The sequence below is a fragment of the Neorhizobium turbinariae genome, assembly GCF_023223505.1.
Taxonomy (GTDB): Bacteria; Pseudomonadota; Alphaproteobacteria; order Rhizobiales; family Rhizobiaceae; genus Neorhizobium; species Neorhizobium turbinariae.
Window position 1 is genome coordinate 1 of record NZ_JALPRY010000014.1, and the last position, 111,535, is coordinate 111,535.

General features: G+C 62.7%; 114 protein-coding genes, 1 tRNA gene and 1 pseudogene (1 of these 116 cut by a window edge). 53 read left to right on the forward strand and 63 right to left on the reverse strand.

What is annotated here, in order from left to right; translation table 11 throughout:
- Positions 1-255: 255 nt before the first annotated feature.
- Positions 256-783, reverse strand: coding sequence for a type II toxin-antitoxin system VapC family toxin (locus M0654_RS12460; protein WP_248683379.1), 528 nt, complete (start codon positions 781-783; stop codon positions 256-258).
- A 129-nt stretch (positions 784-912) separates the two neighbouring features.
- On the opposite strand from M0654_RS12460, the gene M0654_RS12465 reads away from it, so the two are divergent.
- The gene (locus M0654_RS12465) at positions 913-1,107 is read left to right on the forward strand and encodes a hypothetical protein (RefSeq protein WP_248683380.1); all 195 of its coding nucleotides are present in this window, start codon (positions 913-915) and stop codon (positions 1,105-1,107) included.
- Between the two features lie 467 nt (positions 1,108-1,574).
- On the opposite strand, the gene M0654_RS12470 is transcribed toward M0654_RS12465, so the two are convergent.
- The 7 genes from M0654_RS12470 to M0654_RS12500 all read right to left on the reverse strand — a co-directional run bounded on the left by M0654_RS12470 (position 1,575) and on the right by M0654_RS12500 (position 10,574).
- Entirely contained in the window at positions 1,575-2,351 is a 777-nt protein-coding gene (locus tag M0654_RS12470) for a metallophosphoesterase (RefSeq protein ID WP_248683381.1), read from the reverse strand.
- A 626-nt stretch (positions 2,352-2,977) separates the two neighbouring features.
- Positions 2,978-3,355 (reverse strand): PH domain-containing protein, encoded by a 378-nt coding sequence (locus M0654_RS12475; RefSeq protein WP_248683382.1) that lies wholly within the window; start codon positions 3,353-3,355, stop codon positions 2,978-2,980.
- 621 nt (positions 3,356-3,976) lie between these two features.
- Positions 3,977-5,923 carry a TniQ family protein gene (locus M0654_RS12480; RefSeq protein WP_248683383.1) on the reverse strand — a complete coding sequence of 649 codons (1,947 nt, stop codon included), beginning with the start codon at positions 5,921-5,923 and terminating at the stop codon, positions 3,977-3,979.
- 4 nt (positions 5,924-5,927) lie between these two features.
- Positions 5,928-7,001 (reverse strand): ATP-binding protein, encoded by a 1,074-nt coding sequence (locus M0654_RS12485; protein WP_248683384.1) that lies wholly within the window; start codon positions 6,999-7,001, stop codon positions 5,928-5,930.
- Between the two features lie 15 nt (positions 7,002-7,016).
- A complete protein-coding gene (locus M0654_RS12490) occupies positions 7,017-9,257 on the reverse strand; it encodes an integrase (RefSeq protein ID WP_248683385.1) in 2,241 nt (746 codons plus the stop codon).
- Positions 9,254-10,039, reverse strand: coding sequence for a Tn7 transposase TnsA N-terminal domain-containing protein (locus M0654_RS12495; protein WP_248683386.1), 786 nt, complete (start codon positions 10,037-10,039; stop codon positions 9,254-9,256). Before M0654_RS12495 ends, M0654_RS12490 begins: the two co-directional genes overlap by 4 nt.
- Before the next feature lie 121 nt (positions 10,040-10,160).
- Positions 10,161-10,574 carry a hypothetical protein gene (locus tag M0654_RS12500; RefSeq protein ID WP_248683387.1) on the reverse strand — a complete coding sequence of 138 codons (414 nt, stop codon included), beginning with the start codon at positions 10,572-10,574 and terminating at the stop codon, positions 10,161-10,163.
- A 631-nt stretch (positions 10,575-11,205) separates the two neighbouring features.
- On the opposite strand from M0654_RS12500, the gene M0654_RS12505 reads away from it, so the two are divergent.
- Positions 11,206-11,892 carry a hypothetical protein gene (locus M0654_RS12505; RefSeq protein ID WP_248683388.1) on the forward strand — a complete coding sequence of 229 codons (687 nt, stop codon included), beginning with the start codon at positions 11,206-11,208 and terminating at the stop codon, positions 11,890-11,892.
- Here the strand turns inward: M0654_RS12505 and M0654_RS12510 are convergent.
- The gene (locus M0654_RS12510) at positions 11,889-14,036 is read right to left on the reverse strand and encodes a DNA cytosine methyltransferase (RefSeq protein WP_248683389.1); all 2,148 of its coding nucleotides are present in this window, start codon (positions 14,034-14,036) and stop codon (positions 11,889-11,891) included. The genes M0654_RS12505 and M0654_RS12510 overlap by 4 nt on opposite strands.
- 135 nt (positions 14,037-14,171) lie before the next feature.
- Positions 14,172-14,762 (reverse strand): type II toxin-antitoxin system VapC family toxin, encoded by a 591-nt coding sequence (locus M0654_RS12515; RefSeq protein WP_248683390.1) that lies wholly within the window; start codon positions 14,760-14,762, stop codon positions 14,172-14,174.
- A gap of 106 nt (positions 14,763-14,868) precedes the next feature.
- Here M0654_RS12515 and M0654_RS12520 point away from each other — a divergent pair, with 106 nt between their 5' ends.
- Together M0654_RS12520 and M0654_RS12525 are read left to right on the forward strand one after the other, a co-directional pair.
- Positions 14,869-15,063 (forward strand): hypothetical protein, encoded by a 195-nt coding sequence (locus M0654_RS12520; RefSeq protein WP_248683391.1) that lies wholly within the window; start codon positions 14,869-14,871, stop codon positions 15,061-15,063.
- 191 nt (positions 15,064-15,254) lie between these two features.
- Positions 15,255-15,824: a hypothetical protein gene (locus M0654_RS12525; RefSeq protein WP_248683392.1), complete on the forward strand. Its 570-nt coding sequence runs from the start codon at positions 15,255-15,257 to the stop codon at positions 15,822-15,824.
- Positions 15,825-15,897: 73 nt separating this feature from the next.
- Here the strand turns inward: M0654_RS12525 and M0654_RS12530 are convergent, their stop codons facing one another.
- The 3 genes from M0654_RS12530 to M0654_RS12540 form a co-directional block, all read right to left on the reverse strand.
- Positions 15,898-16,176: a hypothetical protein gene (locus M0654_RS12530; protein ID WP_248683393.1), complete on the reverse strand. Its 279-nt coding sequence runs from the start codon at positions 16,174-16,176 to the stop codon at positions 15,898-15,900.
- A gap of 58 nt (positions 16,177-16,234) precedes the next feature.
- Complete coding sequence (locus M0654_RS12535) at positions 16,235-17,035, reverse strand: TIGR02391 family protein (RefSeq protein ID WP_248683394.1); 801 nt, start codon at positions 17,033-17,035, stop codon at positions 16,235-16,237.
- 219 nt (positions 17,036-17,254) lie between these two features.
- Positions 17,255-18,034, reverse strand: coding sequence for a glutaredoxin family protein (locus tag M0654_RS12540; RefSeq protein WP_248683395.1), 780 nt, complete (start codon positions 18,032-18,034; stop codon positions 17,255-17,257).
- A 54-nt stretch (positions 18,035-18,088) separates the two neighbouring features.
- On the opposite strand from M0654_RS12540, the gene M0654_RS12545 reads away from it, so the two are divergent.
- Entirely contained in the window at positions 18,089-18,493 is a 405-nt protein-coding gene (locus M0654_RS12545) for a MerR family DNA-binding protein (protein ID WP_248683396.1), read from the forward strand.
- Positions 18,494-18,569: 76 nt separating this feature from the next.
- Here M0654_RS12545 and M0654_RS12550 read toward each other — a convergent pair whose 3' ends face one another.
- The 7 genes from M0654_RS12550 to M0654_RS12580 all read right to left on the reverse strand — a co-directional run bounded on the left by M0654_RS12550 (position 18,570) and on the right by M0654_RS12580 (position 23,508).
- A complete protein-coding gene (locus M0654_RS12550; RefSeq protein ID WP_248683397.1) occupies positions 18,570-19,019 on the reverse strand; it encodes a DUF411 domain-containing protein in 450 nt (149 codons plus the stop codon).
- 55 nt (positions 19,020-19,074) lie between these two features.
- Positions 19,075-19,359 carry a copper-binding protein gene (locus M0654_RS12555; RefSeq protein ID WP_248683398.1) on the reverse strand — a complete coding sequence of 95 codons (285 nt, stop codon included), beginning with the start codon at positions 19,357-19,359 and terminating at the stop codon, positions 19,075-19,077.
- 24 nt (positions 19,360-19,383) lie between these two features.
- On the reverse strand, positions 19,384-19,863 hold the full coding sequence (locus M0654_RS12560) for a cupredoxin domain-containing protein (protein ID WP_248683399.1): 480 nt from the start codon (positions 19,861-19,863) through the stop codon (positions 19,384-19,386).
- A gap of 33 nt (positions 19,864-19,896) precedes the next feature.
- Entirely contained in the window at positions 19,897-21,255 is a 1,359-nt protein-coding gene (locus tag M0654_RS12565; protein WP_248683400.1) for a multicopper oxidase family protein, read from the reverse strand.
- Between the two features lie 13 nt (positions 21,256-21,268).
- Positions 21,269-22,735, reverse strand: a complete 1,467-nt coding sequence (locus tag M0654_RS12570) for a TolC family protein (protein ID WP_248683401.1) — start codon at positions 22,733-22,735, stop codon at positions 21,269-21,271.
- Positions 22,735-22,956: a hypothetical protein gene (locus M0654_RS12575; protein ID WP_248683402.1), complete on the reverse strand. Its 222-nt coding sequence runs from the start codon at positions 22,954-22,956 to the stop codon at positions 22,735-22,737. The genes M0654_RS12570 and M0654_RS12575 overlap by 1 nt, the downstream gene beginning before the upstream one ends.
- Positions 22,957-23,040: 84 nt before the next feature.
- On the reverse strand, positions 23,041-23,508 hold the full coding sequence (locus M0654_RS12580; protein ID WP_248683403.1) for a hypothetical protein: 468 nt from the start codon (positions 23,506-23,508) through the stop codon (positions 23,041-23,043).
- Positions 23,509-24,104: 596 nt separating this feature from the next.
- Between M0654_RS12580 and M0654_RS12585 the strand changes: the two genes are divergently transcribed.
- From M0654_RS12585 to M0654_RS12610, 6 genes are all read left to right on the forward strand, one after another.
- Positions 24,105-24,524, forward strand: a complete 420-nt coding sequence (locus M0654_RS12585) for a DUF305 domain-containing protein (protein WP_248683404.1) — start codon at positions 24,105-24,107, stop codon at positions 24,522-24,524.
- Entirely contained in the window at positions 24,524-24,856 is a 333-nt protein-coding gene (locus M0654_RS12590) for a four-helix bundle copper-binding protein (RefSeq protein WP_248683405.1), read from the forward strand. The genes M0654_RS12585 and M0654_RS12590 overlap by 1 nt, the downstream gene beginning before the upstream one ends.
- Before the next feature lie 274 nt (positions 24,857-25,130).
- A complete protein-coding gene (locus tag M0654_RS12595; protein ID WP_248683406.1) occupies positions 25,131-27,602 on the forward strand; it encodes a heavy metal translocating P-type ATPase in 2,472 nt (823 codons plus the stop codon).
- Entirely contained in the window at positions 27,599-27,739 is a 141-nt protein-coding gene (locus M0654_RS12600) for a hypothetical protein (protein WP_248683407.1), read from the forward strand. Before M0654_RS12595 ends, M0654_RS12600 begins: the two co-directional genes overlap by 4 nt.
- 26 nt (positions 27,740-27,765) lie before the next feature.
- Positions 27,766-28,254, forward strand: a complete 489-nt coding sequence (locus M0654_RS12605; RefSeq protein WP_248683408.1) for a copper chaperone PCu(A)C — start codon at positions 27,766-27,768, stop codon at positions 28,252-28,254.
- Between the two features lie 222 nt (positions 28,255-28,476).
- Positions 28,477-28,842, forward strand: a complete 366-nt coding sequence (locus M0654_RS12610) for a hypothetical protein (RefSeq protein WP_248683409.1) — start codon at positions 28,477-28,479, stop codon at positions 28,840-28,842.
- Between the two features lie 3 nt (positions 28,843-28,845).
- On the opposite strand, the gene M0654_RS12615 is transcribed toward M0654_RS12610, so the two are convergent.
- Entirely contained in the window at positions 28,846-30,093 is a 1,248-nt protein-coding gene (locus M0654_RS12615) for a DUF882 domain-containing protein (RefSeq protein ID WP_248683410.1), read from the reverse strand.
- 247 nt (positions 30,094-30,340) lie between these two features.
- Between M0654_RS12615 and M0654_RS12620 the strand changes: the two are divergent.
- Both M0654_RS12620 and nadE read left to right on the forward strand, forming a co-directional pair.
- A pseudogene (locus M0654_RS12620) lies at positions 30,341-31,676 on the forward strand (Nramp family divalent metal transporter).
- Positions 31,677-31,769: 93 nt separating this feature from the next.
- Complete coding sequence (nadE, locus tag M0654_RS12625; RefSeq protein WP_248683411.1) at positions 31,770-32,591, forward strand: ammonia-dependent NAD(+) synthetase; 822 nt, start codon at positions 31,770-31,772, stop codon at positions 32,589-32,591.
- A 12-nt stretch (positions 32,592-32,603) separates the two neighbouring features.
- On the opposite strand, the gene M0654_RS12630 is transcribed toward nadE, so the two are convergent.
- Together M0654_RS12630 and M0654_RS12635 are read right to left on the reverse strand one after the other, a co-directional pair.
- Positions 32,604-33,020: a MerR family transcriptional regulator gene (locus M0654_RS12630; RefSeq protein ID WP_248683412.1), complete on the reverse strand. Its 417-nt coding sequence runs from the start codon at positions 33,018-33,020 to the stop codon at positions 32,604-32,606.
- 103 nt (positions 33,021-33,123) lie between these two features.
- The gene (locus M0654_RS12635; RefSeq protein WP_248683413.1) at positions 33,124-33,282 is read right to left on the reverse strand and encodes a hypothetical protein; all 159 of its coding nucleotides are present in this window, start codon (positions 33,280-33,282) and stop codon (positions 33,124-33,126) included.
- A 319-nt stretch (positions 33,283-33,601) separates the two neighbouring features.
- Here M0654_RS12635 and M0654_RS12640 point away from each other — a divergent pair, with 319 nt between their 5' ends.
- The 4 genes from M0654_RS12640 (at position 33,602) to M0654_RS12655 (ending at position 36,643) form a co-directional block, all read left to right on the forward strand.
- Positions 33,602-34,696, forward strand: coding sequence for a L,D-transpeptidase family protein (locus tag M0654_RS12640; protein WP_248683548.1), 1,095 nt, complete (start codon positions 33,602-33,604; stop codon positions 34,694-34,696).
- A gap of 1 nt (position 34,697) precedes the next feature.
- Positions 34,698-34,865 (forward strand): hypothetical protein, encoded by a 168-nt coding sequence (locus M0654_RS12645; RefSeq protein ID WP_248683414.1) that lies wholly within the window; start codon positions 34,698-34,700, stop codon positions 34,863-34,865.
- A 7-nt stretch (positions 34,866-34,872) separates the two neighbouring features.
- On the forward strand, positions 34,873-35,964 hold the full coding sequence (locus tag M0654_RS12650) for a flavin-containing monooxygenase (protein WP_248683415.1): 1,092 nt from the start codon (positions 34,873-34,875) through the stop codon (positions 35,962-35,964).
- An 85-nt stretch (positions 35,965-36,049) separates the two neighbouring features.
- Positions 36,050-36,643: a transglutaminase-like cysteine peptidase gene (locus M0654_RS12655; RefSeq protein ID WP_248683416.1), complete on the forward strand. Its 594-nt coding sequence runs from the start codon at positions 36,050-36,052 to the stop codon at positions 36,641-36,643.
- Positions 36,644-36,655: 12 nt separating this feature from the next.
- On the opposite strand, the gene M0654_RS12660 is transcribed toward M0654_RS12655, so the two are convergent.
- Positions 36,656-37,312 carry a DsbA family protein gene (locus tag M0654_RS12660; protein ID WP_248683417.1) on the reverse strand — a complete coding sequence of 219 codons (657 nt, stop codon included), beginning with the start codon at positions 37,310-37,312 and terminating at the stop codon, positions 36,656-36,658.
- The gene (locus M0654_RS12665) at positions 37,309-37,746 is read right to left on the reverse strand and encodes a disulfide bond formation protein B (RefSeq protein WP_248683418.1); all 438 of its coding nucleotides are present in this window, start codon (positions 37,744-37,746) and stop codon (positions 37,309-37,311) included. The genes M0654_RS12660 and M0654_RS12665 overlap by 4 nt, the downstream gene beginning before the upstream one ends.
- A 142-nt stretch (positions 37,747-37,888) precedes the next feature.
- Between M0654_RS12665 and M0654_RS12670 the strand changes: the two genes are divergently transcribed.
- The gene (locus M0654_RS12670; protein WP_248683419.1) at positions 37,889-38,629 is read left to right on the forward strand and encodes an AbiU2 domain-containing protein; all 741 of its coding nucleotides are present in this window, start codon (positions 37,889-37,891) and stop codon (positions 38,627-38,629) included.
- A 114-nt stretch (positions 38,630-38,743) separates the two neighbouring features.
- Positions 38,744-39,355, forward strand: a complete 612-nt coding sequence (locus M0654_RS12675; RefSeq protein ID WP_248683420.1) for an SCO family protein — start codon at positions 38,744-38,746, stop codon at positions 39,353-39,355.
- A 16-nt stretch (positions 39,356-39,371) separates the two neighbouring features.
- Here the strand turns inward: M0654_RS12675 and M0654_RS12680 are convergent, their stop codons facing one another.
- The 3 genes from M0654_RS12680 to M0654_RS12690 form a co-directional block, all read right to left on the reverse strand.
- Positions 39,372-39,899: a hypothetical protein gene (locus M0654_RS12680; protein ID WP_248683421.1), complete on the reverse strand. Its 528-nt coding sequence runs from the start codon at positions 39,897-39,899 to the stop codon at positions 39,372-39,374.
- A 96-nt stretch (positions 39,900-39,995) separates the two neighbouring features.
- On the reverse strand, positions 39,996-40,949 hold the full coding sequence (locus tag M0654_RS12685; RefSeq protein WP_248683422.1) for a S1/P1 nuclease: 954 nt from the start codon (positions 40,947-40,949) through the stop codon (positions 39,996-39,998).
- A gap of 56 nt (positions 40,950-41,005) precedes the next feature.
- Positions 41,006-41,569: a DUF6428 family protein gene (locus tag M0654_RS12690; RefSeq protein WP_248683423.1), complete on the reverse strand. Its 564-nt coding sequence runs from the start codon at positions 41,567-41,569 to the stop codon at positions 41,006-41,008.
- Between the two features lie 17 nt (positions 41,570-41,586).
- Here M0654_RS12690 and M0654_RS12695 point away from each other — a divergent pair, with 17 nt between their 5' ends.
- From M0654_RS12695 to M0654_RS12735, 9 genes are all read left to right on the forward strand, one after another.
- A complete protein-coding gene (locus tag M0654_RS12695; RefSeq protein ID WP_248683424.1) occupies positions 41,587-41,937 on the forward strand; it encodes an ArsR/SmtB family transcription factor in 351 nt (116 codons plus the stop codon).
- A complete protein-coding gene (gene arsN2 / locus M0654_RS12700) occupies positions 41,934-42,371 on the forward strand; it encodes an arsenic resistance N-acetyltransferase ArsN2 (protein ID WP_248683425.1) in 438 nt (145 codons plus the stop codon). The genes M0654_RS12695 and arsN2 overlap by 4 nt, the downstream gene beginning before the upstream one ends.
- A gap of 90 nt (positions 42,372-42,461) precedes the next feature.
- Positions 42,462-43,520 carry an ACR3 family arsenite efflux transporter gene (arsB, locus tag M0654_RS12705; protein WP_248683426.1) on the forward strand — a complete coding sequence of 353 codons (1,059 nt, stop codon included), beginning with the start codon at positions 42,462-42,464 and terminating at the stop codon, positions 43,518-43,520.
- The gene (gene arsC, locus M0654_RS12710) at positions 43,517-43,945 is read left to right on the forward strand and encodes an arsenate reductase (glutaredoxin) (protein WP_248683427.1); all 429 of its coding nucleotides are present in this window, start codon (positions 43,517-43,519) and stop codon (positions 43,943-43,945) included. The genes arsB and arsC overlap by 4 nt, the downstream gene beginning before the upstream one ends.
- A complete protein-coding gene (arsH, locus tag M0654_RS12715; protein WP_390920196.1) occupies positions 43,911-44,648 on the forward strand; it encodes an arsenical resistance protein ArsH in 738 nt (245 codons plus the stop codon). The genes arsC and arsH overlap by 35 nt, the downstream gene beginning before the upstream one ends.
- Positions 44,645-45,844 carry an arsenite efflux MFS transporter ArsK gene (gene arsK / locus M0654_RS12720; protein WP_248683428.1) on the forward strand — a complete coding sequence of 400 codons (1,200 nt, stop codon included), beginning with the start codon at positions 44,645-44,647 and terminating at the stop codon, positions 45,842-45,844. Before arsH ends, arsK begins: the two co-directional genes overlap by 4 nt.
- A gap of 270 nt (positions 45,845-46,114) precedes the next feature.
- Positions 46,115-46,762, forward strand: coding sequence for a hypothetical protein (locus tag M0654_RS12725; protein ID WP_248683429.1), 648 nt, complete (start codon positions 46,115-46,117; stop codon positions 46,760-46,762).
- 12 nt (positions 46,763-46,774) lie between these two features.
- Positions 46,775-48,658, forward strand: coding sequence for an AAA family ATPase (locus tag M0654_RS12730; RefSeq protein ID WP_248683430.1), 1,884 nt, complete (start codon positions 46,775-46,777; stop codon positions 48,656-48,658).
- Between the two features lie 46 nt (positions 48,659-48,704).
- The gene (locus M0654_RS12735; RefSeq protein WP_248683431.1) at positions 48,705-50,612 is read left to right on the forward strand and encodes an AAA family ATPase; all 1,908 of its coding nucleotides are present in this window, start codon (positions 48,705-48,707) and stop codon (positions 50,610-50,612) included.
- A 239-nt stretch (positions 50,613-50,851) separates the two neighbouring features.
- Here the strand turns inward: M0654_RS12735 and M0654_RS12740 are convergent, their stop codons facing one another.
- Positions 50,852-51,379, reverse strand: coding sequence for a hypothetical protein (locus M0654_RS12740; protein WP_248683432.1), 528 nt, complete (start codon positions 51,377-51,379; stop codon positions 50,852-50,854).
- 993 nt (positions 51,380-52,372) lie between these two features.
- Between M0654_RS12740 and M0654_RS12745 the strand changes: the two genes are divergently transcribed.
- From M0654_RS12745 to M0654_RS12755, 3 genes are read left to right on the forward strand one after another with little or no spacing between them, the layout of a single operon-like run.
- A complete protein-coding gene (locus M0654_RS12745) occupies positions 52,373-53,125 on the forward strand; it encodes an ImuA family protein (protein WP_248683433.1) in 753 nt (250 codons plus the stop codon).
- Positions 53,046-54,557 carry a Y-family DNA polymerase gene (locus tag M0654_RS12750; protein WP_248683434.1) on the forward strand — a complete coding sequence of 504 codons (1,512 nt, stop codon included), beginning with the start codon at positions 53,046-53,048 and terminating at the stop codon, positions 54,555-54,557. The genes M0654_RS12745 and M0654_RS12750 overlap by 80 nt, the downstream gene beginning before the upstream one ends.
- Entirely contained in the window at positions 54,557-57,820 is a 3,264-nt protein-coding gene (locus M0654_RS12755; protein ID WP_248683552.1) for an error-prone DNA polymerase, read from the forward strand. The genes M0654_RS12750 and M0654_RS12755 overlap by 1 nt, the downstream gene beginning before the upstream one ends.
- A gap of 166 nt (positions 57,821-57,986) precedes the next feature.
- On the opposite strand, the gene M0654_RS12760 is transcribed toward M0654_RS12755, so the two are convergent.
- Both M0654_RS12760 and M0654_RS12765 read right to left on the reverse strand, forming a co-directional pair.
- Positions 57,987-59,414 carry a UvrD-helicase domain-containing protein gene (locus M0654_RS12760; protein WP_248683435.1) on the reverse strand — a complete coding sequence of 476 codons (1,428 nt, stop codon included), beginning with the start codon at positions 59,412-59,414 and terminating at the stop codon, positions 57,987-57,989.
- Positions 59,407-61,137, reverse strand: a complete 1,731-nt coding sequence (locus tag M0654_RS12765; protein WP_248683436.1) for an ATP-dependent nuclease — start codon at positions 61,135-61,137, stop codon at positions 59,407-59,409. Before M0654_RS12765 ends, M0654_RS12760 begins: the two co-directional genes overlap by 8 nt.
- A gap of 378 nt (positions 61,138-61,515) precedes the next feature.
- Between M0654_RS12765 and ku (M0654_RS12770) the strand changes: the two genes are divergently transcribed.
- Both ku (M0654_RS12770) and ku (M0654_RS12775) read left to right on the forward strand, forming a co-directional pair.
- Positions 61,516-62,421: a non-homologous end joining protein Ku gene (gene ku / locus M0654_RS12770; RefSeq protein WP_248683437.1), complete on the forward strand. Its 906-nt coding sequence runs from the start codon at positions 61,516-61,518 to the stop codon at positions 62,419-62,421.
- A gap of 11 nt (positions 62,422-62,432) precedes the next feature.
- The gene (ku, locus tag M0654_RS12775; protein WP_248683438.1) at positions 62,433-63,248 is read left to right on the forward strand and encodes a non-homologous end joining protein Ku; all 816 of its coding nucleotides are present in this window, start codon (positions 62,433-62,435) and stop codon (positions 63,246-63,248) included.
- A 325-nt stretch (positions 63,249-63,573) separates the two neighbouring features.
- Here the strand turns inward: ku (M0654_RS12775) and M0654_RS12780 are convergent, their stop codons facing one another.
- From M0654_RS12780 to M0654_RS12810, 7 genes are all read right to left on the reverse strand, one after another.
- Positions 63,574-64,554, reverse strand: coding sequence for a CBASS cGAMP-activated phospholipase (locus M0654_RS12780; protein WP_248683439.1), 981 nt, complete (start codon positions 64,552-64,554; stop codon positions 63,574-63,576).
- A 49-nt stretch (positions 64,555-64,603) separates the two neighbouring features.
- The gene (locus M0654_RS12785) at positions 64,604-65,089 is read right to left on the reverse strand and encodes a hypothetical protein (protein ID WP_248683440.1); all 486 of its coding nucleotides are present in this window, start codon (positions 65,087-65,089) and stop codon (positions 64,604-64,606) included.
- Entirely contained in the window at positions 65,073-66,326 is a 1,254-nt protein-coding gene (locus tag M0654_RS12790; RefSeq protein WP_248683441.1) for a nucleotidyltransferase domain-containing protein, read from the reverse strand. The genes M0654_RS12785 and M0654_RS12790 overlap by 17 nt, the downstream gene beginning before the upstream one ends.
- Positions 66,327-66,850: 524 nt before the next feature.
- Positions 66,851-70,681 carry a vitamin B12-dependent ribonucleotide reductase gene (locus M0654_RS12795; protein WP_248683442.1) on the reverse strand — a complete coding sequence of 1,277 codons (3,831 nt, stop codon included), beginning with the start codon at positions 70,679-70,681 and terminating at the stop codon, positions 66,851-66,853.
- 681 nt (positions 70,682-71,362) lie between these two features.
- Positions 71,363-71,860, reverse strand: coding sequence for a xanthine phosphoribosyltransferase (gene gpt, locus M0654_RS12800; protein WP_118851502.1), 498 nt, complete (start codon positions 71,858-71,860; stop codon positions 71,363-71,365).
- 78 nt (positions 71,861-71,938) lie between these two features.
- Positions 71,939-72,778: a universal stress protein gene (locus M0654_RS12805; protein WP_118849451.1), complete on the reverse strand. Its 840-nt coding sequence runs from the start codon at positions 72,776-72,778 to the stop codon at positions 71,939-71,941.
- Between the two features lie 144 nt (positions 72,779-72,922).
- Entirely contained in the window at positions 72,923-73,705 is a 783-nt protein-coding gene (locus M0654_RS12810; protein ID WP_248683443.1) for a competence/damage-inducible protein A, read from the reverse strand.
- 228 nt (positions 73,706-73,933) lie between these two features.
- On the opposite strand from M0654_RS12810, the gene wrbA reads away from it, so the two are divergent.
- Positions 73,934-74,533 carry an NAD(P)H:quinone oxidoreductase type IV gene (gene wrbA / locus M0654_RS12815; protein ID WP_248683444.1) on the forward strand — a complete coding sequence of 200 codons (600 nt, stop codon included), beginning with the start codon at positions 73,934-73,936 and terminating at the stop codon, positions 74,531-74,533.
- A gap of 83 nt (positions 74,534-74,616) precedes the next feature.
- Here the strand turns inward: wrbA and M0654_RS12820 are convergent, their stop codons facing one another.
- Together M0654_RS12820 and M0654_RS12825 are read right to left on the reverse strand one after the other, a co-directional pair.
- Positions 74,617-74,913 (reverse strand): DUF982 domain-containing protein, encoded by a 297-nt coding sequence (locus M0654_RS12820; protein ID WP_248683445.1) that lies wholly within the window; start codon positions 74,911-74,913, stop codon positions 74,617-74,619.
- An 88-nt stretch (positions 74,914-75,001) separates the two neighbouring features.
- A tRNA-Leu gene (locus M0654_RS12825) sits at positions 75,002-75,086 on the reverse strand.
- Positions 75,087-75,236: 150 nt separating this feature from the next.
- Between M0654_RS12825 and M0654_RS12830 the strand changes: the two genes are divergently transcribed.
- The gene (locus M0654_RS12830) at positions 75,237-75,908 is read left to right on the forward strand and encodes a metallophosphoesterase family protein (protein ID WP_248683446.1); all 672 of its coding nucleotides are present in this window, start codon (positions 75,237-75,239) and stop codon (positions 75,906-75,908) included.
- On the opposite strand, the gene M0654_RS12835 is transcribed toward M0654_RS12830, so the two are convergent.
- Complete coding sequence (locus M0654_RS12835) at positions 75,882-77,339, reverse strand: TrkH family potassium uptake protein (RefSeq protein WP_248683447.1); 1,458 nt, start codon at positions 77,337-77,339, stop codon at positions 75,882-75,884. The genes M0654_RS12830 and M0654_RS12835 overlap by 27 nt on opposite strands.
- A gap of 87 nt (positions 77,340-77,426) precedes the next feature.
- Between M0654_RS12835 and ilvA the strand changes: the two genes are divergently transcribed.
- From ilvA to M0654_RS12855, 4 genes are all read left to right on the forward strand, one after another.
- A complete protein-coding gene (gene ilvA / locus M0654_RS12840) occupies positions 77,427-78,701 on the forward strand; it encodes a threonine ammonia-lyase (protein ID WP_390920209.1) in 1,275 nt (424 codons plus the stop codon).
- A gap of 76 nt (positions 78,702-78,777) precedes the next feature.
- On the forward strand, positions 78,778-79,101 hold the full coding sequence (locus M0654_RS12845) for an HlyU family transcriptional regulator (RefSeq protein ID WP_248683448.1): 324 nt from the start codon (positions 78,778-78,780) through the stop codon (positions 79,099-79,101).
- Between the two features lie 168 nt (positions 79,102-79,269).
- Positions 79,270-79,488, forward strand: a complete 219-nt coding sequence (locus tag M0654_RS12850; RefSeq protein ID WP_248683449.1) for a hypothetical protein — start codon at positions 79,270-79,272, stop codon at positions 79,486-79,488.
- A 2-nt stretch (positions 79,489-79,490) separates the two neighbouring features.
- Positions 79,491-80,771 carry a GGDEF domain-containing protein gene (locus M0654_RS12855; protein ID WP_248683450.1) on the forward strand — a complete coding sequence of 427 codons (1,281 nt, stop codon included), beginning with the start codon at positions 79,491-79,493 and terminating at the stop codon, positions 80,769-80,771.
- On the opposite strand, the gene M0654_RS12860 is transcribed toward M0654_RS12855, so the two are convergent.
- The gene (locus M0654_RS12860) at positions 80,768-81,379 is read right to left on the reverse strand and encodes an FMN-dependent NADH-azoreductase (RefSeq protein WP_245450424.1); all 612 of its coding nucleotides are present in this window, start codon (positions 81,377-81,379) and stop codon (positions 80,768-80,770) included. The two genes, M0654_RS12855 and M0654_RS12860, sit on opposite strands and share 4 nt — an antisense overlap.
- A 135-nt stretch (positions 81,380-81,514) precedes the next feature.
- Here M0654_RS12860 and M0654_RS12865 point away from each other — a divergent pair, with 135 nt between their 5' ends.
- Both M0654_RS12865 and M0654_RS12870 read left to right on the forward strand, forming a co-directional pair.
- Positions 81,515-82,483, forward strand: a complete 969-nt coding sequence (locus M0654_RS12865) for a LysR family transcriptional regulator (protein ID WP_248683451.1) — start codon at positions 81,515-81,517, stop codon at positions 82,481-82,483.
- Between the two features lie 197 nt (positions 82,484-82,680).
- Positions 82,681-83,256, forward strand: a complete 576-nt coding sequence (locus M0654_RS12870) for a DUF2087 domain-containing protein (protein ID WP_248683452.1) — start codon at positions 82,681-82,683, stop codon at positions 83,254-83,256.
- Positions 83,257-83,313: 57 nt separating this feature from the next.
- Here the strand turns inward: M0654_RS12870 and M0654_RS12875 are convergent, their stop codons facing one another.
- Positions 83,314-85,302 carry a bifunctional 2',3'-cyclic-nucleotide 2'-phosphodiesterase/3'-nucleotidase gene (locus tag M0654_RS12875; RefSeq protein ID WP_248683453.1) on the reverse strand — a complete coding sequence of 663 codons (1,989 nt, stop codon included), beginning with the start codon at positions 85,300-85,302 and terminating at the stop codon, positions 83,314-83,316.
- A 117-nt stretch (positions 85,303-85,419) separates the two neighbouring features.
- Entirely contained in the window at positions 85,420-85,752 is a 333-nt protein-coding gene (locus M0654_RS12880) for a PilZ domain-containing protein (RefSeq protein WP_248683454.1), read from the reverse strand.
- Between the two features lie 123 nt (positions 85,753-85,875).
- On the opposite strand from M0654_RS12880, the gene M0654_RS12885 reads away from it, so the two are divergent.
- Complete coding sequence (locus M0654_RS12885; protein WP_248683455.1) at positions 85,876-86,709, forward strand: DMT family transporter; 834 nt, start codon at positions 85,876-85,878, stop codon at positions 86,707-86,709.
- On the opposite strand, the gene M0654_RS12890 is transcribed toward M0654_RS12885, so the two are convergent.
- Positions 86,704-87,165: an Lrp/AsnC family transcriptional regulator gene (locus tag M0654_RS12890; protein ID WP_248683456.1), complete on the reverse strand. Its 462-nt coding sequence runs from the start codon at positions 87,163-87,165 to the stop codon at positions 86,704-86,706. The two genes, M0654_RS12885 and M0654_RS12890, sit on opposite strands and share 6 nt — an antisense overlap.
- Before the next feature lie 153 nt (positions 87,166-87,318).
- Here M0654_RS12890 and ald point away from each other — a divergent pair, with 153 nt between their 5' ends.
- Positions 87,319-88,437 carry an alanine dehydrogenase gene (gene ald / locus M0654_RS12895; RefSeq protein WP_248683457.1) on the forward strand — a complete coding sequence of 373 codons (1,119 nt, stop codon included), beginning with the start codon at positions 87,319-87,321 and terminating at the stop codon, positions 88,435-88,437.
- A 61-nt stretch (positions 88,438-88,498) separates the two neighbouring features.
- On the opposite strand, the gene M0654_RS12900 is transcribed toward ald, so the two are convergent.
- The 6 genes from M0654_RS12900 to M0654_RS12925 all read right to left on the reverse strand — a co-directional run bounded on the left by M0654_RS12900 (position 88,499) and on the right by M0654_RS12925 (position 93,034).
- A complete protein-coding gene (locus M0654_RS12900) occupies positions 88,499-89,002 on the reverse strand; it encodes a DUF1203 domain-containing protein (protein WP_390920214.1) in 504 nt (167 codons plus the stop codon).
- The gene (locus M0654_RS12905) at positions 89,002-89,709 is read right to left on the reverse strand and encodes a hypothetical protein (RefSeq protein WP_248683458.1); all 708 of its coding nucleotides are present in this window, start codon (positions 89,707-89,709) and stop codon (positions 89,002-89,004) included. The genes M0654_RS12900 and M0654_RS12905 overlap by 1 nt, the downstream gene beginning before the upstream one ends.
- Before the next feature lie 76 nt (positions 89,710-89,785).
- Complete coding sequence (locus M0654_RS12910) at positions 89,786-90,343, reverse strand: GNAT family N-acetyltransferase (RefSeq protein WP_248683459.1); 558 nt, start codon at positions 90,341-90,343, stop codon at positions 89,786-89,788.
- Positions 90,344-90,348: 5 nt separating this feature from the next.
- The gene (gene sseA / locus M0654_RS12915; protein WP_248683460.1) at positions 90,349-91,215 is read right to left on the reverse strand and encodes a 3-mercaptopyruvate sulfurtransferase; all 867 of its coding nucleotides are present in this window, start codon (positions 91,213-91,215) and stop codon (positions 90,349-90,351) included.
- Between the two features lie 20 nt (positions 91,216-91,235).
- On the reverse strand, positions 91,236-91,973 hold the full coding sequence (locus M0654_RS12920) for an alanyl-tRNA editing protein (RefSeq protein WP_248683462.1): 738 nt from the start codon (positions 91,971-91,973) through the stop codon (positions 91,236-91,238).
- 23 nt (positions 91,974-91,996) lie between these two features.
- Positions 91,997-93,034: a cysteine synthase A gene (locus M0654_RS12925; protein ID WP_248683463.1), complete on the reverse strand. Its 1,038-nt coding sequence runs from the start codon at positions 93,032-93,034 to the stop codon at positions 91,997-91,999.
- Positions 93,035-93,289: 255 nt separating this feature from the next.
- Between M0654_RS12925 and M0654_RS12930 the strand changes: the two genes are divergently transcribed.
- On the forward strand, positions 93,290-93,922 hold the full coding sequence (locus M0654_RS12930) for a cupin domain-containing protein (RefSeq protein ID WP_248683465.1): 633 nt from the start codon (positions 93,290-93,292) through the stop codon (positions 93,920-93,922).
- Positions 93,923-93,956: 34 nt separating this feature from the next.
- Here M0654_RS12930 and M0654_RS12935 read toward each other — a convergent pair whose 3' ends face one another.
- The 6 genes from M0654_RS12935 to M0654_RS12960 all read right to left on the reverse strand — a co-directional run bounded on the left by M0654_RS12935 (position 93,957) and on the right by M0654_RS12960 (position 98,703).
- Positions 93,957-94,199, reverse strand: coding sequence for a DUF982 domain-containing protein (locus M0654_RS12935; protein WP_118849487.1), 243 nt, complete (start codon positions 94,197-94,199; stop codon positions 93,957-93,959).
- Between the two features lie 93 nt (positions 94,200-94,292).
- Positions 94,293-95,297, reverse strand: coding sequence for an inorganic phosphate transporter (locus M0654_RS12940; RefSeq protein ID WP_118849488.1), 1,005 nt, complete (start codon positions 95,295-95,297; stop codon positions 94,293-94,295).
- Positions 95,297-95,938 (reverse strand): DUF47 domain-containing protein, encoded by a 642-nt coding sequence (locus M0654_RS12945; protein ID WP_248683467.1) that lies wholly within the window; start codon positions 95,936-95,938, stop codon positions 95,297-95,299. Before M0654_RS12945 ends, M0654_RS12940 begins: the two co-directional genes overlap by 1 nt.
- Before the next feature lie 180 nt (positions 95,939-96,118).
- Positions 96,119-96,508, reverse strand: coding sequence for a DUF1236 domain-containing protein (locus M0654_RS12950; protein ID WP_118849490.1), 390 nt, complete (start codon positions 96,506-96,508; stop codon positions 96,119-96,121).
- Positions 96,509-96,691: 183 nt separating this feature from the next.
- Entirely contained in the window at positions 96,692-98,263 is a 1,572-nt protein-coding gene (locus tag M0654_RS12955; RefSeq protein WP_248683469.1) for a PQQ-dependent sugar dehydrogenase, read from the reverse strand.
- Between the two features lie 2 nt (positions 98,264-98,265).
- Positions 98,266-98,703 carry a DUF2231 domain-containing protein gene (locus M0654_RS12960; protein WP_248683471.1) on the reverse strand — a complete coding sequence of 146 codons (438 nt, stop codon included), beginning with the start codon at positions 98,701-98,703 and terminating at the stop codon, positions 98,266-98,268.
- A gap of 200 nt (positions 98,704-98,903) precedes the next feature.
- On the opposite strand from M0654_RS12960, the gene M0654_RS12965 reads away from it, so the two are divergent.
- A complete protein-coding gene (locus tag M0654_RS12965; protein ID WP_199925229.1) occupies positions 98,904-99,044 on the forward strand; it encodes a hypothetical protein in 141 nt (46 codons plus the stop codon).
- Between the two features lie 45 nt (positions 99,045-99,089).
- Here M0654_RS12965 and M0654_RS12970 read toward each other — a convergent pair whose 3' ends face one another.
- Positions 99,090-99,266: a hypothetical protein gene (locus tag M0654_RS12970; protein ID WP_199925230.1), complete on the reverse strand. Its 177-nt coding sequence runs from the start codon at positions 99,264-99,266 to the stop codon at positions 99,090-99,092.
- A gap of 46 nt (positions 99,267-99,312) precedes the next feature.
- On the reverse strand, positions 99,313-99,573 hold the full coding sequence (locus tag M0654_RS12975) for a hypothetical protein (protein ID WP_248683472.1): 261 nt from the start codon (positions 99,571-99,573) through the stop codon (positions 99,313-99,315).
- A 223-nt stretch (positions 99,574-99,796) separates the two neighbouring features.
- Here M0654_RS12975 and M0654_RS12980 point away from each other — a divergent pair, with 223 nt between their 5' ends.
- The gene (locus M0654_RS12980; protein WP_248683473.1) at positions 99,797-100,186 is read left to right on the forward strand and encodes a response regulator; all 390 of its coding nucleotides are present in this window, start codon (positions 99,797-99,799) and stop codon (positions 100,184-100,186) included.
- Positions 100,187-100,190: 4 nt separating this feature from the next.
- Here the strand turns inward: M0654_RS12980 and M0654_RS12985 are convergent, their stop codons facing one another.
- The 4 genes from M0654_RS12985 to M0654_RS13000 form a co-directional block, all read right to left on the reverse strand.
- Complete coding sequence (locus M0654_RS12985) at positions 100,191-100,682, reverse strand: sigma-70 family RNA polymerase sigma factor (RefSeq protein WP_248683474.1); 492 nt, start codon at positions 100,680-100,682, stop codon at positions 100,191-100,193.
- An 82-nt stretch (positions 100,683-100,764) separates the two neighbouring features.
- Complete coding sequence (locus M0654_RS12990; RefSeq protein ID WP_248683475.1) at positions 100,765-101,046, reverse strand: hypothetical protein; 282 nt, start codon at positions 101,044-101,046, stop codon at positions 100,765-100,767.
- Between the two features lie 155 nt (positions 101,047-101,201).
- Positions 101,202-102,236 (reverse strand): Gfo/Idh/MocA family protein, encoded by a 1,035-nt coding sequence (locus M0654_RS12995; RefSeq protein WP_248683477.1) that lies wholly within the window; start codon positions 102,234-102,236, stop codon positions 101,202-101,204.
- A complete protein-coding gene (locus M0654_RS13000) occupies positions 102,233-103,222 on the reverse strand; it encodes an MDR/zinc-dependent alcohol dehydrogenase-like family protein (RefSeq protein WP_248683478.1) in 990 nt (329 codons plus the stop codon). The genes M0654_RS12995 and M0654_RS13000 overlap by 4 nt, the downstream gene beginning before the upstream one ends.
- A gap of 303 nt (positions 103,223-103,525) precedes the next feature.
- Here M0654_RS13000 and M0654_RS13005 point away from each other — a divergent pair, with 303 nt between their 5' ends.
- The 7 genes in view from M0654_RS13005 to M0654_RS13035 are tightly spaced (at most 12 nt apart) and all read left to right on the forward strand, a layout consistent with a single transcriptional unit that may run on beyond the window.
- Positions 103,526-104,632 carry an NAD-dependent epimerase/dehydratase family protein gene (locus M0654_RS13005; protein WP_248683479.1) on the forward strand — a complete coding sequence of 369 codons (1,107 nt, stop codon included), beginning with the start codon at positions 103,526-103,528 and terminating at the stop codon, positions 104,630-104,632.
- Complete coding sequence (locus M0654_RS13010; RefSeq protein ID WP_248683480.1) at positions 104,629-106,671, forward strand: NAD-dependent epimerase/dehydratase family protein; 2,043 nt, start codon at positions 104,629-104,631, stop codon at positions 106,669-106,671. The genes M0654_RS13005 and M0654_RS13010 overlap by 4 nt, the downstream gene beginning before the upstream one ends.
- On the forward strand, positions 106,668-107,783 hold the full coding sequence (locus tag M0654_RS13015) for a glycosyltransferase family 4 protein (RefSeq protein ID WP_248683482.1): 1,116 nt from the start codon (positions 106,668-106,670) through the stop codon (positions 107,781-107,783). Before M0654_RS13010 ends, M0654_RS13015 begins: the two co-directional genes overlap by 4 nt.
- Positions 107,784-107,785: 2 nt before the next feature.
- Complete coding sequence (locus M0654_RS13020) at positions 107,786-108,916, forward strand: CgeB family protein (RefSeq protein WP_248683483.1); 1,131 nt, start codon at positions 107,786-107,788, stop codon at positions 108,914-108,916.
- Positions 108,913-110,004 (forward strand): CgeB family protein, encoded by a 1,092-nt coding sequence (locus tag M0654_RS13025; RefSeq protein ID WP_248683484.1) that lies wholly within the window; start codon positions 108,913-108,915, stop codon positions 110,002-110,004. Before M0654_RS13020 ends, M0654_RS13025 begins: the two co-directional genes overlap by 4 nt.
- Complete coding sequence (locus tag M0654_RS13030) at positions 110,001-111,113, forward strand: CgeB family protein (RefSeq protein ID WP_248683485.1); 1,113 nt, start codon at positions 110,001-110,003, stop codon at positions 111,111-111,113. The genes M0654_RS13025 and M0654_RS13030 overlap by 4 nt, the downstream gene beginning before the upstream one ends.
- A gap of 12 nt (positions 111,114-111,125) precedes the next feature.
- Positions 111,126-111,535 carry the 5' portion of a UDP-glucuronic acid decarboxylase family protein gene (locus tag M0654_RS13035; RefSeq protein WP_248683487.1) on the forward strand. 631 nt of this gene lie beyond the right edge of the window, so the window shows 410 of its 1,041 coding nt (coding positions 1-410); its start codon is at positions 111,126-111,128; its stop codon lies off the right edge, out of view.

The window sequence follows — 111,535 nt, forward strand, 5'->3', positions numbered from 1 at the left end:
AGCTAATCACCAACTCAAGACAGACGGCCTTCGCCGAAGGCATACGATTCACCTCCTGGGAATGCTGTCATCGGGATCGGCATGCGGGGCAACTGGACTGCCACTAGAGTGCAAACAGCGATCACGCGAAAGCTCGTCCTCAAACACTTCGAGCTTTCATGCGCGGCTTTGGTACCGCTCAGAGCGCACCTAGTAAGCGCCTCAAACCACCTATCTGACGAGGGCATCTACGCATAGAGCCGCACTCTGCAGTCGTCACACCAGTCCTCGAGAAAACCATGCTGATTGGGACTCCCCGACTGGCTGAACGGCCCACACGCCTGATACGGGATCCAGTACTCCCGGCAGCGGGAAGTACTGGTTTATCTGAAGAAAATCCTTGGTGTTAAGCGTAGCGATGGGCATCTGGTGCTCGATTGCGATCGCTGCAATACAGAGGTCTTGACCGGGAGGACGCCTTCCCTTTGGTGATTGGTTAATCCAGAGGTTCTTCAGGTAAGGCACTTCGAGCATTTGCGCTTGAAGTTCTGCGATTCCCATTGTCATGGCAGGAAACTCAGGTTCAGTCTCAAGCAGCGCATCGTACCAGAGTCTTAGCTTTGCGGCACCAGCGGGATCATCGCGCTGTCGTTGGAGGATCCCGAACCTAACTTCTAAGATGACAGGATAGGGAATGGCGACAGGCCAGTTAGCATGCAGCCACCTCATCAATTCCGGCCCAAACCTACGCTTCTGGGTTTCGCTAACAATATTCGTGTCCAGCAGAAAAATATTGGACGTCATATGCTGCTCCGGAACGTGTTTTTCGCCGTTTACTATCCTGAATTTTCGCTCGTAACCTCGTAAAGTCGCGCAACACTCCGCCTAGTCAGCAGTGATTCGGTTAAGAATATCCTAATTGGGGAGGATGCGGTGCCCGCACGTCCGAATGAATGGAGCCGTGGTGAGGCCGAAAAGGCTATTCGCGCAGTGTTCGATGCTGCCAAAACTGGCGAAACCCAGATGGTGATCGATTTTGATGGCACCTTTGAAATCAGGTTTGTTCGCCCCCGGGTGAAGCAGCGGACGAATGAGTTCTTGGCACAAGGTGGTCCTCTTGACGAATAAATTCACCTACTCAGTCTCAAGCCTTTATGGATAGGTTCTATAAGTTGAGTGAGCCGTCGTCGGGGGCAAGGCATTGCGGCCTTTCGAATTTACATAGCATGCAACGAAGAGCCAGCCGCGGTCGTCACGCAAGTGGCGAGGCTGCCCGCAGGTTTTACAGAAGCGGTATGAGCGGGTCCCGGTTAAATATTCCAGCCTTATCAAATACGCACTTTCTTTTGCTTCTAGTCCCAACTGTCGAAATGAACGCGTAGACTCCCATACGTTTCATCGAAGCCAGTCCCGGTTACAGAATCCTCGGAGAGTTCTGCGATCGCCCTAAAAAAACCGCTCAATAATCGGCAGCCAGCCTTCATCGCATATGAGCCGGGCTGTTGTTGAGACCAAGTGCGGGTACGGCTTCTTCCGAGCCCTCGAATGACCTCATCTCCATTCTCCTTGGTCGAGGGCTTTCATTGTGCGCTTACCTATGGAGATGAATGGTAGTCGATGGTGAGCGGCGAAATCACTTCAACGGCATGTGGTGAATTCGGTGACGTCCAAAGGAGTTCGAATATCTCCGCATCAATGAGGTGCGCCGCGGTCAAACGCCCACTCGCGTAGGCCTTTGTGTCCAGAGCCAGTCTGTTTGGATATAGTTCTGGAACGCCAGTTTCTGTAGGTGTGTGCCCATGGATGACCACCTTACCGAATGTACCCTGATGGTGGAGGAAAGGTTCGCGGATCCACATGAGGTCATGGAGATCTTGTCTAGGTAATGGGATTCCCGGTTTGATGCCCGCATGGACTAAAATGTGGCGTTCCAGCTCGACGTAGCGCTGGCCCTGACGCAGGAACGCTAGGTGCTCTTTATCGAAGTGATGCCTGAAGCCCGCCAAGGTAAGCGTTTCGATGTCGAGACCATAGGAAGACAGGGTCGCGTCGCCGCCCTGGTTGGTAATCCAATGAAGCAGTCGCCTTTCCGCCCTTTCCGAGCTGCTCTCGTCAAATATGGTCAGTGGTATTGCGTCGTGGTTCCCAAGAATGAAGCGTGAGCCGGGAATTCCTCGCACCGCTTCCCTAACTTGGGCCAGCGCATCCCTCGAGAACGGCCCGCGGTCAATTATGTCGCCCAGGAAGATAATGCGATAAGGGAAGCCTTTCGCCGCTCCTTCTTTCGCAAAATGGCCCAGCATGGCCTCCAACAGATCGGCGCGACCGTGAACGTCGCCAATAACATAGGTATGAGTGGGCTGGTAAGGCATCCAAAGGCTCCAGTTTGGGCGACCCTCGCATGGCAATCGTCACCGGAGGGTTACCTTGCTATTGCCAGATCATTTGCCGCAATGACGTGAGTTATCTACTCGCGAATTGGATGGAGCTCGCGTGGTACCTACGTTGCGAATGTCGAAGACACCTGCAGACCGCAGACGCTTCTATCGATCAATGTGCCAAGTGGATGGCCGAGATCTTGCTTTGTTTATCTCTCTGGATAGATCCCGAAGCATTTCGATCGTGATCGTATGCAGTGATCCATCAGACGCTGAACAGACAACGAAAGGCACTGGATCTTTCCAAGGATCAGCAGACAAAGATTGGATGCCGTGTGCTAGCAGGTTGCGCGACTTGGCGAGCCGCTCGACGGTGTCGATGTAATCTGTCAACTCCCTGGTGATTTGTTTGGCAGCTACTTTTCGCATGTGGGTCCGCCAACGGGTTATGATCGCGCCTTTTGCTGCCGTCATATCCGAACCTGACGCGGCTAGGTCACGACGCATCTCCGTCTCAAGAAAGCTCCAGCACACCTGGACCTGTCCGATCTCGAACTTCAAATCATCTATGGTTGGATAAGGAGGGGAAGAGACTGTCATTTGGCCGGGTTGGACGAAGGCTACCGCAGAACGCCTGTTGCAAGCGCTCGCTGGATTCCTCGAACGTCCGTGCCCTTCTTCAGTGTCTTGCTGATCGGCGCGGTACTGCCGGATACCCAAATTTTCAGCTCAGAATCGAGATCGAACGTTCCGGCTGTTTCCACGGCGAAGCGCGTGATCGCTTTATAGGGGATCGACGTATAGTCGACCTTGCTGCCCGTGATCCCCTGAATGTCGACCAATATCACGCGGTGCTGCGTGAATACGAAGAAGTCGCGGATGACTTTGAACGCGAGCTGAGGTTGTTCGCCCTCAATAAACACGCCATTTAGTCGCTTATCGAGATCCGCTGGATCTACCGTTGAGCCGTGACCCAAAAGTCCATCGAACAAACCCACGTTCGCCTCCCTTGACTGGGTATGTGTCGAGCTTAGCTGGGATTATCAGTGAAGGGTACCCGAGCCGTCTCGAATGCGCCGCTAGTGCTCAGGTCTCTGGATCCAGAGAAAGGTCGGCATCCTTCTTCGTGTAGTGCTGATCAAAATGCGAGACAATATTGATATTGTGAACCGCTTCCGGCCGCTCTCTGGGCCCTTACGGCCTGTCACCTCATGCCTGCCTAACGTAGTTCTCCGAGCCCTCCCAGGATGGGATGCCTCCCAGCCGAAGCTGAGAGGCAATCTGTTGCATGCTTTGAGTAAGAACTATGCTTTCAGGTGACCAAACTTTGGTTTCCCGGACACAAAGGTTGGAAAGACGCTTCTGAAATGTCACAAAAACGCTTTCCCGAACGGAATTTACCAGCGAAATCAAATACCCAAAAAACCGTTTGCACTTCCAATGTCACGGTTTCGCCCTCTGTTATGTCACGTTTTCACCACCCGTTGCCGCCCGGATTTCGCCAAAAGAAAAACCCGCCGAAGCGGGTTTCAATGCTCTCGAAATCTCGATGCGGACTCGACGACGACGTCCCCTGGGTGCCCGGCGGCCCCTCCCGGCTACGGTCGGCAGCCCCGCCCTTAGATGCCCGGCAGCCCCTCTCTCCGGTAGAAGGTAGCCGCCCCCGGCTCCTCGAACGCAGGAACCATTCCACCCTCCGCCAGCCGCTTCTTCACCAGCGCTATCTGTCCTCGGCCCTTCGCGTACTCGAAGAGCGAGATGTATGCCCGCTGGAAGTCCTCGAGTGCCGCTGGCAGGATGTAGGTCTGCGGCGTCCGGTGCAGCGGGTTGTCCGCTACCACTGTTTTCAGGAGACCTGCTGCCGCCAGCCGCCTGACCGTTTTCGTCGTGGTCCCAAGCATGCGCTCCGTGCATTGGAAAGTGATCCCGGGAGGCGAAGCCGCATGGAACGCGGCCTTGACCTCGAGGGGATCGACGAAGATGCTGTCGAAGCCGAATTCCCTGGCCTTGCGTTCGTCGACGGTCGCCGACGCTATGGTTCCGTCGAGTATCAGTGCGATGATCTCGGCATAGCTCCGGTTGACGACCCTTGTCATGTCCTGCAGCGTCTTCATGCCATCCCGGGGCAGGGAGCGGGGCAGGCGGTCGAGCCGCTCGCAGAATTCCAGGTAGGACGACCTGCTCAGACGGCTTCGGCGTCGGCGGTCACGGTCCTTCTCCGCTAGGAGGCCGTGTCGGACGATTTCCTCGAGAGCGGCACCGCTGACGCCGAAGCGTGCCTTGGCCTCCTCGGCGGGCAGGCGCTCCCTCCAGTCGCCGATCAGCTTGTCGAAGGTCTCGGAGGCGATGACGACGCGCCCGTCTCCTCGACCAGTTGATTTCGCAGGCAGCAGTCCAGCGGACTCCAGGATGCTCCTCAGGGTGATCCGGTGAATGCCGTGCTCGACTTCGGCCGTCCTGATGCTATGCAGCCGCCGGGGCAGGCGCAGACCGAGAAAGGCGTCTTCCGGCCCCAGCGCGTGGTTCGAATGGGCATGCTCCGCCACGAAACGGATGATGCCGCCATATCCCTCAGCTTCGGTCCGGCTCGACAGCAGCTCCTGCAGCCTGCCGTAGAGATTCTTGAAGTGGCCGCGCCGCGACACATGCCAGTGGCGCGCGTCCCGCTTCCTCAGAAACTCGCGCAACCCGTCATGACCTAGTCGCGTGATCTGGTATCCCGCGGCGACGGCTGTCTGCCGATCCTCGCCGGAAGCTGCGCGGCGGCTGTACCTGTCTCCGAACAGCTCCATCCCGCCGATGACTTCGGTGAGAAGTAGCGCCGCCGGAACCGGAAGTGCGTCGAGCATCTGCAGATCGTTATCGCGGGGGGCGTCTGCAGGGGCCCGTGGGAGGGGATCGTCCCGCCCGCCAGCGGGAGCATCACCAGCTGCACCGACCAGGGCATCGAAGACATCGCCCGCCGCAGCCGAAGCGACCCTCCGCTGGAAGTAGACGTCCGATGCCAGAATGCAGGATCCCGCGGGAGCCGCCGCATCGTTACCAACATCCGGATCCTTCTCGGGAGCACCCCGGTGAAGCGCCAGCGTGCCAGCCAGGTCTCCGTACGAGATCCGGTCATAGTCGGAACCGACCACCGTGAGCGGGACGCCATGCTTCGCGCAATGGCCGAGGGTGCGGAGCATCCAGCCGAACCGCAGCCGCGGCCGGGCCTCAATGCGCCCGGTGCCATGTTCGATGTCCTCCCGGATGCAGCACGGGCACACGCGCGCGGACTTCGCCCAGATGTCGTTGACATCGAACGTCATGCCGAAGGCGCTGAACGTGCCACCGTTCTTCACGAGGTCGTGCCGCTTCAATACTCCGGCATCGATTCCGGTCGCGGCGGCGACACGCTCGTAATAGTGCGGCTTCTTGTTGTAGCGGGCGAGGATGCCGCGATGGATGCGGTAGTCCCACAGCCGTACGCCACGCGCTGCCGCGAGGCGCGACAAGTACGCCGACAGCGGTTCGTCGCTGGCGAGCTCGAACTGATGCGTATTCAAGGGTCTGGTCAGGATGTCCATCGTCCTATTTCCCCTCCTTCTTGCGCTTCTGCGGCATGTTCCTGCCTTCCACGACGAGTTCCTGAAGCGAGTTGCTGGGCAGGATGTCCTTCCAATCATCTCCGGCGTTGAAGATGTTCTGCGAGGGACGGCAACCGCTCTCGAGGGCGTATGCGGAGGCGAACGCGTCCACTCCCAGCGTTGCGGATTCTCGCCGGAGCGCGATCTCGCAGGCGTGCCGGGTCGTCTGGATCATCGATCCGAACGCACCGGAGGAGGCGTGCAGGAGCCGATGAACGAACTCTTCCCGGAGAATGGCGGTATCGGGCTTCAGACCGGCCTCGACTGCGACGACCTTGTTCACGATCTTCGTCATGACCGGAATGTCTTCGGGGAACGTCATCCGGCGCAGCTCGATGACCTTGCTCCGCTCCTTGAGCTGTCGGTTCGACCTGCCCGACTGGTCGAGGAAGCCTGCCAGCTCTGGAACGCCCGACAGGATAAGATGCAGCGGCCACCCTGGGATTTCCAGCAGGCTCTTGATCACGTCCGCAACCGTCTGCAGTTCCTTGACCGTGTCTCCACGCAGGACATGCTGTAGCTCGTCGATGGCGAGGAAGAGGACCCGTCGCTCGCGGAGCTGGTCCTTCCACAGTTCAAAGAGATCGGTGGCCAGGAGGCGCGGGTTGTTGACTTCGTATCCGATCGCCTTCAGGCCCTCCTTCGCGAGTCCCTTCACGGTGAGCGGCTTCGGGGCGTCCATGGGGATCAGCGGCAGGTATTCGGTCCCGTCTGCTGCCGTCCTCGGGGCGAATTCCCTGCGCTTCAGGATGTGCTTCTCCACCGCCGTCGTCTTGCCCGACCCGGCCTCGCCGACGACGAAGAGCGCCCGCCGCTTGCCCGCCTTGCCGAACAGTTCAGCCGCCGAGTTCACGATGAGCGCCTCGAATGCCTCGTCGAGGTGGATGTCGCGGGCGGTGCCGATATAGGCGGTATTCATCCCACCGATCTGCGCCGCACGCTCGCGAAGGTCGGGATCCATCGTTTCGAGAAGCGCCTGCGCGGCCTCGCGGAAGAAGAGGGCGTAGGATTTCTGCATGTCATGCTCCTTCTGTCAGTATTCGAAGTCGAGCCCGTCCTCGTCGGGAATGTCGCTGCCGCCCATGCCCGCGAAGCCGGATTCCTCCGGCCGCACGACCACTTCCGCCTCGGCGGAGGCCTCCGCCGCCCGTCTGCTTCGTCCAAGGTGGCGGAAGGCGTCGATGCCGACCTCGGTGGGGTCGAAGGGAATGCGCAGCTCTGCAAGATCGCCCTGGTCGTCGTCCTCGAGATCGTCATCGATATCCCGGTCGAAGTAGTTCTTTTCGACGATCGCGTACTGCTTCGCGCTCGGGATATCGGTGCCGAGTTCGGCGCGGGCGGACGCCGCCTGGCCCGCCCTGCGCAGGTCGTTCACCGCCTGCAGCAGCACGGACAGCTTCAGCTTCGAGTTCGCCCTCTGAATGGCCGCCAGCTCCTTTGCAGCTCCGACCCATTCCCACACCGAAACATCGTCTGGCAGGCCCATGGTCGCGTCCGCCGTGACCCATTGCTCGCCGTCCCAGAAGGAGATCTTCCAGAGGCTGAACCTGTCCACCCGGATCTCGGTGCGCGGTGCCTTCGCCCCCGGCAGCGCCGCCTGCATGCGCCGCATCTCCTGCAGCCTGGCGTGGTTGTAGTGGATGCCCAGATGCCGCACGCCCTTGTCGCCGATGGCCTTCGTAATCTTCGTTCCGAACACGTGCCGCCGCTGATCCGGATGCAGCGGTGGAAGGATGCCGTACTTGGCCGTCAGCCGGAGCCACTCGTTGTGGGGCGTGCCGCCCGCCAGGCCGTCATGCGGCGTGTGGTGGTAGATGTCGACGACGGCGCGGACGAGCAGGCGGTTCAGCTCGTCGATGTTGAGCTTGGCCTTCGCGCCGTCGGGACCCCGTTCAACGATGCTGCCGAAGGTCCGGCCCTCGAACCAGTGCATGAACCGCGCGCCCATCGTCTTGAAGAGCGACTCGATCGTGCCCCGACCGGCCGCCCAGCCCGCTGCGGTGAACTGGTGGGTGGCGCGGAGCTGGCTGACCGAAGCGCGGAAGTAGGTGGCGCGGAAGGCGGAGCCCCAATCCGTCACCAGGCAGGACAGGAGGACGTTGTAGATCCAGGGCGTGCCCGCGCCGATGACCTCCGACAGCATCGTCTTGTCGGAGACAGCCATCTCAAGTGCGGCCAGCGACGAGTGCTGGGATGGCGCTCGGGCACTGAAGCGCATCGCCAGGATGCACCTGGTGGCGACGTCGATCGCGACGGTGACCCAGATCCGCGTGCTCCGGATCAGTTCGCGCTCCTCGTCGGTCATCTTCGCGGCGAGGCCGCTGAACTGCAGCAGGACCAGGAGATCGATCATCCATTCGTCCATCTCCACGCGCTGGCCCGGCCTGACGATCTGGAGGCCGTTCATCGTCACCGGCATTCTCGCCCTCGCCACGTCGTCCCCCGATCGCGCGGAGAGCAGGTAGTACTTGCCGATCTGCTTCACGAATCTGGCGAAGAGCTCGCGCGGCGGCATGCCGAGCATGGTCCGGCCCCGCTTGGCCCGCTCTGCGTTCAGCTCCTCGATCTTCGCCTCGAGCATCAGCAGCGCACCCTTGATGTTGGGACGGAGAGGGCTTGCGTAGAGCTTCGCGTGCTCGAGCCAGATTTCGAGCTCTTCCGGGCTGTGCTTCGAAGGGATCGCTCCCGGTCCGCTGGCGGCACTGACGAGTGCCTCGACCCTGAAATTATCGGCGACATAGCTGTTGTGGAGACGCCGGAACTGCCGCGGACCAACGAGGTTGATCCACTTCGACACCTTTCCGCCGCGCGGATCGGACCGTCTCGCGTCCTCGTTGATGGTCTTCTCGATGAAGGGCAGGAGATCCTTGAGGCAGGTGGCCCCGAGCGACACCTTCTTCCGCCGGAAGCCGGACTCGCGGAGGCCCGGGAAATCTGGTCCGAACCTTTCGACCTCGAGGAAGAGCCCGATGGCGTCGGCATAGAAAAACGCCCGCTCGAGCTTGTGTTGCGTGATGTCCACGAGGTTGGGAAGACCGAGGGAAAGCTCGGATCCCGGCCTTTCGACCTTGAGCCGCCTTGCGGCTTGGATCGCGAAGATCTGCTGGTGGGTGAATTCCTCGTCGAAGCCGAACCTGTTCCTGAGTACCGTCCTCTTCATGTCCTGCTGGACGAGGAGATAGGGCTGGTCGTCGATCAGGATCCTGGAGGCGTCGCCGAGGTAGTACATCGGTACGACCGGGCTGTCGAACTCGAGGGGTGGCTCGTCGATCATCGGCAGGAGCCTCCCGGCAGTGGCACCACCTCCATCAGGCTGTAGTCCTCGATGACGCCTTGCTCCACCGGCCTGAGCCATCCTTCGTCGATCAGGCACCAGAGCGCAGCGCGGCGGTGGGCCTGGATGTCGAGGTCCTTCATGAGCTCGCCGAACCGGACCTGCCCGGTGACCGTCTTCAGGAGCTCACGAGCTTCCTCCACATCGGCGTCGTTGCGTGCCCGACGGGCGAACAGGATCCATTCGGCGTTGGCGGCGGCAGCCTCGCTGGCAAAGTGCTCGGTGGTGAAGCTGACATCGTCCGCAATGCCTTCGAGGCACCCCTGGTCCCAGATCGCCGCAAGCATGGAAATGAACACCCTCACGGGGATCTTCTTCTCGGGTTTCACCGCGATCGACACGCGCTTGCCGCTGCGCTTTTTCAGCCACAGGTCGAATGTGTGCTCACGTTTTACGCCTGCGTGGTCGACATACGTCACCCTCGGCCACTGCTCGCGCATCTCGACGACGTCCTTCGCCAGCATGATCCCGCTGAAGCGTTGCTCGAGCGAGCTTTCCATCAGCATCTCGGTGTGGTTCAGGGGGTTCACGGGCCGCGCGCGGGTGTTGAACGGAGACTTGTCGGACGGTCTGCGGGTCGCGCAGGAGGGGCGGGGCGGGCGCTCGAACGTCTCCTCGACGGACGGCCTTAGGTAGGTCGTCTGCTCCGGGATCCGGTAGTCGGAGCGCACTCCATGCCGTGTCTCCAGCAGGAAGCGCTTGATGTGGTGCTCTGGTCTCATGATTATGTTTCCTATCGCCGCGGTGGCGCTCGGCTGTCCCCTACCGACGGACGCGCGTCACCACCGCCGGAACCGCTCGGGCTCCTTCGCACGCCGATGTCAGACTTGTGGCGTTCGCCCTCTACTGGTCGCGCAGGTTGCGTTTCATGTAGCGCCGCCCTTTTGTCGTGGGTTCCGCCGCCTTCCACGCCTCGAGGGGCGTCGAACGGGGGGTAGGGGCGATCCAGCGGTCGCAGACGCGGTGCCATTCGATCCCAAAGATCATCGGCAGATACAGCCGCTCCACGGCGCGGAACTCGGCCTCCGACGGCACCCGCAGCGATCGGCCGAAGCGAACCACGCGGGCCTTGATCTCCGCGATCAGGTGGCGGTACTGCGTCGCGATGCTGCACCGGAAGGCTCCGGTACCAAGCGTGTCCACGATCGCGAACTGGAGCGCCAGCACATCGACGTCTTCCGCAGCTTCCTCCGGCAGCCATTTACGGAAATGTGGATGTCGGCGCAGCAGCCTTTGGACGATATCTTCTGTGTTCATCTGGCTCTCCTGTGACACGGGTCTCCGTTGCCGAGCTGGTCGAGCCGGGTCCGGAAGCCCTTGTGGGCATGGGGAGGCGCTCCGGCGCATGGTTTGCGCAGGCTGCAGCCGCCGATGTTGTCGTGATTTCGTGTGGTCGCGCTAGCCTATAGCGCTGTCGTCCGGCTCGTGGTTCATCGTCTCGCTCCGTTTTTTCATTCTATAGCCGAAAACGAATCGATCTTCAGGAGCCGATCGCCAATTTTTTTTCGCGACAGGTTTTCTTTGAATTGCGAGGTGGAGTTGTGTCCGGTGTTCGATGGGCATGGCTGGTCTCCGTCGGGGCTATCCGTTGAGGACGGCGGAGGTCGGACGGCGGGACCGCTTCCCGCTCAGTTCGCGTCTCCGCGATAGGCCCGTATCAGTTTGCGCATGAGTTCTCTCCAGTGAGAAGCCGCACCGAGGCTGCCAGTAAGCGCCCGCTTTTCCGGATTGTCCACCGGTTTATTTTGCTCCCCCGATGTTGACCCCGCTGCCCGCCCGGGATCCGATCACGCGTGCTCGCCCGCGTGTGAGCGCACGTCAGCACCTCCCCCTTTGTCTGTTGCACGGCCTTTCGAGAAGCTTCCTCCGAAGAACCGGAGGATCCCACATGCACCCATACGTCAGAACGCGCGCTGCCGAGATCGATGAGAAGCTGGGGCCAGTCCTCAAGGAGATGGGGCTGCGCAAGCGCGTCTTCACTCACCCCTACGAGTACGAGTTCTTCTTCTCGAAGCCGCGCCGCAAGGATCTCGTCAAGCCGTTCTCGCCCGTATCGATCTTTTTCTGGCGGGATCCGGATCTAAGGGAAGCCGAATGGCACGCCGCCACGGTCAAGATCGGGCACTGGTCCGCGCGCGCGGTCGGCGACTCCGGCTGGACCCGGTTCGGAAAGTGGGACGAGACTGAGGAGGAAGGGCTGCATCATCGGGACGATCTCTTCGGTTGGCTCGAGGGCGAGATCCGTGCCCGCGGCCTGGTTGAGCTGCGACCGGAACGGCCCGGCGAGGTGGCGACCGAGGAGCTGGAGGAGACCTACCTGCGCCTTCAGTCCATCGTGCCCGACATTGCGATCGTCTGGGTCGAGACAGAGTATGGACGGTACGAAGCCGTCACCTTTCAGGATCCCGAAGGCAGAAGGATTCACATCTGCTTCGCGCCGTACAGGTTCACCCCCGTGCTGGTCGACGGACAGAAGATCGGCACGTGCAGCGGGCCCGAACGCGCCGCCGTCATCGCCGAGGTGTTGTCGAAAGGATCCGGCGACTTCGGGACAAGCTTCAGCGTCAAGCTCTAGTCAGGCGGGCCCTGCGGGAAGAGAGCGTCCGTCCACAGGTCGTTCAGAGCCTCCTCCGCCCGGCGGCTGCCTTCGGCCGCCTCCACGATCTGCCGCAGCCGGGTCCTCCGCTTGTGGTTCGGCTCCACATCCCTGACCGAGGCTCCGCGGAGGACATGCTCCACCTGCAGTTCCACGCCTGCAGGCCAGCGCGGGCCCAGCCGGACCGGCTTTCGTCCGATAAGGCTCGCATCGACTAGAGTTTCACCCAGCGCCGCTGCGAGGTCAGCTCCGCTCAGGGCGGCGCGTATCTGAAGTCCGATCACCTTGGCCACGATTGGCGGGAACGCGTCTCCCACCATCGCGACCTGTCCGCTCCTTGCAGCCAGGAACGTCCAGCCCGGAGGGAAACCCTGCGCGCGTGCAAGCACTTCGACTGTCATTTGCGGCTTGAAATCCAAGCCAGTCACCTCCGCCACCGACGGCGGATCCTTTGCGATTGTCGATATGTCGAATCCTTGGAGACGCCATGGCCCCAGCCACTCCTCGCGCTTCTCCGAGGTGGTCGTCAGGATCGTTGGCAGCATGCTCCCGGCATGGGTGCTTCTCCAGGATTCGGCCCAGCGGTCGTAGATCCACTGCTGGCTTTCACGGGGTACCGAGGTCTTTAGATTTTCCGGCGTCTCATGCCGGACGACCAAAGGACCCAGCACCTCGGCGACAGATCTCTCGACAGGATTCACCTGCGGCAACAGGAAGGTGCCCGGCTGGTCGTTCCTGATGCCGACGATCACGAGCCGCTCGCGGGTCTGCGGGAGACCGTAGTCCCTCGTTCTTATCCGCACGACGTCGACGCGGTAGCCGAGCTCGGAAAGATCGCCGTAGATTTCGGCCAGATAGGTGGCGTGCTGGGTCGCCAGCCCGGGCACGTTCTCGAACATGAAAGCGCGGGGCCGCGCGATACGGACGGCTCTCGTCATCTGCGGGAAGAGGTTGTCCTTGCTGTAGCGGCCCGATCGCGCGGAAGCAGCCTGCGAGAACGGCTCGCAGGGAGGTCCCGCGGCCAGCAGGTCGATTCCTTCGAATCCTGCGAGGACGTCGTCCGAAAGTTCCGTCACATCATGCCTGTGGACAGGCCAGGCTGGCCAGTTGCGCTTGAGTGTTTTGACGCGGTTCCAGCTCTTCTCGTACATCGCCGCGTGCTCGAATCCAGCAGACATGAGACCTATGGCCTGCCCGCCTGCACCCGCGCATAGCTCGAGCACGCGGAGCTTGGGGGATAGAGGTTGAGCGCTCACGAGGCGGTTCCGTGAATCCTCTTCTGGAGGGCATATGTCTCGCAGCGCGTCGACGAACTCGCTGGAGAAGATCGCCCCGGATCCCTTTCCGAAGGCGAATCCTCCTGCATGGCCGAACTTGCCCGCCGCAAGGCGGCGCAGCACCTGGTGGGCGGCTTCGATGCGGCGCTCCTGCGCGGTCGCAGCTGCAAGGCCGGACAAGGACTCGTCTGCCCCCAGCAGGCCTTCGAAATCGGCGAGCACGCTCGAAGACAGACGTTTCAGCCGCCCGTGCGCCGTATCGTAGCCGGACCTGTGCCGGAACACCTTCCGGCCTTCGTCAGGATGGCAGGGAACATACTCCCAGATGAAGTGCTCGAGGAGGCCCAAGAGATCTTCGATTCTTGCCCGCAGTTCCGGGATCGCGCGTTCTGCTTTCGCCGCCGCCCGGAGGAGCAGGCGGTCGGCAAGCATCTCCTCCTCGCGTCCGCTGTCGCCGAGCGTTAGGCGCTTCTCATGCATGACAATCTGCTCCAGCCGCGCATCGCCGACTGGATGTCCGGCCTGCAGAAGGCTGATGGCGTGCTGTCGCACCTTTCCTTCCGAGGCCGCGACCATCTTTAGTGCGAACGGCGACATGCTCGCTCGTATCCGGCCCTCTTCAATGGCAAGACGATGGATGTTGTCGAGGGCTGCGATGTCTTCCGCCGACATGCCGACACGCATTTCCATAAGCGCTTCGGCTGTAGAGGACGCTGCGCCGGAACGCATGCGGGCGACAATGGCGGCGGTCTCGAGGACGGCTTTGCCCAGGCCTTCCAGCTTCTTCCTGAGATCATCCGCCTCGGACAGCATCCGGGCTTCTTCCGGTCGATTTTCGGTCGCCATGCGCCGCTCCTTTTCTGGAACCGGTACATTGAAGACGTTGCCATGGTACAAAAGCAGACGGTAAATTTTCTCCACGAGCCCACACATCGCTTGTGGCTCCGTGAAGCAGTGACGGATGTTTGCTGGCAAGCTCCGTCAGCACCGGACGATGATCTCATCGTTCCCCCGGATCCCGGGCAGGGGGGCATTGAGGAAGCGCTCGGGGCAGTCCCAGGGCGGGAGATCCACTTCGCGGCACGGCCTTACATCCCACTTCCTGCGCAGCGGATCGTATACGCCCGGCAGCGGAAACAGCTCGTGGATCCGGCGATAGTCCTTCGTGTTCGCCGTCAGCAGCGGCGCGCCGTGCGCGATCGCAACGGATGCCACCATGAGGTCGTGGCCGAGTCTGTTGTGCTTCGCTCCGCGCTGCACCGTCCACATCGATCGGAGATCGGGAGTGGACGTCATCCTGGCGTACACCGCGGCCACGTTGGGCGTCATGGCCAGCATGCGGAAGCCGCTGCCGAGCACTTCGTCGATCCACGCTGTCAGGGCTGCGGCTTTCCCGGGATATGTCTTCTCCAGGAGATGTGCACCCCGCCGCAATTCCGCTATGCTCGGGAAGCTGATGGCGGCACGCTTAGGTCCCAGCGCAGCAAGCCATTCCCGCAAGCCGGGGGGAGGGCGCTGGCGTCCGATCTGGCTCACGATGTCTGTGTCCAACAGCAGGAAGTTGCCCGGCATGATCGAAACCCCGGTTGTCCGACGCGCTTCACAGAAAACCCGGGTTGCCCCAGGGCATGTCCGGCATCAGACCCCACCGAGAACAAGGCCTGGGAGGTCCATCCACATGAACAATGGCAGCGAGTGGCGGCGCTCCGACCTGGAGACGCGCGCGAACGAGGTTCTGGACGCTGCAAGGCGCGAGGGGATGCAGATGATCGAGGACGTCGACGGCCGCTTCGAGCTCGTCTTCGTGCCGCAAAGGCAGACGCTCAAGCAGCTGTTCTCGAAACCCGGTCCCATCCCCGACGACGACGCCTGAAGCTGACCCCCACTCGTCTATGCCTTGGACCTTACCCGGTTGCAGAAGCAGTGCAAGATGGACTCACACAGAATCTATAGTAGCTATAGCTATAGGTTTGTCCGGCATAGTTAATTTTTTTAGTAGGCATCCGGCCTGCGGCCCGGGAGCCGCTGCCCTGCATAGCGGCCGCTGCCGGAACGGAGGCTGACATGACCATCATCAAGCAGCAGGGACCCGAAGGTTCGCTTCAGGCCCACAAGGACGAATTGAGGAACCTGCAGGTGCCGAACATGGACGAGTTCTTCCACGAGCCCGTCCTCGGCCCACATCCGCTTCCCGTGCATGTGCTCACCGCCGAGGAGGCCGCGACGCAGGACCTCACGCGGCCGCCCGCCGCATGGCGTTTCGTCTTCTCGCTGGATTCATACCCCTCCTATGCCGACGTGGAGCTGGTCGACGGGGGTCTCGTCGTCGAAAGCCTGGCCGAGGGCAGGGCGGCCGACCTGCTCCACCTGGCCCTCCCGTTCGCCGGGAAGCAGGGCGACAGCTTCGCCATCTCAGTCTTGGAGGTCCCGGCGCTGAACGAGGTTGCGCTATGGCTGCGGGGGCAGAAGGAGGACTTCTTCCTCGAGATCCTCCGCCGCGGACGCCAGGCGGACTTCAGGACCCTGCGGTCGAGGGAGTACCTCCTGGATCTGTCGCAGGCGATGGAGGCGAGCTACGTCTTCTCCGACACGAGCACAAGGTCACCAGGAAACGGGAACGACTTGGGCAAGTAGCTGCATCCGGCAGGGCGGAAGCTCCGGCCGCCGCTGCGGCTTCCGCCCCTTCAGCGCCGCGCCGCAGCCGCCGTCAGCTGTCCTCGCCGAGCGACCGGTCGACCGGATCGCGGCCGAACAGAGCATCCACCAGCGACTGCAGCGCCTCTGCATCCCGGCTGATCGACGCCTTGATCTCGGCGACGGCCTTGCGGATGTCCTCGTGACCCGCGGCGAAGGTCTGCAGCCGCGTCCGATCGAGCGCGGTGGACGCAAGCGCGCGGGTCACGAGGACATTGTTCACCGCCAGCATCCATCCGAAATTCTGCACCTCGTACAGTGCGTCCTCGAGTTGCTGCGCGTCCATGGCCATGCTTGCTCCTCCTGCATCGGGCAAGCTTGCGCGACCAGCCTGCAACCGAGAAGCGGCGTCAGACCCTTGATGGCATGGATGCGGCGTCGATCCTCCTGTGGATCAGCGAGACCAGCGAGAACAGATCCTCGGCATCATCCTTCGACATGCTCCAGTTGACCTTGGCTGCGTGCGCAGTCGTATTCCGGAACATTCCGAACGTCCCCTTCAAAAGGTTGGCGAAACCCTTCTGCTCGCTCCGCTCGCTTTCCGTCAGCAGGCTGTTGATCGCAAGCATGGGGGGACTCCCGCCGAAGACGCGGTCGACCAGCGCGGCACCGTCGTCCGCGAGACCCGTCCTCTCCCGGATCTTCTCGGCCACGCTCTTCACGGCCTCGAGGACCGCGTGGAAGTAGTTGTCGGCGAGAAGCTCCTCGCGGCAGAACCTCAGCACGTCCGGATGGATGCCGCGCGTCTTGAGATCGCTCCGCAGCTCCTGCGCTCGCCGCGCGGCCTCGCTGAGGGTCGAGGCGGCTTCCGTGGCAAAGAGCTTCCCGCTCTCGTCGAGCGCAAGTCCGCAGAAGGCGAGGGCGCGGTTGAGGTTCGCCCGCATCGGCTCGAAGCGGTGGGGTTCGCGGGCGAACCTGGCGGGGTTCATCGTCTTGCGGATGAAGGCGATGATGTACTTCCTGTCGCGCCGGGCAGCCTGGCTGGCTGCGAAGGCGTTGAACAGGCGCTTCCTCTTGGTCATCGACGGATCAGTGTCCACGATCCCCGTCAGGGCCAGCATCTGGCCTATCTGGCTCCCCGTCAGGCCTTCCTCGGAATGTCCCAGCGCGTCGGCGATCGCCTCGAGCTGTGGCTGGCTGAACACTGCCATCTGACGGTTCCTTCCGCGTGCCCCCCGCAAGCATTTTCTGGCCATGGTGAACGACGATCCGGCAGCCGTGTCCCACGAGCTGGAAGTCGTGGAGCAGGTGCGTTCGCCACGCCGCCGAGGCGCTCCGGCCGTGCCGCAGTCGGATGTGTTCTTCCGTCCCGGATCAGAGCTGGCAGCCTTGCTACAAGTTTGGCAGACTTGTAGCAAGGTGCCGTGGCGCTACATCGCGTGCCTTCCGACGAACCCCAGGGACACCGCCGCCATCCACGCGGCCATGGCGATCATCATCAGGTTCTCCGTCAGGGAGATGAAGCCGAGGGGGACGTTGCTGGAGCCTCCCACGCATGCGCACTTGAGCTCGCGCCTGTCGATGTAGACGGCCTTGAAGACGGAGACCGCGCCGATCGTGCCGATGAAGAGTGCGACAGGGACCGAGATCCAGTCCAGCGCTCCCGCCACCATGAGAATCCCGGCGAGGCCTTCGGCGTAGGGATAGATGTAGCCGTACGGCACCCAGCGCTTTGCAAGCAGGTCGTAGTTCAGGAACATCGTGGCGAAGCTCTCGACGTTCTGGAGCTTGAGCAGGGAGAGAACGACCATCGAGAAGGCGATGAACCACTCCGCGGCGCGAAGCGTGAAGGCGTCTCCGGAGACGGCGTAGCTCGCGGCCATGGCGGTGAGCGCGGTCATCGAGAACAGGACGGCTACCGGGCGGTAGGTGATCGCCTTGGGATCGGCGACCTTCTTTCCAAGGAACCTGCGCAGGTTGTCATGGCCGCCGATCCGGTCGGTGCCGATGAAGATCTGCGGCGTCGTTGCGACACCATGCTCCCTCTTGAACGCGTCCGTCTCCTCGCGCGTGGTCAGATGGCGGTCCTCGACGTCGTATCCGGCCCGCTCGAGAAGATGCTTGGCCTTCAGCCCGTAGGGGCAGGTGTGGCCTGGCATCCCCATGCGGTGGATGACGGCCTTCTTCGTGTTCTGAACCGTGTCCAGCATTTCACGTCTCCTGATGTCTTGTGAAACCGATGGCAGGACCATACCTTCCGTACCATGGTACGGAGTCAAGACCCCATGGACATGACGATCGGAAAGTTTGCGAAGGCAGGAAACGTGGGCGTCGAGACGATCCGCTTCTACCAGCGGCGGGGTCTTCTTCCGACGCCCCCCGGACACGGTAGCGTCCGGACGTACGATGCCGGAGCCCTGCGCCGCCTGAAGTTCATCCGGCAGGCCCAGAGGGCGGGATTCACCCTGGACGAGATCGCGCAGCTGCTCGAGCTCGACTCGGGCGACGACCGGGCAGCTGCGCGGAGGCTCGCCAAGGCCAGGCTCGAGGCCCTGGACGCCAGGATCGCGGAACTTCAGGCAGCGCGGCAGTCGCTCGAGCGGCTGGTGGGCGAATGCGCTACAGGCCGGAAGGGGCCGTGCCCGATCCTCACGTCCTTCGGGGTCTGACTTCTGGATAACATCGTGTGGTGCCGGGGTCCTGCGGAGCAGGGCCACGCGCTCGCCCACGGCCCTCTGGGCTCGGTCACGACGGCCGGACCGCCATGTAGACGTAGGGCGTCGAACCGTCGCGCGGCACCGCCATCACGTCGTACGAGGCCTCGGGATCCGTGCCCATTCCAAGCGATCCCTTCGGCATCCCGGCGACGGCGAGGCCCGCAAGGGCCGGACGCTCCCGGAGCAGCTTCTCCGCGGCCTCGAGCGGAACATGGCCTTCGAGGTAGTAGCCGTCGACGACTCCGGTATGGCAACCGTGAACCTCCTTCGGCACCTTCAGGCGCGCCTTGAAGGCGTCCATGTCCTCCTCGTCGCGTGCCTCGACTTTGTAACCCGCCATCCGGTACGCGCTCGCCCAGGCTCCGCAGCATCCGCAGTATGGATCCTTGTGGACCGTCATCGCCGCATCCTGGGCGGAAGCGGCGGCGGGCAACACCGCGGCGGCCACCGCCAGGCATATCAACTGTCTGCGTTTCATCTTGTGTCTCCGTGGAAGAGGCCGCTCCGGATTCGTGCGGAGCGGCCGGATCATGTCACTTCACCTGGGTGACCGTGAGCTTGCCGTTCTTCCGCTCGGCGACGAACTGCACCTTCGCGCCTTCCTTGAGCTTGGCGAGGAGGGCGGCGTCCTCCACCGTGAAGACCATCGTCATGGCGGGCATGTCGAGGCTCTTCAGTTCCTCGTGGATGAGCGTGACCTTCTTCGCCTTCGTGTCGACCTTCTTCACGGTGCCGCTCGTGAACTCCTGAGCGAACAGGCCCGTTGTCGAAGAGAGGGCGACGGCGGCGGCGAGCGCGATCCTGATGGTGTTCTTCATGACGTTCTCCTTCGTGCTGTGGGATTACTTGTTTGCAACGGTGACGTCGCCGTGCATCCCGGCGTCGTAGTGGCCGGGAATGAGGCAGGCGACCTTGAAGACGCCGTCGTTGGTGAACTTCCAGACAATCTCGCCGCTCTTGCCCGGTGCCAGCCGGATCGCGTTCGGGTCGTCGTGCTCCATCTCCGGGAACTTCTCCATGACCGCCTTGTGCTCCATGACCTTGTCCTCGCGGTCGAGGACGAACTCGTGATCGAGTTCGCCGTCGTTCTTCACGGTGAAGCGGATGGTCTGGCCCTTGCGGACCTTGAAGCTGCTGGGGGTGAAGATCATCCTGCCGTCCGGCGTCTCCTTCATGCTGATCCGGATGGTCTGGGTGACCTTGGACTTCTCGCCGGGTTCGCCGACGGCCATTGGTTCGCCGTGACCTCCCGCATGATTGCCGGAGGCGAGGGCCGGGGTCGCCAGTGCTGCCAGAGCAAGGCCGATGATTGCGTTTCTCATGTCGTTTTCCTCTACGTGTGCGGAGACCTGCGGTCAGCCGTGGTTGGAATGCTTGGAAGGGGTCTGGGTCTTCGCGTCCTTGGCCTTGGGCGCTTCGGGAAGGCTTCCCGTCCACTCCCAGGCCTGCGTGCCGGGCGGGTTCTCGTACCAGCCCGGATCCTTGTAATCGCCCGCGGAGATGCCCTCGCGGACCTTCACCACGGAGAACATGCCGCCCATCTCGATGGGGCCGTGCGGACCCCATCCCGTCATCATGGGTACGGTGTTCTCCGGGATCTCCATCGACATCTCGCCCATGTCGGCCATCCCGGCGGTGCCCATCGGCATGTATTCCGGGCGGAACTTGCGGATCTTCTTGGCGACCTCCTTCTTGTCGACGCCGATGAAGGTCGGGATGTCGTGGCCCATCGCGTTCATCGTGTGGTGCGACTTGTGGCAGTGGATGGCCCAGTCGCCGACGTACTTCGCGTCGAACTCGTAGGCGCGCATGGCCCCGACGGGGAGGTCGATTGAGACCTCCGGCCAGCGCGCCTCCGGACGTACCCAGCCGCCGTCCGTGCAGGTCACCTCGAAGTCGTAGCCATGCATGTGGATCGGATGGTTGGTCATCGTCAGGTTGCCGACCCGAACGCGCACCCTGTCGTCCTTCGAGACCACAAGAGGATCGATGCCGGGGAAGACCCGGCTGTTCCAGGTCCACAGGTTGAAGTCGGTCATCTCCATGACACGCGGCACGTAGGTGCCGGGATCGATGTCGTAGGCGCTCAGCAGGAAGACGAAGTCGCGGTCGACCGGCATGAACTTCGGGTCCTTGGGGTGGACCACGAAGAAGCCCATCATGCCCATCGCCATCTGGACCATCTCGTCCGCGTGCGGGTGGTACATGAAGGTGCCCGACTTCACGAGGTCGAACTCGTAGACGAATGTCTTGCCGACCGGGATGTGCGGCTGGGACAGGCCGCCGACGCCGTCCATGCCCGACGGCAGGATCATGCCGTGCCAGTGGACGGTCGTGTGCTCCGGCAGCTTGTTGGTGACGAAGATGCGCACCCTGTCGCCCTCGACCGCCTCGATGGTCGGTCCCGGTGACTGCCCGTTGTAGCCCCAGAGGTAGGCGGTCATACCCTCCGCCATCTCCCGCTCAACGGGTTCGGCGACGAGGTGGAACTCCTTGACGCCGTTGTTCATCCGGAACGGCAGCGTCCAGCCGTTGAGGGTGACCACGGGATTGTAGTCGGGGCCGACCGACGGCCGGACCGGGGTCTGCGTCGCCGCGGAATCCATGAGGGCGGCTTCGGGAAGCCCCATGTTCGAGGTCTGGGACCAGGAGTTGGAGGAGACGAGGGCGGCACCAGCCGCGCCCGCTCCGAGAAGCTGTCTTCTGCTGAACATGCTCGTGTCCTTTCTAATGGCCGCCTGCCGGGGCTGCTTCGGCCGATGCGACCTCGGTCTCCGCTGCCGCCGATCCCGAGCCAGCGCTTCCGCCGTAGACGACGGGGGCGAGGTTCGCTTCGGCGAGCCAGAAGTCGCGCTTGGCGTTGACCGCGAGGATGGTGGAATCGATCTTCTCGCGGGTGTCCGCGATCAGCTCGAAGGTGCTGGTGATCATGCCGTTGTAGGTGAGGAGCGACTGCTCCTCGATCGTGTTGCGCAGCGGCAGGACGTTGTTGCGGTAGTGGCGGGCGATGTCGTAGTTCGACCTGTAGGAGACATACGCCGACCTCGCTTCCGACCGAACGTTGACCGCCAGCTCGGCGAGCTGGTTGGCGGCCCTCATGTAGGCGAGCTCGCCCTTGCGCAGGCGCGCCTGGCCGGAGTCGAAGATCGGGATGGTGAACTCGAGCGATCCGGTCCGGGAGATGTCGGAGACGATCCGCCCGTCCTCCTCCCGCTCGCGTTCCTTCTCCCAGGTGCCCACAAGCTCGATGTCGGTGACGATGCGGGTCGCGTTCTCGAGCTTGTACGACTGCGCGGTCGCCTGCAGCTCCAGGCGCGCCACCTGCAGGTCCATGCGCTTGCCGATCGCCTCGGCCTCGATGTCGTCGCGCCTGATCAGCGCCCTGGGCAGGTTCGGCAGGCGGTTCGGGATCTGGAACTCGACGTCGGATCCGGACAAGCCCATCAGGCGGACAAGCTCCTCCTTCGCCAGCTTGGCCGCCAGTCGTGCCTTGGCGGTCTCCCCGGTCAGCTCCGCATAGAAGACGTGCTCGCGCGCCTGGTCGGCTTTCGGCATCGATCCCGCCTCGCCGATCTTCTTCGCAAGCTCGGACGCAGCGTCGGCCGCCGCCTTCGCCTGGTTGAGGTAGGCAACGTTCTCCCATGCGGCGACGGCATTGATCCACGCCCGGCGCGTCTCGGCGGCAAGCGAGATCGTGACCAGCGCGGCGTTGAGCTGGGCCTGCCGGAAGCGCGTGTCCGCAAGCTTGATGTTGCGGTCATAGGTCGCGAGCGCGAGGATGTTCGCCGCGATCGCGCCTTCGATGACCCGATAGGCCTCGAGGCCGGGAGTGCCGATGCCGGAGAGGCCGACGGAGAAGGTCGGGAACACGGAGAGCTGCGTCTGCCATGCGTCCGCGGCGCTGTCCCCGAGATCGGCATAGGCGGCTTGGAGGCCCCTGTTGTTCAGGAGCGCCACCTGGACGGCCGTCTCGACGTCGATGGTCTTCTTCGCCATCAGCGCCTTCACGCGGGCGCGGGCCTCCGCCGCCTGCTGCTGGTTCTGGATCCAGACCGTCTGCTTGCCTGTCGCCTGCGAACTCTTGAGGGACGTGTTCACGAACCCGGCGTCCCTGGCGGCATAGTCGGTGGTGCAGCCTGCCAGGAGCAGGGGGAGGAGGGCTGCGGAGAGGAGCTTCGTCTTCGCGAGCGCCATCACGCACCTTCCTTCTTCGGAGCCTGGGCGTCGTTGAGGCCCCGCCACGGCTTCGGATCCACGGGAATGCGGTGGGTGTAGCCGCCGACCGGGTTCTGGTAGCGGACGGGGGCCGCCCGCACGGTGTCAGGACTGGAGCCGTTGTCGACGACTTCGGGAAGCGCGGAGGCGCATCCGCTCGCAAGGAGCGGCAGTGCGGCCACCAGGATTGATGGTTTCATGGTCAGTATCCGAGAATGAGATCGCATTCGCGCTCACAGCCCTCGCGGGCGCGGAGTCGCGGCAAAACCCGCCCTGGCGGGCGCTCAGACTCGGATGTTGGGCGGCCTGTGGAGGCTCGGCCGGGTGCCGTGCACGCGGCTGTCGTCGAACACGCGCAGCGGCGTGGCGACTGTCACAGGCTCGAAGGCCTGGTACGGAGACGGAAGGGCGACGCTGAAGCAGAAGTCCTGGCAGCAGTCCTTCTGGACCTGCTTGCCGGACATGCTGCCGTCCCTGTCATGATGGCCGCCGCCGCCGTGATGGCCCGCATCGGCCTGCTTGTCCGCCGTTCCGTGGGAATCGGCGTCGCCGTCGCCGTGATGATCGACCGGAGCCGAGACCTCGATTTCCGCGAAGGCGGAGCCATGCATTGCGGCGGTGGCGTTGGGCACGGTGTAGCCGACCAGCGATACGACGATCGCCAGACGGAAGAACACCATCATCCTGCTCACCAGGTTGCGCACCGCTATGTCCATGCTCCAGAGGATGCCACCGATCCCACGATCTGTCACGTCGCCGATTCTTGCGGCGGAAATGAGGATGGCGAATCGACCTTGCCGGGGACTTGCCACGGGAACGGTGCTAGGGCTTCCCACAGGGGGAAGGTCAAGCGAAAGATTCACGAGGCGTCTGCTGACACAACACTCATCGCCGGATGATGCTGCATCCGCGTCACACGACGTTCATCAGGCCTGCGGAACCATCGGCACCGCCGTCTGTTGTTGTCGCAGGAGCCGTCCATGCCGTCGACACGCCGCCTGCGAACTTTTGTCTGCGCGATCATCGCCATCCTCGCGATGACCTTCGCGGCCGCGTTTTCGCCTGCGGGAGCGATGTCGGCGCATCAGTGCGTCGGGCGGCATGATCCTGCCCATCCTCACGAAGGCGTGAAGAGCGGAGTTCCGGCTCCAGGATGCTGCGCGGGCATGCAGTGCTGCCCTCTGGTTCCGATGCTTCCGGCCGTGAAGCGGAGTGACGGTGCCGCGCTGCCTTCACCGGACCTCATCGTCGCTGCGACCCCGCTGCTGCTCGTACGGGATATCGATCCTCCTCCACGAAATGGAAGCGCCTGAACACGCCATAGCTTTCATTCAGAGGAGTAACGAAGATGAGAACGAACACCATCGCCCTCGCGCTGGGCACCGCATTCGCCATGTCATTCGCCGCCGCTTCCCCGGCGGCCGCGCAGATGGCGTATCCCGACAAGTGCAAGTCGGAGATGTCCTCGGGCGGAGACATGGCCATGCAGGGTCATGCCATGACCGGCATGACCGACCATCAGAAGGAATCGATGGACGGCATGAAGGCCATGAACATGAACATGATGCAGGGAATGATGAAGAAGGACGCGGATGTCGCGTTCGCATGCGGGATGATCGCCCACCACATGGGCGCGATCAGCATGGCCGAGGTCGAGCTGAAGCACGGCGACAATGCCGAGGCCAAGGCGAAGGCGCAGAAGATCATCGACGACCAGACCAAGGAGATCAGGGAACTCACCGCCTGGGTCGAGAAGGAGGTCAAGTGATGCATCACATGTCCTCCGAGATGAAGGAGTGCATCGACAACTGCCTCGCCTGCTACAGCGAGTGCCTGTCGATGGCGATGGGCCACTGCCTGGAGGCGGGCGGCCAGCACACGGAGCCGAAGCACTTCAAGCTGATGATGGCCTGCGCGGAGATGTGCCGGACGTCGGCGCACTTCATGCTGATCGGCACCGAGCATCACAGGCACACCTGCAGGGAATGCGCGGAGATCTGCCGCCAGTGCGCGGACGACTGCGAGCGCGTCGGCGACATGCAGAGCTGCGTCGACGCCTGCAGGAAGTGCGCCGACAGCTGCGAGAAGATGGCGGCCTGAAGATCAGGGCGCACCCGGTTCTTGGATCGGGTGCGCCCAACATAACCGGACGGTGATAACTCGAGGTCAACTTCGCCCTTACCACCGATCGGCTATAGGGGGTATCAGTCAGACTCAAACAGGGCCGCGATCAGGCCGACCCGTCCGTAGTCGCGTATATTTGCAGAACATCGGGTCCGACCCCTCTGATCCTCTTCTCCCGCCGTTTTTCCTCTTGCACCTCTAGCTACTAGAGGTCGTACACCGTGCTCATGGACAGCACGAGGATACTGTGATGAGCGAACCGATGCAGACGAGGTTCCGCGTGGACGGAATGGACTGCGCTTCCTGCGCGAGCAAGATCGACACCGCCGTCAGGCGCATGCCCGGCGTCTCCGACGTGGCGGTTTCGGTCTCGGCGGGAACCATGACGGTCAGCCATGACGGCACCACCGATCTCGAGGCGATGGGGAGGAAGCTCTCCGGACTGGGCTACAAGGCGAGCCGGATCGCTCCCAAACCGATTCCGGCGGTTGCGGCTGCCGCGACGGCCGCCAGCGAGGGGCAGGCCCGGTTCCGGGTGGGGGGAATGGACTGCGCCTCCTGTGCGAGCAAGATAGACACCGCCGTGCGCCGCCTTCCGGGCGTCGACGACGTCAGCGTCTCCGTGACCGCTGGCACGATGACCGTGCGGCATTCGCCCGAAGCCGATCTCTCCGCCGTCGAGAAGCAGGTCGCGGCGCTCGGCTTCTCAGTCGCGCCGATCGTCAGGACGAAGGCTGTTCCGGCTCCGACGCACGATCACTCCGGCCACGACCATGATCATTCGCACGCTCACGCCCACGCATCCGACGCTTCCGGTGCCGGAACCGAGGGCCTTCACGGTCACGACCATGGCCCCACCGATGGTCCCTGGTGGCGCAGCCGGAAGGGCCGCCTCACGATCTTCGCAGGAGCCGCGCTCGCCGTCGCCTACGGGATCGGCCACCTTTTTCCTGCCATCGAGACCTACTCCTTCATCGTCGCCATGCTGATCGGTCTGGTGCCGATCGCCCGCCGTGCCGTGATGGCCGCGCTTGCTGGCACCCCGTTCTCGATCGAGATGCTCATGACGATCGCGGCCGTCGGCGCGCTTGTCATCGACGCGACCGAGGAGGCGGCCGCTGTCGTCTTCCTGTTCCTCGTCGGCGAGCTGCTCGAGGGCGTCGCCGCGGGAAAGGCTCGCGACAGCATCAGGTCTCTGACCGCTCTGGTACCGAAGACGGCGCTTCTCGAAGAGAGCGGCAAGACACGGGAGGTTCCGGCAGAGACGCTGGCGGTCGGCTCCGTCATTCTCGTGCGCCCCGGCGACCGCATCTCCGCCGATGGCGTCGTCGTCGCGGGCGAGGGGTCGGTCGACGAGTCTCCGGTGACGGGCGAGAGCGTCCCGGTGCGCAAGGTTGCCGACGACCCCGTCTTCGCAGGCACCGTCAACGGCGACGCCGCCCTGCGGGTGCGGGTGACGGCGGCGGCACAGGACAACACGATCGCCCGCGTTGTCAGGCTCGTCGAGGAGGCGCAGGAATCGAAGGCTCCGACCGAGCGGTTCATCGACCGCTTCTCGCGCTACTACACCCCCGGCGTCGTGGCCGTCGCCGCGCTTGTCGCCATCGTTCCGCCGCTGCTGGCGGGTGGCGACTGGAGCGAGTGGGTCTACAAGGGCCTCGCCATCCTCCTCATTGGCTGCCCCTGCGCACTCGTCATCTCGACGCCTGCGGCCATTGCCGCATCGCTGTCGTCGGGAGCGCGCCGCGGCCTGCTCATGAAGGGCGGGGCGGTTCTCGAAGGCCTCGGCAAGTTGACCGCGATCGCGTTCGACAAGACGGGCACCCTCACCGAAGGCAGGCCAAAGGTAACCGATGTGGTTCCATTCGGCCGCGGCGTGCCGGAGGTGCTCGGGATCGCCGCTGCGCTCGAGGCGGGATCCAGCCACCCGCTGGCGCTTGCGATCCTGGACAAGTCCTTGGAGGACGGGATCGAGCCTCCGGCCGCGACCGGTGCGAAGGCGCTGGGGGGCAGGGGCGTGACAGCCGTGGTGGACGGCGTCGAGGTCTTCCTCGGCTCCCCCAAGGCCGCCGCCGAACGGGTCGCCATTCCGATGGCGCATTCTCGGAGAATCACCGCCCTCAACGACGAGGGCAAGACCGTCTCCGTCCTTGTCATCGGCGATGTCCTCGCAGGTGCGATCGCCATGCGCGACGAGCCGAGGGGCGACGCCGTCCAGGGACTGAAGGCGCTGACCGACGCCGGGATCCGGACCGTCATGCTGACGGGCGACAACAGCCGCACGGCGAAGGCCGTCGGAGCCGCGCTCGGCATCGAGGTCCGGGCCGAGCTGATGCCGGAGGACAAGCAGCGGATCGTCGGCGAGCTGAAGAAGGAAGGCTTCGTCGTCGGCAAGATCGGCGACGGGATCAATGATGCGCCAGCTCTCGCCGCGGCCGATGTCGGGATCGCCATGGGCGGCGGAACGGACGTCGCGCTCGAGACCGCCGACGCCGCCGTGCTCCATGGCCGTGTCGGAGACGTCGCGCTCATGGTCGACCTCTCGAAGAGGACGATGCGCAACATCTTCCAGAACATCGGGATCGCGCTCGGCCTCAAGGCTGTCTTCCTGATCACCACGGTCATCGGTGTCACCGGGCTCTGGCCAGCGATACTCGCCGACACGGGCGCGACGGTTCTGGTCACGATGAACGCGCTCCGCCTGCTGAGGCCGATCCGATGAAGCCATCCAGCAGAAAGATCGTTTTCGGTGTGCTTCTCCTGTCTGTCGCCACGTCGATCGTCTTCAGCATGATCGGCGTGCTGGCGGTCTGGAACCCGATGGAGCTGTTCGGCTACGCGCCGGGCCAGCGACCTTGAGCTATGGAGTAGATATGAGAACAGGAATGATTCGCCTGGCCGTCGCGTCAGCCTTGCTCGCGCTGCCGCTGGCCAGCGCCACAGCACACGACTTCAAGGTCGGCACCCTCGAGCTGAAGCACCCGTGGTCGGCCAAGGCTCCCCCGGTCGCTCCGGTGCTCGGCGGCTACCTGACCATCGTCAACTCGGGAACAGAGGGCGACCGTCTCCTCGGCGGCAGCACTCCCGCAGCGGAGCGGCTGGAGCTGCACGAGTCGTCGCTGGTGGACGGCGTCGCGCGGATGCGTCCGGCCCGGCAGGGGATCGAGATCCCCGCAGGTGGGACCGTCAGCCTCCAGCCCGGCGGGACGCACATCATGCTCGTGGGGCCGAAGATGCGTCCGCCGGAGGGCGGCAGTTTCAAGGCGACCCTGCAGTTCGAGAAGGCGGGACCGGTCGAGGTTGAATTCGTCGTCCAGGGGAAGCCGCCGCAGCCTGCTGGTCCGGAGGATCACAGCGGTCACGCGAAGCCGTAGATCGGCATCTGGCAGATCTTGAAACCTCGTCCGCCGCATCCCACCTAGGGCTCACCACCCGTTCTCGATGATTGCCTGCTGCGCCGCTCTCGGTCGCGCGTTCGCCGTCGTCCGGGTCATGAGGGCGCTCCCTGGCGACAGGTCGAGCGCCCTCATCATTTCGAAGGCTTGCACGCCTGCGCGGCTGCGCTATCGTACGTCCGCGAAAGGGAGCCGACGCTCATGGATGCACGCGTTCTCAGGCAGATCAGCAGGATTTGCACGTCGGACGAGGGATACGCCGACGCACTCGCACGCACGCTTTCCGAGGAGGCGGGCGGAGCGATGACGGTGTCCAGGGCGGCGGACGGCCTCGAAGAAGCTCTCACGCGCGCCTGCGCGGGCGTTCCCCAGGTCGTGGGCGCGGCTGGCGACGCCGTCGTGCTGATCTCGGTCGCGGACCTGGCGGGGCTCCTCCGCGAGGCGGATACACCGACGCTGGCTGAAGCTCTCCGGAGGAGCGGGTTCGAGCCGTACCGCGGCGGCCGCGTGATGGTCGGCGAGCGCCGCAGCCGTGGGATGCTGAAGCGGCGCGGCGATGCCGCCTGACGGCTAGCCGTCGGCCCAGAAGCGCGAGGCATCGAACTTCGAGGTCTCCGGCGCTGTCGTCTCCTCCGCCACATCGGCGGACTTTGCCGTGGCTGCTCCAGCAAGCGAACGCCGCACGAAGACGGGCGCGATCATGCCCCGCGAGTCGGGCGCGGATAGTGCCCAGGAGACCAGCGACTCTTCTGCGTCAGCCTCGTCCTCGGAATCGGTTTCGGCGGATGTCATCGGCAGCAAGGCGATTCCCCCTGAAACCTGCCTCAGGGTAGGAAGCGCGGCGGGCTGGACAGGCTCTTCGCGTACCGCTTGCACGGGACCCAGCGATGCCGTCTCGATGGCGGCCTCTGGCAACGCGGCGGACGGGCGCACGGCCGGGACCGGCACCGCAAGCGAGGCGAGGTCCACGTAGCCGGGGTCATTGGCCGGAGGCACTGCGGCACCAGGCGTCGTCTGCAGTTCCAGCGCCTGTTCGGCGCGGCTCTTCCTGGAGGGAAGCATTGCAGTCAGGAGGCCTGCGCGGACCGGTGCCGGAGCGGCGTCATCGTCATCCTCTCCGGCGGCGGCGGCGATCAGGATCGACTTCGGGCCCACTCGCCGCCTGTAGTCCGCGACCGCCTGGTCGTAGCCGGGCAGAGGCCGTCCGTCGGCAGGCAGGTGCATGGTCTTTCCGTCGGGGAAGATGCGGGCAAGCTCCTGTCGGGACATCCTCGGCCATGCTCGCACATTGCCTACGTCGAGGTGGACGAACGGCGATCCGGAGGTCGGGTAGTAGCCGACGCCGCCGACCTGTGCCTGCATGGCGAGCGCCCGCAGCGTGGCGAGCTTCACGCCCGGGATGTAGAAGTCCATCGCCTTGCCGAGCATGTGCTGGCTGTTCTTCGCGACCCCGGTGCTGCGCGAGCGGCCCCGCAGCATGCTGTTGGTCGCGGGCGAGCGGTAGGCGGAGACGATGTGGATGTAGTCCTTCGCACCGCTCCTGTCGTAGACCTCCCACACGAGATCGAGGAGCCGCGGGTCCATCCGGGCAGGCTCGTTCCTGCGCCAGTCCCGCAGGAAGCGGTTGATCTCGGCGAGGCCGCGGGAGTCGTACCTGCCGTCGCGCTTGTAGGTGATAGTCGCGCGTTCGCCCGTGTGCGTGAAGAACAGCTTGAGAGACCGGTCCTCGGCGGCGGCGACACTGGCGGAGGAAGCGAAGAGGGGGAGCGAGACAGCGGCGGCAACCGCGGCGCGACGCAGGCAGTCCTGCAGCCTCATCACGGCTTCCTTGAGGGCGACAGATCCCGAACACTCTTTCACTGGACACTCCGGCACGACATGCTTGCTACTTGAGAATGACTGAACCCGCGGATGCGGAGCAGCGGGTCGGTGGCTTCAGTAGACAGGATTATGGTCAACGAAGTCCTAATATGCAGGTGGAGACCCCTACATGCCCCGCCTTGCCATTCCGCCGTCTATATGCGAATGATTTGCAATTGCAGCTGGAAGGGGCAGGAGTGGTGCGATGGACATGATACGCGAGCCACTGGGGGGATGGCGCAGGACCGCAGGAGAAGCGTCTCTTTCGGACGTCCATCGATCCGTCGCCGTGTCATCTGCCTCCAGCACATTGCGACGTTCACTCGCCTTCTTCGGACCCGGCTACCTCGTGGCGGTCGGCTACATGGATCCGGGCAACTGGGCGACATCGCTTGCCGGAGGTTCCCGCTTCGGCTACGCGCTTCTCGCCGTGGCGCTGGTCTCCAACATCATGGCGATCATCCTTCAGTCGCTCTGCGCGGCTGGCGATCGCGTCCGGGCGCGATCTCGCACAAGCCTGCCGTGATTCCTTTCCAAGGCCGATCGCGGTCGTCCTGTGGCTGCTCGCCGAGATCGCGATCATCGCGACCGACATCGCCGAGGTGATCGGAACTGCGATCGGCCTCAACCTCATCTTCGGCATCCCCCTGGAGCTGGGCGTCATCATCACGGCTCTCGACGTGTTCCTGATCCTCTATCTCCAGAAGCTGGGGTTCCGCTGGGTCGAAGCGCTCGTGATCACCCTGCTGGGCGTGATCGCGGTGTGTTTCGCGGTGCAGATAGCGCTCGCAGATCCGGACTGGGGGCAGGTCATCCTTGGCTTCGCGCCGACGACGGAGATCGTCACCAACCCCGACATGCTGTATCTTGCACTGGGCATTCTCGGCGCGACCGTCATGCCCCACAACCTCTATCTGCACTCCGGTATCGTCCAGACCCGCGCCTATGGCCACACGCCTGCCGAGAAGCGGGAGGCGCTCAGGTTCGCGACCATCGACTCCACGGTCGCGCTGATGTTCGCGCTGCTGGTGAACGCGTCGATCCTCATACTGGCAGCCGCCACCTTCCACCGGACGGGGCAGACAGGCGTTGCCGAGCTTGGAGAGGCGCACAGCCTTCTGGCTCCGCTCCTCGGCCTAGCGGTCGCGCCAACGCTGTTCGGGATCGCGCTGCTCTGCTGCGGGATCAACTCGACGGTCACTGCGACGCTCGCGGGGCAGATCGTCATGGAAGGGTTCCTGAAAATCCAGCTCGCTCCTTGGCTGCGTCGTCTGATCACCCGCGCGATCGCCATCATCCCGGCTGCGGGCGTGACCATCGCGTTCGGCGACAGCGGCACCGCAAAGCTCCTCATCCTGACGCAGGTCGTCCTCAGCCTCCAGCTGTCCTTCGCGGTGTTCCCGCTCGTGATGTTCACCTCCGACCGCATGAAGATGGGTGATCTCAGAGCGCCGCTGTGGCTCAGGGCAGCCGCATGGTTCATCGCCATCGTGATCGCCCTCCTGAACGTCAAGCTGCTGTCGGACTTCCTCTCGTCGTGAGCTAGAAGCGTCGGCCGCATCCGTGTCGATGAAGTCTGCAACGGGAAGCAGTGGCTGTGCGTTCTCCACCGTCGCTCGCAGTGGAGGTGAGACATGCTTGACGAACAGTCCCGCATCATCCGGGAGCTCGGCGTTGCCGAAAGTTTCGATGCAGAGTCCGAAGCTGACCGCCGTACCGCCTTCCTCGAAGACTATGTCCGGGCCTCGTCGATGCGGGCGCTCGTCCTCGGCATCAGCGGAGGCGTCGATTCACTCACGGCGGGAATGCTTGCCCAGAGGGCCGTGCTGCGGCTGCGAGAGCGCGGCTGCGACGCCGAGTTCATCGCCGTGAGGCTTCCCTACGGTGTTCAGGCGGACGAGGCGGACGCCCGCAGGTCGCTCGACGTGATCGGGCCGGACCGGACGGTGACGGTCGACATAAAGCCCGCCGCCGATGCCATGATGGCGGAGGTCCGGCGGGAGGCCGACGATCTCGTCTCGGGCGAGCGCATGCACTTCCACCTGGGGAACATCAAGGCGCGCCAGCGCATGATAGCACAATACGCCATCGCGGGAGGCGCGAGGGGTCTCGTGATCGGCACCGATCATGCCGCGGAGGCGCTGATGGGATTCTTCACCAAGTTCGGCGACGGTGCCGCGGACGTGGTTCCCCTGGCAGGCCTCAACAAGCGCCGGGTCCGCGCGCTCGCTCGGCATCTGGGCGCTCCCGAAGACCTCGTCTTCAAGGTGCCGACGGCGGATCTCGAATCCGACGCGCCCCTGAAGCCCGACGAGGACGTCTATGGCGTCACCTACGACGAGATCGACGACTTCCTCGAAGGCAGGAGGATCGGACAGGATGCCCTGCAGCGCATCCTGTCCGCATTCCGGACCACCGCGCACAAGCGGGCGCTCCCGGCCCCTCCATCGGCGTGATGCGCGCCGCGTTCAACCGTGGTCGGTGGCGCAGAGATCGTGGTTCGCCAGTGCCTGGATGACGTAGCAGTCGCGGACCTGGTTTGCATGGCAGTGCGTCGAGATGCGCTCCAGCTCCGCCTCCAGCTTTCTGAGGCGCTCGAGCTTCTGGCGGACCATGGCGAGCTGTTCAGCGGCGATCCTGTCCGCTTCGGCGCACGGCTTCTCCGGATGTCCGCTCAGATCGATGAGTTCGCGGATGGCCTCGATCGTCAGTCCCAGGTCGCGCGCATGCCTGATGAAGGAGAGGCGCTCCTGCTCGGACTTCGAGTAGCGGCGCTGGTTTCCTTCAGAGCGTTCCGGCGGAGAGAGGAGACCCATCTGCTCGTAGTAGCGGATCGTCGGCACCTTCACCCCGGTGGTCTTGGATAGGTCTCCGATCGTCAGCATCTGAATCCTTTCGGCGAAGTCGCGCAGCCGTCACCTCCCATATCTAGGACTCAATCGGGATGAATGGAAGTGTCACCGGTGCGGGGCAGGCTCGGCTGCACGCTCAGCTTCGCTTCGACGAGCCCGGTTTCCACTCGCGGAACCACATGTAGGATTCGATCCCGATCGCAGCACCGAACGCGATTGAAGCGACGTAGCCGAAGAGGGCTTCGGTCCAGTCGTGGCCGCCGACCCAGCAGACCAAGGCGAACGCCGACCTCACGAGCACGTATCCTGCTGCGCAGAACAGGGCGATCCAAGTTGCCGCTCGTACGCTTTTCAGTGCCGCTCTTCCCATGTGAGGGAACTAGAGCGGGCGCTGCCAGCGGGGAAATCAAGTTGTCGTGCGTACGATTTACGAGATCACCTCTTGCACCTCAAGCTGCTAGAGGTCCTATGATCCACGCGAATCTCGGCAGAGGCGGCGGATGGCGCATCCTCGCCTGATCGTGTAGTTAGGCTTAACGAAGATGTAACGGCTTCCGGGCTTGCTGGAGCACGACTTCCTTCCGACGGGGCAGCAGTACCGCAGCATGACTTCGATGACCGACCGCAAGACAAATTCCGCTCGCGACCGCTTCATGTCGGCCATCTGCCGCGTGGCTGCAGTGGCTCTCGTCGGTTCCGCTCTCTCCGGCTGCGTCGCCGCCGACATGGCGCTCGACGATGTCCCGAAGGCTCCTCCGCAGATCCCTGCAAAGGTGCTTGCCGAGATGTCGAAGAAGGGCATGAAGGCGGAAAGCCCGGTGCTCGTGCGCATCTTCAAGCAGGAGAGCGAGCTGGAGGTCTGGAAGATGGACGGGAGCGGCCGCTACGCGCTCCTGAAGACATATCCCATGTGCAGGTGGTCCGGCAAGCTCGGCCCGAAGACTAAAGACGGCGACCGCCAGGCACCTGAGGGCTTCTACCACGTCTCCTCAGGGATGCTGAACCCGAAGTCTCAGTACTATGTCTCGTTCAACCTCGGCTATCCGAACAGGCTGGAGTCGGCGCTCGGCTACACCGGGGAGTCGCTGATGGTCCACGGCGCGTGCTCGTCCTCGGGCTGCTATGCGCTCACAGACCAAGGCGTCGGCGAGATCTACGCGGTCGTCTCGAAGGCGCTCTCTTCCGGCCAGGACCGCTTCCAGGTGCAGGCCTACCCGTTCCGGATGACGCCGGAGAACATGGCGCTCCACAAGGACGACGCCAACCTGCCGTTCTGGAAGACGCTCAAGGAAGGCTACGACGCCTTCGAGCTGACCCGGCAGCAGCCGAAGGTCTCTGTCTGCGGTCGGCGCTACGTCTTCAACACCGAATTCGAGGGAGGCGAGCCCCGCGATCCGCTCGCCGCCTGTCCGGCCACGGCCAAGCCCTCTGATCCGCAGCTCGTGGCGAAGATCGCCTTGGAGAAGCAGAAGGTCGAGGCGGCGGTGACGAAAGCCAGCAGTTCGACAGTCATGTCCTATGTCGACGGTGGGATGCATCCCAGCTTCCGGCAGCTCCTCAAGAAGGACGGCCCCGAAAAGCTTGCCGCGCGGATATCGAGCATCAAGTATCCCGTCAGCAGGCCGGATGCCGCGCTGGCCGACCCCTTCAAGGCGATGACCAAGCGCACGGGAGCCGGACAGGTTGCCGACGCGCCCCGTGGAGACTGACATGGAGCCGCGTTCCGACCAGCGCCTGGCAGCCATCCGGCGGAAGAACCGCATACTGCTCCTCGTGCTCGTCGCGTTCGTCCTGGCCGTCTTCGGCTACAGCTTCCGCCACATCGGCCGCGAAGCGCATCCGGATCCGGCACCAGCCGCCGCTGCCCCGCGCCCTTGAGCATCCGATGACAGACGAAATGCCGGAAAACAGCATCCGCACGGACGTGCTCGTGATCGGAGCGGGGCAGGCGGGGCTCGCTGCCGCCCATTTCCTGACGCTTGAGGACATTCCACACATCGTCCTGGACGCGCTTCCGGTAGTCGGGGACAGCTGGCGTCGGCGCTACGACGCTCTCAGGCTGTTCACGCCAAGGAGCCTGAGCAGCCTGCCCGGGATGCCGCTCCAGGGAGATCCCGACGGCTACGCAGGCAGGGACGAGTTCGCCGACTACCTTGCCCGCTACGGTCGCGGCCGCCGCGTTGAGACTGGAACGGAGGTCACCGTCCTGCGCAGGCGCGGCGATCTCTTCGAAGCCGCGGCCGACGACGGACGGACCTTCACCTCGCGCGCCGTTGTGGTGGCGACGGGGGCCTTCACCAGGCCTGCGGTCCCGGCACTGTCCGCGGGATTTGCGCCCGAGGTGCAGCAGATGCACGTCTCCCAGTTCCGCAACGCCGGATCGGTCGTCGACGGCACGGTGCTCATTGTCGGCGACGGCGCGAGCGGGCGCGATGCCGCCATGGCGCTCGCCGCAACGCACGACGTCGTTCTTGCGCGGGGGCGGCCCCGCAGGCTTTTCCCGGAGCGGATACTGGGGAGAAGCACCTGGTGGTGGCTCCACAGGCTGGGTCTCCTCCGGGCGCGCCCGGACAGCCTCATCGGCAGGCGGATGCGCAGGATCGACCCGTTCCCGCTGCGGGGCAATGGCGATGCCGATCTTGCCCGGCTCGGGATCAGCCTGAAGCCGAGGCTGATGGCGGCCGACGGACCTGCGGCCGTGCATGGCGACGGCTCCCGCAGCTTCCCGGCTGCCATCGTCTGGGCGACGGGTTACGCTGAAGACTTCCGCTGGATCGAGATCCCGGGCGCGGCGTCGCCCGATGGTCGTGCGATCCATGCCGAAGGCGTCTCCCCTGTCGACGGCCTCTACCATCTGGGCAGGCCGTGGCAGCGCAACCGTGCGTCCGGGCTCATTCTCGGCGTTCGAGACGACGCCCGGTCGATAGTCGGCATGCTCGTCCATCGCCTGCGCACCGGAAGCGGCTGCAATACATGATGGGTGATTGTTCGCAAATTGCCGCCCTTGGAATCCGGCCGTAGCTTTCCCAAAACGGACGGGGACGCAGATGAAGAGATTCCGGATGACACTTGGGGCTGTCGCAGGAGCCCTGCTCGCACCTGCATTGGGGGCTCTGGCGGACATGCCCGAGGCGACAAGCATGACTGTTGGCGCGGACACCCGTCAGCCCATCGGCCACTACGATCTATGCATCAAGGATCCGGATGAATGCAGGAAGCTGTCGCCGCCAGCAGCGGCGCGCGACCCTTCGCCGGAAGAGTGGGAGACGGTGGTGGCCGTGAACTCCGCGGTGAACGCGAGAATCGTCCAGAAGCCGGACAGGCAGATATACGGCGTGGAGGAGCTATGGACCTATCCGGATGTGGAAGGCGACTGCGAGGATTTCGCGCTCCTCAAGCGCCGCGAGCTCGCCGGGAAGGGCTGGCCGCTGGCGGACCTCCTGCTGACGACGGTCCGCAAGCAGGACGGCGAGGGCCATGCGGTGCTGACCGTCCGGACGGCGCGGGGCGACTTCGTCCTCGACAATCTCGACGGCAGGGTGCGCCCCTGGAACGAGATCCCGTACATCTTCGTGAAGCGCCAGTCATCGACGAACTCGGGGCGGTGGGTGTCCATCGAAGCTGGCAGGGACATTCCCGTGGGTTCCGTTCGCTGACGCCGTCCTGGATCACGAGCCCGCCAGAGACACGTTCAGTTCCGCGCCGACGAGGTTGTAGAGGCCCTGCGGGCTGAACTCGGTCAGCGGCTTCCCGTTCACGAAGAAGGTCGGCGTCTGCCGGACGCCGTTCGCCTTCATGTCTGCGGCATCCTGGGCCAGGACGCCGTCCACGGCTGGAGAGGCGGCGTCCTTCTTCGCCCTTTCGAGCTCGAGGCCAGCGCCGCCTGCTATCTCCCATGCCTTCGCAAGATCCGGCGAGCCGTGGACGGCCCATTCCGGCTGTATCGCGAGAAGCGCCTCGAGGACGGCCTGGAAGCGGTTCTGCTTCCGCGCCGCCTCCAGGATCCTGACGGCTTCGTCGGAGCCCTGGTGGAGCGGCGTGTAGCGCAGGACCAAGCGGACCTGGCCGCTCGTCTGGGACATCAGCTGCTTCACGATCGGGTAGAACGCGCGGCAGGCCTCGCACGAGGGGTCGAAGAACTCGACGATGGTGACCGGAGCCGAAGCCGGGCCCAGCACGGGGGAATGCATCCTGACGAGGGTCTGCTCGGCTGCGGGAGTGGATGGCGGCGCTTCCACGGGAACGGTTCCGTAGATCGCTGCCCCTCCCGCGAAGACGGCGACGGCTGCGACGGCGGTTGAAAGGACGAGCGTGCGTCTTTTCATGGCTTGGTTCTCCGGCGCACCACGAGGAGGAGCGCGATCACGAGGGTGAAGGCGGCGAGAGACAGGAGCGGGATGGGCACGGTGTTGAGGAGCATCATCCCCTCGCCGGAACAGGATGTGCCCTGGCCGCAAGGCCTGATGGCCGTCGGGATGACCTTGAAGTAGAGCAGGTTGTGGAATGCCGCCACTAGCCAGCCCGCCCCGGCGACGGGCAGGGCGTAGATCCAGCCACCGCCGTCGGAACGAAGGGCGGCAACCCCGAGCACGGCTACGAGCGGAAACATGAACGCCCGCTGGTGCCAGCAGAGACCGCATGGCGTCTGCCCCATGACTTCGCCGATGAAGAGCGCGCCGAGCGTGGACGCGAGCGCCACCGTCCACGCCGCAAACAACGGGGTCCATGTCCGGTCCGCTCTCTCTCCGGTCCTGGTCATTCGCACTCCTGCCCAACGATTCGATCCATATTCTGGAACCTCAAGGAGCTAGAGGGTCAAGGGGCGGAAGATCAGGTGATGCATCCCATTGAAATCGCCGCTCCGTAACCGGTAGTCTTCTCCCGATCATGCGGGAGGGTGCATGCCGAAGAAGCGGAAACGCCAGACCATCACGACGTCCGATGCGATCGAGCGGATCGACCGCATGGTCCCGATCCTCTACCGGAACGTCGTCAATGCCATCCGCATCGAGGCGACGCTCGAGGCGGGCAACGAGGTCGTCGGGTCGATGTCCGACAAGGGCTTCTCGGGCGCAGGGGCATACAACGCGATCAAGCAGAGCCTCGGCTACGACCTCGCCATGCATCTGGCACGGCTCTACGACATCGGCAGTCGCCGCCGTCATCCCAATACCAGCGACGTGGCGTCTATTCCCCTGCTGGTGCGTCTTCTTCGGCAGAAGCGGTGCCAGGATGCGTTGAAGGCGCGGGCCCGCGACTGGGTGCCAGGGGACAGGTGGGCCGCCCCGATGTACGAACGCGACTGCGAGGAGGCGCTGCGGAGGGCTTCCGGATCCTATTCTGCAACCTTCTCCGGCAAATACGGCCGTAGCGGACTGAAGACGCTGAAGGAGTTCCGGGACACGTTCATGGCGCACTCGCTGTTGAACGACACCGGGGCGAACCCCCGCTACAACCACCTGTTCCGCCTGACTGACGCCGCAAGGGACTTCGTGGAGCAAGCCAGGCTGGCGGCGACGGGAACGAACTCCAGCCTGCTCCGTCAGGAGAAGGCGTTCCGGCACGAGGCGGTGCGGTTCTGGTCGAAGGCCCTCCTGGGCGCGGATCGGGACTTCGAACTGGACTTCGAACTGGACGTCTAGCCATGCCTGCGGCACATGAGCGCGGAATGTCTGGCACACAAGGTTCGCGCTTGACCCTCCAGCTGCCTGAGAGGCTATGACCTGCGGCTCCGTTCCGGTCCAGAAGGAAGCGCCATGAGAGGTCTGAGAATATTTCGCATCGCCACCTGGTGCCTGATAGCTGCGCTAGGCGCGTGGCTTGTCCTGTCGAAGGGCGTACTGCCGATCGGGAAGGACGTCGCTCCAGTGTCGGGCGGGCAGGTGGAACGCGCCGTAGGCAAGCCCTTCAAGCTCGTCTCCCACAGCGGACGGACTGTCGACAACGCGTCGCTGAAGGGGAAGCCGTATCTAGCCTTCTTCGGCTTCACCCACTGCCCCGACATCTGCCCGACCACGCTGTTCGAGCTCACGGACCTCATGAGCGAGCTTGGTCCGGCCGCCGACCGTTTCAACGTGGCGTTCATCACGGTGGACCCGGAGCGCGACAGCCAGGAGCTGCTCAGGACCTACATGACCTCGTTCGATCCAAGGATCATGGCGCTCCGGGGAACGCCCGAGCAGACGCAGACTACAGTGAAGGCGTTCGCCGCCTACGCTCGCAAGGTGCCGACCGACGGCGGGAGCTACACCATGGATCACACCGCCGGGGTCTATCTCATGGACGCGGACGGCGACTTCAAAGGGACGCTCGACATGCACGAGCCGAGGGAGGTGCGCCTCCGGAAGATTCGGAGTCTGGTCGACTGACGGATGCGGCCGCGCGTCAGTTCTCGACAAGTTCCTCGGCCACCGCGCTTGCCAGAACCTGGTCATCACCCTTCGGATAGCGCGGAAGCGTGAGGGTGATCGCGACGTGGCGTCCCCCGATGACAGCGGAGTAGCGCTTGTACACGGTGTCCTGGCCCTGTTCCTCGCCGAGCGCCTTCGCCTTCACATCAGTGGCGAGAGCCTTCTCGAAGGCTTCGGCGTTGCTGCCGGAATAGGCCGTGGTGCAGCCCTCGACCCGCTTTCCGGACGCTTCCGCCCTGAAGGCAACCACGGCCTCGAACGTTCCAGCGCTGCCGTCCCTGGTCAGCCACCCTTCGATGGCGATGGGATCGCCGACCGGGGTGAAGGCCATGGCCATGTCCGCAGCAAGCGGCGGCCATTGCTCCCGCTTCGCCGCATCGAGCGTCCTCGTGAAGCTCGGTCCGCCATCGAGACAGCTCTTCATGAAGGTGGCAGCCGCATGATCTGACGCGAGAGCGCCCACCGGCGCTGCAAGAATGCAGGTGAGGAGTAAGCATTTCACGGTCGTTTTCAGAGGCGGTCTCCGAGCAGTTGGCCCTCCCGTTACCAGCATCTGGGTGTCGTCGTCGACCACCTGGACCGCAAATGCTTGCACGGTCTACTTCAGCGCGTCCGTGATAAGGTTGGCGAGGCGAGCACCCGCAAGCGCTGCCTGCTTCCTTGCAGTCGTGCGCGCGTTCGTCTCGTAGGCGCGGTCCAGCATGTACGGCGATGTCCCGGACTTCACAGGCTCCGCGTACACGAACTCGATCGCGAGCGCCTTGCTCTCCTCCAGCCATTTCTGCGGGTCGCTTTCAGCGGCAAGAACGGCGTCCGGCTCCGGAAGCTTCGTGTCGGGATCGATGAGGCCGTCGAGGATCGCACCCCTCGGTGTCGAGTAGCCGCCGAACAGGCTGTCCCAATAGGCGTGCAGCTTCATCCTTTCGCCAGTGGCACGGACGACTTCGACCTTGTTGCCGCCTTCGTCCCCGTGCCTGAGGTTGCTCGAGAAGCGCGCCGTCGCGTGGAGCGGCTGGTGCACGTCGCCAACAAGATGGATCAGCCATACGAGATCGTACGAGCGGACATCGTCCGGCAGTCCGGACGATGGTTTCAGCGCCTCCCGGAACGCGGCGATCTGCGAAAGCGCGTTCACCGGATCCGGCTCCTCGATAGGGGTACCGTCGGTGGAAAAGCCGAGATCCTTGTAGTGCCAGTAGCCGTGGCTCAGATGGTCGTAGTAGCCGACGTTCCTGGCCGCGTTCGGATTGGAGGCCTTGTCACCGACGTTGGTGTAGCCGGGCAGCCCGCCCTTGATGTCGTCGGCCCAGGTCGCGGCGCGAACGAAGGCGTACTGCGCCTTGAGGCTGTCGGGCACGCCTGCGACCCAGTTGCCGTATTCGGGGTTGAGCCGGACGAGGGCATCGGCCTTCAGCCGCGTTTGCGGATCCAGCCTGTCATACGCCAGCGCAGCGATCTGCATGTGCCCTTCGTCCCACCATGCCGCCGTCGGCTCCGCAGCGATCAAAGTGGCCGCAGTGCTCAGCATGCCACCCAGAAGACAGTTGCGCATGCCGTCCCTCCTACGCCTCGAGTTGCCTCGGATCATCATGCAAGTCACTGAGCATATCAAGGGCGGGCTGGCGATCGGAATCCGCAGCATGCATCGCCTGATGTTGGTGCACAGCAGCCCGGCTGCGTCGGTATCTGCTCTTCTGCAAGCCACCTGTCTCTTGGCTTGCAGCTTGACGGCCGCGCCACCAGCGCGACTTCGAAGATGCCATCCAGCCATCGTGGTGCCGATGCGCAGTACAGCGCCATCGGCTTCACGCCATCGCTGACTTCGAAGGTCAGCCTGGCGTCCGGCTCGAGCCGGACGTGGTCGGCAACCTTCCTGATGATCTTCGAGAACTTTCCGGCGGGCATATGCTCCCTGGCGTTCTCATCGACATCCCAAAGCTGGACAAAGATCTCGTCCCAGGCCTCGGGGTTGCCGCCGCAGTCCAATGCCGCGAACTGTCCCGCCTTCACCTCAGTGACATGATAGCCCGGCTTCGCCCGTTTTTCCCCGTAGACGAAGACGAGCGGGGCATCGGGTGCTGCTGCCAGGGCCTCGAGCATTTGTCCGAGGGAGATATCGGAAGAAGTGGTCTTGTCGATCCGTTCATCTGCGTTATCTCTTGCTTCAATCATTCAAGGATTGTTGAAATATGGATCAGCGTCAAGCCCTCATCTCGTTCGGTGCCCTGTCCCAGGAGACGCGGCTCCAGATCGTCAGGATCCTCGTCGTCGCGGGCCCCGATGGAATGGCGGCGGGGGCGCTTGCGGAGAAGGTCGGCGTCTCCCCGTCAAACATCTCCTTCCACCTCAAGGAGCTCGAGCGGGCAGGGCTCGTGTCGCAGCAGCGGGAGTCGCGCTCGATCATCTACCGCGCGGACTACGACGCGCTCGGCGGCCTCGTGCGGTTCCTCATGGAGGACTGCTGCGCGGGGCACCCGGAGATCTGCGCCCCTGCAGCGTCGGCCGCCGCGTGCTGCGTGTCTACCGGAGAGACCGCATGACGATGAGGATGGAAAAGGTGCCGGGCTCCGACTCTGGATTGAAGACGAGGCTCGCTGAAGCAACGCTTCCGGTCGATGACCTGGAGGAGGGCGGGCGCAGCTTCTTCCGTTTCGTCGCGGAACGCGAAGTCCTGGGATACGCTGGCATCGAAGAGTTTGGATCCATCGCCCTCCTGCGTTCGGTGGTAGTCGCGAACGGGAAGCGCGGGAGAGGCTTCGGACAGGAGATGCTGGCCCTGCTGCTCGCCCATGCCCGCAGCTCCGGCGTCGAAGCGCTCTATCTGCTCACCACGTCCGCCGCCGCCTTCTTCGAGCGGAACGGCTTCGTTCGGATCGGCCGCTCTGAAGCGCCCAATGAGATACTCGAGACCAAGCAGGCGTCCTCGCTCTGCCCCGTCTCCGCAACCCTCATGAAGATCGACTTGACCAACTAGGATCAAAATTATGACCTCTCGCGTCTCCCACGTGCTCTTCGTCTGCACGGGCAATCACTCCGTATTCGCCGAGTTGGAGAAGGCGGCCTGATGTCGACCTTCGAGCGCTACCTCTCTGTCTGGGTCGTCCTCTGCATCGTCGCCGGCATCGCCCTCGGGCACATGATGCCCGGCGTCTTCCAGATCATCGGCTCAGCCGAGATCGCCCGGGTCAACATCCCGGTTGCGATCCTGATCTGGCTGATGATCATTCCCATGCTCGCCAGGATCGACTTCCGGTCGCTTGCACAAGTCGGCACCTACTGGCGCGGGATCGGCGTGACCCTGTTCATCAACTGGGCGATCAAGCCGTTCTCGATGGCCCTGCTGGGATGGCTCTTCGTCGGCTGGCTGTTCCGGCCCTATCTGCCTGCGGACCAGATCGACTCCTACATCGCCGGGCTGATCATCCTCGCCGCCGCTCCATGCACGGCCATGGTCTTCGTATGGTCGAACCTGACACGGGGAGAGCCCTTGTTCACGCTCTCGCAGGTGGCGCTCAACGACGCCATCATGATCGTCGCGTTCGCACCGATCGTCGGCCTGCTCCTCGGGCTGTCGGCCATAACGGTGCCGTGGGACACGCTGGTGATTTCTGTCGTCCTCTACATCCTCATCCCTGTCGCGATCTCGCAGATCCTGCGCCGCCGCCTGACCTCCAACGGCACCACCATCTCCCTCGACAGGGTGCTGTCCCGGCTCCAGCCGCTTTCGCTCGTCTCACTGCTGGCGACCCTCGTGCTGCTCTTCGGCTTCCAGGGCGAGCAGATCATCGCCCAGCCGACCATCATCGCGCTGCTGGCGGTGCCGATCCTGATTCAGGTCTACTTCAACTCGGGCCTCGCCTACGTCCTCAACCGCTTCTCCGGGGAGCGCCACTGTGTAGCCGGGCCGTCGGCGCTGATCGGTGCCTCAAACTTCTTCGAGCTGGCCGTCGCGGCGGCCATCAGCCTGTTCGGCTTCCAGTCCGGAGCCGCGCTTGCGACCGTCGTCGGGGTCCTCATCGAGGTCCCAGTGATGCTCTCCGTCGTCTGGATCGTGAACCGCTCGAAGGATTGGTATGAAGCCGCACCCTCCGTCGCCAGAAACACCACCGCTGAGAGGACTTGAACATGGACGTCACGATCTACCACAACCCCGACTGCGGAACGTCCCGCAACACGCTGGCTATGATCCGCAACGCGGGCATCGAGCCGACGGTGATCGAGTATCTCAAAACGCCCCCGAACCGCGGGCAGCTCGCGAAGATGATCCGTGACGGCGGACTGACGGTGCGCGAGGCGATTCGGGAGAAGGGTGCACCCTACGCCGAACTTGGCCTCGACGATCCCGCTCTCTCCGACGAGCAGCTGCTCGACGCGATGCTCGAACACCCGATCCTGATCAACCGTCCGTTCGTAGTGACGCCGCTCGGGACGCGTCTGGCGAGGCCATCGGAAGTGGTTCTCGACATCCTGCCGGACACGCATCAGGGAGCGTTCACGAAGGAGGACGGCGAGCGTGTCCTCGACGAGAAAGGGCAGCGCCTTGTCTGAGGACTTCCCTGCAGCAGACCAACGTCATTTCCGCCAGCCGGATGTCGACGCCCTCCGACCGGAGCCCTCTGTCCACAGGCCCCGTATCCTGATCCTCTACGGATCGCTGCGGGAGGTCTCGTACAGCCGCCTGCTGGCCCTTGAATCCCAGCGGCTGCTCGAGCACTTCGGGTGCGAGGTCAGGATCTTCGATCCCCGTGGCCTTCCGCTCCCGGACGAGCAGCCGCCGAGCCATCCGAAGGTACAGGAACTCCGCGATCTTTCCGAGTGGTCGGAGGGACAGGTATGGGTGAGCCCGGAGCGGCATGGAGCCATGACGGGGATCATGAAGGCGCAGATCGACTGGATCCCGCTGGCTCTCGGCTCGGTGCGACCGACGCAGGGAAAGACGCTCGCGGTGATGGAAGTGTCCGGTGGAAGCCAGTCCTTCAACGCCGTGAACCAGATGCGCGTGCTCGGACGCTGGATGCGCATGATCACGATCCCGAACCAGTCGTCCGTCGCGAAAGCGTATCAGGAGTTCGACGAGAATGGCCGGATGAAACGCTCGTCCTACTACGACCGTGTCGTCGATGTCTGCGAGGAATTGGTGAAGTTCACGCTGCTGACCCGCGACGCGTCGTCCTACCTCACCGACCGCTACAGCGAGCGCAGGGAGAGCGCCGAGAAGCTCGAGGAGCGGGTCGCGCTGAAGTCCATATGATCGGCGAGCGGCCTCCCTGGAATGCAATCCTGGCGCTCGGGCTGACCCAGAACATCGGATACGGCACCCTCTACTACTCGTTCTCCATTCTCGCCCCGGACATGGCGCAGGGCTTCGGTCTCTCGACCGAATGGATCTTCGGAGCGCTTTCGCTGGCTCTGCTCGCCGGAGGAATCGCCGCTCCCTGGCTGGGAAGGGCGCTCGACATGTTCGGCGCGGGCCGGGTGATGACGGCAGGGTCGGGTGCAGCGGGATCCGCGCTGGTTCTATGCGCTCTTGCGCCCGGCCCAGGGTCCTTTGCTGGCGCGCTTGTTCTGACGGAGATGGCAGCGAACCTCGTCCAGTACGGGGCCGCCTTCGCGCTGCTCGTGCAGATCCGCCCGGCAGTCGCCTCGCGCAGCATCACCTATCTGACCCTGATCGCCGGGTTCGCCTCCACGATGTTCTGGCCGATCACGACCTTCCTGCATCGTCACCTGTCCTGGCAGGACGTCTACCTGGTCTACGCGGCAGCGAACATTCTGGTCTGCCTTCCCGTGCACTTCTGGCTCTCGCGCCGTGCCGCGGACGGCCGAAGTGCACCCGGAGGAGGCCCGGCGGCGGCACCAACGGCAGGCATACTCGATGCCAGCTCCCGTTCGAAGGGTTTCGCCTTGATGGTGTTGGGCTTCTCGCTGCAGGCGCTGGTAAGTTCCGCCATCCTCGTCCACATGGTCCCGCTGCTTTCCGGGCTTGGCCTGGGGACGATAGCGGTTGTTGTAGGAAGCCTGTTCGGGCCTTCCCAAGTCGCGAGCCGCCTGATCAACATGCTCCTTGGGCGCGACCTGCCGCCGCTCCGGCTCGCGGTCATTTCGGCAGCTTTCATGACGTTGTCATCAGCCGTCCTGCTCATCGGCGCGCCCTCGACGGTCGCCGCACTGGTGTTCGCGTGTCTGTTTGGATTTGGAAACGGTCTCTTCAGCATCGTCTCGGGGACGCTACCTCTGGCCCTGTTTGGGAGCCAAGGCTACGGAAGCCTGCAGGGGAAGGTGATGGCTGCTCGCCTGATCGCATCCGCCGCCGCACCTTTCGCGTTTGCGTTCGCCATTGCCGCCCTTGGCATCTCGTTTTCGCTTGTCGGCACCATCGCCGGGGGATTGGCTGCCGTTGTCGCTCTTGGATCGATCGGGAGACTTTCCTTGGTGGAGCGCACCTGAGGGAACCAGAGACAAGTTCTTCACCGTGACGACGCTCGATAAGATGTCGGCCCGGCAGCTGCGCGAGAGCCATCCTGGCGACCTCGACTTCATCTCCAGCGCTACGCCGTGTACCTCCAGCTAGTGCGATCAAGACGAGATCTTCTACCCACCGCCGGGTTGACAACCTGCCGTGTGTTCACTATACGTTCCCGTCCATGAGCAACCACTTCATCGCCTTTCGTCGAATACGCTGACGGATCCCGGGACCGGTCCCGGTGCCGCAAGTTCGTGTTCATTCGGAGAGTGATGGTCATGAAGACCGATATTGCTCATGCGGGCGATGACGCTCGCGATTTCAGGAAGATCTACCGCCCCCGTCTCCCATCAAGAACGATCAAGTGCGTCGGCCTGGCGCTGTTCCGCAGCCAGCGGGCCCGCGACTATGCCTGCGTGCTCGACCTCGACCGGGACGTCGTCTCCTGGCGCTGCATCCCCAAGGCGATCGTCAACGACAGCGGTGCCGCGCGGCCGCAGTGGTGGCACGTGGATCTCGCCGTCGAGACCACATCGGAGAAGCTGCTCGTCTACGTCGCGGAGGGCGCAGGGGGCAGCCCCACCTGGATGACCGGGCGCGCCGAGCGGATGGGCTATAGATATCGCACGGTCTCCATCCACGAAGTCGGCCAGACGCGCCTCCGAAACGCCGTCGAGCTCATCGAATATGCTCGCGCGGCCGCACCGCTCGGCGACCGCATCCGCATCCTTGCCGCGCTTGACGAGGCTGGGTCGCTGACCCTCGCCGATTGCCTGTCCGCCGTCCGCGAGAGCCAGCCGATGCATACGGTGGCCACGATGATCGTGCAGGGCCTCCTCCTGGTCGACCTCGACGAAGCCCTGCTGGGGCCGGAAACGGTCGTCCGGCGCGCGCCGAAGTAGGGAGGCGCTTCCATGGCCACGAATTTAGCCGGGCGATCCCTATCGCTCGAGACGGCAGCCCATGCGTGCGCAATCCGTCTCGCACTGAGGCGCTGCGGAATCTTCCTGAAACCCGTGGAGACCGACCGGGCGGCTGCGCTCGTTCTTCCCCCGGATGCGGATCTGGACGGATACGAGGCGGCCCTGAACCACGTCCTGAAGCAGGCGTCCCTTGACCGTCACTACACGGTGACCCGGGTCGTCCTCGGCAGGCGCGGCGACACCTACGACACCGAGGCGCGTGCCAGCGTCGCCCGGCATCCGGCAGTCATCGTCCTGGTCGAGAACGGTGCAAGTGTTCCTGCTGAGATCCGCGTCGCCATGGACCGGATCGTGGACGTGGGAGCGGTTCGACCGCGTCACCTGGTGTCCGCCTCGAGGGAAGCCTGGAACATGCCTATCTCATTCGATCACGCGCGCGCCCTGTGCGCCTATCCCACAAAGATCCTCTTCGCCGCCTTGCGCAGAAGCCGCCCAGTCGACGACGTGCTGCGCAGGCTCACTACCGCCTGCGGCGAGGATGCGACTGCGGCCTGGGAGCCGAAGATCGAGGACCTCGAGGGTTACGGAGAAGCGAAGACATGGGCGCTCGACCTCTTAGAAGACATCAGAGGCTGGCGCGAAGGCCGGATCCGCTGGAGCGACGTGCATGCGGGTCTCCTCATCAGCGGGCCTCCGGGAACGGGCAAGACCTTGTTCGCGGGCGCGGTGGCCCGGTCATGCGGTGCCGCCTTCGTGGAGACCTCGAGCGCGCAGTGGCAGGCGAAGGGGAACCTCGGTGACATGCTCGGCGCGATGCGCAAGAGCTTCCGGGAGGCGGCGAACCAGGCTCCGGCAATCCTCTTCATCGACGAGATCGACTCGATCGGCGACCGCAGGACGTTCCGCGGCGACTACGTGTCCTACAGCATGCAGGTCGTCAACGCGCTGCTTGAGCTTCTGGACGGTGCCGCAGGGAGGGAGGGTGTCGTCGTCATCGCCGCCACCAACTATCCGCAGAATCTGGATCCCGCGCTACGCAGGCCGGGGCGGCTCGACCGTCACATCGCGATCGGGCTCCCGGATCTCGCCGCGAGGCAGCAGATGCTGGCCCTGCATCTCGGCGGCAGGCTGGAACAGCGGAGCCTCAGGGAGATCGCCGCCGCAACCGTGGGCTATTCCGGAGCCGATATCCAGCAGCTCGCGCGCGACGCGAAGCGCATTGCCCGGAAGGAGGGCAGGGATGTCTCGGTGGAGGATCTCGCCGAGATCGTGCCGCCGCTCGCCGAAGTGCCGCCGGATGATCGGCGCGCAGCCTGCATTCACGAGGCGGGCCACGCCATCGTCGGGATCGAGGTGAAGTTCGCGAGTCTGGACTTCGTGGTGGTGGCGCGCCGGAGCGGGCACCGGGACGGAAGCCAGGGGCACGTGCAGTGGCGTCGACTGAAGACCCGGAACCGCAGCCATCAGTCCTACAAGGACGAGCTCGCGATGATCCTGGCAGGGATGGCTGCCGAGAAGGTGATTCTCCAGCAGGCGCATGACGGTTCCGGCGGTGCCGCCGGCTCGGATCTCCAGCATGCATCCGATGTCGCCACGCTGATGCTCGCCAACTTGGGTTTGGAGTCTCTCCAGTACGCGGAGGTCGCGAGTTCGAAAGAGCTCGACGAACTGCGACGTTCCGATCCCGAGCTGCGCAGCAGGGTGGAGAAGCTTCTCGCGAGATCCCTGGAGAGGGCGTCGGACATCATCCGGAGGAGGCGCAAGGATGTCGACGCCCTTGTCGGTCTGCTCCTTGAGAGGGAGGTCGTGAGGGGTGACGAGGTGATGGAACTGCTGGGGCGGACAACACGTGGAGATGGTGCGCGATCAGGTTAGCCATCTCGTCAGCAACATCAGGAAGCCTTCAACCGGATCTCAGCCAATGAAGAACATCACCCGTGAAGGGCGCGGCTTCTCGCTCCCGGAATTTCTGGCCTATGCAGGCATCAGCCGGGCCATGCGGCCCTATCGGCGGGCCTCCCACTACGCTGTCGGCCTCATCATTCCTTACTGGTCGTCCAAGGCCGCGTACATGCGGGCAGCGCTTGTAGTCGTGGATACCGATCAGGACTACCGCTTCCAGGACCAGGTCAAGGCCTTCGACGAGGACTCCGCTGAAAGCCACATCGAGGCCATCATGGACATGGTGCAGAACAAGAAGACCATCATCCTATTCAGATCGGATGACGCCATTCCCTTCCACCTCCGTCACGCTCTCGACGTCATCGCCGAGGTGGACGCTCCCGATGCCCGGCAGGTGCGCGGAGTTGTAAGATGGGCGTACGGAGTCTCGGTCACCCCCGGACAGGCGGAAGCTCTGGCAGCATGCGACTGGAAGCGCCTGAAGCTCGCCATGACGCGCGGCCGCCCCATCTCGCGTGTCCTGTCGGTCATCGAGAGGATGGCGCAGTCGGATACGCCGGATCCGGAGCCAGGCAAAGAACCCGACGCACTGGCGCACATCCGGCTCGAGGACATGCACGGATACGGGGAGGCTAGGACCTGGGGTCTCGATCTTGGCCGTGATCTCGGCGACTGGCGGTCAGGCGCGATCTCCTGGGACGACGTCGACCGCGGGGTCCTCCTGTCCGGCCCGCCGGGCGTCGGGAAGACGATTTTCGCCCGCGCGCTGGCAGCCTCCTGCGATGTGAAGCTGGTGAGCGGGTCCTATGCGAAGTGGCAGGCGAAGGGCTATCTCAACGACTTCCTCAAGGCGATGCAGCGGGCCTTCAAGGAAGCGAAGGAGCGCGCGCCAGCGATCCTGTTCATCGACGAGATCGACGCCTTCGGATCAAGGGACGACGCCACCGGCAGCAATGCTTCCTATGACATCAAGGCCATCAATGGCCTGCTCGAACAGCTGGACGGGATCGAGGGGCGGGAGGGCGTCATCGTGGTGGCTGCCTCGAACCATCCGGACAAGGTCGATCCTGCGATCATCCGGTCCGGGCGTCTTGATAGCCATGTGAAGATCCCGCTCCCAGACCTTCAGGCGCGTGCGGCAATCTTCAAGTTTCATCTCCGTGGAAGCCTGACCGAGGAGGACCATCGAGACTTTGCAGAACTCACCGAGGGGGCCAGCGGGGCCGACATCCAGAGAACGGTCAGAAACGCCCGGCGCAGGGCGAGAAGACTGCGGAGGCCCATCACCGCGGATGACGTCAGGATCCATCTGCCAATCTCCATCAAGATTCCGCCGGAGGCGCTGAGGGTCAATGCCGTCCATGAGATCGGACACGCAGTTGTCGGAACGGTCGTCGGCATGGAACTCGTCAGGGTCGAGATCGCCTCCAGCATCATCCCAACCGCTGGAAGCCAGTCCCTGGGGAAGGCAACGTTCGCGCCGCAGACCTGGGCGCGGCGCAACAAGGCTCATTACCTTGACGTGATCGCCATGACGCTCGGGGGTATGGCAGCAGAGAAGGTCATGCTCGGCAGCCACGACGACGGTTCTTCCGGCGGACCGGGATCGGACTTGTACGACGCCACCAGGATCGCGATCGCGATCGAGCGGTCGCATGGGATGGGGAAGGGACTCGCTTCTTTCGGTGATCTCTCCGATCAACCGATCAGCGATATTGGCCACATGGATCCCAGCTTGCTCGCCCGCGTCGATGCGACCCTTCTTGAGCAGTTCCAACGGACGAGGGGGATCCTGCAAAGGCATCGCGCTGCCTGCGAGGTGCTGGTCGATCTCCTGGTGGATCGACTCAGGCTATCCGCGCGGGAGGTGCTGGACGCTCTTGACGAAGATGAACGTTTGTCGTCCCCGGCACTTTCATCAGGATAAGGAGATGAAGGTTCGTCGCATGGTCGCAAGAATGCACCAGTGTGGACATAATCCTGATGAGGACGAGCAGGAGGAAGGCGATGATGAGCAGCAGCCAGAGTTGGCCTAGACGTGATCGAGCGGGCTAGGCCGCTTCCGCTTGCCGTCCGCATATGGATCCGGCAGCGTCTTCGCATACTCGATAACCTTGTCGATGTCGTACGGGACTTTCTTGCCGATCAGGGTTGGAGCAAGGAACCTCAGCCCAGATATGCAGACTGTTTCGCAGGGCCGCCCTGAGCTGCCTCATCGAACCGGATCGGCAGCCAGAACCACTCACCAAGACTGGTTGAGACTGGCAGCGGTGAAACCCCGAGGTTTCGTCTGTAGTGCTTCGCCATCGCCTTCATGCGGCGCTCGAATGCATCCTGTCCAGGTGCCAGGGGATCCTGGAACCTGTTCTCCCATTCCAACGGAAACGCCTTCAGCACCATCATCGCAGCACGACGCGAGAACTCGCGCTTGATTGCGGATCTCATCGTCTCCCAGAAGCTAGGCATGGGAGACGGAACGACCAATCGATGGAAAACGACGATCGAGCCGTAGTCGAGCGGGTGCTCCCACTCGGACCAGCACTCTCCCACGGCGGCAGCCATCTCGTAGTCTTCATGGCTGTGGCTGTCGGCGGCGTCGAGGAATTCCGTCGCATCCGTGAAGCCTGTCGCATCCCACTCGAAGAACACCGCCTCCGCGTCCGGCTTTCCGGGAAGCGAGAACTCGAGCGACACGTAGCGCTTCCTGAACTCGGTCTCATCGATGCGAAAATATCGGCGTCGGACGCAGGAGACGGAGATCCCTTGCCCGAAATCCTGGATCCACGTGTACTTGACACTCCTCGTTTCAGGATCTGTTGGGGTCCCGACGAGCTGCGACCGCCGCTCCTCGAGCCATTTTCTCTGCGCCTTGTCCAGAAAAGCCTCCCTCCGTCATCGATTGTCACCTGCCAGACACGGGAACCTCGTCCCGCACAGATCTCCGTCTCCACTGACCAGACGATCACACCCCATGGCCGCCATCCTGCGCAGCCGGGCGAAGGTGACGGCGGATCCGTGCTTCTTCACCAAAGCCGCCCGGTCGAGCGATCCAGATCGGCCACAGACCCGGCATTCGACATGGATGACCGGATCCCGCACTTGGCGGAGACTTGCTGTCAGATCCAGCGGAGCTTTCCTCCTGCTCAATTGGATGCTCCGCCGCTATCTGCCGGGTCGATGACAGGATCAGATCCTGCCACGGCGCTGCAGTGTCTCCCGGTTGCGTCTTTCGCCGACCTTGATCCGCGAAGTGCGCGCAGGTCGGAAGCCGGATCGGTGCAGTTCGTCGGCGAGCGTCGGTCGCTTCGAGCGGAGAAGTGCAACGATGGATCTGAACGCGAAAACCATGTGGAGCCTCCACGAGCTTGATCGGAATGCGGACGTCCAGCACCCATGCGCCGCTTCCAGGTCGACAATATCCGGCTGGAGTACCAATTCAAGGTCCTGACCATCTTGCTATTTCTCGCCAACAAAAATTTCTTCAACGAGACCGGTGGCTTGCGAGAAGAACCTAGCGAGCTGATTCACATAGTGAATCTGCGAATTCACTAAAATCATGAGATTGTTTTCCTATTCAAGGCCGTCTTGACTCCGTTCTTATGAGGGAACAGAAGGGGAACATCAAGCATTCCTGCGGCATGATGCCGTGCCTCCAAACCAACGTGAGCCGAGAGGATTCCGCGAACGATGTCGGCTGTCCGCGATCAAGTCCTTGCTGATCTGCGTCAACGCATCTCCTTTATAGAGGGAGAGGGCGTGAAGAAGGCTGGCTGGCTGCCATTCGGGGTTCCGGAAATAGATGCAGTTCTCCCTGGGGGTGGGCTCGCCCACGGCGCTCTTCACGAATTCGCGGGCGGAGGATCCGGAACGGTCGACGGAGCCGCCGCAGCGCTCTTCGCGGCCGGGATCGCCGCCAGGACCAAGGGGCAGATCGTATGGTGCCTGACGCGGCCAGATCTCTTCTTCCCGGCCCTCGCACAGGCGGGACTGCATTCGCGAAGGGTGATCTTTGTCGAGGGCGACAAGGAGGAGGACGTCGCCGCCAGCATGGAGGAAGCACTGTCGTATGGTGGCCTCGGCGCGGTCGTGGGCGAGATGGTCCGGCTCCCAATGGTGGTCAGTCGTCGGCTCCAGCTTGTCGCCGAGCGAACCGGAACGCTGGCGCTGGTGGTGCGGCGGTGGAGGCGGCAGACGGAGGCGAACGACTTCGGCCAGCCGACGGCGTCGACAACGCGGTGGCGGGTGAGCGTACTCCCCTCGGACGAGCTGCCCGTGCCGGGCGTGGGGCGGCCTCGATGGTTTCTTGAGTTGATGAGATCGCGTGCGGGCGAGTGTGCTGAGTTCTGCGTCGGAGCGTGTGATGACAAGGGTCGTATCCATCTATCTTCCGGATCTGCCGACCGACAGGATCAGGCGGGACGATTCCGCCATACCGGATGACCAGCCTATCGCCGTCATTGCAAGGAGCGGATCCAAGCGCTGGGTGTCGGCCGCCGATGCCGCTGCGAAGAAGATGGGAGTTCGCGTCGGCATGGCGGCCGCGAAGGCGCAGGCCATCTTCCGCGGCCTGATGCTCGTCGATGCCGATCCCGTTGCGGACGCGGCGGCGCTCGACCGGCTCGGTCTCTGGGCGCTCGGCCATTATTCGCCGATCGTCGCCGTCGATGGGATTGACGGTCTCGTCATGGATACCGAAGGTGCCGACCATCTTCAGGGCGGCGAACTCCCGATGATCACCGGGATCGTCAATCTCTTCCGCTCCCGGAAGCTCACCGCGAAGGTCGCCATAGCCGACACCTGGGGCGGGGCGCACGCCTGCGTCCGAGCCATCAGGCGGGATACCGTGATCGTTCCGCGGGGCGAGATCGTCCGGGCGGTCGAGAAGCTTCCGATATCCCTGCTCAGGCTCCCCGAGAAGGTCGTTCAGGATCTCCGCGTTCTCGGCTTCCAGAGGATCGGGGAGCTGTCGAACACGCCCAGGGCCCCGCTGGCCCTTCGCTTCGGTCCCGAGGTCGGCCGGAGGCTCGATCAGATGTATGGACGGATGTCGGATCCCATCGACCCGATGCGGACGGCGGATCTGGTCGAAGTATCGCGGTCTTTCCAGGAACCGATCGGGGCTGCGGAGACGATCGACAAGTATGTCGGACGGCTGGTCGTGCAGCTCGTGGCCGAGCTGGAGAAGCGCGGTCTTGGTGCCCGGCGCACCGACCTCATCGTGCACAAGGTCGACAACACCATCCAGGCGATCCGGGCGGGAACAGCCAAGCCAGCGCGCGACGTCGCCTGGCTGACCAAGCTGTTCAGGGATCGCACGGAGAAGATAGAACCCGGCTTCGGGATCGAGAAGCTCGTCCTGATCGCCGTTGCGGCCGAGCCGCTAGAGGAGCAGCAGAGGGCATCGGGTCTGGTTGAGGAGGAGACCGACGACATCACGCCGCTGATCGACATCTTCGGCAACCGGGGCCAACGGGTCTATCGGGTGGCTCCCGTCGCCTCGGACGTTCCCGAACGCAGCGTCCAGCGGATCTCTGCGGTCGCCGAACAGGCGGAGGCGACGTGGGTCGGCCACTGGCGAAGGCCCGTCCGGCTCTTCGATCGCCCGGAGCAGATCCAGGCGATCGCGCTGATGCCGGACTATCCTCCTGCGAGCATAACATGGCGCGGCAAGCGTCATCGTGTGAAACGGGCCGACGGGCCCGAGCGGATCTTCGGCGAGTGGTGGAAGCGCCCCAACGAACTGGAAGCGGTCCGCGACTACTTCGTCATCGAGAACGACGATGGCGAACGCTACTGGATCTTCCGAGCCGGGGACGGGGTTGATCCTGAGACCGGGGATCATCGATGGTTCATGCACGGGGTCTTCGGCTGATGCGGTATGCGGAGCTGCAGGTCACCACCCACTTCTCGTTCCTTCGCGGCGCTTCATCGGCCGACGAGTTGTTTGCGACGGCGAAGGAGCTGGGGATCGAAGCGATCGGTGTGGTTGACCGGAACTCGCTTGCCGGAATCGTCCGCGCTCTTGAGGCATCGCGTGCGACCGGACTTCGCCTGGTCGTCGGTTGTCGGCTGGATCTTCAGGATGGCATGTCGATCCTCGTCTACCCGACCGACAAGGCTGCCTATTCGCGTCTCACCCGGCTGATCACGCTTGGCAAGGGCAGGGGCGGCAAGAACAACTGCATCCTGCATCTCGAGGACGTCGCGCTCTACTCGGAAGGCCTGATCGGCATACTCGTTCCAGATCTCCCGGACGATGCCTGCGCGGTCCAGCTCCGCAAGATGGCGGAGATCTTCGGCAACCGCGCGTATTTATCGCTATGCCTCCGGCGACGTCCGAACGACCAGATGCGGCTCCATGAACTGTCCAACCTGGGCGCGAGGTTCAAGGTGAAGACCGTCGTCACCAACGACGTCCTCTTCCATGAACCTTCGCGGAGGCAGCTTCAGGACATCGTCACCTGCATCCGCAAGAACACCACGATCGATGACGTTGGCTTCGACCGCGAGCGGCACGCCGACCGATACCTCAAGCCGCCTGAGGAGATGGAGCGCCTCTTCCCTCGATATCCGGAAGCCCTGGCGCGGACGATGGAGATCGTCCAGCAGTGCAGGTTCTCGCTTGAGGAACTGACCTATGAGTATCCCGAGGAGGCGCTCATCGACGGCATGGACGCCCAGCAGTCTCTCGAGCAGTGCGTCCGCGAGTGCATCCCGAACAGGTATCCAGAAGGTCTCCCACAGCACGTGCTGCGAACCATCAGGCACGAACTCGATCTCATCAGGGAGATGGACTACGCGCCGTATTTCCTGACCGTCTATAGCATCGTGCGCTTCGCCCGCTCGCAGGGCATCCTGTGCCAGGGAAGAGGATCGGCTGCCAACTCGGCGATCTGCTACATCCTCGGCATAACCTCCATCGATCCAGAGACGAACGACCTGCTGTTCGAGCGCTTCGTGTCGAAGGAGCGCAATGAGCCGCCGGACATCGACGTCGACTTCGAGCACCAGCGGCGCGAGGAAGTGATCCAGTGGATCTACCGGACTTACGGCCGCGACAGGGCTGCGCTCGTCTGCACCGTCACCCGATACCGGGCTAAGGGGGCGATCAAGGACGTCGGCAAGGCGATGGGGCTGCCCGAGGATGTCACGAAGGCGCTCTCGTCTGGCCTGTGGTCGTGGTCGGAGGAGATCACGGAGCGCAACGTCAGGGAGCTCAACCTGAATCCGGAAGACTACCGTCTCGTCCGGACGCTCAAGCTCGCCCGGGAACTCATGGGTGCGCCCCGGCATCTCGGCCAGCATGTTGGTGGCTTCGTCCTGACGCGCTCGCGCCTCGACGACCTCGTGCCGATCGAGCCGGCAGCAATGGAAGACCGTCAGGTGATCGAGTGGGACAAGGACGACGTCGAGGCTTTGAAGATGATGAAGGTCGACGTGCTTGCGCTCGGCATGCTTACCTGCATGCAGAAGGCCTTCGACTTGATCCGGGAGCACAAGAACGAGGATCTCGATCTTGCGAGGGTCCGGCAGGAGGACAGCGCCACATACGCGATGATCCGTCGCGCGGACACACTTGGCACCTTCCAGATTGAGAGCCGGGCGCAGATGGCGATGCTGCCTAGGATGAAGCCGCGCACCTTCTATGATCTGGTCGTCCAGGTCGCGATCGTCCGGCCCGGCCCCATCCAGGGGGACATGGTGCATCCCTATCTCCGACGCCGCGAAGGCAAGGAGCCTGTCGAATATCCGACGCCCGAACTAGAAGCGGTTCTTGGCAAGACCCTCGGCGTGCCGCTGTTCCAGGAGAGCGCGATGAAGGTGGCGATGGTCTGCGCTGGCTTCACGGGCGGCGAGGCGGACCAGCTGCGCAAGTCCATGGCCACGTTCAAGTTCACCGGAGGAGTGTCGCGGTTCAAGGACAAGCTGGTGTCCGGCATGATCAGGAACGGCTACTCGGCCGAGTTCGCTGAGAAGACGTTCTCGCAGCTGGAGGGGTTCGGATCCTACGGCTTCCCGGAATCGCATGCGGCATCATTCGCCCTGATCGCCTACGCCAGCTGCTTCGTTAAGTGCCACTACCCGGATGCGTTCGCCGCGGCGCTCATGAACTCGCTCCCGATGGGCTTCTACGCCCCAGCGCAGATCATCGGCGACGCACAGAAGCACGGCGTCGAGGTGCGGCCTGTCTCGGTGCAGCATTCGAGGTGGGACTGCACCCTGGAGCAGATCCCTGGCACCGACCGTCATGCCGTCCGTCTCGGCATGCGCCAGGTGGCTGGGCTGGCGGTGGCTGATGCCGCGCGGATCGTCGCCGCCCGGATCGAGCGTCCGTTTGAATCCGTCGACGATGTATGGCGGCGGTCGGAGGTTCCTTCCGAGGCTCTCGTCCAGCTTGCGGAAGCCGATGCATTCCGGCCAGCATTCGGTCTCGAGCGGCGGGATGCCCTGTGGGCGATCAAGGCTCTGCGGGACGAACCTCTCCCATTGTTTGCTGCCGCCGCGGAGAGGGAGCAGAAAGCAGTCGCCGAGCAGCAGGAACCGGAAGTCGCGCTCCGGCAGATGACGGAAGGCCACAATGTCGTCGAGGACTACGCTCACGTCGGGCTCACACTCAGGGAGCACCCCATCTCGTTCCTGCGGCGGGATCTGGCCGCTCGCCGGATCGTCACCTGCGCCGAGGCGATGAACGCCCGCGACAAGAGCTGGCTGTGCGTCGCCGGACTTGTCCTGGTCAGACAGAAACCGGGTAGCGCCAAAGGGGTCATGTTCATCACCATAGAGGACGAGACGGGGATCTCCAACATCGTCGTATGGCCGTCACTGTTCGAGTTGCGCCGCCGCGTCGTCCTGGGGGCGAGCATGATGGCGGTACAGGGGAAGATCCAACGGGAGGGCGATGTCGTCCATCTGATCGCCCGTCAGCTGGACGATCTTTCCGGCGACCTCTCGGCGCTGGCGGACCGGGATACGGAGTTTAGGAATCCCAGCGGTCGCGGGGACGAGTTCGCGCATGGTTCGTCCGGAGGAGGGGACGCAAGGGATCGTCCGAAGCCGATGCCGGAGGCCAGGGACATCTTCATCCGGGACTTGCACATCGACGGCCTGAAGGTAAAGGCGCGCAATTTTCAGTAATGATCGGCTGCTTTCGGCCCATTGCGGTCATCACGGGCCGAAGGGATAAGGGCAGCTTCGCGCCCCACCTCGGTCATAACGACACATTATTTTATGGCCCGGAAGTGGTCGTCGAGATCGACAGTGCTGGAGGTGTGGTCACGCCAAGGACTATCGTAAGGACCACTCATCCTATCCAGGGAGTTGCTGAGCAGACGATCAGCTTGCGAGAGCCCCGAGTTATCGCGACGTAGAGGTTCTTGGTATTCCGGCTTCGCATCCTGTCGAACTCTGCTGCATTTAGGATGACTGCAACGTCCGCCTCCAGCCCCTTCAGGAGAAGCGGGCTGCCCACGGCTCGTGGCGGAACACGCCTTCCCAGCATGCGGCTCTGCTCCCGGATACGCAGTGCGGCATTGAGAAACGTATCCTTCCGGCCAAGTCCGCACGAACGCAACGCTTGCAGGCAGGTACGTAATATCTCGGGTCGGAATGTCCTTGCTCCAGGCTTGTTCTCAAGGGCTAAAAACAGCCTGATCAGATCCTCCGCAGATCCACTTCTTTTGTAGTCGATCGCGGCTGCCTCCACCGTCGTCACCTCTTTTCGCCCAGCTTCGCGCTCCAGTACGTCGATCCGTCTCATCAGCTCGGCACCTTCGACATTGGTGGTCACTGCAGAGGCGAAGTCGAGGACAGTCTTGAGATCTCCAGGCTGATCGAGATCAATGCTGCCTGCAAAATTAATTACGTCCGTTAAGTCGACGTTCTCGACGGTCACCGCGCCTGGTGTCTGCCGCGCGATCTCCCGCTGGCGGTCACGCTGCACTCCAGCCGCCATGATGAGCACATCTCCGCGTGGCTGTGGAGACTTCGCAAGACACGCCTTCCGCTGTTTCGCGTCATCATCGGCACCGTCGAGGTGAACCCACTCGACCTCGGGTGGAGCGCCACGCAAGTCGATCTGGTCGCCCGCCATCAGTATTTGGCGGGCCTCCAGAAGCCATCGTCCGAACGCCTCCGCACCCGCGCGTATCCATCGCCAGGGTGTGACTAGTTCGCCCACAGGCTGGAAGATGTCGCAGATATCATCATGCCAGTTGGGGTGATCTCCCTGCCAACTGAAGATTTCCTGCATCGGATCGCCAAGGACGACGGTCGGCAGAACGGTCGACAAGTGGCGGACCATTTTGTGTTGTTCCGAGCCGCAGTCTTGGTACTCGTCGACGATGACGCGGCTGTAACTCGCGTCCAGAATGTCATCGATATGAGTGGCCCCGAGAAGCGACGCCGCCGCTCGCTTGATCGCACGATAGTCGTTGCGGGGATCGGCAAGTTCGAGGTGCTCGATATCAATCGCCGAGCGAGTAGGAAAGGTCTTCAGCGTCCTCAACGCCCAGCCGTCCAAAGTCGCGAGGCGAAAGGATGAGGATTTAACTCCCGCCCGCTCCAGCCGTGATCGCAATGCGGCCACTCCAGCGTTTGTATGAGTGAGAATGAGGATCGGCTTCCGGCCTGAATGCCGACCGAGGGAGTCTACAATGAGCTGCGTCTTTCCGCAGCCCGCCGGGGCTGTGACGGATCCGCAGCGGACATCGAGCAAGTCAATCTCAGGCACCGATGCACCACCTTCTCAAAGCGATGACCGAATCTTTGAATTCCTTGTCGCTTTCGTTGAGGTTCGGCCAGATGACGTCGCGGCCGATTTGCTCCATCTCGCCAACCGTCTTAAACCAAGCCTTCTTCCCTTCCTTGTTTCCGCCGGCAGCACATCCCAGCGCGTTCCGTGTCTCTTCGCTAAGTTCGCCCTTCCTCAGTTCCTCCTCAACGCGCGCGAGTGTCACAGCGTTTTTCGAATGGCTGCGAACCTGGCTGTCGATTTCCTGTTCGGAGCGATCCTCCAGCGACTTCTCCACCAGTGTCTTGACTGCTGGAACAGGAAGGCTCTCGAACAGTTCGACTTCGAGTTTTTTGTTCTTGCGCCACTTAAAGATCTCGCCCCCCGCGGCTTCGAACGCCGCTTCCTCGGCAGCGTCCGGCCGATAGTCGTCGTCGCGGAACGTCGCAACCTTGAAACCCATCTGTTGAAAAGCCTGCGCGCGCGGCATGATCTTAGTGTAGCCGCCGGCGTCGACAAGACACGTGCCATGGGAGTGCATCGATGGTTTGCCGGCGGCCGATCGGTGCTGATCTATTCCCCGCAGCAAACCGACTTCGCTCGCTCCCTCGCAAACCAGGACAGCTCTGGCAAGAAACGCTTCCGGATAAACCCGAAGGGTGCCCTGCAAGTCAGCGTGCTGGCCTACCCAGAGAACTTCATGCACGCCGCCGGCCTTCCGGACGATCGAGAGCTGCTCCACGGTCAATTCTCTTACTGCAATGGGCGAATGGCTGGTCAGGAAAACCTGCAGCGGTGACTCCTTCTGCTTTGCCCCGAGGTTATCCAGGAACCGAATGATCCGATGAGGCTCGAGGCCATGTTCAAGCTCGTCTACCAGCAGAATGGAAGATTCGGTTGCGTTCTTCTGCTGCAGCCCGGATATCATCAGCCGGGTCGAGCCAACGCCCAAGCGCCTGAGTGGCACCCCTGACTCGTCGTGCAGCGATATCGTCCCGGCCGTCATTGAGACTGAATGCGCTTCAAGCTCTGCCTTGGCCTTCGCGCCGACATGGATCCCTAAATCGCTTGCCACCGCAGTTACAATCCCAAGAGCGGTGCCGAGCTTTTTGTCGGCGTCTACACCAAACGCCTTTCGCGCCTCCCTGGCGGCTGCCAGCAACGCGGTAGACGCGTCGGCGGTCTCGTCCGACAGACGGTTAAGGATCGAACCTCGCCGCCAGGAGAGATTATGGTCCGACAACGCGCCGATGCGGAGCGGAGAGAGCGCAACACGGTCGGACCACGACAGGTTCCTCGTTTGACCTGCGGCCGCTGCACGGTCCGACAGAATAGACCATACGGGTTCGAGATCGCTTTCGACCCGCACATTCAACGATAGCACAGTTTCAAGGCCAGCCCCCGGCTCGTCTTCCAACTCCAACGTGGTTACATTTAAACCTCTCAAATAGAGCCCGTATCCATCAATGGATTTCAGTTCCGGCGCGAGATTGCCTAACGTCAGAGTGATGCTGATGGGTTCTGCGATGGCAAGTCCATGGAAATCTGCGTCGGTGAACTGAAAGGTCCGTCTCGCTCCGAGGCAGAGGTCAATCGCGTCAAGGATTGTCGACTTGCCGCTGTCACCGGGACCAATAAGGCAGTTCACGCCCGGCTTTGGGTGCCACTTCAGACTTTTTATACCGCGGAAGTTCTCAATTTCGATTGTTCTGATTGTAGCCATCTGCCCGCCAGTAGAATCACCAAAGTCAGCGCAGTAGGACACGATGAATCGTCGCCTACAACTGTAGGCCGATCCACGTTCCCCACGTTGGTGTGTCGCAAGTCTGCTCGTTTTAGGGGTGTCTTAGCAGCAGACGAGCCGCTCGCGGCCCCATTCCAGCCTGTACCCTCGAAGTATTCCATGTCTCCTATTTGGCGCAGAGCGGAAGACGGTGAGGTGAATCCAGCCAGTCCGAAGCGGGTGTCCGGTGATCATCAAGTGATGAATCACTTTGTCAGCCGCGACTCCCAACTCATTGAAAACAGATTCATTTCGAGTCGGAACGAATCACCCGGATTCCGATTGAGTCGCTGATCAAGTGATTCGGAGTACAGCGTCATGGCAGGGCATCGGGCACAGTGGAAAGGCTTCATAAAGTTCGGTGAGGTGAGCTGCGGCGTCGGCCTCTACACGGCCGCGAGCACCTCCGAGCGGCTCGCCTTCAACACGATCAACACGGCCACTGGCAACCGCGTGAACCGCGTCTTTATCGACAGCGAGACTGAGGAAGCTGTTCCGAAGGAAGCCCAGACGAAAGGCTTCGAGGTCGAAAGCGGCCAGTACATCATGATCGATCCGGAGGAGATTGCGGCCACCATCCCCCAGAGCAACAAGACGCTGGAGATTGAGGCCTTCATCCCGTGCCGCGAGGTGGACGACGTCTACTTCGACAAGCCCTACTACCTGGTACCGGACAAGATGGGAGCTGATGCCTTCACCGCCCTGCGCGAAGCCATGCGCAAGTCGAAGGTGGCTGCCATCGCGCGGACGGTCCTGTTCCGCAGGATGCGCACCGTCCTCATCCGTCCCCATGGTAAAGGGCTGATCGCGACCACCTTGAACTTCGACTACGAGGTCCGCTCCAGCGCGAAGGCCTTCGAGGACATGCCGAAGATGAAGATCGAAGGCGAGATGCTCGACCTCGCCAAGCACATCATCGGGACGAAGCGCGGTGAATTCGATCCCGCCAACTTCGATGACCGCTACGAGACCGCACTGGCCGAACTCGTGAAAGCGAAGATCGAGGGCAAGGCGCTGCCGAAGCGGAGACAAGTCGAGGTCTCCAAGCCGAATGACCTCTTGGCAGCGCTGCGCGAGAGCGCTGGCATGATGAAGGCCGCAGACGAAAAACCGAAACGCACCGCCGCCAATGCCAATGCTGGCACTGGCAGGCAGCGTGCTGCGCGTGGGGCGGCTGGAAAGGCCGCCTCCTCGAAGGCTGCCCCACAGCGCAAGGCAGGGTGAGGAGGTAGATCATGGCGATCCGACCATACTGGCGCGGGTACCTCAAGCTGTCCCTGGTGACATGCCCCGTGGCCATGACGCCTGCTACCAGCGAGAGCGAGAAGGTCCGCTTCCATACCCTCAACAAGGAGACAGGCAACCGCGTCGTATCTCAGTACGTTGACTCCGTCACGGGCAAGCCTGTGAAGGACGAGAACGAGGCCAAGGGCTATGCCCGTGGCGAGAACGACTACGTCGTCCTGACGGAGGACGATCTCGACGCCGTTCAGCTCGATACGGTCAAGACGATCGATATCGAGAAGTTCGTCCCCGCCGACACGATCGAGTGGGTCTACCTCGAGAAGCCGCATTACCTGGCACCGGACGACCCCGTTGGTCAGGAAGCATTCGCCGTCATCCGTGATGCCATGGAAGCGGATGACGTGGTCGGCATCTCGAAGCTGGTGATCGGCCGACGGGAACGGGCAGTGGTTCTGGAGCCCCGTGGAGAGGGCATCGTGCTCTGGACGCTGCGCTTCGGCGACGAGGTGCGTCGGGAGGAAAGCTACTTCGAGGACATCGACGACGACGCCGATCCGGAACTGGTGCCCCTGGTGCAGAAGCTTATCAAGCAGAAGACGACCCACTGGTCTCCGACGATGGTGAGCGACCCGATCCAGGACGCGCTGCTGTCTATTATCGCCGAGAAGAAGAAGGCGCTGAAGCCCGCGAAGAAGGGTAGGGCGAAGCCGGACGATGCGCCTGCACGTGGCAACGTCATCGATATCATGTCGGCGCTGAAGCAGAGTCTTGCTGCGGAAAGCAAGAGTGGCCGGAAGGCAAGCTGATGGCGATCACCTGCGACAATTGCGATGGCGTGTCCTAGGTCTGTGAGTGCCACATCTGCAGGCCCTGGATCGGAGAGGTCGCATGTGGCTGCGGAGGCGCAGGCATGCCTTGCCCCGTCTGCAACGCGTGCGGGTCCGACGCACATCCGCGCTGGCCGACAGAGCCTGATCTCGATCGGCAAGGGACTTCCGCACCATAGTGAGGTCGACCATCAGGGTGATCGGACAGTCCATACTGCAGCTCCTATCTTCAGGTATCCTGCCAGGGGAAGTGCCGGGACGGTGATCCGCAAGCTGAGATTTCCGCGACTTCTGTGGCGTGACACTACTGCGCGTGCCGAGGTCCATGGCACGCCTTGAACGGCGGCCGCGATACTGCGAAGAAATCTGCAAGCTGGACAGCATTCATATCAACGAGCCGTCTAGCGAGTACTGGAAGCTCTGATGCTGCGCGGCAATAGTCGTCGAGCTCGATGGCGTCCGGCATGGGATCTCCATCGACGCGGAGCAGACGGTCGCGGCCGATCAGAAGCCCTGCCTGTCCGAGCGCATTCTGGCTCTGAAGCCTCATCGCCGAGGAGATGATCTGCTTCCAGTGCCAGATCCCGCCTTTCGTCATCTGCTGTTGCGAGAACCCGAAATCGGATTCGACGCACCCCAACGACAGTATGCCGATGTCTCTGCGGTCGATCTCGTAGCAGGCCATCGCGTCCACAAGGGCGGTCATCACGGGATTGTTGGCCCAGACGCCGCCGTCCGCGAAATGCCGGTCCCCGTTCCTGTAGGTAGAGAAGAAGGTCGGCGCGGCGGAAGTGGACAGGGCGACATCGATCATCGTCTCCTTCCAATCCCGCCGATAGTCGCCGTGGTGAGGAGTCTTGAAGAGATGCACCTCGTTGTATTCGTCGAAGGACGGGATCACGAGCCGCCGATCGGCATGGCCCAGGAGCTTGTCTCCGAAGGTCGCCAGCAGGGTCCGCCGCAGCGCCTCCCGCTCGTATCTGTAGCGGTCGAGATTGCGCAGGAAGTGCCAGGTCGATTGGATCTTCCGGATCGTCCGGTTCCGGTAAAGACGTCGAGGAGGGAATATCTCTGAGCCATGATCCATATAGATCGCAAGGATCTCCCGTGCGGGAATGCCGACTGAAAGGCCTAGAGCGATGATGCCGCCTGTAGAGGTTCCGGCAATGTAGTCGAAGAACTCGCCCGCGGGTCGGCCACCGCAGAAGCGGTCCTCGCACAGAGCCAGCACAGCCGCCGGAAGGATACCCCGGATCCCGCCGCCGTCGATCGACAGGATGCGCATGTCGGCCGCATCCCAGGGAAGCCGGGGGCGCAGATCTGGCCTAGTACCCTCAGACCTTCGCGATCTCGGCGGCGGAGCTGTCTCCTGCATCGCCTTCCTCTCCTTCGTGCCGCGCAGGACCGAACCAGATGTTGCTCACCCTCCAGGCCTCGTACCAGTAGAGCCACGTGCTCGACCACGGCACGGTGGTTTCGGCCAGATGGTCGCAGATCGACCACTCGTGATCTGGATCGAACAGGCATAGGCAGGGGTCGCCCGCTCTGCGATCTCCCCTGGGCCAGTAGACGTGGGGTAGCTCGCCGTTGGCGTTCGGCATCAGCTTGGGGCCGTCGATGAAGACCCGTGGCTGGACCTGCTTGACCGTCGTGTTGTCGAGCAGTCTCGGAACCCGATAGAAGATCCGGACACAGTAACTGATCTTGTTCGGCCGCAGGTTTCCTTTCCATACCGCGGTTCGGTCATCCTCCCGCGTCGCCTTCCAGTCCGGCCACACCGTGCTCATGCGCTCGATCTGGTGGTCAATCGACAGGATCATCGAGGAAGCCACCCATGTCTGTGTTCGCCCGCGAAGGAACAGTCATGCCAGCGAGAGCCGGTGCCGCCAGCGCACTTCTTACTGCTCCAGACCTGGCGATCCCGAGCATGTTCTGTTTCGAGAGAGTGCCTTGTCCGCGGTAGTGGTCTTCGAACGCGCGATCTGCGGGCGTCTCTCCAAAGAGTTCCTTAAGGATGTTCTTGAGCTGCTGTGGATCCCAGTCGCGTCCCCGCAGCGTCCTCAGGTTACGGACGAGGCGTACCAGGTCGTCGCGCCAGAGCCTTTGTGCGCTCCGGTTTTCAGGCCACCGGTCGGAGAATATGTCGGCAGGATGAGCCGGGTTGGCGACCACCAGCGTCGTCAGGTTCCGTTCCGCCTGTTCGATCTCGCGCTGCATGTGGGTTGCGATCGCGATCAGTTCATCAGTGAGGCTGTCGCTCATCTCTCCGGCATCCAGGGCCATAGCAGCTATGACGACCGACGGCGGGCAGCGGCCTTGGCGTCCGCGAAACTGGATGTCGCGGAAACGCTTCAGCAACTGGATCGCTACGAGGCGAGGCGACTTCTCTTCAATGGGGACGTGATCAGGCATCGGCTGTGTCTCGGCGCGCTCCTGGAGCAGTCCATCCGAAAGAAGGCGGCGCGTCCGGTAGCGGGATGCGAAGACGTCGCTGGACTTGATGCGGGCATTGAAATGCAGCGTGAAGGCCTTCGGGTTCACCTCCTTCGCATACTTCTCGTCCCATTTGGGGTTGTGGTGGAAGAGCACGCCCGAGCGCTCGGGGCCGCCCGGGATGCGGGCTACTGGCATGAGATCGACAGTGACACCGTCCGGGTAGGCGACCGTTACGCAACGAGAGTTCCGTGCCACCTTGTAATCGTAGTAGCGGCTCCCCGGATCGCCCTTCACTGCCTTGTAGAGCTGATTCAGCATCCACTCTGGATCTGTGCCGATCGAGAAGCCGACCTCGATAACGACGTCGACGTCATGCTGCATGGATCTCACATGGGAGTAGATGGCGGCAGCGATCGAGAAGGAGCCAGAAGGATAGCTCTCCAAGACTTTGCCTTCGAGCGGGCTGCCTTTGCGATCGACGTGAGCGCAAAGACCCATGAAGTGTTCCGCAGCTTCCTCATGCTTAGTCTTCGGGACTTGGATGCGCCTGGCGACGTCGATCAGAATTCCGTCGAGAGGGTCGATGGTGGCTGCGAGATCGAGGTTGATGAGTATGCCCATGCCATTGTCTCCTTCGACCGAGCGCTCGCGCTCTACTGTTCTCTGCGGCTATGCCGCGGCGTTGCTCATCCCCCGATGGAATCGATGCTACTGTCTCTGTGGTTCTTATCGGCCGCCGAAGCGGCCGATAAAGGTTTCGATCAGATCATGAAGGCGCGAGTTTGGCTCAACTGGTTTGCATCCGGCACAGGCGCGGCGCTATCGACACTGGATAATGCACGAAGGCCTCGTATGTTAGTTGGCCAGCGGAGCCTTGGGTTCTGGCCAAAACTTGACGTATTTGGCCAGAACTTGGGTCGGTTTCTCACCTCTCCGGCCTACCGGCGCGTTTGTTTCTTGTTTTGTTCCTGCTGGCATTTTCCAGGCACCTAAGTGCCTGGAAAAACGGATGTTTTATGTAGGGATGCTGGAGTCGCAGCCTGTGCGTCTTGCTTTGTGACCGAACAGATGCGATTTTCGTGACATCGAACCCCGGGTTTGTGACATTTCAGAAGCGGTTATCCAAAGGTAGCGATCGCGTCAGATCAAGAGCACCCGCTCGTTGCGCCGCAGGTGTCGCACTTCTCGCAGGTGCCGTTGCGCACCATGGTGAAGTTCTGGCACTCGGAGCACATGTTGCCCGTGTAGCCCTGCGCGATCGAGCGCATGCGGCGTTCGTTTTCCACCTTCTTGGCTTCCGTCTTGGCAGCGGCGGCATCGGCCTCGGCCTTGTCGGAGAAGAGAGCGGTGGCAGCCTGCGCGCTTTCCGGCGCGAGGTTGGCATCCACGTCGCTCGCCTCATCGGCGATCTCTTCGGCCAGTTCCTTGGCGCGCTCCTCGTAATCGCGCTTGAAGGCGACGATTTCCGAGGTCGAGACGGCCGTCGTCGGTTCGAGCTTGCGGGCCGCGGAGCCGGCAAACGAGGTGACGTTGGCCGATGCGCGGGCAGGAGCGGCAGTTGCTGCACCCTTCGGCTCGCTGCCGGCCAGTCGGTCGCCGCCATTGTTGGAGACGAGCGTCGGCTTATAGCCGCGGGTCCAGCCGGTGGAGATCAGGTTGGTCTTGCCTTCCGAAATCCCCTTGCCCAGTGCGGTGTTGGAGAAGTCCGACGTATCGACATGCGCCAGATCGTGGCGGCCGAGATAGGACACGGCGAGTTCGCGGAACACGTAGTCGAGGATCGAGGTGGCGTTCTTGATCGCGTCGTTTCCGGTGACGATGCCGGCCGGCTCGAACTTGGTGAAGGTGAAGGCCTCCACATATTCTTCCAGCGGCACGCCGTACTGGAGACCGAGCGAGATGGCGATGGCGAAGTTGTTCATCATCGCGCGGAAGGCAGCCCCTTCCTTGTGCATGTCGATGAAGATCTCGCCGAGGCGGCCATCGCCGAATTCACCGGTGCGCAGGTAAACCTTGTGGCCACCGACATTGGCCTTCTGGGTGTAACCCTGGCGGCGGTTCGGCAGCTTTTCGCGTTCGCGGGTGACGCGTTCAACGACCCGCTCGACGATCTTTTCGGTGATCTGCACGGCCTGGGCAGCGATCGGCTGCTGCATCAGTTCCTCGACAGCCTCTTCCGCATCGTCCTCATCGATCAGCGAGGCGTTGAGCGGCTGGGACAGCTTGGAGCCATCGCGGTAAAGGGCGTTTGCCTTCAGCGCGAGCTTCCAGGACAGCATGTAGGCTGCACCGCAATCTTCCACCGTCGCGTCATTCGGCATGTTGATCGTCTTGGAGATCGCACCCGAGATGAACGGCTGGGCAGCCGCCATCATGCGGATGTGGCTCTCGACCGACAGGTAACGCTTGCCGATCTTGCCGCAGGGGTTGGCGCAATCGAAGACCGGCAGGTGCTCGGGCTTCAGGAAGGGCGCGCCTTCCAGCGTCATCGCACCGCAGACATGGATGTTGGCCGCTTCGATGTCCTTCTTGGAGAAGCCGATGTGCTCGAGCAGGTTGAAGCTCATGTCGGAGAGCTGCTCGTCGGTGACGCCAAGCGTGTTCTTCAGGAAGTCGGCGCCGAGCGTCCACTGGTTGAAGACGAACTTGATGTCGAAGGCGGCCTTGGTGGCGCCGTTGATCGCGGCGATCTTCTCGTCGGTGAAGCCCTTGGCCTTCAGCGAACCGGGGTTGATGCCGGGCGCCTGGTTGATGTTGCCGTGGCCGACCGCATAGGCCTCGATCTCGGCGATCTGGCTTTCGGTGTAGCCGAGCGTGCGAAGGGCTGCCGGAACCGCGCCGTTGATGATCTTGAAGTAGCCGCCGCCGGCGAGCTTCTTGAACTTCACGAGCGCGAAGTCAGGCTCGATGCCGGTGGTATCGCAGTCCATGACGAGGCCGATCGTGCCGGTCGGCGCGATGACGGAAACCTGGGCGTTGCGGTAGCCGTGCTTTTCACCAAGCTCCAGCGCCTTGTCCCAGGCGGCCTTGGCATGGGCTGCCAGGTCCTGGTCCGGGTTTTCGGCGTGGTTGAGCGGCACCGGATTGACCGACAGCGACTCGTAACCGGAGGTTTCGCCGTAAGCGGCGCGGCGATGGTTGCGGATGACGCGCAGCATGCTTTCGCGGTTCGGCGCGAACTGCGGGAAGGGGCCGAGCTCGGAGGCCATTTCCGCCGAGGTGGCGTAGGAAATGCCGGTCATGATGGCGGTGAGCGCACCGGCGATGGCGCGGCCTTCAGCCGAGTCATACGGAATGCCGGAGGACATCAGGAGGCCGCCGATATTGGCATAACCGAGGCCGAGCGTGCGGTATTCGTAGGAGAGTTCGGCGATGCGCTTCGACGGGAACTGCGCCATCATCACCGAGATTTCGAGCACGATGGTCCACAGGCGGGTGGCGTGTTCGTAGTCGGCGATGTTGATGCGACCGGTTGCCTTGTCCTTGAACTGCAGGAGGTTCATGGAGGCAAGGTTGCAGGCCGTGTCGTCGAGGAACATGTATTCCGAGCACGGGTTGGAGCCGCGGATGGGACCACCGGCCGGCGAGGTGTGCCAGTCGTTCATCGTGGTGTTGAAGTGGATGCCGGGGTCAGCCGACGCCCAGGCTGCGTAGGAGATCTGCTCCCAGAGATCGCGGGCCTTCAGCGTCTTCATGACCTTGCCGTCCTTGCGGGCGGTGAGGTTCCATTCGCCATCGTTTTCGACGGCGCGCAGGAAGTCGTCCTTCAGCGAAACGGAGTTGTTGGAGTTCTGGCCGGAGACGGTGAGGTAGGCTTCCGAATCCCAGTCCGTATCATAGGTCTTGAATTCGAGGTCCTTGTAGCCCTGGCGTGCGAACTGGATGACGCGGCCGACATAGTTTTCCGGAACCATGTCCTTCTTGGCGGCCTTGATCTCGCGCTTCAGGGCAGGGTTCTTGTTCGGGTCGAAGCAATCGTCGCCGTCGGCCTCGCAGTTGACGCAGGCCTTCATGATCGCCTTCAGGTGCTTGGCGACGATCTTGGAGCCGGTGACGAGGGCGGCAACCTTCTGTTCTTCGCGAACCTTCCAGTTGATGTATTCCTCGATATCCGGATGGTCGATATCAACGACGACCATCTTCGCGGCGCGGCGGGTGGTGCCGCCGGACTTGATGGCGCCCGCGGCACGGTCGCCGATCTTGAGGAAGGACATCAGGCCGGACGAGCGGCCACCGCCCGACAGGCGTTCGCCTTCGCCACGCAGGTGGGAGAAGTTGGAGCCGGTGCCGGAGCCATACTTGAAGAGGCGCGCTTCACGCACCCACAGGTCCATGATGCCGCCTTCGTTGACGAGGTCGTCCTCGACGGACTGGATGAAGCAGGCGTGCGGCTGCGGATGTTCGTAGGCCGACTTCGACTTCGTCAGCTTTCCGGTGAAGGGGTCGACATAGAAGTGGCCCTGGCCGGGGCCATCGATGCCGTAGGCCCAGTGCATGCCCGTGTTGAACCACTGCGGGCTGTTCGGCGCGACGCGCTGGGTGGCGAGCATATGGGCAAGTTCGTCGCGGAAGGCGCGCGCATCGTCTTCGGAGGAGAAATACTTGCCCTTCCAGCCCCAGTAGGTCCAGGTGCCGGCAAGGCGATCGAACACCTGGCGCGCATCGGTTTCAGAACCGTATCGTTCACCTTCCGGCAGTTCGGCAAGCGCCTTCTCGTCGGCAACCGAGCGCCACAGGAAGGAAGGAACGTCGTTTTCCTCGACCTTCTTCAGGATCTTCGGTACGCCGGCTTTGCGGAAATATTTCTGCGCCAGAACATCGGTTGCGACCTGGCTGAACTGCGCCGGCACGTCGATGTCCGCGAGCCTGAAGACGATGGAGCCATCGGGATTACGGATTTCGCTGACGGCCTTGCGGAACTCAATCCCGCCATAGGCGCCGGTTTCCGGCTTGGTAAAACGACGTTCGATGCGCATTGCCTTATCCTCGTCAGTTGGCGCCACGCCGGGCGCACCTATCCGCGCCGGCTGCTCTCCATCATGGGCAGCCGGGTCAAACTCCATCATCCAGAATCATCTTGGATGCACAAACTGTATGTTGTGTTGGATCGTGGCTGCAAGCACTAAATATAGTGTTAACAGGATATTTCCACCAGTGCCAGCACTGTTGCGCCACCAAATCGTGAAGACACGGGAAACCATTTGCCGAACAGCCGTTCGAGGCTGATCGCAATGCACATTTTCCCGTCCAACTCGAAAAAGAACCGGCCTCGTTAGCTCCGGTCCAGTCGCCGCCGCAACATGAAAAGCAATGTGTTCCGGCCACTCGGATTCGTCAAGGCGTAGATCCTTACGGATTTATAACCACAAGATATTGTGGCTGGTGCCTGTGGATAACGGGGAAGAAAAAACCTCGTTGATTCTCAAAAGGTTGCAGGCAGCGGCTGCAGTTGCGTGCCTTGTCCACACACGTCGTATTGCGCATCGGAAGGGCCGGTTTCGACACCTCCCGGGGTCCCGTTCGCCCGATTTATAAGGCTTTGCGTGTAGCGGATTGGCACATGTGGCGAAAAAGCATCTAGCGCCCAAAGATAAACCCGCCACACGAGGGTGCGGCGGGCTTATGAAAACGGTTGACAGGCAAATAGCTCGAGAGAATCAGGCCTTGGGGGTCTTGGCGATCGGCTCCTGGTAGGTGAAGCCCATGTCCCAGGGGAAATAGATCCAGGTATCCTGGCTCACTTCGGTGATGAAGGTATCGACCGTCGGTACGCCCTTTGGCTTGGCGTAGACGCAGGCGAAATGCGCCTTCGGCAACATCGAGCGAACTTCCGACGCAGTCTTGCCGGTGTCGGTGAGGTCGTCCACCACCAGCACGCCTTCGCCGCCATCGGTGGTGAGTTCCGGGGCGATGCCCTTCAGGAGGTTCATTTCGCCCTGGTTGACGTAGTCATGGTAGGAGGCGACGCAGACCGTCTCGATGAGGCGGATGTTGAGTTCGCGCGAAATGATGGCGGCTGGTACGAGCCCGCCGCGGGTGATGCAGACGATCGCCCGGAAATCACGGCCCATGCCAGCAAGGCGCCAGGCCAGCGCGCGTGCATCGCGGTGAAATTGATCCCAGGAAACGGGAAAGGCTTTTTCGGGAAGAGACATGAGCGGGGCCACCATGAGCGAAAGCAGATTGTTGGCTTTCGCTCATAGCGGCAACACGCCCCTTGGCGCAAGGATGTGTCAGCGCGAAAGCAGTGTCAAAGCCGACATAGAGTCGAGAAGGCTGCGGGTGGCCCCGCCAAACAGCATCTCCCACCAGCGGGAATGGCCGTAGCCGCCCATGACGAGAAGGTCGATGCTGTTGTCGGCAAGCCGCTTCTCGATGACCGCCGCCGGAGCCTCGCCGCCGCTGGTATGGGTGGTGAGCGTTGCCTGGATGCCGTGGCGCCGCAAGGTGGCAGCAATCTGGGTGCCGGCGGGCTCGAGCGCCTGGCGTCCACGTTCCGGCGGATCGATGGTGAGCAGTTCCACCGTCTCGGCTGCCTTGAGGAAGGGCATCGCGTCGAATGTGGCGCGTGCCGCTTCGCGCGACCCGTTCCAGGCGACGAGCACCCGCTTGATCGGTTGCGGCACCTTCAACTTGTAGGGGATGAGCAGCATCGGGCGGCCGCTTTCAAACAGGAAGGTTTCGAGATCCGCCCGATGGTCGGCATGGCCGGGATCGCTTTGGCTGGCGACGATGAGGTCGACGCTGCGCGCCGTTTCCATCACCGAGTTGGAGCCGAAACCGGCAGATGAGATGAAGCTGCGGCATTCGGTGGAGACGCCGGCAGACGCTGCCTGCTCGCCGAAGATGCGCTGCACTTCCGCGCTTTCCTTTTCCGCGGCTTCCTGGAGCACCTGGACTGCTGCGGGATCCGGGATCTCCATCGGCGCAATCAAGGGCACGGCTGCCAGCGTTTCGGCATGAACGCCGATCAGGTGAGCGGAGAAGTGACGGGCAAGCGAGATGCTGAAGTCGCTGATCTGCCGCGCGTTCTGCGGGGTGTCCAGAACGGCAAGAATGGTCTTGTAGGCCATGGCGTTATCTCCTCATACCTGGTGCCCATGATCTGTCGCCAGTCTCAGATGTGTACCTGTGTATCGCCTTGATCCTCGTCAAGCGGTGCCCTCCTCAGCACCGCTTCACGCCTTCGTGGAGCTTGTCCCCTTTGTTCCCTGCAATCAAGCGTCTGCTGTCGGATTGGTCGGCGTGTGCGACTTGTCGATGCCCTTGATCATCTCCGCCACGGCATCAGCGGCTGCGTCGAGTGCGGCGCCATCGCGGGCACGGATGACGAGTTCGGTCGAGAAGCGCTGGCCATCGAACTTCGGATAGGAGCCGATGCTCGTTTGCGGATGCGCCTTCTGGACCGCGGACAGAAGCGTGCCGATATCGCCTTCGCCATAAGGGCATGCGATGGCGCGCGACATCATCCTCGAGCCGGAGCGCAACAGCGGCAGGACGTTGTCGACCATCGCCTGGAAAACCTGCGGCACGCCTGCCATGACATAAACATTGCCGATGATGAAGCCGGGTGCAGTCGAGACGGGATTGGGGATGTGCCTGGCCCCTTGCGGCATGCGGGCCATGCGCTGGCGCGCCTCGGTGAACTCCATCTCGCGGCGCTTGTACATCTCGCCAAGCAGCCTCATTGCCTCCGGGTCATGGATGCAGGGCACGCCGAAGGCCTTCGAGACCGCGTCGGCGGTGATATCGTCATGCGTCGGGCCGATGCCGCCGGAGGTGAAGACATAGTCGTAGCGGCTGCGCAGCGCATTCAGCGCCTCGACGATCGCGTCTTCCTCATCGGCGACAATGCGCACTTCCTTCAGATCAATCCCGGACAGCGTCAGGAGGTCGGCGAGGTGGCCGATATTCTTGTCTTTCGTGCGTCCCGACAAAAGCTCGTCGCCGATCGCGAGCATGGCAGCGGTAACAATGGTGGTCTCAGTCTGTTCGGGCATGGTCATGTCTCCTGGATCACCCAGTGGTAAGCGCAAACGTGCGCTTTAAGAAGAGGAAATCACCACCATGGTTGTTTCAGATCACTGGACGCAAGGGCCACGTCGTCTCCATTCATTGAACAGTGCGTTTTGGGAGCTGGGGCTTTGCAAACCGTGCGGATGGGATAGTTCTTGTAGCGACGGGCCATTCCGGCCAATCGAGATCAAGACGATCATCTGGAGAAGATCATGGCGAAGGTATTGGTACTTTACTATTCCGCGTACGGACACATCGAGAAGATGGCCTATGCTGTCGCAGAGGGCGCCAAGGCAGAAGGGGCCGAGGTCACCGTGAAGCGTGTGCCGGAACTGGTGCCGGAAGATGTCGCCAAGGCTTCCTATTACAAGATGGACCAGGAAGCGCCGATCGCATCGCCGACCGAACTCGACCAGTATGACGCGATCATCGTCGGCGCCGGCACGCGTTTCGGCACCGTTGCATCGCAGATGCGCAATTTCTGGGACCAGACGGGTGCGCTCTGGGCCGAAGGCAAGCTGGTCGGCAAGGTCGGCTCGGTCTTCACCTCGACGGCCACCCAGCACGGCGGCCAGGAATCGACCATCCTGAGCTTCATTCCGACCTTCCTGCACCACGGCATGGCGGTCGTTGGGCTTCCCTATGCCTTCCAGGGCCAGATGGGTACCGAAGAAGTGAAGGGCGGCTCGCCTTATGGCGCATCGACGATCACCAATGGTGACGGCTCCCGCCAGCCTTCGGCTGTCGAACTCGAAGGCGCCCGCTACCAGGGTGCGCATGTCGCAAAGCTTGCCGCCAAGATCGCCGGCTAAGATAAGCCGGTCCCGATATACCAGAAGCGCGGCCTTTGAGCCGCGCTTTTTTCGTTCAGGGCGAGAGCCGTGTTGGCGCGTGCTCAGTGGCCGCCAATGTTGCGGTCGCGGTTGTTGCGCAGCTGCACCGGGATCTCTTCCACATTGGCGAGCATGTTGTTGCGCTTCAGGAACCGCTTGAAGTCCTCCCGCGCAAACGCCACCGGCCGGCTGCCGCACGCAGCTTCGCGCACTGACTTGACCACGGCCTCGAAAGCCAGGTCCCTCTGGTCTGCCGGCCATTCGTCAAGCAGATCAAAGGCATCGTCCAGGCCGCTGATTTCTTGGATGAAGTAGGTGCGCTTTGCAAAAAGCGGAGCGTCAAACGTACCGAGTGCCATGAGAACCTCCTGTCGTGGTGATTCTGACGGTTGCCGAGTTAGGAATCGGCAGGATCGGTTTCAAGATCAAATCAGCTGGGGCAGGGTGTGGTGCGGACGACGGGGGTCGAACCCGTATGACCGAAGTCGAGGGATTTTAAGTCCCTTGCGTCTACCAGTTTCGCCACGTCCGCGCGCCTTGCTTTTCAGGCACCTCGGCGATTCAGTCAAGCTGACCACACCAAATCATTGCTTTTTCGCGACACGCGCCATTTCTTGAATGTGCGTGAGGGGCGGACATATCTGCAAGGCGCGGAGCCGCGCTGGCGCTGATGGAGCAAGACGTGACCCTGACCTTTGCGATTGGCGACATCCACGGCTGTCTGTCGGAACTTGAGGATATGCTGGGGCAGGTGGAAGCGTATGCCGACGGCGGCCATGTTGTGTTTGTCGGCGACTATGTTGACCGCGGCCCGGACAGCCGCGGGGTTGTCGAGCGGATCATGGCGGGCCCGCGCAGGCAGGGCTGGCGGTGGACGACGCTCAAGGGCAACCACGAGGACATGCTGGTGCGCGCCCATGACAACGGCGGCGCCGAGATGGTGACCTGGCTGGAAAACGGTGGCCACGAGACGCTGCAATCCTTTGGCGGCGAATTGCCGGAGGCGGTGGTGGACTGGTGCCGCGCGCTTGCGTCCATCCATGTCGACCAGTACCGGGTCTTCGTCCATGCCGGGGTCGATGAAGCGCTTCCGCTGGAGGCGCAGAACGACCATGACCTGATCTGGAAGCGGTACCGGGGCGCCGAGACCGGCTATTTCTGGGGGCGCCATCTTTGCCATGGGCATACGCCGGTGTCGGGCAACCCGCAGACTTTCGACAACCGCACCAATGTCGATGCCGGCTGCGTTTTTGGCGGCGCGCTCGCCTGCGCCGTATTTGACGACGACAGGCCGGAGGGACCGATCGAATTTCTTCGGGTGCCCGCTTTAGTGCCGCCAGAAGATCGGCGTTAGTAGCACCAGCACGGTGAGGATTTCCAGGCGTCCGAGCAGCATGAGCAACGACAGGAGATAAAGCGCCGGGTCGCTGATGGTGGAGAAATTGCCGACAGGGCCGATGATCGGGCCGATGCCGGGGCCGACATTCGCGAGGCAGGTGAGGACGCCGGAGAAGGATGTCACTACGTCGTAGCCGAGCAAGGTCATGCCAAGGCTGCCGAGCACCCAGAGGAACAGGAAAAGGCCGAGGAACAGGAAGACGCCGCGCTGGGTATCGGCATCGACGATCAGGGCGCCGTAGCGGACCGGATAGATCGCGTTCGGATAGATGAGCTTGTTGATGCCGGCGCGGGCCGTGTTGAACATCACCACGAAGCGATAGGACTTGATGCCGCCGGAGGTGGAGCCGGAGCAGCCGCCCATGGCGCTTGCGAAAAAGACGAGCATCACCGCAAACGGTCCCCAGAGCGTGTAGTCGTCGCTGGAGAAGCCGCCGGTCGAGAGGATCGAGGCGATGTTGAAGAAGGAGTGGATGAGGGCGTCGTCGAGTTCCACGCTGTTCCTGAGGTGATGGTAGACGCCGAGCGCCACGGCGATGCCCCCGAGGTACCCGAGGAACACCATGATCTGCGGGTCGCGCAGCGTGTCCAGCCGGCCGCGCATGGCGAGCAGGATCAGCACCGAGAAGGGCAGGCTCGAGATCGTCAGGAAGATCGTGCAGATCACCAGGATCGCCTGGTTGTCCTTCCAGAAGGCAAAGGACGCGTCATGGGTGGAAAAACCAGCCGTCGCGACCGTCGAGAGCGCGTGGTTGAGGGCGTCGAAATGGCTCATGCCGGCAACATCGTAGGCGACCGTGCAGGCGATCGTCAGCAGGATATAGACTGCGAGGAAGGCGCGGGTGAAGCTTGCAAGGCGGGCGAACGGCTTGTCGTTGGTCTCCGTTGATTCCAGCTTAAAGATGGAGGCGCCGCCGACCTTCAGGAACGGCAGGACGAAAAGCCCGAGGCCGACGATCCCGATGCCGCCGAGCCAGCACAAGAGCGAGCGCCACAGCAGGATGCCGGGCGGCTGCTTGTCGAGCCCCACCATGATCGTCGATCCGGTGGTGGTGATCCCGGAGATGGACTCAAACAGCGCCTGCGCGAAGCTGGTCTTGTATTCCGCAAGAAAGAGCGGGATGGCGCCGACGAGCGAGAACATCAGCCACAGCACGTTGACCAGCAGGAAGCCGAATCGCTTGTTGAAGGCAGGCGGCGGGCCGCGGGTGGCAAGCGCCGCGGCACCCGCAATGCCGCCGACAAGAAAGCCGGACAGCGCAAAGACCTGCCAGTCCCGGTGCCCGTAATAGAGATCCACCAGCGCCGGCAGGAACATGGCCATGGAAAGGTAGAGGGCACAAAGCGCCGTAATATAGATCACCGACCGGATCAGATTGGCGTTCAAACGGCTATCCCTGTCTCTCGTCGGCGAAAGCGGCTTTGTCTCTGCGCAAGCCTATGGCATAGCGGGGCCAAGACCTGAATTCAATGGATGGATGACGTGAACGAGCTTGGGCTGACCAACGCTGCTGTGGATGAGGCGAAAGCCGCGATGCGGGAAATCTTTCCCGAGACGCCACTGCAATTCAACGAACACCTGAGCCGGCGTTATGGCGCAGACATCTGGCTGAAGCGCGAAGACCTGTCGCCCGTGCGCTCCTACAAGATCCGCGGGGCGTTCAACTTCTTCCGCAAGGTGATTGCGGCTGGCGCCACGGGCAAGACCTTCGTGTGCGCCTCGGCTGGCAACCACGCCCAGGGTTTTGCCTTCGTTTGCCGGCATTTCCAGGTGCCGGGCGTGGTCTTCATGCCGGTGACGACGCCGCAGCAGAAGATCGACAAGACGCGCATGTTCGGCGGGTCCTTCATCACCATCAAGCTTGTCGGCGATATCTTCGACCAGTGTTATGCGGCGGCCCGCGCGTATGTCGAAGAGATCGACGGCGCCATGGTGCCACCCTTCGACCATGTCGACATCATCGAGGGCCAGGCGACGGTGGCCGCCGAGATGGTGGAGCAACTGCCTGACGGCACGGTGCCGGACCTGGTGATCCTGCCGGTGGGCGGTGGCGGACTGTCGTCCGGGACCTCGGGTTACCTGGAGGGCGTGGTTGCGGCCGAGAACTTCATCTTCACCGAGCCGGAAGGCGCGCCGAGCCTGAAGAAGAGCCTGCTGGCGGGCGAGCCGGTGACACTGGCCAAGCTCGACAACTTTGTGGATGGCGCTGCCGTGGCGCGCATCGGCGACCTGAATTTTGCAGCCCTTCGCCGGTTTTCGCCCGACCAGGTGATGCTGGTTCCGGAAAACGCCATCTGCGTGACGATCACCGAGATGCTGAATGTCGAGGGCGTCGTACTGGAGCCGGCCGGTGCGCTGTCGATCACCGCGCTCGATATGCTGGGTCGCGAGAAGCTGGCGGGCAAAACGGTGGTCTGCGTCGTGTCCGGCGGCAATTTTGACTTCGAGCGACTGCCGGACGTCAAGGAACGCGCCATGCGCTTCTCCGGCGTCAAGAAATACTTCATCCTGCGGCTGCCGCAGCGCCCCGGCGCGCTGCGCGATTTCCTCAACCTGCTGGGGCCCGAGGACGATATCGCGCGATTCGAATACCTGAAGAAATCGGCGCGCAATTTCGGTTCGATCCTGATCGGCATCGAGACCAGCCGGCGCGAGAATTTTGCGAGCCTCATCGACCGCTTCGAAAGTGCGGGCATGGGCTACGAGGACATCACCGAAAACGAGATCCTGGCAAACCTGGTGATCTGACCCTAAACTTTGGCCGGCAGTGGTGGTTCAGGCTGCTGCAGGTTCCCGCTTCTCGATGGATATGCTAGGCAACGTCATGGCTTCATTTCTTTCCAACATCCTTTCCATGTTCTCCGGCGGCAACAAGGCGGCGGAGCCCGAAGCAAGCGCTGCAGAGCCGGTGGCATATGGCGACTGCACCATCATCGCGAGCCCGATCCGCGAAGGATCGCAGTTTCGCCTGGCGGGGCGCATCGAGAAGGTGGTGAACGGTGAAACGCTGGAGCGCACCTTCGTTCGCGCCGACATGTTCACCAGCATGGACGATGCGGTCGAATACACGGTCAAGAAGGCGCAGCAGATCATCGACCAGAACGGTGCGGCGTTGTTTGGCGACGGCGAGAAGTCGCGCCCGGCCTGACTTCGGATGACCCGATGAACGGGCGCCGGCTCAAGTTCATATCGTTGATCCTCATTCAAAATTAAGGGCTGCTTCGTAGAAAAGAACAGCTATTGTTCTGTCCTGTCCTTTTCTACTGAAGCGATGCATTTAGGCTGTTGGAACGCGTGGAGTGTCAGTGGGGGCGGGATGGCCCTCGGCTTCTCTGCGCATGCCGCCTTCGCCGACGGACTTGCGCTTCAGGCGGATCGCGTCGTCCTGACCTGGCTACTGGTCGCTGTCGGTCTCGTGAGAATGATGCAGGTCGGCTTCCCGCTTGTTGAAGCCGGCATGGTGCGATCGAAGAACTCGATCACCTGGGGTAATGGCTTGCATCTAGAAACCTTGTCCAGGGTGGAATCGGACTGAAAATGCAGATGTTCAATCTCGCGCTCTTTCTCTGCGAGGCGGTGATCTACTTCTCCGTGATGATGGCGCTCCTGCATTTTCGACGGCAGCTGGGGCTCGGTGTGTTCCTCACCGCGCTCGGCGTCATGCACTTCATGGAAACCTATCTCGCGGCGGTCTATTACATCGAGCTGCCGTTCGGTACCGTGTCGCCCGGGTCGTCGGTGTTCTTTGCCGGCAAGCTGATGATGATCCTGCTGCTCTACCTCAAGGAGGATGCAGCGACCGTTCGACAGCCGATCTACGGCCTGTTCCTCGGCAACCTGTTCACCGTCGGCATCGCGCAGTTCCTGCAACTGCAGGAGGCGGCGGGATTGCCCGCGGGCCGCACGGTTGACGTGAGCTTCATGAACGAGATGGGCTGGCTGATGGTCCTCGGGACGGCGCTGCTCTACCTCGATTCGATCGGCATCATCCTTCTCTATGAGCGCCTGGGGCGGATGTTCCGCAATCACACGGTGCTGCGGTTTGCGGTGAGCGGTGCCGCGCTACTCGTCTTCGACCAGATCGGCTTCTTCATCGGCCTCAGTATCCTCTTTGATGCGCCGGCCTCGGTGTTCGTGGGAGGCATGATCGCCAAGCTGGTGGCGGTCTGCGTCTACGCCGGGCTCTTTGCGATCTACCTGAAGCTCGACCACGTGCCGCGCGCCACGCAGCGGGACCTGAACGACATCTTCCACGACCTGACATTCCGGGAACGATACCAGGCGCTGCTCGCCAACAGCGGCGTCGACGGGCTGACCAGCGTTTATGACCGCCGCAGGCTACAGGAAGATGCGCCGGGATTGATCCGCCAGTGCCTGGAGCGCGGGGGCAACTGCAGCATCGCGATCATCGATGCGGACCGGTTCAAGGACATCAACGACCTCTTCGGGCACCTGAAGGGGGACGAGGTTCTGAAGGAGGTGGCAGCGCGGTTGAAGGCTGCGTCAAGGCCGACCGATCACCTGTCGCGCTTCGGTGGCGAGGAATTCGTGCTTGTGCTGCCGGATACCAATCATGACGGCGCGATGGTACTTGCCGAACGGTTGCGGAACAACGTCCGCAGCGCCGTTCTGCGCCCGGACGGCAACCCGGTCACTGTGTCGATCGGGGTGGCGACGGGGCCGGAGGATGGCGATGGCTTCGAAGCGTTCCTCGCGGCCGCGGATCGCAGGCTCTACCAGGCAAAAACAGACGGCCGGGACAGGGTCCACGGCCGTCTGGGGTCTTTCGAAGCTATGAAGGGTGCGCAGCCAGCTTAGGCTGCGAGCGCCAACTGCTCGGTGCGTTCCTGGGCAGCGGCAATGGCCTTTTCGACCGCTTCCGGGCCAAAGGCGAGGCCTTCCACATAGATCACTTCCACGTCCACCATGCCCATGAAGCCGAGGACGGTGGTGAGGTAGGGGATCGCGTGGTTCATGCCGGCAGCCGGGCCTTCGGAATAAACGCCGGCGGCGGCAAGCACGATATAGACCTTCTTGCCGGTGGCGAGACCCTGCGGGCCTTCAGCGGTGTAGCGGAAGGTCTTGCCGGCACGGGCGATGTTGTCGATCCAGCTTTTCAGCGTCGAGTAGATGTTGAAGTTGATGAGGCCGGTGGCGATGACGACGGTGTCGGCCGCCAGAAGTTCGGCGACAAGCTTGTCGGAATATTCTGCCGCTTCGGCTTCCTCGGGCGTGCGGTCTTCCGGTGCCTTGCGGATCGCGGAGGTGGACACCATGTCGAGGTGCGGGATCGGGTCGTGGCCGAGGTCACGATGGATGACGTTGCTGTCGGACTTGGCGGCGGTCAGCTTCTCGACGAACTCGGTGGCGATCTTCGTCGACAGCGATTCTTCGCGCGGGCTTGATGTGACGAGAAGGATGGTCATTGCGGTATTTCCTTGCATGCTATGGGAGGTCGTGCCGAGGTGGATCTCGTTTGATGGCCGGAAGATAGGCATGGACTTCCATCTATTGAACTGGGATAATATCGAAGATTACCATCCAAAATCTGGATAGATTTCATGGACGCCAATCCGACTCTCGACCAGCTGCAGGTTTTCCTGGCAGTGGCTGAAACCGGAAGTTTTTCAGCAGCTTCGCGCAGCCTCAACCGCGCTCAATCGGTGGTCAGCTACACCATCAACAATCTCGAAGCGCAGTTGGAAGTCTCGCTCTTCGAACGTGCCGGAATGCGCCAGCCGAAGCTGACCGAGGCAGGCAAGGCGCTGCTCACCGATGCACGGCGAATCGTGGCCGATCTGCAGGTCATGCGGGCGCGGGCGAAAAGCATGAAGCAGGGGCTCGAAGCCGAGCTTTCCGTGGCGCTGAGCGTCATGGTCCCGGCTGACGCGGTGGTGGCCGAGCTGCGTGAGTTCCGCAAGCTCTTCCCGTCAGTCGCGCTCAATCTCAATGTCGGCGAGCTTGGCATGGTGATGGAGATGGTGCTGTCCGGCAAGGCGGATCTTGGCGTCGGTGGTGCGCCGGTGCGCGAGGACGACGCGCTGACCATGCAGAAGATCGGGCATTCCTTCATGATCCCGGTCGCCGCGCCGGATCATCCGCTGAGCAAGCTCGGGCGGCCGCTGACGCTCGCCGACGTGCGCGAGGAAGTACAGCTTGTCGTGACCGATGCCTCGAGCCTGACCAAGGGCAGGGACTTCAACGTGTTGTCCTACAAGACGTGGCGGGTGAGCGACATCGCCACCAAGCACCAGTTGATCCTGGGCGGGCTCGGCTGGGGTGGTCTTCCGGCGCCGGTTGCGGGCAGGGACATCATCAACGGCAATCTCATCGCGCTGAATTTGGATGCCTACGAACAGAGCCAGTATCCGCTTTACGCCATGCGGCGCACCGCCAATCCGCTCGGTCCGGCCGGCCAATGGCTGATCAAGGCCTTCGAGCAGCGCCTCTCGAAATGCCCCGCCCACAGCGAATTCAAGCAGATGCTCGGCATGGATGAAGCTGATTCGATGCCGGTGGCGGCCGAGTGACAGGGGATTGACCGGCTCCGGCGGTTGAATATAACTGGCGCCACGGTCTGCAGTTCACCGAGGCGTCGCCGTCCCCACAAGGGAAGCTAAACCTGCCAATCTGAAAAGATGATGAGCACTTATCCAGTGCCAGAGTCGACAAGCCGGCGACCAGCGACACCTTGATCTCAAGGCAATGGCACGTCCGAGGATAAGACATGCCCAGATCCATCCATCCAATGGAAATCGCCGACCTGTCGGTGTTCGCCAAGCAACTGCGCGCGCAGATCACCGCGCTCGACCATGCGCCCAGCCATCTGGAGATGCTGAACCTGCTCGCCAAGGCGGGCGGTTACCGCAACTACCAGCACCTGCGCGCCGAACAGTCAGCTTCAGCGACATCCACCCCTGAAACCACCGAGCCCGTGGTCGCTCAAACCGCGCCCGTCCCGGTGCCGGATGAAACCCGCGTGATGCGCACGCTACGCGTCTTCGATAGTGAAGGGCGGATCGTCCGCTGGCCCGGCAAGCGCTCGCAGCAGGAACTGTGCCTGTGGTTCCTGTGGTCGAAGATCCCCGCCAATCGCAGCTTCACGGAGCGCGAGATCGGCGAATTCCTCAACATGCTGCACCTGTTCGGCGATGCAGCCCTGCTGCGTCGGGATCTCTTCGATCTTGGACTGGTGCAACGGAAACGCGACGGCAGCGATTATCGGCGCGTCGAGCGCAAGCCACCGGCGGAACTCAGCCTGCTCCTTTCCCGCCTCGGTACCGTGAAAGCAAGAGCCGCCTGAATAAGGGGAGGGCCTCATCCCTGATCTGTGCAGTGATGAGGCGTTTCCTGTTCGCCGTCAGAGAACGAGCCGGAACTTGGCGAAGCCGTTTTCGCCGTCGCCAGCATCCTCGATCTTTGCGCCCTTCACCGCAGAAGCGAACTCGCGTGCCTTCGGGCCGGTCTCGAAGATCGCGGTTGTGCCCGGCAGCGGCTTGAACGACCAGTTGGCGTCGGCCGACGGGTTGATCGTGCCCTGCTCGACGATGTAGCGGACGATCACGTCGCGGTTGGTGTCCGGGGCCACGAAGATCACCTTGTCGCCTGCGATTTCCGGGAACTTGCCGCCGCCGCCGGCGCGGTAGTTGTTGGTTGCGACAACGAACTTCTGCTCAGGATCGATCGGCTTGCCGTCGAATTGGAGGTCGACGATGCGGTTGGCGTTCGGGTTCATGAGCTTACCGTCCTTGTCGAAGCGCACCGGCTGCGACAGGTCGATCTGGTAGGTGACGCCGTCGATGACATCGTAGTTGTAGGACGGGAAGCTGTTGTTGAGGAGCGGTGCGTCCTTCGAACCGGGCGCCACCTGGTTGAACATGCCGGCCGACATTTCCAGCCAATCCTTGACCTGTGCGCCGGTAATCAGCACCGCCTGCACCGTGTTCGGATAGAGGTAGAGGTCCGCGACGTTCTTGATCGCGATATCGCCCGCCGGTACGTCGGTGAAGTAGTCGGCGCCGCCACGGCCACCGGCCTTGAAGGGTGCTGCGGCCGACAACACCGGAAGATCCTTGTACTGGCCGTCCTTCAGCATCTCCTTGATGTACCAGGTCTGGGCGTTCGAGACGATCTGGACCGACGGATCGTCCGCCACGAGCGCGAAATAGGAATAGAGCGGCGCCGATGTCTTGCCGACCGGACGGCGCACATAGGCAAGCGTTGCCTCATGCTCTTCCTTGACGGCGGCGATCACCTCCGGTTTGTCCTTCACGTCAGCGACGATCTTGCGCTCTTCGTTGCGGTGGTAGATCGGACGCGCCTCCGAGGTGGAATCGACGATCTTCCAGTTCTTCCCGTCATTTTCGAGCAGCAGGTCGATGAGGCCCATATGCGAGCCCCAGAAGCCGCCCATGACGGCCGGCTTGCCCATCAACGTGCCCTTCTTGGTGTCCGCGCCGGCAATGCCATCGAAATCCTTGGTGCCCGGGAAGACGAGGTGCTGGTGGCCAGTGAAGACCGCATCGATGCCCTGGACGCCAGCGAGGTAGAGCGAGGCGTTTTCCATGCGCTCGCTCTGGCCATCGCCGCTGATGCCGGAGTGCGAAAGGGCGATGACGATATCGGCACCTTCCTCCTTCATGACCGGCACCCAGGCCTTGGCTGTTTCGACGATGTCGCGGGTCTGCGCCTTGCCTTCGAGGTTCTTGGCATCCCAGGTCATGATCTGCGGCGGCACGAAACCGATGAAGCCGACCTTGATCGGGCTGGTGGCGCCGGATCCATCGCGGATCTGCTTTTCGATGATCACGTAGGGCTTGAGGAAAAGCTCGTCCTTCTTCGGGTCAGATGCGAGCTGGCCCTTGGTGAGGTTGGCGCAGACATAAGGGAAACCGGAGCCGGCCAGCACCTTGAACATGAAGTCGAGGCCATAGTTGAACTCATGGTTGCCGAGCGTGCCAGCGTCATAACCAAGCACGTTCATCGCCTTTATGACCGGATGCGTATCGCCTTCCTTCATGCCGCGCTCGTAGGCGATGTAGTCGCCGAGCGGATTGCCCTGCAGGAAGTCGCCGTTGTCGACCAGCATGGAATTGCCGGCTTCGGCGCGAATGCCATCGATGATCGAGGCGGTGCGGGCAAGACCGAGCGTGTCGTTCGGCTTGTCGGCGTAATAGTCATAAGGGAAGACGTGGACGTGGATGTCCGTCGTTTCCATGATGCGCAGATGCGCCTGGTTGCCGGCGGCACGAGCAGCGAAGGGATGCAGCACGACAAGGGCGGTGGAGGCGGCGATGCCTCCGAGCAGCGAGCGGCGAGTAACAGGTTGGAAGCCGGCAAGAAACGACATGGACAATCTCCCTCAAGTCCTTTGGACGATGCAAGCTTACGGTGAATTGCACAAGCTTGCATCACGAAAATGACAGGAGGCGGAGGCCGCCAAAAGAAGCATTTGCCGGTTGGTTATTTACCGGGCGAGGCGGCTGGGCACGTCCTTGTGGAAGAAGCGGAAATAGGACGCGACCTGAGCGTTGGCGTTACTGTTGATGTTGAACTGCACGCCCAGCCGACCGCTGCGGCGCCACTTGACCGTGCCTTCCAGGATGCCGAATTCGGTGCTTTCGACCTTTACTGGACTGCCGTCGTCGGCATGGAAAACGCGCCCGCCGAGATCAAGCGCCAGGCCCGTCGGCGACAGGTCGGTCACGCGCCCCTCGACAGTCTGGTTGAAGTATTTCACAGTTCCCAGGATGCGAGTCTTCTTGCGCTCGGCACCTCGGTTCCTTAAGCGGCTAGTCATCGTGTTACCCCTTCTTGTTCCCTCAACCCAGAATAGCCGCGACCCGTTGAAGTGCATTTGAAGCGATCGATAAAATTTGATGTTTCTCTTGGCAATGCGGTGAGGCGAAAGCGCTAGCGTTTCATGAGCACCTTTGTTGTTGCCCTGGCACTGTGTGCCGCTCTCCTGCATGCAAGCTGGAACGCCTTCCTGCGTTCCGGTGCCGACCGTTTCTGGACGATGACGGTGATGACCCTGGCGATGACCATCGTCGCCGTCCCGGTTGCGTTCGTGCTGCCGTGGCCGTCAGCAGCATCATGGCCCTATATCGCCGGATCGGCCGTGTTCCAGCTCGCCTACAGCCTGTTGCTGGTAGCCGCCTATCGGCACGGCGAACTCGGGCAGGTCTACCCGATCATCCGCGGCAGCGCGCCGCTGCTGGTGACATTCGGCGGTCTCGTCTTCATGGGCGAGGTGCTGCGCCCCATGACGATGGGCGGCATCATGCTGATCGTCACCGGCATCATGCTCCTGGCGCTCGGACGCGGACGTGCGACGGCAAGCTCGATGGGTTTTGCGCTGGCGACGGCTGTGTGCATCTCCGGATATTCGACGGTGGATGCGATCGGTATCCGGCTGTCCGGCAATTCGGCGGCCTACATCACCTGGGTTTTCCTGCTGCCGGGCATCCTGATGGTGATTGCTTTCATCGCCGCGCGCGGCCGCCTTGCCATCGACATGCGATCGAGGGAGACCTGGAAGGCATCGGCAGGGGGCATGGTTTCGCTGCTGTCCTACGGGGCCGTGCTGGTCGCCTATTCGATCGCGCCGGCAGGGCCCGTCTCTGCGCTGCGTGAAACAAGCGTCGTCTTCGCGGTGCTGATCGGCTGGCTGTTGCTGGGCGAGACGCTGACGCCGAAGCGGATTGCCGCCTGTATCGTCGTGGCCGCCGGGGCGATCCTCATCGGCCTGTCATAGGCCGACATTCGGGCGATCGATGATCTCGCGCAGAGCAAAGCTTGAATTGATCTTCACCACATGGGGCAGGGCAGAGAGCCAGTCCCGGTGGATGCGCTCGTAGTCTTCCAGGTCCTTGGCGGCCACGCGCAAGATATAATCATATTCGCCCGACATCAGGTAGCAGACCAGCACGTTGGGGCAGAGTTTCACCGCTGCCTCGAACTCCGTCAGTGTCTTGGCGAACTGGCCCGACAGCGAGATGTGGACGATGACCATCATCTTGTAGTCGAGCGCCTTGTTGGACAGGCGCGCGTGGTAGCCGCTGATCGTGCCGTTTTTCTCCAGGAGATCGAGGCGGCGCGAGCAGGCCGATGCCGATAGCCCGACACGTTCGGCAAGCTCCGCATTGGAGATTCGCCCGTTGTCCTGAAGCGTGCGCATGATCGCAAGATCGATAGCATCGGGTGTCGACATTCGCAGATCCTTCGAACAGACGGCAAGATATGCAACATTCTTCGAAAAGACCGCCGAACGCAAATCTTCTTCGCAAGGACATTCGACCCTTCTTCTGGTTAGCTTTTCCTGGGAACAACAACTGGCGAAAGCCGCAACTGAGAGGAACGCTGCATGCGTGTCGGGTGCCCGAAGGAAATCAAAAACCATGAATATCGCGTTGGACTGACGCCTGGAGCGGTGCGCGAATACGTGGCCCACGGCCATGAAGTGCTGATCGAAACAAAGGCGGGTGCCGGTATTGGTGCCGATGACGCCGCTTATGCCGCAGCCGGCGCCAAGATCTTGGGAAGCGCCAAGGACATCTTCGAGAAGTCCGATATGGTCGTGAAGGTGAAGGAGCCCCAGCCGAACGAATGGGTTCAGCTTCGCGACGGACAGATCCTCTACACCTATCTTCATCTTGCACCCGATCCGGAGCAGACCAAGGGCCTGCTCGCGTCCGGGGTCACCGCAGTTGCCTACGAGACCGTGACGGACGAGCGCGGCGGCCTGCCGCTGCTGGCGCCGATGTCGGAAGTGGCCGGTCGCCTGGCGATCCAGGCTGGTGCCACGGCGCTGCAGAAGGCAAACGGCGGTCTCGGCATCCTGCTCGGCGGCGTGCCGGGCGTGCTGCCGGCCAAGGTCGCGATCATCGGCGGCGGCGTCGTTGGCCTGCATGCCGCCAAGATGGCGGCGGGACTTGGCGCGGATGTCTCGATCATCGACCGCTCGCTGCCGCGGTTGCGCCAACTGGATGACATCTTCAACGGCCGCGTCCACACCCGCTACTCGACGATCGACGCGCTGGAGGAAGAAGTCTTCTCGGCCGACCTGGTGATCGGCGCCGTGCTGATCCCCGGTGCCGCAGCACCGAAGCTCGTCAGCCGCGAGATGCTGTCGGGCATGAAGAAGGGCGCGGTTCTCGTGGATGTCGCGATCGACCAGGGCGGTTGTTTTGAAACCTCGCATGCGACGACCCATTCCGACCCGACCTATGAAGTCGATGGCATCGTGCACTATTGCGTGGCGAACATGCCGGGCGCCGTGCCGGTCACCTCCGCGCATGCCCTGAACAATGCGACGCTGCAACACGGCCTGGCGCTTGCCGACCGAGGCTTGCGAGCAATCGCCGAGGACCGGCACCTGCGCAATGGGCTTAATGTCCACAAGGGCAGGGTGACGAACAAGCCTGTGGCGGAAGCGCTGGGTTATGAGGCGGTCGCGCCGGAAAGCGTTCTGAACGTAGCGTAGAGCAAGTTCGGTCCAAGTTTAGCAATACACAGCGCGACGGCTGTTCGTCGCGCTGTGCGCGTCAGATGGCCAATGCTGCCCCGGCGAAGGAAGGTGCCTCGACCCTGTCGATGCGGCACTGGAAGCAGTTGTTGCGGGCTGAGCGGACATGCACGTAGGCAATGTCAGGACGTGACAGAAGTTCCTCTGCCCGTGCCTTGATGCGTTCGGTTGGCGTCACCGCGCCGCTGCCGTAGACGATGCGATTGTCACTGCCGTAGCCACGCAGGATATAATCCGGGCTCGACAGGATCGGCGGCAGGATTTCTTCCGCAACGTAGCGCCGACAGGGCGTCTTGTGCAGGAAGATCGGCCCGGTTTCGGCGTAGGGCTGGAGTCCCGGGAACGGCCGGTAGGCGAGAACCAGCAGTTCCTCACCCTCGTCGATGTTGCGCAGGCAGTGGCGGCAGGGGTAACCGGCACCAGCCGAGACCTGAACTTCCGGAATGCGTCCATAAGCATCGGTGCCGCCGTTCCAGAGATGTGCAGCGTCGGTGGTCGGCATGGCGGTGAAGGCAACGGTCATCAGGCTCTCCTCTTCGTTTGACGGAAGAGTTGCGCCGCACCGCTTCCGGTGCCACCCGATACTTGCTTAGACCGCCTTTTGGCACCAAGCGCCGCTGCGATCTCGAACTGTGCTGCCCAGAGGGCAAGATAGGCGCCAAGTTCGATGATTTCCTCCGCATTCTGCGCCGAATCCTTGTCGATCGGCAGGCGGAAGCCGAAATTGCCCTCGGCGATGCTCGAGGCAATCATGCCGACCGCGACGAGCCCGAGCGAGAGCCACGGCGCACGCCCCTCACGCAGCACTTCGAGGCCGAGCGCCGGCAGGCGCTTGCGGACGATGACGAAGACGCTGAAGGCAATCAGCGCCAGGACGATCGGTGTGATTATTGGCTTGTAGGCGAGCTGGTTGACGGAAAAGGCAGGTCCGTGGTCGGACAGGCTGGTCGGCGGGAACAGAACCGCCCCGAAGCTGAGTTCGCGCGCAATCAGCACGAACCAGAGCGGAATGCCCGCCAGCCAGAGCCACTTGGAGCGATCATCGGCCCTGCGGCGAAGCACGATCGCATGGATGAAGCCGAAGACCAGGATCACGGCTTGCGTGTTCTCGACCGGCTGGTTCTCCCAACCCCACCATCCCGGTAGCGCCAGACCCAGGGGCAGGCCAAGGACGATCAGCAGGATGGAGCCGGCCTTGAGGATCCTGGCAATGGCGGGGGAAGCGGTCATGGGCAATCATTCTTTGCGATGCGCGTCGCACGGTCGGTGCTGCACGCTGATGTATCCGGAAATTTGGAGGGGCGGCTTAGCTGTCCAGCGCCTTCAAGAGCTCTGCATCGGTCATCGGCATCACCAAGGCTTCATAGGTGGAGACCGGCGAGAAGCCCATCATCTGGTAAAGCTGCAGCGCCCGTGGATGGTCCAGTGTGTTGGTGGTCACGGTGACCTTCTTCGGATTGTTGTGCCAGGCGGCGTAAAGCGCCTGGAGCAGGAACCACTTGCCGATACCGAGCCCGATGGCGCGCTCGAACAGGCCGAAATAGGAAAGTTCGACCGTATCGTCGTCCTGCTGCAGCAGCTCAAAGAAGCCCGCCGGCGCGCCGTTGACGTAGAGCACTGTCACCGAAACGCGCGGGTTGTGGATCGCGGCGGCGAGTTCCTCGTCGCTCATGCGCAGCCGCTTGTACCAATGCCAGCGTTTGCCGACCTGCCGGTAGAGGTAGCGGTAAAAATGCAGCGGGATTTCGGGCGCGCGGATAACGACGGTCTGCAGGTTGACCGGCACGGGCAGGCTCGCCTTCGGCGGCGCCGTCATTTCCAGTTGCGTCACATGCGCCTTCAGCGGAGCGGGCTTCTTTGCCATTCTGCTCAAGCTGCCTTTGGAGAAGCGGGACCAGTGACAACCGGCGTATCGTCGCGGCTGCCCCATTCCGTCCAGGAGCCGTCATAAAGCGCGTTGTTCTCGTGGCCGAGCGACTCGAGCGCAAGGGTGATGATCGCGGCGGTCACACCGGAACCGCAACTCGTTACCACCGGGCGGTTGACGTCGATCCCGGCCTCCTCGATGACCTGCCGCAGTTCGTTCAGCGGTCGGAGCTTGCCATTGGCGGAGAATGCGCTGGAGGGAAGGCTTCGTGCGCCCGGCATGTGGCCGGATCGCATGCCGGCCCGCGGCTCGGGGTCGACACCGGTGAAGCGGCCGGCAGGGCGGGCATCGGCGATCTGCCGGCTGCCATCTTCGACGATGCCGAGCATGGTCTGGAGATCGACGATCCTGTCGGCGTGGAAATCCGGTTTGAAGGTTGCCGGGGCCGGCGTCGGAACCGTGGTCTCGAGCGGACGGCCTTCGGCTATCCAGCCGTCCAGTCCGCCATCCAGCACAAAGACCTGCTTGGCGCCCATGACGCGGAACAGCCACCAGCCGCGCGGCGCGGAGAAGATGCCCGGGCCATCGTAAATGACGATCCGGTCGTTTTCGGAGATGCCGAGCCTGCCGACGGCTTCGGCGAAAACCTCGGGCGAGGGCACCATATGCGGCAGGTTGGTCGAGTGGTCGGCTACCTTGTCGTGGTCGAAGCGGACGGCGCCGGGGATGTGCCCGGCCGCATATTCGGCATCGGCATCACGCTTTTGCGCCGGCAGGTAGAAGGAGGCATCCACGATCCTGAGGTCCTGGCTGCCAAGTTCCTTCTGAAGCCAATCGGAGGAGACAACAAAGCGGCTGGTTTCGGTCATGGCGTTCCCCTTCGATGAGATCAGGCGTCTGCTGCGGGTTCGCCAAAACGAATGCGGAAGCGCCGGTTCTCCTTGCCCTTCTTCTCGATCTTGGCGATGTAGATCGCGCCGACCTCCTGTGTTTCAGACACATGTGTGCCGCCGCAAGGCTGGCTGTCAATGCTGGAATCCCCGCCGATGCACACGAGGCTGACGCGGCCAAGACCCATCGGCGGGCGGACGTTCTTCGATTTGACGATGCCCGGGTTCGCCGCAAGCTCCTCGTCCGTGATCCACTGCACGTAGACCGGATGGTTCTGGTTGACGAGCTCCATCAGCTTTGCCGTCACCTCATCTTTGTCGATGACGCCGGTCATGTCGAAGTCAACCCGCGATTCCTCCTCGCCGACGGCCGCACCGGTGATCGGGTACTGGCAGACGACCGAAAGAAGGTGGCAGGCGGTGTGCATGCGCATCAGCTTGTAGCGCCGCGGCCAATCGATATGCATGACGAGCTTCTCGCCAACGAGCGGCTGCGGCTCACCTTCGAGCGGCACATGGATCACGACGTCCTTGGTCGCGCCGTGCCTGGTCTGGCCGAGCTGGATCTTGCTGCCGTCGCTGCGCTCCAGAAACCCGGTGTCACCCGGCTGTCCGCCCGAGGTGGCGTAGAAACAGGTGCGGTCGAGCTCGATGCCGCCGTCCTCGTGCACGGCGGTGACCACCGCTTCGGCGGTCGAAAGGTAGAAGTCGTCGCGATACAAAGCTTCAACTGGCATTCCGGTCCCCCCGATCCGTTCGGTTATACTGCCTGGAACGGCACGGAGATCTGGCGCTTCTGCGTCAGCCAGCCGGGCACCGGCAGGTTCTTCGACTTCAGGAAGTCGGGGTTGAAGAGCTTCGACTGGTAGCGGTTGCCGTAGTCGCAGAGGATCGTCACGATCGTGTGGCCGGGGCCAAGATCCTTGGCCATGCGTACGGCGCCCGCGATGTTGATCGCGGTCGAGCCGCCCAGGCAGAGGCCTTCCTGCTCGACGAGGTCGAAGATGAAGGGAAGCGCCTCGGCATCCGGGATCTTGTAGGCGAAGTCCGGCGTGAAGCCTTCGAGGTTGGCGGTAATGCGGCCCTGGCCGATGCCTTCGGTGATGGAGCTGCCGTCGGCCTTGAACTCACCGTGGGTGTAATAGTCGTAGAGCGCCGCACCTTCCGGATCGGCAAGACCGACCTTGATGTTGGCGTTCTTGGCCTTGAGGCCAGCCGCAACGCCGGCCAGCGTGCCGCCGCTCCCGACTGCGCAGATGAAACCGTCGACCTTGCCGCCAGTCTGTTCCCAGATTTCCGGAGCCGTCGTGGCGATATGGGCGTCTCGATTGGCGACGTTGTCGAACTGGTTGGCCCAGATTGCGCCCGCGGGCTCGCTCTTCGCCAGTTCTTCGGCAAGGCGGCCGGAAATCTTCACGTAGTTGTTCGGGTTCTTGTAGGGAACGGCCGGAACCTCGACCAACTCGGCGCCGAGCAGCTTCAGCGCGTCCTTCTTTTCCTGGCTCTGCGTTTCCGGGATGACGATGACGGTGCGATAACCGAGTGCCTTGGCAACAAGCGTGAGGCCGATGCCGGTGTTGCCTGCCGTGCCTTCAACGATGACGCCACCGGGTCGCAGCAGGCCGCGCTTTTCAGCATCGCGGATGATGTAGAGAGCGGCGCGATCCTTCACGGACTGGCCGGGATTGAGGAACTCGGCCTTACCCAGGATTTCACAGCCGGTCGCCTCGGAGGTGCCGTTCAGCCGGATGAGAGGGGTGTTGCCGATTACGTCCAGCACGGAGGATTGAAAAGTCATTGGACAGCCTTCTTGTTCAGCGCTGATTTAAGCGTGGTCTTTTCTGCCGACAAGCGACGAAGAGCAAGAAATTCTTTTCTCTTTGCCGCTCATGTGACGGCCTTCCGCTCCCCGATGGCGGCTGAGACAAGCACTTCTTTGCCCGAAACCAATCCGTTTGGATTGTGGCACGTATGGGAGTAAAGTTGGCCCATACTGACATCCGCTTTCATTATTCCGTTTTTTGACGATCGACCCATTCCCGGCTTGCACGACATGCAATTGAACCTCGAGAGGCTGGACTTCCTCATTGCCCAACATGTTGCCGGCTCGCTGCCTGAACCGGCAAGCGTCCTCGTTGGTGCGCATCTAGAGATGCAGAAGACCTCTCGCAGGCTTGCCGGAACCTTCGAGATGCTGGCGGGCGAGGCGCTTGAGGCAAGCGAGGGCGAGCCGATCATCCTGCGGGAAAAACGGCTCGAGGAGATCTTTGCATCACCGCCGATTACCGTTGCCGCCGAACCCGAACGGAAAGTGGGGACACGGTTCCCGTCGGCGCTGTGGCGCTACGCGGGCTGTGACCTGCCCGAGGTGCCGTGGAAGTGCTTCAGGCAGCACACCATCAAGCGGACGAAGGAGGCGGAGGCAAGCCTGCTGTGGGTGCGACCCGGGCGCGCACTTCCGCATCACGCGCACCATGGGCTGGAACTGACGCTGGTGCTGGAGGGCGAATTCCACGACCATCGCGGCAGCTTTACCGCAGGCGCTGTTTCGGTCGCGGATGAAAGTGTCGAACATCGACCCGTTGCCGGGACGGACTGTCCCTGCGTGTGTTTTTCGATCCTGTTTGCGCCGATTGCGCTTTCCGGATCGCCGTTGCGGCGCCTCGGCGACATCATCGGGCTCTAAATGGCAGAGCCCGCGGGTGCGGGCTCCTCAAGATCTAGTTCAGATGAGATTGTGCTTCGCTGACCGCCTGTTCGAACTGCAGGCGGGCTTCTTCCGGGGTGCGCCGGCCATCAAGAGCGGCGCGGCAGGCACTGCGGGCACGGACGAAATTGGGGCCACGCATGTCCGGCCAACGATCCGTCAGGAGAGCGAGCGCCTCGAAAGGCCCATTGACCACCTGCGTGCCGATGTGAGCGAAGGCAACGCGGACTGGCTTTTCCCAACTTGCTTGCGGCATTTACATTTCCTCCCTCTATGGCAACCCAAAAGAACGCGTGAAATGTGCTGCGGTTCCGCAAGCTTACCCAAGCCTGCGTGAGGCAAGTGTATATTAGTGGAAGACGTTGGCAAGCCAGTAGAAGACGACGGAGATGATGGCCGCTGCGGGAAGGGTGACGAACCAGGCGAAGACGATGTTGCCGGCAATCCCCCAACGAACGGCGCTGACGCGCTTGGCCGCCCCGACACCGATGATGGCGCCGGTGATGGTGTGGGTGGTAGACACCGGGATGCCGAGCCATGTGGCGCCAAAGAGGGTGAGCGCCCCTCCGGTTTCGGCACAGAAGCCCTGCATCGGGTTAAGCTTGGTGATCTTCGAACCCATGGTGTGGACGATGCGCCAACCACCGAAGAGCGTGCCGAGCGCCATGGCCGACTGGCAGCTGATGACGACCCAGAAAGGCACGTGGAATTCGCCGCCGAGATACCCTTGCGAGTAAAGCAGCACCGCGATGATGCCCATCGTTTTCTGCGCGTCGTTGCCGCCGTGGCCGAGCGAATACATCGAGGCCGAGAAGAACTGCATGACGCGGAAGGTGCGGTCCACGGCGAAGGGCGTCTGGCGGACGAAGACCCAGGAGACGATCAGCACGAGGAACAGCGCCAGCAGGAAGCCGATCATCGGCGACATGAAGATCGCGCCTACAGTCTTCAAGAGACCGCTCCAGACGATGGAATCGACGCCAACCTTGGCGATGCCGGCGCCCACCATGCCGCCGATCAGCGCATGCGAGGAACTTGACGGGATGCCGAACACCCAGGTGACGATATTCCAGATGATCGCGCCCATCAGTGCCGCGAAGATGACCTGCGGCGACACGATGTTCGGGTCAATGATGCCCGTGCCCAAGGTTTCAGCCACGTGCAGGCCGAAAAACAGGAAGGCGATGAAATTGAAGAAGGCTGCCCAGAAGACTGCATATTGCGGCCGCAACACGCGCGTCGATACGATCGTGGCGATGGAGTTCGCCGCATCGTGGAGCCCGTTCAGGAAGTCGAAGAACAAGGCAATGCCGACAAGCGCGATCAGCAGCGGCAGGGCGAGGGTCGCGTCCATTATACGTTCTCGATCACGATGCCGCTGATTTCGTCGGCAACGTCCTCGAAGCGGTCGAGAACCTTCTCGAGCTGGCCGTAGATCTCGCTGCCGATAATGTAGCCCATCGAGTTGCCGCCGGAATGGCGCAGGAACAGGTCCTTCAGACCCTGGTCATGCAGGTCGTCCGACCGGTCTTCGATGCTGGTGATTTCCTGAGCGATGGAGCCGAGACGGGTGGCGTTGGTGCCGACCTTGTCAAGCAGCGGAACGGCCTGGGCGATGAGGTGCGCCGCCTTGACCACTTCCGTACCCATCTGCTGCATCAGTGGATCGAAGCTCGTCTGTTCGAACAGCCGGATGGTCTTGACCGTCTTGTGCATCATGTCGATCGCATCATCCATGGACTGGATGAGGTCCTTGATGTCGTTGCGGTCGAACGGGGTGATGAAGCTCAGGCGAACCGCCTGCAGCACTTCATAGGTGATCTGGTCGGCCTCGTTCTCGAGGTCAACGATCCGCTTGCAATTGCCTTCGATGTCATTGCCGGAAAGCAGGGCGTTCAGCGCTTCTGCGGCACCGACCACGGTCTGCGAGTGGCGCACGAACATCTCGAAGAAAGCATCTTCCCGGGGAAGCAGTTTTCGGAAAAGGCCTAGCATGACGCCTCCTGGCATAGCGCGCTGAATTTCAAAGATGTGTCATAGACCGCAGAAGGCGAGCCTCAAGACACGGTTCCCGACTTTCCTGTGGACGGCGGGCAGGTTTGGCGCCTTGTAGCCAAGAAAAAGCCGCCGCACCAGATGATGCGACGGCTCCTCGAGGGATCAGGTGAATTTTGCTTATTCGATGACCTGCACGACCGTGTGGGTGCGCGGGTCGACGATGACGCGCTGCTCGTTCACGACGGCGTAGGAGTATTCCGGAGCCTGCGGGATGGGGGTCAGCACGACCTGCTGCGGGATCGGCTTGCCGACCACGACGCGCTCCTGCACGACGACCGACTGCTGGACGGGCTGTTCGCGGACGTAGGAAACAACGCGCTCCGGCGGCGGATCGATTGCGGTGCCGGCTGCTGCGCCGACAATGCCGCCCACGGCTGCACCGATCGGGCCACCGACGATGGCGCCGGTCACCGCGCCGCCAACGGCACCGTTGACGGTGCTTTCCTGAGCGACAGCGCCCGTTGCTGCCAGACCCAGCGCAGCGGTGATGAATACGATCTTCTTCATGGCCAAACTCCTTGTGGTTGAAGTGGCAGAAGAACGTGGCCTCCCTGAAATCGTTCCGCTTTTTTCGCGTGTCAGACCTTGGTCCTAGAACAGGAGCGACGATTGCGCGACCATACCCGAGCGCAAAAGAGCCCGCAGGTGCGGGCTCTTTCTGCGAGGCTGGAAGGTGCGGTGACTGGTGCGTCAGGGACCGGTGGCCGGTGCAATCTCGGTCTGCGATGGCCGCAGTTTTTCCGGCTCGTCGGAGATAGGCTGCTGTGTCGTCAACCGCTCGGGAGCCGGCGGTGCGGGCTGCGCATTTGCTCCGGTTGCCCCGGTGGTTTCTGTCCCGACAGCGGCGGTCGCATCGGGCGCTTGCCCGGCCGGCGTGACGCCCGAAACCTGTGTCGGGGCGACCTGGTCGGTGCCGATCGGCTGCGGGCTGATCTTTCCGTCCGCAGAGGCGACGCGCCAGACGGTATTGCCTGCGTCATCGGCAACAAGCAGCGCGCCCGTACCATCGATGCCGACGCCGACCGGCCTGCCTTTGGCCTCGTCACCCTGGATGAAGCCGGTGACGATATCCTGCGCCTTGCCATTCGGCTTGCCGTTTTCGAACGGCACGTAGACGACCTTGTAGCCGTTGAAGCTGTCGCGGTTCCAACTGCCGTGCTCGCCGATGAAGGCGCCTTTGGTGAAGGCGTCGGGAAGGGCAGAATTCATGGAGAAGGTAAGTCCAAGCGCCGCAACATGGCTCGACAGCGCGTAATCCGGCGGAATGGCCTTTTCGACCATTTCCGGCCGCGGCGGATAAACCCGCGGATCGACGTGCTGCCCGTAGTAGCTCCACGGCCAGCCATAGAAGCCGCCTTCCTTGACGGAGGTCATGTAGTCGGGAACGAGGTTGGGGCCGAGTTCATCGCGCTCGTTGATGACGGCCCACAGTTCGCCGGTCTCGGGATGGAAGGTGAGGCCATTCGGGTTGCGCAGGCCGGAGGCAAAGACGCGCGCGGCGCCGGTCTGGCGGTCAACCTGCCAGATGGCAGCCCGGCCTTTTTCCGCTTCGAGCCCATTCTCGACGATGTTGGAGTTCGAGCCTACGGAGACATAGAGCATCTTGCCGTCGGGGCTGAGCGCCAGGTCCTTCGTCCAGTGGTGGTTGATGGGACCGCCGGGCAGGGGCGTGAGGGTGCGCGGCGGCTCGGTAATCCCGTTCTGCCCGAGCTTATAGGGATAGGCGAGGATCGCCGAGGTCGAGGCGACATAAATCGTGTCGTCGATCCAGGCGACGCCGAAGGGCGAGTCCAGCTTCGTCAAAAGGTCGTGTCGTTCATCCACCGTGCCGTCGCGGTCAGTGTCGCGGAGCAGGGTGATGAGGTTGCTTCCCTTCTGCGGGCCGCCGCTGCCGTGGGCAAACGACATGATCCAGCCGCGGATGAAATCCTTCGGCCGCGACACCGGCTCTCCGGAAGGACCTTTCGACTGGATCACCAGCACGTCGCCATTCGGCAGCGTGTGGACGGTGCGCGGGTTTGCCAGATCCTTCGCGTAGACGCTGACCTTGAGCTCCGGCGGTACGGAGGGCGTCTCGCCATCCTTCCAGCCGACGACTTCGGCGACCTTCAGGTCCGGCAGGAGCGAAAGCGCTGGTTCAGGAAGCGTGGGCTCGGGCCCGATCTGCTGCGAGACGTCGAAACCGCCATCCTGCGCATGGGCAAGAGCTGCGGCGGAGACGCCAAAGGCGAGGGCGGAGAAACGGAGAAGGCGTGACGTCATGATCAGATCCTCCAGGCTAGGCGGGCATACTTGCGGGCAGACACCACGACGGCGATCAGGCAGAGCACGAAGGTGATCGCCGAAAGCGCCAGTCCATAAGGAACGACGGCGGTCCAGCCATCGCCGGCATGGACGAGGCTGTTGATCAAGGCGAGCGCCAGGATGATGACGTAGAGGAGCGCTGACAGGAATGCGGGGCGCAGGGGACGCGTGCGCGGGCGGACAAGATCCAACAGGCCCGCGATGAGCGCGACGCCTCCGAACACCAGACCCGCGAACAGCAGCCAGGACGAGAAGTTCTGCCACATCAGGTTGGCGCTGAGGTAGAAGGCGATGTCGGTCGCAAGCGTCAGCGTGAAGCAGACGAAGGGAAACGGCACGAAGAGCGACTGGAGCGGATATGCCGCCGCGTCTCTGTGCGAGGAGGATAAAACAGCCATCGGGAGCTCCGTCGGGAAGGTCTTGCAGACGAAAGTGAACAACCGGCAGTCGAGTTTTGTTCCAGCGAGCGCGGGCTGAGCGCGGGCTCTGGTGGCTTAGACGGGCATGGCGGGGAACCATGGGGTCCGGCATCAGTTGATCGGCCAAGACGGTGACACTGTTTCGGTTGGCTCAAGCCCGGGTTTCAAAGGAGATGCAGATGGAAAATGGTTCGGGACGGCGGGAGGAGACGGCGAAGAAGGCAAGCTCGAACATGGGCAAGTTCGTCATCACGATCTTCATCATCGCGCTGGTACTCGCAGGCCTGTGGTTTTTCGTGCTGACACCCGGTTCGCCGTGAGGCGGGCTGCACTGAGGCCCATGAGGTCTTGGCCTCACGCATAAATTAGCCAGCAGTCATAATGCCATAGACGGTGACCATCAAGTAAAGCAGGAAGGCCGCGACGGCGACGCCGCCGATGAAGATGGGCAGGCCTCGACCCGCGCGCGCCTGCTTGGCACGCTTCTCACCGCTCGCGGGGCTTGGTGTGACACCCGGTTCGTTTTCCGGCTCAATGCTCAAGATGTCCTCCAGTTAAACCGCCGTTTGGCCGGCGCAGGTTTTCAGGTTAGTCGGCGGCGTTGGAACTGATCGCCGGTGCGCCGAGCCGCACGGCCTCCTGTCGCGCAGCAACAAAGGCATCACAGGCCTGGATCAGTTGGGCCGTGTCGCGGTGGCCTTCCTCAAAGGCTTCGAACATCATCTTGGCTGCCTGTTGGCCGACGGGGCTGCCAGGATCAATCGATTGTTCCGCACACCAATCGAGATGCGCGTCGCGGATGACGTTCATCTGGTCCACGTTGAAAATTCCCGACGTCGCGTCACGCATGCATGCTCTCCACCAGCCTTCGGCTCACAGCCGTCAGCAGATCAGGGTTCTGGAAAAGACGGCAACTGCCGAGCCGGGCGAAAGTTCCAGCGCGCCTGCCGCAGCACCAGCCGGGGGCCCGGAAGTCATTGGTACGACGAAGAATTTCGGGCGTGTGCCGCGAACCTCTTCGGCTGCGCTTGGTTGGTGTCGGAGCTTTGATGTCGGACAGGAAGACGCTTGCATGGCGCATGCCCACCTTCACCTCCTAGCCGGAAAACGCATCCTCGTCATTGCGAACGAGGACTTCCTGTCGCACGGCACGCGTCGACAGCTTGGACGACTAAAGGCCTCCATTGCGGGGCCGGCATCGAACCTGGCAGACGCCGTGCGAATGATCGTGGATGGTGGGATCAGTGCGGCGGTGGTGGATGTCCGCCTCGCCGGTGACGTCTTCTTCGCGGTCGCGGAAAAGCTGGAGGATCTCGATCTCCCGTTCGTCTTCGCGATCACCGGCGAGCCAATGCCCGCTTCGTGCATCTACAGGGGCTTTGTCTTAAGCGAGAATCTGGAAGAACTGGACAAGATCGCAAAAGCGCTGTTTGCGCCACGCTCTGCGGAAGACTTGCACTGACGCCTCAAGAAAGCTCTTTGGCGAGATGCTGACGAGCCCGGTTGACGCGGCTCTTCATCGTGCCGACCGGGCATTTGCAACGGTCGGCTGCCACATCATAGCTGATGCCCTGGATGAAGATGAGGTCGATTGCCGTGCGATAATGTTCCGGCAGGCGCGCAATCGCGTGCTCCAGTTCATGTCCGCGCACCACCCATTCCTGCACCGGCGGCACGGCTGGGCGCTCGGCAATATTGGCATCCATGCCCACGCGCTCACGTTTCGCGACACCGAACTTGGTACAGAAACTGTTGCGCATGATGGTGAAAAGCCACGACCGGAGCCTGGTGCCTTCTTCGAACTTATCGAAGTTCGCCAGTGCTTTGAGGAGGGTATCCTGAACCAGGTCGTCAACGTCGGTGGGGGAGGAGTGGAAGCGGCGGGCAAATTTTCGGAGCGCCGGGATGAGCTCAATCAGCTCTGCTTTAACCTTGGGATTAGAGTAAGCGTCGTTCATGAGCGTCTCCCTTCGTTACCGTAGCAACCCCTGTTGAGGTGCTATGTTCCGCAAGGGAGACGCTTCGTACGGTTGCGTACAATCACGGCGTGTCGTTCTGCTGGCCAGGTATCGCGTTCTGGTCCGACGGCCGGGCCGGCAGGTCATACTGGGACCCGTCCGGACCCGAGGAACGCTGCGGTGCGGTGGTCGGTTGCGAGGACACGAAAACGCCAAAAGCGCCGGCGCAAATCGCCACGAGAAAGGCGCCAGCCATCGCCTTCAGCGCGCGTGCCCTGTTTTCCATTATGAGTCCGAATGCCAGCGCCAGTCCGAGAAGTGCTGCGCCGCCTGCCACGATAAATAACCAAAGTTCGTCTGCCATCGATATCTGCCTCGTGTTTGAATCGCTGACGAAAAACGCCGCGTTGCCGCAATAGTTTCAAATAAAGCGGAGGTGGCCGGGAGTGGCCTTCCGGAGGCAAAGGAAAGGCCCGCCGAAGCGGGCCCGAGAGTGGCAGTAGATTGTGGCTTGCGAGATCAGCTGCGGGCGGCGTTGCCGTAGACTTGGTCCATCGCGCGGGCCGTATCGGCCAGCCGCTCGCATTTGGGATCGTAACGTCCGCCTTCGGCGAGTTGCCGTGCCCAGGCGACGGCGGCGCGCCCGCCCCAATCGTCCGGTGGCTCGATCAGGCTTTCGCGCGAGGTGCCGCGGAACCGCTCGGCGGTGAAGTCGTAGAAGGAGCCGTTCACATTGCGCATGGCGGCACCACCATCGGTGCCAAAGAAGCTCGCTTCGATGATGGCATCGCAGCCGGCCTGAAGCCGCCAGGAGCATGCGATGCGGATCACCGTGCCGCCCGCCAGCGTCAGCGTCGCGACGCCATAGTCTTCAACCTTGTCGGACGATCCGAGGGGGGCGCCACCCGCGATGACATTGCTGGAGACGCTGGTGACTTCGGGAAAGTCGAGCGCCCACAGCGCAAGGTCAATCAGGTGGATGCCAAGATCCATGACGCAGCCGCCGCCAGACAGGCTCTTGTCATAAAACCATGGTTTGTCGGGCCCATAGGCGTTGTGGAAAGTAACGTCAGCGGCAAAGACCTTGCCCAGCTCGCCGGCGCGGATCAGCTCCCTTATCTGCTGCATGCCCTTCGTATGGCGATAGGAGAGGTCGACGCCAAGCAGGCGGTCCGCCTTCTTCGCTGCTGCGATCACCGCATCGACTTCCTGGGCTGTGCGGCCAAGCGGCTTCTGGCAGAAGACGGCGACGCCGCTTTCCAGCGCCTTTATCGACTGTTCTGCATGCTGGGCGCTGGGGGTGGCGATGACGATGCCATCAAGATCCTGCTGCAGCAACTCGTCCAGGCTTGAGACGACGTTCGCACTGGGGGCGAGCTTGGCGGCCTCCTGGACTGTTTCGGACGACGCATCCGCAATCGCGGCGGCCTCGGCGATCCCGCTGCTGAGGATCGCTTCCATGCGGTGCCGGCCGATCCAGCCAACGCCGAGGAAACCGAGTCGGGCCGGTCTGGTGATGGTCGAGAGCGTGTTCTGGGAGACGATCTGGTTCATGAATACACCACCAAGGCCTTGATGAAATTACCGGGACGATCCCGCGTGTCGTTCAATGCCTGGTCGAGCTCCGCCAGCGGATAGCGGTGCGTGTAAAGCGACGAGGGGTCGAGGCGCCCGTCCACGACGGCGTCGACGGCATCGCGAATGCCCTTGGCATAGATCGCCGGATCGCGCTCATGCGCATTGATGACGTCGAGGCCGCGCCAGTTCCACATCTGCATGTTCACCTGTCGCGGCCCATCCTGGTGATAACCGGCGATGATGAGCCGGCCGCGTTCCTTGGTGAGTTCGCCCGCCAGGTCGAGTGGCCATTGCTTGCCGACGGCTTCAATGACTCGATCGCAGAACTGGCCGCCGGTCAGTTGCTTTACCTCTTCGATGATCCGCCAATGGTCGTCCATGGCGATCGTTTCGGCAGCACCCATGCGTTTCGCAACATCGAGCGATTCTTGCCGGCGGGAAATGGCGATCACCCTGGCGCCGGCCTTTGTCGCCAGCTGGGTGAGAAGCGCACCGAGGAAACCGATGCCGACGATCGCCACCGTCTGGCCTGCCTGGATGTCTGAGCGACGGAAGATGTTCATCGCGCATCCCAGCGGTTCGCCGGGGAAGGGAATTCCATCCAGCGCGGCGGGCAGGGGAATGACCATGCCGGCATCGGCGATGTCGTGGGTAGCATAAGCGTGGTAGCTCAGCGCCGCGACGCGATCTCCGACGGAGAGGTTCCGCACGTCGGTGCCCACGGCGTCGATCCGCCCCCAGCCTTCGTGGCCAAGCCCGCCGGGCTCGGTGGGGAAGGTCATCCAGTCCGGTCCGGACCATGGCGTGAGGTTGGAGGCGCAGACCCCGCAGCCTTCGAGCCGGATGCGGACCTGGTTCGGTCCGGGCTCGGCAAGGGCAACATCCTGGAGTTCGATCTGGCCGGGGCCGGTCACCACCGCCGCGCGCATGGTGGTTGACCGTGTCTTGGAAATGACGTTCATTCTCTACCTTCGTCGCAGTTTCACGATGTAAGTCGAGCGGCGAACAAAAAAGACAAGCCGGAGTTCCGGAAGATGTCAAAGAAGAAGATGTTGATGCTGTGCGGCCTCTGTTTCATGGCCGCAAAGCCCAGCTGGCACAGCACTTCTTGCCGCCGATGGAAGGCGCGCTACTCTTATATAGGCAGACGGTTGATGACATAGATGTCATTGATGATGACAAAGATGTCATAGAAGAAGGAACTTTCGCCTTCACCCACCGTTCGGACCCCACGAGTTCACATTCTCGCAAGCTCAGGGGTCCCTATGGCAAAGATTTTGGTAACTGGCGGATGCGGCTTTATCGGCCGGCATGTGACGGAAGAACTTCTCGAACATGGTTATGATGTTCGCATCCTCGATGCCTTGATCGACCAGGTGCATGGCGACGCGGAAGTGGTAATCCCCGACACAGTGGAAGTGCTGCGGGGCGATGTCCGCGACAAGGCGCTCGTCGAACAGGCGCTGGATGGCGTGGATGGCGTGCTCCATCTTGCAGCCGAAGTCGGCGTCGGCCAGTCCATGTATGAGATTGCCCGTTACGTCGGCGGCAACGACCTCGGTACCGCGGTGCTGCTGGAGGCGATGATCGACCGGCCGATCAAGCGCATTGTCGTGGCATCCTCCATGAGCGTTTACGGCGAAGGGCGTTACCAGACTGAAGACGGCGGACTGCTTGGTATCGTCCGGCGCAAGGGCGAGCGCATCAAGAAGGGTGAGTGGGAGCCGCTGTCGCCGGACGGGCGTTCGCTGACGCCGATCGCGACCGACGAAGAAAAGCCGGTCGATCTGGCCTCGATCTACGCGCTGACCAAATATGCGCAGGAAAAGCAGGTCCTGATTTTCGGCGAGGCATATGGCATCGAAGCCGTCGCGTTGCGTCTCTTCAACGTTTTCGGCGCAGGCCAGGCCCTCTCCAACCCCTATACCGGCGTTCTGGCGAACTTCGCCTCAAGGCTCGCCAACAACCAGCCGCCGATGATCTTCGAGGACGGCAAGCAGCGCCGCGACTTCGTACATGTGCGTGATGTCGCAAAGGCCTTCCGCCTGGCGCTCGAAAAGCCGAATGCCACCGGCCATGTCATCAATGTCGGCAGCGGCCAGGCCTACACGATCGAGGAAGTCGCCCAGCTTCTCGCCGACGCGATGGGCGTGCCGGAGACCAAGCCGGACATCATGAACAAGGCGCGCTCCGGCGACATCCGCAACTGCTTCGCCGACATTTCCAAGGCGCGCGAGCTTCTCGGTTTCGAACCGGCCTACCGGTTGGAAAACTCGCTCGGGCCGTTTGCCGAATGGGTCCGCAGCACCGGCGCCATTGATCGCGGTGCGGAAATGAAGCGTCAGCTGGAAGAACGGGGTCTTGTATCATGAGCACGTCCGCTTCTACCGAAGGGGCCTCTCCACCTCAGAGAGACTTTGGCTTTGTGGAATGGTTTCGCCCCGGCGAATACGAGCGCGCGGAGCGCGTCATGCCGGACATCCTGGCAAGCGGTGCGAGCTACCTTCGCACCCATCTTTCCTGGGCGGAATATCTCGCGCCGGGCGGCGAGGCCTGGTTCGACTGGCTGATGCCGCGGCTTGGGCAGGAGATCGACCTCTTGCCCTGCATTCACTACACGCCGCCGTCCATGTCCCGCACGGGCAGATCTTCCGGCGCGCCGCATGATCTCAAGGCATATGCCGATTTCGTGGATCATGTACTGACCCGGTACGGCAAGCACTTCCGCCATATCGAGCTGTGGAACGAGCCGAACAACCTGCTCGACTGGGATTGGCGGGAAGACGGCGATTTCCAGCTGTTTTGCGAGATGGTCGGTGGTGCCGCCTACTGGGCGAAGCACCGCGGCTGGAAGCCGGTGCTTGGCGGACCATGCCCGTTCGACCCGTATTGGCTCAACCTGATGGGCGAGCGCGGGGTGCTGCAGGTGGTGGATGCCGTCGGCTTCCACGGTTTCCCTGGAACCTGGGATAGCGAGGAAGGCACCTGGGGCGGCTGGGACATGCATCTTGGCGAAATGCGCCGCATTCTCGACCGGCATAATCCTGAGGCTGAAGTCTGGATCACCGAGACCGGCTACTCGACCTGGCGCAGCGACGAGATGGAGCAGGCGCGCCGCTTCGTGAAGGCGCTGAACGTGCCAGCGGACCGCATGTATTGGTATGCGTGGTCGGACGTGGCGCCCGACGTGCCGGTGCAGGAAGGACTGTGGTTCGACCCGCGGCACTATCATCTCGGGGCCGTGACCTACGACAACCAGCCGAAGCTGCTGGCCCGCCTGCTGACCGAAGGCGGCGTATCGCGGCTGGAGGAAGTGACGCGGCTTGCAACGCCGAATGTTGCGTCCGGTGCGGCACCCATCATTATCACGGGCGGCAGCGGCTTTATCGGTTCGAACCTAGCCGAAAGCTTCCTGAAGGACGGCGAGGACGTCGTCATTCTCGACAATCTCGGGCGACCGGGGGTGGACCAGAACCTTGCCTGGCTGCGCGAGCGCCACGGCAATCGTGTTCATCCGGTGCTTGCCGATGTCCGCGACCTGCGCGGCATCGAGGCTGCCTTCACCGACGCCAAGGCGGTCTTCCACTTTGCCGCGCAGACGGCGGTGACGACGAGCCTCGTACATCCGCTCGACGACTTCGAAGCCAATGCGCGGGGAACGATCAACGTGCTTGAAGCCGTGCGCAAGGCCGGCAGGGACGCACCGGTGGTCTTTGCCAGCACCAACAAGGTCTATGGTTCGCTTGAAGACCTGAAGATGCTGGAGATGGAAGATCGGTATGTCCCGGCACATGCGGGCATCCGATTGAACGGCATTGGCGAGGATCGTCCGCTCGATTTCTGCACGCCTTATGGCTGCTCGAAGGGCGTCGCCGACCAGTATGTGCTCGACTATGCCAAATCTTATGGTCTGCCGACAGCCGTCATGCGCATGAGCTGTATTTATGGTCCGCGCCAGTTCGGTACGGAAGACCAGGGCTGGGTGGCACATTTCCTCATCCGGGCGCTCGCGGGCGAGCCGATCTCCATCTACGGCGATGGCAAGCAGGTGCGCGACATCCTGCATGTCGACGATGCCGTCGCGGCCTATCGGCTGGTGCTGTCCAACATCGACAAGGTGAAGGGCAGCGTCTTCAATCTCGGTGGCGGGCCGCGCAATTCGGTCAGTATCCGCATGGTGATCGACGAGATCGAGACGGTGACCGGCCATCGCATCGACACGCAGTTCGGTGACTGGCGTGCCGGCGACCAGTTCTATTTCGTCGCCGATACGCGTCGCCTGGAACAGGAGCTTGGCTGGCAGGCGAGGATCCGCTGGAACGGTGGCATCCGGCACCTGGCCGAATGGCTGGCGGAGCACCGCTTCGGTGGGCGCGAACTCTTCCCGGAAAAGCAGAAGGTATCGGCATGACGGCTGGACCACGTGGAGCCGAGCTTCGACGTATCCTGATGACCGTGGACGCAGTCGGTGGGGTTTGGCGCTATGCGCTCGACCTCGCGGACGGGCTGCGTCAGCATGGGATCGAAACGGTCTTCGCCGTGTTCGGTCCGGCACCCTCCGCCGCGAAGGTTCGCGAGGCCGAAGCGATCGGAAAGCTCGTCAGCTGCGATGCACCGCTCGACTGGATGGTCGAGGACGAGGCGGCGCTGAAGGACGTGCCGAAGATCATTGCGGATCTGGCTGTGTCTGAGGGCGTGGATCTTATCCACCTCAACCTGCCGTCCCAGGCAGCGGATCTTGCTGTAACTGTCCCGGCCGTCGTGGTGTCGCATTCCTGCGCGGCGACCTGGTTCAAGGCGGTGCGCGGCACGGGTGTGCCTGAGCCATGGCAGTGGCAGCTGGCGCTGAATGCACGGGGCCTGGAACGGGCAGACGCGGTGCTGGCACCGAGCCAGAGCTATGCCGCGCTGATGCGGGAAGTCTATCGACCGGTCACCGGTCTGCAGGTGGTGCCGAATGCCTCCAAGGTGCCGATGGCGGATGGCCCGAAGCAGGAACTGGTGTTTGCCGCCGCTCGCTGGTGGGACGATGGCAAGAACGGCGCCGTGCTGGACAAGGCTGCTGCCGATATTCGCTGGCCGGTGGTGATGGTCGGCTCGAACAGCGGTCCGAACCGCCAGTACCTACCGCTCGAAAATGTCCAGCACCATGGCGAACTGGCGCATGGCGAGGCGATGAAGCTGATGGCCGGGGCCGCCATCGTGGTTTCACCGTCGGTTTACGAGCCATTTGGGCTTGCCGCATTGGAAGCGGCCCGTGCGGGTGCGGCCCTCGTGCTAGCCGATATCCCGACCTACCGCGAACTTTGGGGCGACACGGCAGTTTTCTTTGATCCGCGCGATCCGAAAGCCCTGGCTGAAGCCGTCAACCGACTGGCCGACGATCCCTCGTTGCGGCGGGAGCTTGGCGAACGCGCCCAAAGCCGATCGCTCGACTTTACCTCCGAAGCTCAGGCGCTCGCGGTTGCACAAATCTACCGGCAGCTCCTGCCGGCCACACAGTCTCTCACTGCAGCGGAGTAAGCATGAAGTTCCTATTTTACACGCATTCGCTGATTTCGGACTGGAACCACGGCAACGCCCACTTCCTGCGTGGCGTGATGCGCGACCTGGTGCGGCGCGGCCATGAAGCGCTGGCGCTCGAGCCGAAGATTTCCTGGAGCCGTGACAACCTCGTGGCAGAGCAGGGGGCGGTGGCAATCGAGAAGTTCCGGGAGACATTTCCGGACCTCAACTCGCAGATCTACGGCGAGGATTTCGACCATGAAGCGGCCGTTGCCGATGCCGACGTGGTCGTCGTGCATGAATGGACCGAGCCCGCGCTTGTGGAGCGCATCGGCAAGGCGCGCCGCGATGGCGGGCACTTTACCCTGCTGTTCCACGACACGCACCATCGTGCCGTGTCGGCCGAGGGTGATATCGCCGGGCTGATGCTGCAGGACTATGACGGCGTCCTCGCTTTCGGTGAAACGCTGCGGGAACGTTACCTGAAGGCCGGCTGGGGCCGGACCGTCTATACCTGGCACGAGGCGGCTGACGACTCGCTGTTCAGGCCGCGGCCGGAGGTCGAGAAGACCGGTGACCTGATCTGGATCGGCAACTGGGGCGATGACGAGCGATCGGCCGAGATCGTGGAGTTTCTCGTCCGTCCGGTCGACCAGCTGAAACTCAAGGTCACCGTGCGCGGTGTGCGTTATCCCCAGCACGCGCTCGATGCGCTCTCGGACGCCGGCATCCAGTACGGCGGCTGGATTGCCAATGCCGAAGCGCCACGCGCTTTCGCCAGCCACAATGTCACGGTGCATATCCCGCGGCGGCCCTATGTCGAGAACCTGCCGGGCATTCCAACGATCCGCGTGTTCGAGGCGCTGGCTTGCGGCATTCCGCTGATCTCCGCGCCCTGGAACGACGCCGAAGGGCTGTTCCGCCCCGGCCAGGACTACCTGATTGCGAAGGACGGCGAGGAGATGACACGCCTGCTCGAGAAGGTGCTCGCCGACGCGGACCTGCGTGACGACCTGGTCACGTCGGGACTGGAAACCATCCAGGCACGGCACACCTGCCGCCACCGCGTCGATGAACTGCTGGCGATCCTTGGCCAGTGCGGCACGGCGCGTGTCACGGAACAACTCGCCCCACGGGAGGCTGCGGAATGAAAATCGCCTTTTACGGCTCGAGCCTCGTCTCGGCCTACTGGAACGGTGCGGCAACCTATTATCGCGGGCTGCTGCGTGCGCTGGCGCAGAAGGGATACGACATCACCTTCTACGAGCCCGATGTTTATGACCGGCAGAAGAACCGCGACATCGACCCACCGGAATGGTGCAAGGTCGTGGTTTATGACGGCACGGTCGACGCATTGAAGCGCGTGACAGCCGAAGCTTCGCAGGCCGATGTCGTGGTCAAGACAAGTGGCGTCGGATTCGAGGATGACCTGCTCTTGGCGGAGGTTCTGCGCAACGCACGGCCCGATGCGTTGAAGATCTTCTGGGACGTCGACGCCCCGGCAACCCTGGCGGAGCTGCGCGCACATGCTGACCATCCCCTGCGGAAGGCGCTGACCGAGCTTGACCTTGTGCTGACCTATGGTGGCGGCGACCCGGTGGTGGATGCCTATCGTGCCCTGGGTGCTGCTGACTGCATCCCGATCTACAATGCGCTCGATCCGGAAACGCATCATCCGGTTGCCGCCAATCCGCGCTTCAACGCAGACCTCGGCTTCCTCGGCAACCGCCTGCCGGACCGTGAAGCCCGGGTGGAGCACTTCTTTCTGGAGCCGGCAACGCATCTGCCGCAGCAGACCTTCCTGCTCGGTGGCTCCGGCTGGCACGACAAGCTCATGTCGCCGAACGTCAACTTCATCGGGCATGTCTCGACCCGGGATCACAACGCCTTCAACGTGACGCCGAAGGCGGTGCTCAACATTTCCCGCGCCAGCATGGCCGAGAATGGTTTTTCGCCAGCGACGCGCGTCTTCGAGGCCGCCGGCGCCGGCGCCTGCCTGATCACCGACTATTGGGAAGGCATCGAGCTTTTCCTGAAGCCGGACGAGGAGGTGCTGGTTGCCCGCGACGGGCAGGACGTCATCGACATCATGGCGGGACTGGATGCTGACAAGGCGCGGCAGATCGGCGAACGGGCGCTCGCTCGGGTGCTGGCGGAGCACACCTATGCGCATCGCGCCGGGGACGTTGATGCCATCTTCCGCAACCATCCGAACACGCGTCGGGAGGCTGCCGAATGACGAAACAACTCGACATCGTCATCCTCGGGCTCACGCTGTCGTCCTCCTGGGGCAACGGACACGCCACGACCTTCCGCGCGCTGCTGCGTGGGCTGAAGGAAGACGGGCACCGGGTGCTGTTCCTGGAACGGGACGTGCCTTGGTACGCCAACAACCGCGACCTGCCGGATCCGGACTTCTGCCAACTTGACTACTACAGCGACATCGAGGGCATGCTCGCGGAATACCGCGCGCGGCTGGAGCAGGCGGATGCAGTCATCGTCGGATCTTATGTGCCGGATGGCGTCGCCCTGATCGATCGGCTGGCAGATCTCGACCTGAAGCGTTTGTGCTTCTACGACATCGACACGCCGGTGACGCTCGCCAAGCTCGACCGGGGCGACGAGGAATATCTGGCGCGTCGACAGATCCCGGTCTTCGACGCGTATTTCTCCTTCTCAGGTGGCGAGGTACTGACGCGGCTGGAGCAGTACGGCGCGCAGAAGGCATGTGCCCTTTATTGCTCCGTTGATGCTGATCGATACCAGAACACCGGCGAGGCGTTCCGCTGGGACCTGGGTTACCTCGGCACCTATAGCCCGGATCGCCAGCCGACCCTGGAGCGGCTGCTCATCGAGCCAGCGCGTCGTCTGCCGCATCTGCGGTTTGTCGTGGCTGGTCCGCAATACCCGGCGGAGATCGACTGGCCCGAGAATGTCGAGCGCATCGAGCACCTGCCGCCAGCGCAGCATCCCAGCTTCTACAGCGCGCAACGTTTTACCCTGAACGTGACGCGCGCCGACATGATCGCCGCTGGATGGTCGCCGAGCGTGCGGCTGTTCGAGGCCGCCGCCTGCGGCACACCGATCATCAGTGACGAATGGCGGGGCTTGGGCGAGTTGCTGCCCGATGGCGAAGCCATCACCATCGCGCGGACGACCGATGATGTCATCGAAGCTCTGGCGAATATCGCTGACGACAAACGTCAGGTGATGACCGACAGGGCGAAAGCCATTGTCCTTGACGGACATACAGGGTTGGCGCGGGCGAGGGGACTCGCGGCGGATCTCCTGGGACTACCTGAACGATTGTCCAATCTCCGACCCATGCTTCAGCAAGCTTCAGCCTAGAGGAGAGGTCTCATGCTTCAAAGAACCCGAAATGGAAAAGGTAAGACCGTTCTCGTCGCTGGGGGAGCCGGCTTTGTCGGATCGCATCTGTGTGATGCGCTGCTTGCGCGCGGCGACCGCGTCATCTGTGTCGACAGCTACATCACGGGCTCGGAAGAAAACATCCGTCCGCTGATGAACCATCCGCGCTTCCGCATGATCGAGGCAGACGTCTGCTCGCTTCGGGAAATGGATGAGCCCGTCGACCAGGTCTACAACCTTGCCTGTGCCGCGTCGCCGCCGCAGTACCAGGCCGATCCGGTGCATACAATGATGACCTGCGTGGCCGGTACCGGCAACCTGCTGTCACTTGCCGAACAGCACGGCGCATCGTTTCTCCAGGCTTCGACCAGCGAAGTTTATGGTGACCCAGAGGAACACCC

Coding starts and splice junctions, on each gene's coding strand:
- M0654_RS12460 (WP_248683379.1), bottom strand. CDS start 783: ATGACGTCCAATATTTTTCTGCTGGACACGAATATTGTTAGCGAAACC.
- M0654_RS12470 (WP_248683381.1), bottom strand. CDS start 2,351: ATGCCTTACCAGCCCACTCATACCTATGTTATTGGCGACGTTCACGGT.
- M0654_RS12480 (WP_248683383.1), bottom strand. CDS start 5,923: ATGGACATCCTGACCAGACCCTTGAATACGCATCAGTTCGAGCTCGCC.
- M0654_RS12485 (WP_248683384.1), bottom strand. CDS start 7,001: ATGCAGAAATCCTACGCCCTCTTCTTCCGCGAGGCCGCGCAGGCGCTT.
- M0654_RS12490 (WP_248683385.1), bottom strand. CDS start 9,257: ATGATCGACGAGCCACCCCTCGAGTTCGACAGCCCGGTCGTACCGATG.
- M0654_RS12495 (WP_248683386.1), bottom strand. CDS start 10,039: ATGAGACCAGAGCACCACATCAAGCGCTTCCTGCTGGAGACACGGCAT.
- M0654_RS12500 (WP_248683387.1), bottom strand. CDS start 10,574: ATGAACACAGAAGATATCGTCCAAAGGCTGCTGCGCCGACATCCACAT.
- M0654_RS12505 (WP_248683388.1), top strand. CDS start 11,206: ATGCACCCATACGTCAGAACGCGCGCTGCCGAGATCGATGAGAAGCTG.
- M0654_RS12510 (WP_248683389.1), bottom strand. CDS start 14,036: ATGGCGACCGAAAATCGACCGGAAGAAGCCCGGATGCTGTCCGAGGCG.
- M0654_RS12515 (WP_248683390.1), bottom strand. CDS start 14,762: ATGCCGGGCAACTTCCTGCTGTTGGACACAGACATCGTGAGCCAGATC.
- M0654_RS12520 (WP_248683391.1), top strand. CDS start 14,869: ATGAACAATGGCAGCGAGTGGCGGCGCTCCGACCTGGAGACGCGCGCG.
- M0654_RS12525 (WP_248683392.1), top strand. CDS start 15,255: ATGACCATCATCAAGCAGCAGGGACCCGAAGGTTCGCTTCAGGCCCAC.
- M0654_RS12530 (WP_248683393.1), bottom strand. CDS start 16,176: ATGGCCATGGACGCGCAGCAACTCGAGGACGCACTGTACGAGGTGCAG.
- M0654_RS12535 (WP_248683394.1), bottom strand. CDS start 17,035: ATGGCAGTGTTCAGCCAGCCACAGCTCGAGGCGATCGCCGACGCGCTG.
- M0654_RS12540 (WP_248683395.1), bottom strand. CDS start 18,034: ATGCTGGACACGGTTCAGAACACGAAGAAGGCCGTCATCCACCGCATG.
- M0654_RS12545 (WP_248683396.1), top strand. CDS start 18,089: ATGGTACGGAGTCAAGACCCCATGGACATGACGATCGGAAAGTTTGCG.
- M0654_RS12550 (WP_248683397.1), bottom strand. CDS start 19,019: ATGAAACGCAGACAGTTGATATGCCTGGCGGTGGCCGCCGCGGTGTTG.
- M0654_RS12555 (WP_248683398.1), bottom strand. CDS start 19,359: ATGAAGAACACCATCAGGATCGCGCTCGCCGCCGCCGTCGCCCTCTCT.
- M0654_RS12560 (WP_248683399.1), bottom strand. CDS start 19,863: ATGAGAAACGCAATCATCGGCCTTGCTCTGGCAGCACTGGCGACCCCG.
- M0654_RS12565 (WP_248683400.1), bottom strand. CDS start 21,255: ATGTTCAGCAGAAGACAGCTTCTCGGAGCGGGCGCGGCTGGTGCCGCC.
- M0654_RS12570 (WP_248683401.1), bottom strand. CDS start 22,735: ATGGCGCTCGCGAAGACGAAGCTCCTCTCCGCAGCCCTCCTCCCCCTG.
- M0654_RS12575 (WP_248683402.1), bottom strand. CDS start 22,956: ATGAAACCATCAATCCTGGTGGCCGCACTGCCGCTCCTTGCGAGCGGA.
- M0654_RS12585 (WP_248683404.1), top strand. CDS start 24,105: ATGAGAACGAACACCATCGCCCTCGCGCTGGGCACCGCATTCGCCATG.
- M0654_RS12590 (WP_248683405.1), top strand. CDS start 24,524: ATGCATCACATGTCCTCCGAGATGAAGGAGTGCATCGACAACTGCCTC.
- M0654_RS12595 (WP_248683406.1), top strand. CDS start 25,131: ATGAGCGAACCGATGCAGACGAGGTTCCGCGTGGACGGAATGGACTGC.
- M0654_RS12600 (WP_248683407.1), top strand. CDS start 27,599: ATGAAGCCATCCAGCAGAAAGATCGTTTTCGGTGTGCTTCTCCTGTCT.
- M0654_RS12605 (WP_248683408.1), top strand. CDS start 27,766: ATGATTCGCCTGGCCGTCGCGTCAGCCTTGCTCGCGCTGCCGCTGGCC.
- M0654_RS12610 (WP_248683409.1), top strand. CDS start 28,477: ATGGATGCACGCGTTCTCAGGCAGATCAGCAGGATTTGCACGTCGGAC.
- M0654_RS12615 (WP_248683410.1), bottom strand. CDS start 30,093: ATGAGGCTGCAGGACTGCCTGCGTCGCGCCGCGGTTGCCGCCGCTGTC.
- nadE (WP_248683411.1), top strand. CDS start 31,770: ATGCTTGACGAACAGTCCCGCATCATCCGGGAGCTCGGCGTTGCCGAA.
- M0654_RS12630 (WP_248683412.1), bottom strand. CDS start 33,020: ATGCTGACGATCGGAGACCTATCCAAGACCACCGGGGTGAAGGTGCCG.
- M0654_RS12640 (WP_248683548.1), top strand. CDS start 33,602: ATGACCGACCGCAAGACAAATTCCGCTCGCGACCGCTTCATGTCGGCC.
- M0654_RS12645 (WP_248683414.1), top strand. CDS start 34,698: ATGGAGCCGCGTTCCGACCAGCGCCTGGCAGCCATCCGGCGGAAGAAC.
- M0654_RS12650 (WP_248683415.1), top strand. CDS start 34,873: ATGACAGACGAAATGCCGGAAAACAGCATCCGCACGGACGTGCTCGTG.
- M0654_RS12655 (WP_248683416.1), top strand. CDS start 36,050: ATGACACTTGGGGCTGTCGCAGGAGCCCTGCTCGCACCTGCATTGGGG.
- M0654_RS12660 (WP_248683417.1), bottom strand. CDS start 37,312: ATGAAAAGACGCACGCTCGTCCTTTCAACCGCCGTCGCAGCCGTCGCC.
- M0654_RS12665 (WP_248683418.1), bottom strand. CDS start 37,746: ATGACCAGGACCGGAGAGAGAGCGGACCGGACATGGACCCCGTTGTTT.
- M0654_RS12670 (WP_248683419.1), top strand. CDS start 37,889: ATGCCGAAGAAGCGGAAACGCCAGACCATCACGACGTCCGATGCGATC.
- M0654_RS12675 (WP_248683420.1), top strand. CDS start 38,744: ATGAGAGGTCTGAGAATATTTCGCATCGCCACCTGGTGCCTGATAGCT.
- M0654_RS12685 (WP_248683422.1), bottom strand. CDS start 40,949: ATGCGCAACTGTCTTCTGGGTGGCATGCTGAGCACTGCGGCCACTTTG.
- M0654_RS12690 (WP_248683423.1), bottom strand. CDS start 41,569: ATGATTGAAGCAAGAGATAACGCAGATGAACGGATCGACAAGACCACT.
- M0654_RS12695 (WP_248683424.1), top strand. CDS start 41,587: ATGGATCAGCGTCAAGCCCTCATCTCGTTCGGTGCCCTGTCCCAGGAG.
- arsN2 (WP_248683425.1), top strand. CDS start 41,934: ATGACGATGAGGATGGAAAAGGTGCCGGGCTCCGACTCTGGATTGAAG.
- arsB (WP_248683426.1), top strand. CDS start 42,462: ATGTCGACCTTCGAGCGCTACCTCTCTGTCTGGGTCGTCCTCTGCATC.
- arsK (WP_248683428.1), top strand. CDS start 44,645: ATGATCGGCGAGCGGCCTCCCTGGAATGCAATCCTGGCGCTCGGGCTG.
- M0654_RS12730 (WP_248683430.1), top strand. CDS start 46,775: ATGGCCACGAATTTAGCCGGGCGATCCCTATCGCTCGAGACGGCAGCC.
- M0654_RS12735 (WP_248683431.1), top strand. CDS start 48,705: ATGAAGAACATCACCCGTGAAGGGCGCGGCTTCTCGCTCCCGGAATTT.
- M0654_RS12745 (WP_248683433.1), top strand. CDS start 52,373: ATGTCGGCTGTCCGCGATCAAGTCCTTGCTGATCTGCGTCAACGCATC.
- M0654_RS12750 (WP_248683434.1), top strand. CDS start 53,046: ATGACAAGGGTCGTATCCATCTATCTTCCGGATCTGCCGACCGACAGG.
- M0654_RS12755 (WP_248683552.1), top strand. CDS start 54,557: ATGCGGTATGCGGAGCTGCAGGTCACCACCCACTTCTCGTTCCTTCGC.
- M0654_RS12765 (WP_248683436.1), bottom strand. CDS start 61,137: ATGGCTACAATCAGAACAATCGAAATTGAGAACTTCCGCGGTATAAAA.
- ku (WP_248683437.1), top strand. CDS start 61,516: ATGGCAGGGCATCGGGCACAGTGGAAAGGCTTCATAAAGTTCGGTGAG.
- ku (WP_248683438.1), top strand. CDS start 62,433: ATGGCGATCCGACCATACTGGCGCGGGTACCTCAAGCTGTCCCTGGTG.
- M0654_RS12780 (WP_248683439.1), bottom strand. CDS start 64,554: ATGCGCATCCTGTCGATCGACGGCGGCGGGATCCGGGGTATCCTTCCG.
- M0654_RS12785 (WP_248683440.1), bottom strand. CDS start 65,089: ATGATCCTGTCGATTGACCACCAGATCGAGCGCATGAGCACGGTGTGG.
- M0654_RS12790 (WP_248683441.1), bottom strand. CDS start 66,326: ATGGGCATACTCATCAACCTCGATCTCGCAGCCACCATCGACCCTCTC.
- M0654_RS12795 (WP_248683442.1), bottom strand. CDS start 70,681: ATGCGCATCGAACGTCGTTTTACCAAGCCGGAAACCGGCGCCTATGGC.
- gpt (WP_118851502.1), bottom strand. CDS start 71,860: ATGTCTCTTCCCGAAAAAGCCTTTCCCGTTTCCTGGGATCAATTTCAC.
- M0654_RS12805 (WP_118849451.1), bottom strand. CDS start 72,778: ATGGCCTACAAGACCATTCTTGCCGTTCTGGACACCCCGCAGAACGCG.
- M0654_RS12810 (WP_248683443.1), bottom strand. CDS start 73,705: ATGCCCGAACAGACTGAGACCACCATTGTTACCGCTGCCATGCTCGCG.
- wrbA (WP_248683444.1), top strand. CDS start 73,934: ATGGCGAAGGTATTGGTACTTTACTATTCCGCGTACGGACACATCGAG.
- M0654_RS12820 (WP_248683445.1), bottom strand. CDS start 74,913: ATGGCACTCGGTACGTTTGACGCTCCGCTTTTTGCAAAGCGCACCTAC.
- ilvA (WP_390920209.1), top strand. CDS start 77,427: ATGGATGACGTGAACGAGCTTGGGCTGACCAACGCTGCTGTGGATGAG.
- M0654_RS12845 (WP_248683448.1), top strand. CDS start 78,778: ATGGCTTCATTTCTTTCCAACATCCTTTCCATGTTCTCCGGCGGCAAC.
- M0654_RS12850 (WP_248683449.1), top strand. CDS start 79,270: ATGGCCCTCGGCTTCTCTGCGCATGCCGCCTTCGCCGACGGACTTGCG.
- M0654_RS12855 (WP_248683450.1), top strand. CDS start 79,491: ATGCAGATGTTCAATCTCGCGCTCTTTCTCTGCGAGGCGGTGATCTAC.
- M0654_RS12860 (WP_245450424.1), bottom strand. CDS start 81,379: ATGACCATCCTTCTCGTCACATCAAGCCCGCGCGAAGAATCGCTGTCG.
- M0654_RS12865 (WP_248683451.1), top strand. CDS start 81,515: ATGGACGCCAATCCGACTCTCGACCAGCTGCAGGTTTTCCTGGCAGTG.
- M0654_RS12870 (WP_248683452.1), top strand. CDS start 82,681: ATGCCCAGATCCATCCATCCAATGGAAATCGCCGACCTGTCGGTGTTC.
- M0654_RS12875 (WP_248683453.1), bottom strand. CDS start 85,302: ATGTCGTTTCTTGCCGGCTTCCAACCTGTTACTCGCCGCTCGCTGCTC.
- M0654_RS12880 (WP_248683454.1), bottom strand. CDS start 85,752: ATGACTAGCCGCTTAAGGAACCGAGGTGCCGAGCGCAAGAAGACTCGC.
- M0654_RS12885 (WP_248683455.1), top strand. CDS start 85,876: ATGAGCACCTTTGTTGTTGCCCTGGCACTGTGTGCCGCTCTCCTGCAT.
- M0654_RS12890 (WP_248683456.1), bottom strand. CDS start 87,165: ATGTCGACACCCGATGCTATCGATCTTGCGATCATGCGCACGCTTCAG.
- ald (WP_248683457.1), top strand. CDS start 87,319: ATGCGTGTCGGGTGCCCGAAGGAAATCAAAAACCATGAATATCGCGTT.
- M0654_RS12900 (WP_390920214.1), bottom strand. CDS start 89,002: ATGACCGTTGCCTTCACCGCCATGCCGACCACCGACGCTGCACATCTC.
- M0654_RS12905 (WP_248683458.1), bottom strand. CDS start 89,709: ATGACCGCTTCCCCCGCCATTGCCAGGATCCTCAAGGCCGGCTCCATC.
- M0654_RS12910 (WP_248683459.1), bottom strand. CDS start 90,343: ATGGCAAAGAAGCCCGCTCCGCTGAAGGCGCATGTGACGCAACTGGAA.
- sseA (WP_248683460.1), bottom strand. CDS start 91,215: ATGACCGAAACCAGCCGCTTTGTTGTCTCCTCCGATTGGCTTCAGAAG.
- M0654_RS12920 (WP_248683462.1), bottom strand. CDS start 91,973: ATGCCAGTTGAAGCTTTGTATCGCGACGACTTCTACCTTTCGACCGCC.
- M0654_RS12925 (WP_248683463.1), bottom strand. CDS start 93,034: ATGACTTTTCAATCCTCCGTGCTGGACGTAATCGGCAACACCCCTCTC.
- M0654_RS12930 (WP_248683465.1), top strand. CDS start 93,290: ATGCAATTGAACCTCGAGAGGCTGGACTTCCTCATTGCCCAACATGTT.
- M0654_RS12935 (WP_118849487.1), bottom strand. CDS start 94,199: ATGCCGCAAGCAAGTTGGGAAAAGCCAGTCCGCGTTGCCTTCGCTCAC.
- M0654_RS12940 (WP_118849488.1), bottom strand. CDS start 95,297: ATGGACGCGACCCTCGCCCTGCCGCTGCTGATCGCGCTTGTCGGCATT.
- M0654_RS12945 (WP_248683467.1), bottom strand. CDS start 95,938: ATGCTAGGCCTTTTCCGAAAACTGCTTCCCCGGGAAGATGCTTTCTTC.
- M0654_RS12950 (WP_118849490.1), bottom strand. CDS start 96,508: ATGAAGAAGATCGTATTCATCACCGCTGCGCTGGGTCTGGCAGCAACG.
- M0654_RS12955 (WP_248683469.1), bottom strand. CDS start 98,263: ATGACGTCACGCCTTCTCCGTTTCTCCGCCCTCGCCTTTGGCGTCTCC.
- M0654_RS12960 (WP_248683471.1), bottom strand. CDS start 98,703: ATGGCTGTTTTATCCTCCTCGCACAGAGACGCGGCGGCATATCCGCTC.
- M0654_RS12965 (WP_199925229.1), top strand. CDS start 98,904: ATGGAAAATGGTTCGGGACGGCGGGAGGAGACGGCGAAGAAGGCAAGC.
- M0654_RS12975 (WP_248683472.1), bottom strand. CDS start 99,573: ATGCGTGACGCGACGTCGGGAATTTTCAACGTGGACCAGATGAACGTC.
- M0654_RS12980 (WP_248683473.1), top strand. CDS start 99,797: ATGGCGCATGCCCACCTTCACCTCCTAGCCGGAAAACGCATCCTCGTC.
- M0654_RS12985 (WP_248683474.1), bottom strand. CDS start 100,682: ATGAACGACGCTTACTCTAATCCCAAGGTTAAAGCAGAGCTGATTGAG.
- M0654_RS12990 (WP_248683475.1), bottom strand. CDS start 101,046: ATGGCAGACGAACTTTGGTTATTTATCGTGGCAGGCGGCGCAGCACTT.
- M0654_RS12995 (WP_248683477.1), bottom strand. CDS start 102,236: ATGAACCAGATCGTCTCCCAGAACACGCTCTCGACCATCACCAGACCG.
- M0654_RS13000 (WP_248683478.1), bottom strand. CDS start 103,222: ATGAACGTCATTTCCAAGACACGGTCAACCACCATGCGCGCGGCGGTG.
- M0654_RS13005 (WP_248683479.1), top strand. CDS start 103,526: ATGGCAAAGATTTTGGTAACTGGCGGATGCGGCTTTATCGGCCGGCAT.
- M0654_RS13010 (WP_248683480.1), top strand. CDS start 104,629: ATGAGCACGTCCGCTTCTACCGAAGGGGCCTCTCCACCTCAGAGAGAC.
- M0654_RS13015 (WP_248683482.1), top strand. CDS start 106,668: ATGACGGCTGGACCACGTGGAGCCGAGCTTCGACGTATCCTGATGACC.
- M0654_RS13020 (WP_248683483.1), top strand. CDS start 107,786: ATGAAGTTCCTATTTTACACGCATTCGCTGATTTCGGACTGGAACCAC.
- M0654_RS13025 (WP_248683484.1), top strand. CDS start 108,913: ATGAAAATCGCCTTTTACGGCTCGAGCCTCGTCTCGGCCTACTGGAAC.
- M0654_RS13030 (WP_248683485.1), top strand. CDS start 110,001: ATGACGAAACAACTCGACATCGTCATCCTCGGGCTCACGCTGTCGTCC.